Here is a 112,407-nt window from a genome sequence, read left to right as displayed (position 1 = left end):
GCCGTGAGCGGATGGGCCACATCGAGCTGGCCGCCCCGGTCACCCACATCTGGTACTTCAAGGGCGTGCCGTCCCGTCTGGGCTACCTGCTCGACCTGGCGCCGAAGGACCTCGAGAAGGTCATCTACTTCGCCGCCTACATGATCACCTGGGTCGACGACGAGCGCCGCCAGCGCGACCTGCCGTCCCTGGAGGCGCACGTCTCGGTCGAGCGCCAGCAGATCGAGAACCGCCGCGACTCCGACCTCGAGGCCCGTGCCAAGAAGGCCGAGACCGACCTGGCCGAGCTGGAGGCCGAGGGCGCCAAGGCCGACGTGCGCCGCAAGGTGCGCGAAGGCGCCGAGCGCGAGATGAAGCAGCTGCGCGACCGTGCGCAGCGCGAGCTCGACCGCCTCGACGAGGTGTGGGCCCGCTTCAAGAACCTCAAGGTCCAGGACCTCGAGGGCGACGAGCTGCTCTACCGCGAGCTGCGCGACCGCTTCGGCACCTACTTCTCCGGCTCGATGGGCGCGGCGGCCCTCAAGGACCGCCTCGAGACCTTCGACCTGGCGGAGGAGTCCGAGCGCCTGCGCGAGATCATCCGCACCGGCAAGGGCCAGAAGAAGACCCGTGCGCTGAAGCGCCTCAAGGTCGTCTCCGCGTTCCTGCAGACCACCAACAAGCCCAACGGCATGGTGCTGGACTGCGTCCCGGTCATCCCGCCGGACCTGCGTCCGATGGTGCAGCTGGACGGTGGCCGCTTCGCGACCTCCGACCTGAACGACCTGTACCGCCGTGTCATCAACCGCAACAACCGCCTGAAGCGCCTGCTCGACCTCGGTGCCCCCGAGATCATCGTGAACAACGAGAAGCGCATGCTCCAGGAGGCCGTCGACGCCCTGTTCGACAACGGCCGCCGCGGCCGTCCGGTCACCGGCCCGGGCAACCGCCCGCTGAAGTCCCTCAGCGACATGCTGAAGGGCAAGCAGGGTCGTTTCCGTCAGAACCTGCTCGGCAAGCGCGTCGACTACTCGGCCCGTTCGGTCATCGTCGTCGGCCCGCAGCTCAAGCTGCACCAGTGCGGTCTGCCGAAGGCCATGGCGCTGGAGCTCTTCAAGCCGTTCGTGATGAAGCGCCTGGTCGACCTGAACCACGCGCAGAACATCAAGTCGGCCAAGCGCATGGTCGAGCGGGCCCGCCCGGTCGTGTGGGACGTGCTCGAAGAGGTCATCGCCGAGCACCCCGTCCTGCTGAACCGTGCGCCCACCCTGCACCGCCTCGGCATCCAGGCCTTCGAGCCGCAGCTGGTCGAGGGCAAGGCCATCCAGATCCACCCGCTCGTCTGCACCGCGTTCAACGCGGACTTCGACGGTGACCAGATGGCCGTCCACCTGCCGCTCTCCGCGGAGGCGCAGGCCGAGGCCCGCATCCTGATGCTGTCCTCGAACAACATCCTGAAGCCGGCCGACGGTCGCCCCGTCACCATGCCGACCCAGGACATGGTGCTCGGTCTGTTCTTCCTGACCTCGGACCGCGACAACGTGAAGGGCGCCGGCCGCACCTTCTCGTCGACCGCCGAGGCGATCATGGCCTTCGACGCCCGCGACCTGGACGTCCAGGCCCCGATCGAGCTGCGCCTGCCGGCCGGCACCGTCCCGCCGCGCGGCTGGACCCCGCCGGTGGACGAGGACGGTCAGTCGACCTGGTTCGACGGCGAGCCGTTCCGTCTGACCACCACGCTGGGCCGCGCGCTCTTCAACGAGCTGCTGCCCGAGGACTACCCGTTCGTCGACTACGAGGTGGGCAAGAAGCAGCTCTCCGCGATCGTCAACGACCTGGCGGAGCGCTACCCCAAGGTCACCGTCGCGGCGACCCTGGACAACCTGAAGGCGGCCGGTTTCCACTGGTCGACCCGCTCGGGTGTCACCGTCTCGATCTCGGACGTCATCGTCCCGCCGAGCAAGCCCCAGATCCTGGAGGGCTTCGAGGCGAAGGCGGAGAAGGTCCAGAAGCAGTACGAGCGCGGTCTGATCACCAACGACGAGCGCAAGCAGGAGCTCGTCGGCATCTGGACCCAGGCGACCAACGAGGTCGCGGACGCCATGGCCGCGAACTTCCCGAAGACGAACCCCATCTTCATGATGGTCGACTCGGGTGCTCGTGGAAACATGATGCAGATGCGCCAGATCGCCGGTATGCGTGGTCTGGTGTCGAACGCCAAGAACGAGACCATCCCGCGACCCATCAAGGCGTCGTTCCGTGAGGGTCTCACCGTGCTGGAGTACTTCATCTCCACCCACGGTGCCCGTAAGGGTCTGGCCGACACCGCCCTCCGTACCGCCGACTCCGGTTACCTCACCCGTCGTCTGGTCGACGTCTCCCAGGACGTCATCATTCGCGAGGAGGACTGCGGCACCGAGCGCGGCCTGAAGCTGGCGATCGGCTCCGTTGGTGCGGACGGCGTGCTGCGCAAGGCCGACGACGTCGAGACCAGCGTGTACGCCCGCATGCTCGCCGAGGACATCACCGTCGACGGCAAGCTGCTGGCCACCGCCAACACCGACCTCGGTGACGTGCTGATCGACGAGCTGATCCGCCACGGCATCGCCGAGGTCAAGACCCGCTCGATCCTGACCTGTGAGTCGGCCGTCGGCACCTGCGCCATGTGCTACGGGCGCTCGCTGGCCACCGGCAAGCTGGTCGACATCGGTGAGGCGGTCGGCATCATCGCCGCCCAGTCCATCGGTGAGCCCGGTACCCAGCTGACCATGCGTACCTTCCACACCGGTGGTGTGGCCGGTGACGACATCACCCAGGGTCTGCCGCGTGTCGTCGAGCTCTTCGAGGCCCGTACCCCCAAGGGTGTGGCCCCGATCTCGGAGGCCACCGGCCGGGCGCGGATCGAGGACACCGAGAAGACCCGCAAGATCGTCATCACCCCGGACGACGGCAGCGACGAGATCGCCTACCCCGTCTCCAAGCGTGTGAAGCTGCTGGTCGGCGAGGGCGAGGCGGTCGAGGTCGGCCAGAAGCTGACCATGGGTGCCACCAACCCGCACGACGTTCTGCGCATCATGGGCCAGCGGGCCGTCCAGGTCCACCTGGTCGCCGAGGTCCAGAAGGTCTACAACTCGCAGGGTGTGTCGATCCACGACAAGCACATCGAGATCATCATCCGGCAGATGCTCCGCCGCGTGACGATCATCGAGTCGGGCGACGCCGAGCTGCTCCCGGGTGAGCTCGTCGAGCGCGGCCGCTTCGAGACCGAGAACCGTCGTGTGGTCTCCGAGGGCGGTCACCCCGCCTCCGGCCGTCCGCAGCTGATGGGTATCACCAAGGCCTCGCTGGCCACCGAGTCCTGGCTGTCGGCCGCCTCCTTCCAGGAGACGACCCGGGTCCTCACCGACGCGGCGATCCACGCCAAGTCGGACCCGCTGCTGGGCCTCAAGGAGAACGTCATCCTCGGTAAGCTCATCCCGGCCGGTACGGGTCTGCCCCGCTACCGCAACATCCGGGTCGAGCCGACCGAGGAGGCCAAGGCCGCGATGTACTCGGCCGTCGGCTACGACGACTACGACCTGTCGCCCTTCGGCGCCGGCTCCGGCCAGGCGGTCCCGCTGGACGACTACGACTACGGCCCGTACACCGGCTGAGTCCGAGTTCGGCTGTCAGGGCGGTCACCCCTCGCGGGGTGGCCGCCCTGCGGCGTTTCGCGCTGCGGCGTTTCCGCAGGTCACCCGGGTTTGGGAGGCCGGTTAGGTAATCCGGCTGAAGTCGCGTAGAGTCAGGTTTACCGACGCGGGGTGGAGCAGCTCGGTAGCTCGCTGGGCTCATAACCCAGAGGTCGCAGGTTCAAATCCTGTCCCCGCTACAAATCGAAGGGCCCGGAGGCATTCAGCCTCCGGGCCCTTCGGCGTTCCCGGGAACGGCCCTCCCTCGTGCGGGGGAGGGGGCGGAACCGCTCCGGTGGGGGAGGCGGGTGAGGGGGCGGTGGGGGAAGGCTGGTCGGCGGCGAGACGACGAGGCTTTCGAAGGGGGCCGGACATGAAGCGGATGCTGGGCGCGGTGGCGATCACGGGGGCGGTGCTGGTGGGGATGTCGGCCTGCCTGCCCGTCGGGGACGACCAGGAGCACCGGACGGTGGGCTACGGCGTCGCGGAGCCGGTCCGGGAGCTGGTGGTCGACGCGCACACCGGCGGGATCGTGGTGACCGGCGGTGGCGACGCGGTGCACGTGGTCGAGGAGCAGAACTACCGGGGCGACGCGCCGCGGACCACCCACGAGGTGAAGGACGGCGTGCTGCGGCTGACGTACGACTGTCGCGGCTGCGGCGTCGGGTACACCGTGCAGGTGCCGGCCGGGACGAAGGTGCGGGTGACCCAGGAGACCGGCGGGGTGCGGCTGGTCGGGCTGGCCGCCGAGGTGCAGGCCACGGTGGAGACCGGCGGGGTCGAGGCCACCGGGCTGACCTCGAAGGACGTCCGGCTGAGCACCGGGACCGGCGGGGTGCGGGTCGATTTCGCGGCCGCCCCCGAGAAGGTGGAGGCGAAGGCCTCGACCGGCGGGGTGCGGGTGGCGGTGCCGGCCGGGGAGGCGTACGCGGTGGACGCGCACGCCGGGGCCGGCGGGGTGGACGTCAGGATCCCCTCGCAGCCGGGTGCGGCGCGCAGCATCACGGCGCGGACCGAGACCGGCGGCGTGACGGTCAGTGCTCGCTGACCGGGCCGTTCCGGAGGCCCTGCCGGTAGGGCATGATCTTCTCCGCGGGGGCGGCGCCCCCGGCTACGGGGGAGGGGCGACAGTGGTGCGAGCGGCGCGCTGGCGGAGCTGGTCGGCCGGGCTGAGTCCGTACGTGCTGGACTCGCTGCTGGCCGTGGTGTCGGCCGGCATCTCGATCTGGGCGGTCTACAACGACGGCACGGCCTGGCCGTGGTGGGTCTACCTGGTGGCGGTGTCCACCGCGCTGCCGCTGCCCTGGCGGCGCCGGGCGCCGCTGGCCGCGCTGGCGGCGGGCAGCGTGGCCCTCGCCGCGCTGTCCGTGGTGGCTCACTCGGCGAACCCGCAGGTGCCGCTGGCCGGCGTGATCGGCATCTACACGGTCGCGGAACGGTGCTCGGACCGGGCGCGCTGGACGGTGCTGGCGGTGGTGGTGGTCGCCAACGTGATCGGCACCCACTCGCCGAACGGCATGCTGTTCAGCCTGCTCACCTCGGTCGGCTCGTTCGTCTTCGGCTCGCTGGTGCGCGCCCAGCGGCGGCTGGCCCGGGTGGAGGCCGAGCGGGCCCGCGAGGCCGGGGAGCGGGCGGCCAGCGAGGCGGGCCGCGCGGTGGCGGAGGAGCGGGCCCGGATCGCCCGGGAGATGCACGACATCCTGGCGCACGCCGTCTCGTTGATGATCATCCAGGCCGAGGCCGGTCCGCTGGTGGTGCACTCCAACCCGGACCGGGCGGTCCGCGCGTTCGACACCATCGCCGACGCGGGCCGCGACGCGATGGTCCAACTGCGGCGCGTCCTCGGGGTGTTGAAGGAGGAAGGGGCCGGTCCGGTGCTGGCCCCGCAGCCCCGGCTGGCCGAACTCGCCGACGTGGCCGAGCGGGTGCGCCGGGCCGGACTGGCGGTGGAGCTCGAACTGCCCGACGGGCCGGGCACGGTGCCCGCAGACCTGCAGGCCGCCGCGTACCGGATCGTGCAGGAGGCGCTGACCAACACGGTCAAGCACTCCGGCGCCGACCGGGCGGCCGTCCGGGTGCGGCGGGTCGGGGACGCCCTGGAGGTGGTGGTGTCCGACAACGGTCGCGGGCTGCCGGTGACCGCCGCCGGCCCGCCGAACGGCTGGTCCGGTGGTCGCGGGCTGGTCGGCATCCGGGAGCGGGCGGCGGCCTGCGGCGGGCGGGCCGAGGCCGGCCCCGGGCCGGAGGGCAGGGGATTCCTGGTGAGTGCCCGGCTCCCGTTGGGGGCGGCGGGCGTGGTCGAGAAGGTGGGCGAATGAAGCCGATCCGGGTGGTCGTCGCGGACGACCAGGAGCTGGTGCGGGCCGGGTTCGGGATGATCCTGGACGCGCAGCCCGACATCGAGGTGGTGGCCGAGGCCTGCGACGGCGCGGAGGCGATCGAGGCGGTCCGCACCCACGGTCCGGACGTCCTGCTGCTGGACGTCCGGATGCCGGTCATGGACGGGCTGGAGGCGGCCCGCCGGGTCTGCGCCGAGTTCCCGTCCACCAAGGTGATCATGCTGACCACCTTCGACGTGGACGACTACGTCTTCGACGCGCTGTACGCGGGCGCCAGCGGCTTCCTGCTCAAGGACGTCCGGCGGGACGACCTGGCCCACGGGGTGCGGATGGTGGCCTCCGGGGAGGCGCTGCTCGCGCCCTCGGTGACGAAGCGGCTGATCGGTGAGTTCGCCGCCCGCCGCCCGGGCGCGCCCGAGCGGGCGGTGCGGCCGCCGTCCAAGCTGTTGGAGCAACTCACCCTGCGCGAGCGGGAGACGCTGCGGCTGCTGGCGCGCGGGCTGTCCAACGCGGAGATCGCGGCCGAGCTGGTGGTCAGCGAGCACACCGTGAAGACGCACGTCAGCAATGTGCTGAGCAAGCTGGGGCTGCGGGACCGGGTGCACGCGGTGGTGTTCGCGTACGAGGCGGGGGCGGTGGTGGCGGGGGAGGCGTAGGGCCCGGCGGGCGGGGCCGCGGTCGGCCCTCCCCCGTGCGGGGGAGGCGGCGGGTTCGCCGGTGCGGGCGATCCGGGACGAGGGGTGCGGCGGACAGCATCGGTGGCGTCGGAACGGACCACCGCAGGGAGATCGTCGGATGAACGCCACTCGGAACGCCCGGAACACCCGCCTCACCACCTACGCCGTCGTCGGCGCCCCCGTGCTGATGGCCCTGTACGGGGGGATCCGGCTGGTGCCGGGCTCCCGGGAGCCCGGCCTCGGCTGGACGGCCGGCCACACCGCGATGTTCGCCGGGCTGCTGCTGTTCGCCCCGGTCCTGCTCGGCCTGCACGGGCTGCTCGCCCGGCGCGGCACGACGGCCGGGCGGCTGGTGGCCGGGGCCGCGCTGGGGACGGCGTTCGCGGGCCTGGCGGCCTCGCTGGTGCAGATCGGGATTGACCTGTACGTCGGCCTGGCGGCGGCGGACAAGGCCGAGCAGTCGCGGCTGTTCGACCGCGTCCAGGGTGCCCCGGGGGTGCTGCCGGCCGTCTACCAGGTCGGCCCGCTGCTGTTCTACGTCGGCCTGCTGGCGCTGCTGGTCGCCGCCTCGGTCGGCCCGGCCCGGACGCTGCGCTGGTGGAGCCCGGTGCTGATGCTGGTCGGCACCGCCGCCTCGGGGGTCGACCTGGCGCTGATCCCGCTGGCCGCCGCCTGCTACCTGGCGGCGCTGGCCCCGCTGGCCCGGCTCGGCGGTGCGGCCCGTCCGGCGCTGGCCTGACCGGGCGGCGGGGACGGACGGGCGGTGGGTACGGACGGGCGGCCGCTCCCGCAGGGGAGGAGCGGGCACCCGTCCGCCCCGGCGCGTCCGGCGGACCGGCTCGCTGCGCGACGGGAGTTGACGCCGCGCACCCGGATTTTCGGTGGCGGCCCGGTCGGCCCGCCCGTACCGTCCGGGGCATGAACACGAAGCGTCCCCTGATCGCCGTGCTCACCGGCGCGGGCATCTCGACCGACTCCGGCATCCCCGACTACCGCGGCCCGCAGGGACTCTGGCAGCGCGACCCGTCGGCCCAGGAGCTGGTCACCCTCGGCCCGTACCGCGCCGATCCCGAGGTGCGGCGGCGGGCCTGGCTGATGCGGCTGGAGACCGGCGCGCTGGCCGCCGAACCGAACGCCGGACACCGGGCGCTGGTCGACCTGGAGCGCTCCGGGCTGCCGCTGCGGGTGCTCACCCAGAACGTGGACGGGCTGCACCAGCGGGCCGGCCTGCCCGCCCGCAAGGTGCTCGAACTGCACGGCACCGCGCGGGAGGTGCAGTGCCTGCGCTGCCGGGTGACCGGCGACATGGCGGAGGCGTTGGCCCGGGTCGAGGCGGGGGAGCCGGACCCGGCCTGCCGCGCGTGCGGGGGGATCCTGAAGCCGCGCACGGTGATGTTCGGCGAGAACCTGGACCCGGAGGTGCTCGGGCAGGCCGACTCGATCGCCCGCGCCTGCGACCTGTTCATCGCGGTCGGTACCAGCCTGCAGGTGTTCCCGGTGGCGGCGTTGCCGTACAACGCGGTGCAGACCGGGGCGAGGCTGATCATCCTGAACGCCGAGCCGACGCCGTACGACGAGGCCGCCGACGAGGTGATTCGGGAGCCGATCTCCCGGGCCCTGCCGGAGCTGGTGCGGCGGCTGGTCGCCGAGAGGGCTTGAGCGCAGGGCTCCGAGCGGAAGGGTCCTGAAACGAAGGGCCTTAAAGCGGGTAAACCGCATGCGTACGATGATCCTTCTGGCTCCCCCTCACGGCCTGGAGTGATCGACCGATGACGACGACGGCGAAGTTCGACCCCTGGTCGGCGGCGTTCGTGGCCCACCCGTACGACGCGTACGCCGAACTGCGCGAGCACGCGCCGGTGACGTACTTCGAGCCGACCGGGCAGTGGCTCGTCTCGCGCCACGAGGACGTCAGCGCGCTCCTGCGGGACCGGCGGCTCGGCCGTACCTACACCCACCGCTTCAGCCACCAGGAGTTCGGCCGGCCCGAGCCCGATCCGGCGCACGAGCCCTTCCACACCCTCAACGACCACGGGCTGCTCGACCTGGAGGCCCCCGACCACACCCGGATCCGCCGGCTGGTCTCCAAGGCCTTCACCCCGCGCATGGTCGAGGGCCTGCGGCCGACCGTGCAGCGGCTCGCCGGCGAACTCGTCGACGACCTGCTCGCGGCCGGCGGCGGTGACCTGATCGCCACCGTCGCCGAGCCGCTGCCGGTCGCCGTGATCGCCGAGATGCTCGGCGTACCGGAGAGCGACCGCCACCTGCTGCGGCCCTGGTCCGCCGACATCACCGGCATGTTCGAGCTGAATCCGACCGAGGAGGCCGCCCGCCGGGCCGTCACCGCGAGCACCGAGTTCTCCGACTACCTGCGCGCCCTCATCCGCGAGCGCCGCACCGCCCCCGGCGGCGACCTGATCAGCGCGCTGATCCAGGCCCAGGAGGGCTCCGACGCGCTCAGCGAGCAGGAGATGATCTCCACCTGCGTGCTGCTGCTCAACGCCGGCCACGAGGCGACCGTCAACACCACCGGCAACGGCTGGTGGGCGCTGTTCCGCAACCCCGGTGAACTCGCCCGGCTGCGCGGCTCGGTCGACGAGCTGCTGCCCACCGCCGTCGAGGAACTGATGCGCTGGGACACCCCGCTGCAGATGTTCGAGCGGTGGGTCCTGGAGGACATCGAGCTGCGCGGCGTCACCATCCCGCGCGGCTCCGAGATCGCCCTCCTCTTCGGCTCCGCCAACCGCGACCCCGAGCGCTTCACCGACCCCGACCGCCTCGACCTCGCCCGCACCGACAACCCCCACATCACCTTCGGCGCCGGAATCCACTTCTGTCTCGGCGCCCCCCTTGCCAGACTGGAGCTCACCGAGTCCTACGGCACCCTCCTGCGCCGCGCGCCGGAGCTGCGGCTGACCCGCGAACCCGAGTGGAACCCGGGCTACGTGATCCGGGGACTCAAGGAACTGCTGGTCGAGGTCTAGAGCCGAGGTCTGGATTCGCCGGGGCCCACCACGGCGAGTCGGCCTGGCCGTCCGACTGGGTCGGCCGGATCGAGCACCGGGACGAACCGCTCGCCCTCGGCGCGCTCCGGGACTGAACCGGGGCCCGGGGAACCGGGGTGGGGGGTGGCGCGTCGAAGGGCCATGACGAAGCGGAGTGCTGGAGGGCGGCGAGGCCTGCGCCGGGTGGCGGGGGCGGTGCTGGCCGGTGGGGTGCTGGTGGCCGGGTGCGGCAGTACGGCGGCCGACGGGCCCGCGGTGGTGCGGGCCTCGGGGTCGGCGAGTCGGGTGCCGGTGGATCCGGCGCAGGTGGCGGCGGTCTCGGCCGCCACCAACGCCTTCGGGCTGGATCTGCTGCACGCGCTGGCCGCGGCGCCGGACGGGGCGGGGCGCAATGTCGTCCTCTCGCCGTCCGGCCTGGCCACCGTGCTCGCCATGGTGCTGCCCGGGGCCCGCGGAGCCACCGCCGAGGAGCTGTCCAAGGCCCTGCACGCCGACCTCACCCCGCAGCAGTACGCGGCGGCGGTGGGCGCGCTCGACCGTTCGGTCCCGGCCGGCGGCCAGCTCACCCTGCGGCAGACGGACGACCTGTGGACGCAGCAGGGCCTGGCCGTCGCCCCGGAATACCTGGACACGCTCGCCGCCGCCTTCGACACCGGCGTGCACCCCGTCGACTTCGCCAAGGACCCGCAGGGCTCCCGCAAGAGCATCAACGCGGCCGTGGAGAAGGCCACCGAGGGACGGATCAAGGACCTCTTCGGCGAGCGGCAGATCACCGCCGACACCCGGCTGGCGCTCACCGACGCGCTCTACCTGAAGGCGAAGTGGGCCTCCGGGTTCAAGCCGGCGAACACCTCCGACCGGCCGTTCCACCGGCTGGACGGCTCCACCCCGTCCGTCGCCGCGATGAGCCAGACCGGCGCCTTCCGGTACGCCGAGGGCTCCGGCGGCATCGTCGGCGAGCCCTGGCAGGCCGTCGAACTCCCTTACGCGGGAGGAAAGTTGGCGATGGACCTGATCGTCCCCGCGCAGGGCGGGTTCGCCGCCTTCAGCAAGGGCCTGGACCAGGCTCAGCTCGACCGGATCCTCGGCGGGCTCGGCGAGCGGACCGTCGACCTGACCCTCCCGCGCTTCCGCTTCGACACCGCCAACGACCTCGTCCCCGTGCTGCGTTCGCTCGGCGTGAGGGCGGCGTTCGACGGCGCCGACTTCGGAGGGATCACCAAGGAGCCGCTGGCGCTCGGCACGGTGGTGCAGAAGGCCACCGTCGAGGTGGACGAGGACGGTACGGTCGCGGCGGCCGGTAGCGGCGCGGGGCTCGCCGCGGCGGCGGCCCCGGCCGCGCCGGAGTCCGTCCAACTGCACATCGACCGGCCGTTCCTGTTCCTGATCCGGGACACCGACGGCGGACGGCCGCTCTTCCTCGGCCAGGTCACCGACCCGTCGGTCCAAGACCGACCGTCTCAGTAGCTACCAGGCCGGGTAGCGCCCGCCGAGCGCCGGGTGGAGCGGGTCGCGGCTGCCGAACAGCACCAGCAGGTCGTCCGCGACCCGGAGCAGTTCGGCCCTGCCCTCGACCGCTCCGGCCCACTCGGCGGGCAGCGCCGCGGCGCCGTACGCGGCGCCGACCAGGTTGCCGCAGACCGCGCCGGTGGAGTCGCTGTCCCCGGAGTGGTTCACCGACAGCAGCAGCGCGGTGCGGACCGGGTCGGGATCGAGGGTGGCCGCCAGCAGCGAGTACACCGCGATGGCCAGGCACTCCTCGGCGATCCAGCCGAGCCCGACCCGCTCCACGGCCTCCGCCGAGGGCTGCGACTCCTGGGCCACCCGGACTGCCCGGGCCAGCGCCTGCACCGTCTCCTTGGAGGACGGCAGCTCGCGGATCTGCTCCACGGTCTCGCCGACCGCCGCCCACGGCTCGGTCCCGTTCGCGAGCCGCTCGACCAGCGCCGCGAAGGCGCCCGCCGCGAGGTAGCCGGTCGGGTGCCCGTGGGTGAGCTGGGCGCACTGCACGGCCAGCCCGAAGGCCAGCTCGGCACCCAGCCGGGCCAGGCCGAACGGCGCCGAGCGCATCACCGTGCCGCAGCCCTTGGAGTGCGCGTTGATCGGCCCCGGCTGCCCGACCGGGGACGGCGACTCGAACACCGGGTGCTCGGACATCCCGCTCAGGCAGGCGTTGCCCGGCGCCCGCTGCGCGTACAGGAAGGGCTGCTGCAGCAGCCAGCCGTCGTACGGGCGGGGCTGCGGCGCGGTGTCCGGCGAGGGCTGGTACTGGGTCAGCAGCCAGCGGCGGTAGGCGCCGTGGACGGCCTCCGGCACCGAGCCGCCGCCGCCCGTCCAGCCGCGGACGAAGCCGCGGATCAGCCCCTCGGCGGTGAACAGAGTCATCTGGGTGTCGTCGGTGACCTCGGCCGGCCCGGGGCCGACCGGCAGCCCGGCCACGCCGTCCGGCCCGTAGCGCTGCTGGATCTGGTGCAGCTGCTGGAACTCCACCGGCCAGCCCAGCGCGTCGCCGACGGCCCCGCCGAGCAGCGCCCCGCGCACCCGGTCCCGGTATCCCGACTCGACCGCCGACTCCGTCACGTGGTCCCCCTTGGTTCGTGGCGGACTACGTTCTATCAGGTCCGGCTGAAAGCGTGGTGCCACGACGTGTCCGACGGTTCCCGCCGGGCGTGCGGCCCCGTGGGCACGCGCAGGACGTGCCCTAGCTGCGGATCTCCCCGGCGCGTCCGTGCAGGGCGGCGCGGTCGGCGGCGGCCCGGCCGGCCGCCCAGCCCACGCCGTCGCTCACCCGTACGCGCTGCGAGACCAGCTTCGGGAACAGCCGGCCGACCTCCTGGTCCACCGCCTCGGAGCGGGCGGCGAGCGCGGGCAGCAGCCGCCCGTCCGGGACCAGCTGCTCCTCGGTGCCGTCCTCGCGCAGGTGCCGGCCGGCCGCGGCGGCGCTGGTGGCCCGTTCGGTGGCGGCCGTCAGCCGCTCGCGGATCCGCGCCGCGTAGGCGACCAGGAAGGACTGCCGGAACGCCTTGCTGCGCGAATCCCGCCGCGAGCCGACCTTGTTGAGCGCGTGCGTCGCCTGCACCAGCAGCGAGGTGTAGAGCAGCTCGACGCCGTCCAGATCGCCGTCGAAGCCGACGACGGTGCAGAAGCCGAACTCCTTGGCCCACACCACCCGGCACCGGTTGGCCGCCGCGACGGCGTCCAGCAGCATCGTCTTGGGTCCCTCGTACGGGTTGTCCACGCCGATCCGCAGCGCGGCCGGGATGTCGCGGTCGGCGCCGGCGGCGGCCAGCAGCGCCTCGTCGATGCTGTGCTGGGCCATCAGCTGCTGGGCCTTGGCGGTGAGCGCCTCGGCCTCCTCCGGGTACTCGGTGGACTCGGCCTTCGCCAGCAGCGCCCGGATCCGGGACAGCATCCGGGGCTCGCCGGGCACCGGACCGGGCCGGTGCGTCCGCGCCGGGGCCTGGCCCGGGGCGGGGCCGACCGGGGCGATCGGCGGCAGCCGGCCCCAGGTCCGCAGGAGTTCCAGGGCGGTGGTGGCGAGCGCGAAGCGGTCCAGCCGGTGCCGGTCGGCGAAGGCGCCGAGGTACTGCTCGTCGCCGGGCCACCACACCTCGGCCTCCAGCTCGCGCAGCTGCTCCTGCCAGCGCCGGTCGAGGGCGGCCGCGGAGTGCCGGCGGTTCTCGGCCGCGATCAGGTCCGCCGCGAGGGCCAGGTGGACGGGCTTCAGCTCGCGCCGGACCACTCGGGCCAGGTCGGCCGGGCGCCACCCGGCGGACCAGCAGCGGCCGACGGCGGTGTCCGCGTACCCGAGCAGCGCCCGGCTGACCGCGGGCCACTGCCCGGCCGAGGCGGCGAGCAGCGATGCTCCGGTGTCCAGGGCGAGGTCCAGCGCTTCGTCCGAGGCCGTCAGCACCGACCGCACCGCCTGCTCCAGCAGCGGGCCGGCGCCCCCGTCCCCGTCCTGCTGTGCGCGCTTGCCCACGGTGTGTCCCTGCTCTCCTCGACGGTCCGGCCCTTCCGCCCATGATGCCGGAGCGCCCGGCCCCTTCGACGGGACCGGGCGCTCGGGACGGGCCCGGGGGCTCAGCGCTCGACGGCCTTGGCCAGGATCTCCGGGGCGCGCTCCAGCAGCCTCCGGGCCGCGAAGCGGACGCCGAGGGCGGCGATCAGGGCGCCGTAGAGCGGGCCGAGCAGCAGGATCGGCCAGCTCGGGCTGCCGGAGTACAGCGTCCAGCCGAGGTAGCCGCTCACCGGCAGGGAGAGCAACGCCACACCGAGCAGCGAGCCGAACTGGTTGACCAGCAGCAGCCCACCCTGCCCGGGGGCGGCGTTGCGCATCGGGTTGTTGTCGGCCGGCATGGTGTACGGCGCGAGCACGCTGAGCGTCGAGCCGAGGGCGACGCCGCAGCCGAGCAGGGCGAGCGCGAGGCCGAGTGCGGCGGGCAGCTCGGACCAGCCGTCGGTGACGACGGCCAGGACGAACCCGAGCACCACCGTCACCGGGAGGGCGTACGACAGCACCGCGTAGGCCCGGCCGCGCAGTTCGTCCCGGGCGTCGGCCGGGGTGACCAGGGTGGCGGCGACCATCCAGAACGCCGAGCCGTCCATGCCGAACAGGTTGAGCATCTGCAGTCCGAGGAACATCCCGGTCATCGCCAGCAGGTAGACGCTTGACCAGCCCTGGACCACCGACAGCACGCAGATCACCAGCGTCATGCCGATGCTGGTGAACACCGCGGCCTTGGCCCGCGGCTCGCGCCAGGCGTACCGCAGGTGGCGCTGCATCACCGCGCCGGCCCGGCCCTCGGGCAGGAAGCTCCAGCCGCGCGAGCTCTGCACCCCGCGGGCCACCTCCAGGGTGGAGGAGTCGGCGGTGACCATCAGTTCCTGCAGGCTGCCGCGCCACCAGCGCAGCAGCAGCACGAGCAGCGCGCCGGCCGCGGCGAGCTGGAGCAGCGCCAGTCCGTACCGGCCCTCGCCGGCGGTGCGGGCCGCGTCCGCCGCGCTGACCGGCGGGAGCCAGCGCAGCACGGAGGCGATCGGCTTCAGCGGGCTGAGGTCGAGGGTGTCGCCGGGCCGCCCGAAGATGCTCTGCGAACCGATGTTGGCGGCCTGGGCGAGCAGCGCGAACAGCAGGCCGCCGAAGATCGCGAAGTCCTTGCCGCGCCGGCTGGAGAGCATCCGGGCGTTGCCGGCGGCGACCGCCCGGGAGAGCGTGACCAGGCAGAGCACGGCCAGCGGGACGCCGACCAGGGCGGCCGCGGCGGCGGCGCCGCCGTTCGCGCCGGACAGCGCCGCGCCGGTCACCAGCACCAGGCTGACCAGCGGGCCGGGCCCGATCAGCGCGGCCAGCAGCGAGCCGCGCAGCAGCGGGCCGGGCTGCAGCGGGAGCATGGTGAGCCGGGTCGGGTCGGCGCTCTCGTCGCTGGAGAAGAGGAACAGCGGCAGCGCGGCCCAGCCGAGGGTGAGCACGCCGAGCAGCATCACCCCGGCGTCCCCGGAACCGGCGAAGCGCCCGTTCATCATGGCGAGGGCGAAGGCGATGCCGGCCGCGAAGGCCAGGCCGACGACGCCGCCGATGACGTACACGGCGGTCCGGCCGGGGCTGCGGCGCAGGCCGTTGCGCAGCAGCCGCAGCTTGAGCGCCACCAGGGCGCGGACCACCGTCCGCCCGTCCGGCACCGGGGTACGGGCGGCTGCGGCGGCGCCGCTCACTGCCCGCCCCCGAGCTGCCCGCTGCCGAGCTGCCCGCTGGTGGCCTGCCCGCCGCCGAGCCAGCCGAGCGCCTGGCCGTCGTCCTCGCGGACGCCGATCAGGCCGAGGAAGGCCTCGTGCAGGCTGCGCCCGTCGCGCACGGCGTCCAGCGGGCCGTGGGCGATCACCCGGCCGGCGTTGACCACGGCGACCCAGTCGCAGAGCTGCTCGACCAGCTCCATGACGTGGCTGGAGAAGACCACCGTGGATCCGGCCGCCGCGTACCGCTTGAGCACGCCGCGGATGGTCTGCGCCGAGACCGGGTCGACGCCCTCGAAGGGTTCGTCGAGGAACAGCACGTCGGGGTTGTGCAGCAGCGCGGCGGCCAGACCGATCTTCTTGCGCATGCCGGTGGAGTAGTCGGCGACCAGCTTGTCGGCGTCGCGGGCGAGGTCCAGGACGGCCAGCAGCTCCTCGGCGCGCCGGTCCACCTCGGTGCCGGGCAGGCCGCGCAGCCGCCCGTTGTACTGCAGCAGTTCGCGGCCGCTGAGCCGCTCGAACATCCGCAGCCCCTCGGGCAGGATGCCGATCCGGGCCTTGACCGCGACCGGGTCGGCCCAGACGTCGCCGCCGTGGATGAGGACGGTGCCCTGGTCGGGCCGGAGCAGGCCGGTGACCATGGACAGCGTGGTGGTCTTGCCGGCGCCGTTCGGGCCGACCAGGCCGATGAAGGCGCCGGCCGGCAGCTCCAGGCTGAGTCCGGCAACGGCGGGTTGGCCGCCGAAGTGCTTCCACAACCCCTGGATGCTGACGGCGGAGGGGGGAACGGATCCGGATCGGTCGGACGGCGGCGGCGCTGACGCCTGCATGGCGGCCTTCTCTACTCGCTGGCGGGTGGGGTTCCTCAGGACCAGCCTGTCATTGCCCCGACAGGCTGTCGTCCGAGTTGAGGATCCCCTGAGCGAATGGGCCGAACGGGTGAGGCGCGCCGTCAGGGCGGCGTGTTCCGGCGGGTGTCGGGCTGAAATTGGCACCTACTCAGCTGCGCCGTTCGTCCTGCACTATGAGGAACAGCGAGGGGTGCGGGGCCGCGTCGGGTGCCGGGAGGTGGCGGATGGCCGTTCAACCGTGGGGCGCGTCGGGCCCCGGCGACCCGGACCGGCGTCCGGACGGCGGCCGGCCGCCCGCACCCGCCCCGCAGGCCGGGTTCCCCGCCGGGATGCGTGCCGGGCACGCGGACCGGGACCGGACGATCGACGTGCTGAAGGCCGCGTTCGCCGAGGGCCGGCTCTCCACCGAGGAGTACGAGCAGCGCCACGAGGAGGCGGCCGCCGCGCAGACCTACGGCCAGCTGGCCGGCCTGGTGGCCGATCTGCCCGTCGGCCCGATGCCCGCGCCGATGGCCTTCGCCGCCCCGCCCGTTCCGGCGACCTTCCTCCCGCCGCCTCCGTCGCCGGCCCGCTCGGTCAACGTGCTGGCGGTCACCTCGCTGGTGTTCGGCCTGACCGGCTTCTCGCTCCCGGCGGTGGTGGTCGGGCACGTCGCGAAGGCCCAGCCGAGCCGCCGCGACCGGGACGGCGACTGGATGGCCACCCTCGGCCTGGTCTTCGGCTACGTCGGCTGCGCGCTCTGGACGCTCGTGCTCCTGGTCCTGCTCCGCGTACCGGTCTGACCGGGCCGCTTCGCGGGGGCCGGCTCGGGCACCACGGGTGCGGGCCGCCTCCGGTGGCGGCGGGCGACGGCCTGTGGTAGAGCGGGTGAAGGGCGGTCCGACACCGGGTGGTCGCGTCCGGGACACTCCCGGGACATCCGGCCGAAGGTCGCGACCTGCGGCGTTGCATTTGTTTTGACCGAGCCCCATGCGCTAGGTACGCTCTGACCTTGTGCCTGGGGTGTCCCCGGGTCCTTGTGCGTGCATGCACACCGGTCGCCGCGCCGAGCCGGAGCGCCTTCCAGCGCCCCGCGCGTTGAGCGCCGTCGCTGTACATCAGCTCATGGGATTCCGTGTCGGAATACGCCCAACACACCCGACCGCGTGGGTCGACCACGGGGCCGTGTGTGAGGGATCACCGCAGGTTAGTTCCACCAAGCCTTGGCACACAGAAAACGGAGAAACGGTGCCTACGATCCAGCAGCTGGTCCGAAAGGGCCGGCAGGACAAGGTCGAGAAGAACAAGACTCCCGCGCTGAAGGGTTCCCCGCAGCGCCGTGGGGTCTGCACGCGTGTGTACACGACCACCCCGAAGAAGCCGAACTCGGCTCTCCGCAAGGTCGCCCGTGTGCGCCTCACCAGCGGGATCGAGGTCACCGCTTACATCCCGGGCGAGGGCCACAACCTGCAGGAGCACTCCATCGTGCTGGTGCGCGGTGGTCGTGTGAAGGACCTTCCTGGTGTCCGCTACAAGATCATCCGCGGCTCGCTTGACACCCAGGGTGTCAAGAACCGCAAGCAGGCTCGCAGCCGCTACGGCGCCAAGAAGGAGAAGTAAGAATGCCTCGTAAGGGCCCCGCCCCGAAGCGCCCGGTCATCATCGACCCGGTTTACGGCTCCCCGGTCGTCACCCAGCTGGTCAACAAGATCCTGCTGCACGGCAAGCGCTCCACCGCCGAGCGGATCGTCTACGGCGCCCTCGAGGGCGTCCGTGAGAAGACCGGCTCGGACCCGGTCGTCACGCTGAAGCGCGCGCTGGAGAACGTCAAGCCGGCCCTCGAGGTCAAGTCCCGCCGTGTCGGTGGCGCGACCTACCAGGTTCCGGTCGAGGTCCGTCCGGGCCGCGCCAGCACCCTGGCGCTGCGCTGGATGGTCGGTTACTCCCGCGCCCGTCGCGAGAAGACCATGACCGAGCGCCTGATGAACGAGATCCTCGACGCCAGCAACGGCCTGGGCGCTTCCGTGAAGCGTCGCGAGGACACCCACAAGATGGCCGAGTCCAACAAGGCCTTCGCGCACTACCGCTGGTAGTCCGAACCCCGTCACTAGACAGAGAGAGAACGAGCCACCATGGCTGCAACCTCCCTTGACCTCGCCAGGGTCCGCAACATCGGGATCATGGCGCACATCGACGCGGGCAAGACCACCACCACCGAGCGGATCCTGTTCTACACCGGCGTCTCGTACAAGATCGGTGAGGTCCACGATGGCGCTGCCACCATGGACTGGATGGAGCAGGAGCAGGAGCGCGGCATCACGATCACGTCGGCCGCGACGACCTGTCACTGGACGGTCGACGGCGTCGACAACACCATCAACATCATCGACACCCCGGGTCACGTCGACTTCACCGTCGAGGTGGAGCGTTCGCTGCGCGTCCTCGACGGTGCCGTGACGGTGTTCGACGGTGTCGCCGGTGTCGAGCCCCAGTCCGAGACCGTGTGGCGGCAGGCTGACCGCTACGGCGTCCCGCGCATCTGCTTCATCAACAAGCTGGACCGCACGGGCGCGAACTTCTTCTTCTGCGTCAAGACCATCGTGGACCGCCTCGGCGCGACCCCGCTGGTCATGCAGCTCCCGATCGGTGCCGAGGCGGACTTCAAGGGCGTTGTCGACCTTGTCCGCATGAAGGCGCTGGTCTGGTCCGCCGAGGCCGCCAAGGGCGAGATGTACGACGTCGTCGACATCCCGGCCGAGCTGGTGGAGCAGGCGAACGAGTACCGCGAGGCGCTCCTGGACGAGGTGTCGAACGTCAGCGATGACGTGATGATGCTCGCCATGGAGGGCGAAGAGGTCCCCGAGGAGCTGCTGTACGAGGCGATCCGCAAGGGCACCCTGGAGTCGGCCTTCACGCCGATCTTCTGCGGTACCGCGTTCAAGAACAAGGGCGTTCAGCCCCTGCTCGACGCGGTCGTCAAGTACCTGCCGTCGCCGCTGGACATCGAGTCGGTCGAGGGCACCAAGCCCAACGACCCGGAGACCAAGATCTCCCGCAAGGCCTCGGACGACGAGCCGCTCGCCGCGCTGGCGTTCAAGATCATGTCCGACCCGCACCTGGGCAAGCTCACCTTCGTCCGGATCTACTCCGGTCGCCTGGAGTCCGGCACCTCGGTGCTGAACGCCGTGAAGGGCAAGAAGGAGCGCATCGGCAAGATCTACCGCATGCACGCGAACAAGCGTGAGGAGATCGAGTCGGTGGGCGCCGGCGACATCGTCGCCGTCATGGGCCTGAAGCAGACCACCACCGGTGAGACGCTGTCCGACGAGAAGAACCCGGTCATCCTGGAGTCCATGGACTTCCCGGCCCCGGTCATCCGCGTCGCGATCGAGCCCAAGTCCAAGGGTGACCAGGAGAAGCTGGGTGTCGCCATCCAGCGTCTCGCGGAGGAGGACCCCTCCTTCCAGGTCAACACGGACGAGGAGACCGGCCAGACCATCATCGCGGGTATGGGCGAGCTGCACCTCGAGGTGCTGGTCGACCGTATGAAGCGTGAGTTCAAGGTCGAGGCCAACGTCGGCAAGCCGCAGGTCGCGTACCGCGAGACGATCCGTCAGGCCGTCGAGCGCATCGACTACACCCACAAGAAGCAGACCGGTGGTTCCGGTCAGTTCGCCAAGGTGCAGATCGCGATCGAGCCGCTCGAGCAGGCCGAGGGCTACGAGTTCCTCAACCTGGTCACCGGTGGCCGCGTGCCGCGGGAGTACATCCCGTCGGTCGACGCCGGCTGCCAGGAGGCCATGGAGTTCGGCGTGCTCGCCGGCTACCCGCTGCAGGGTGTCCGCGTGAAGCTGCTCGACGGTCAGTCGCACGACGTCGACTCCTCCGAGCTCGCGTTCAAGATCGCCGGTTCGATGGCCTTCAAGGAAGGCGCGAGGAAGGCCAAGCCGGTTCTTCTCGAGCCGATGATGGCCGTCGAGGTCACCACGCCCGAGGACTACATGGGCGACGTGATCGGCGACATCAACTCTCGCCGTGGCCAGATCCGGTCCATGGACGAGCGTCACGGTGCCCGCGTCGTCACGGCGCTGGTGCCGCTCTCCGAGATGTTCGGCTACGTCGGTGATCTGCGCAGCAAGACCTCTGGTCGCGCGAGCTACTCGATGCAGTTCGACTCGTACGCCGAGGTTCCGAAGGCCGTGGCGGAGGAGATCATCGCCAAGGCCAAGGGCGAGTAAGGACCGGCATCAGCCGGCTCCCTACGAGGCCGCAGGACATCCCGACATTCGGGACGATTGCGAACCCTTAGGCTATTAGGAGGCGTCCCGGGAGAATCCGGTCGGGTTCTCCCGGGGGCCTCCGGCCCCCACCCCGCGGGACGGTGCGAGGTGCTTCGGCACCCCGGGCCCAATCCCGATCAAAGACCAACTGACGTCAGCACGGCGTACAGAACTGTCCTCAGGAGGACTGCAGTGGCGAAGGCGAAGTTCGAGCGGACGAAGCCCCACGTCAACATCGGCACCATCGGTCACATTGACCACGGTAAGACGACCCTTACCGCGGCCATCACCAAGGTGCTGCACGACGCGTACCCGGAGATCAACCCCTTCACGCCGTTCGACCAGATCGACAAGGCGCCGGAGGAGCGGCAGCGCGGTATCACCATCTCGATCGCGCACGTCGAGTACCAGACCGAGGCGCGTCACTACGCCCACGTCGACTGCCCGGGTCACGCGGACTACATCAAGAACATGATCACCGGTGCGGCCCAGATGGACGGTGCGATCCTCGTCGTCGCCGCCACCGACGGCCCGATGCCGCAGACCAAGGAGCACGTCCTCCTGGCCCGCCAGGTCGGCGTCCCCTACATCGTCGTCGCCCTGAACAAGGCCGACATGGTGGACGACGAGGAGATCCTGGAGCTCGTCGAGCTCGAGGTCCGCGAGCTCCTCTCGGAGTACGAGTTCCCGGGCGACGACCTGCCGGTCGTCCGCGTCTCCGCGCTGAAGGCGCTGGAGGGCGACAAGGAGTGGGGCGAGAAGCTCCTCGGCCTGATGCACCAGGTCGACGAGGCCATCCCGACCCCGGCCCGCGCCGTGGACCAGCCGTTCCTGATGCCGATCGAGGACGTCTTCACGATCACCGGTCGTGGCACCGTCGTCACCGGTCGTATCGAGCGTGGCATCCTCAAGGTCAACGAGACTGTCGACATCATCGGCATCAAGGAGACCAAGACCACCACCACGGTCACCGGCATCGAGATGTTCCGCAAGCTGCTCGACGAGGGCCAGGCCGGTGAGAACGTCGGTCTGCTGCTCCGTGGCATCAAGCGCGAGGACGTCGAGCGCGGCCAGGTCATCATCAAGCCGGGTTCGGTCACGCCGCACACCGACTTCGAGGCCCAGGCCTACATCCTGTCGAAGGACGAGGGTGGTCGTCACACCCCGTTCTTCAACAACTACCGCCCGCAGTTCTACTTCCGCACCACGGACGTGACCGGCGTCGTGACCCTCCCCGAGGGCACCGAGATGGTCATGCCGGGCGACAACACCGGCATGACGGTCGCGCTGATCCAGCCGATCGCCATGGAGGAGGGCCTGAAGTTCGCCATCCGTGAGGGTGGTCGTACCGTCGGCGCCGGCCAGGTCACCAAGATCATCAAGTAATTGATGCTCTGACACTTGACCTCTGGTCAGGGAGGGCTTGGTGGAGATCCCAGGATCTCCACCAAGCCCTCTGTCTTTGTGCGAAAAAGGATCAACTAGGATCGCGGCATATCGCCGGACTGAATCCGGGCGCAAGGGTGCCCGTGACAGGGGATGGGGTTTCTGGGTCTCGATGGAAAGACTCCGCACCATGGTGGCCGCGCGTACCTCGTCCGGCGAGACCGCGCCGGACGACACCCCCGGGCCCGTACGTTCTTCCGCCGGTAAGCCGGCCCGCAGCCTGCCGGTGCTCGGCGCTGCCGTACTGGCGTCCTGGCTGGTGCCGGCCGCGCTGATCTCGACCGGCCTCGGGATCGTGCTCCTGCCGCTGCTGGTCCTGGCGGTCGGCTCGGTGATCAAGGTCGGCGGTGTGCTGCTGGACCGCCTGGTGGCGGCCGCCCTGATCGTCGCCGGCAGTGTGGTCGTCCTCGGCCTCCTGTTCTCGGTCTGGCCCTGGGGGATCGACCCGATACCCACCTCCGGCGTGCTGTTCTCCGGCGTGGCGCTGATCGGCTGGCTGAGCCGCCGTGCGCCGAGGCTGCCGCTGCGCTTCCGGCCGTCCGACCTGATGGTGCTCGGCACCGGTGCCGTGCTCTGGCACTACCTGCACAAGCCGCTGGTCGGCAAGGGGCCGGGCTGGCGGATGGAGTTCCTGTCCACCGCCGAGGACCGGCTGAACCACTTCTCCTACTTCGTCGGCATCGAGCACGTCGGCGGCTACAACTTCCTGCACCAGGAGGCCGCGAAGGCCTACATGATGGGGCCGTCCGAGGCGGTCTACCCGCAGGGCTCCCACTTCCTGCTCGCCTGGGTGGACTCGCTGGTCCGATCCAGCACGGACCTGGGCACGCCGCTCGACGCGATGAACCGCTACCTGCTCTACATCCTGGCCGCGTACGCGCTGCTGGGCGTGGCGCTGGTCTGGGGCGCCCGCTGGATCGGCGGACCGAGGCTGCGCGGTTGGCGCACCGCCGCGGTCTGCGGGACGGTTGCCGCGCTGGTGCTCGGCAGCAACTACGCCGACCTCGTCCCGCACGGCTTCGACTCGACGATCATCGGCCTGCTGATGGTCGCCCTGCTGAGCGCCTTCCTGATCCGGCCGGCCATGCGGACGCCGGAGTTCATCGTGCTCGCCGCGCTCGGCCTGATCACCGTCACCTACGTCTACAACCTCTTCGGTGCGGTCGCCGGCGTGGCGCTGGTGGCCGCCCTGGCCGTCCACCGCCGCCGGTTCCGGCTCCGCCGCTGGCCGCTCTACGCGTTGATCGCCGTGGTCACCCTCGGCCTGGCCGGGCTGCCCAGCGTGATCTCCGTGCTCTCCCAGCTCGACGTCGCCGGTGCCTCCAACCTGGGCGGCCCGAGCGTCGCGGCGGACCGAACGGTCCTGATCGGAGGCCTGCTGCTGGCCGTCCTCGCCGCCGCCGCGCCGGCCAACCGCCGGACCGGCACCGGCCGGGCGCAGCTCGCCCTGGTGCTCGGCGCCGGGGCGGTGATCTGCGGCTTCGCCGCGTACCAGATGCACAGCATCGGCCACGTCTCGTACTACTTCGAGAAGCTGGCCGGCACCGGGGTGGTGATCGCGCTGATCTCGCTCGGCGCGGTCGGCCCGCTGTTGAAGACCGGCCCGAAGACCACGACCACCGTGCTGCGGCGCCGGGCGGGCGACGCCGTCCTGTCGGTGCTCTCGGTGGCGACCGCGCTCAGCCTGTTCGCCGGCGTCCAGTGGGGCATGGAGTCCTTCAAGTCGGTGCCCTCGGCCTGGCACGACAACCGGCTGATGGCGTGGAGCCGCGGCGAGTCGTGGAGCGACATCGGCCCGCGCAACGGTGAGAGCGTGCTCGGCGACCTCGCCGACGTCTCCGGCCCGGTGATGGTGCTCTACTCCAATGACGACTACAAGAACCTCAAGTCCACCTGGCTCGCATCGCTGCTGCGCAACCGCGGCGGCGACATCCTGCCGTTGTACGAGGCGCACTGGGTGAACATCGGTGCCGCCGAGCGGCCGGAGCCGGAGTACCAGGCGGCCATGGAGCATGTCCGCAAGGGCGCGCGGCAGCTGGGTGAGCCGATGACCGTGGTGGTGGCCGACCCGGCCACCGGCGAACGGATGCGCAAGGACCTCGTCGGCTTCCAGCCGGAGATCACCGTGGTGGTCAGGCCGGGCAGCGCCTGGGGTCACCCCTGGGACCGGAGCTTCCCCGGGACCTGATCCACCGGCCCGGGAGTACCGGGCCGCCGTCCGTACGACGCGGGGCGCCGTCCTACCAAGGCGGCGCCCCGTCGGCGCTCCGGTAGGGGAGTTCTCCGCTCTCATCCAGGGCACAGCGAGTCTCATCAGGGGCTCACCACCGGCTGCTATTGTCGGCGGCAATCCAGCCCCACCAGCGGAAAGCGGGACCAACTCATGTCGACAGCGCCACAGTTGTCGGTGGTCATGCCGATCTACAACGAGCAGGAGGCGCTTCCGCTGACCGTCGAGCGGCTGCGGCCGATCCTCGACGAGCTCGGGATCGACTACGAGGTGGTCGGCGTCGACGACGGGAGTACCGACGCCACCCCGGTCCTGATGCAGAAGATCCGGCAGGACTGGCCCGAGTTCCGGATCATCCGCTTCGCCCGCAACTCCGGCCACCAGGCCGCGCTCAAGGCCGGCCTGGACCGGGCGTTCGGCGACTACGTGGTGAGCATCGACGCGGACCTGCAGGACCCGCCGGAGAAGATCCCGGAGATGCTCTCGCTCGCCCGCGAGCAGAACCTCGACATCGTCTACGGCGTGCGCGGCGACCGCGGTACGGACAGCTTCTTCAAGCGGCGGACGGCCGGCGCCTACTACGGGCTGATGCGCAGGCTGGTCGGCAAGCGGATGCCCAGCCAGGCAGGCGACTACCGCCTGCTCAGCCGCCCCGCGGTGGACGCGCTCAAGGCGCTGCCCGAGCACCAGCCGGTCTACCGGCTGCTGGTGCCGTGGCTGGGCTTCCCCAGCGGCGAGGTGGTCTACGTCCGCGAGGAGCGGGTGGCCGGAGCCACGCACTACCCGCTGGGCAAGATGGTCCGGCTGGCGCTGGACAGCGTCACCAACTTCTCCGCCGCCCCGCTGCGGCTGGCGACCTGGCTCGGGCTGTTCAGTTTCCTGGTCTGCCTCGGCCTCGTGGCCTACACCGCGATCGAACACGTGCTCGGCAACACCGTTCCCGGGTGGTCGTCGTTGTTCATCGGAATGCTGTTCATCGGCGCCGTCCAGCTGATCTGTGTGGGCCTGCTCGGCGAGTACGTCGGCCGGATCTACTCGGCGGTCCAGGCCAGGCCCGCCTACTTCATCGGCTACGACTCGGCCGAGGAACGGGCCAGGACCGGAGCGGAGAAGTTCACCGACTGCGTCCGCTAGCGCGCCGGGGGCGGCCCGGTACTCGCGAGGAGGCACGACGGTGGACGGGTCCGAGACGGCTGATCTGGGCAGCGGCACCGAGGTGTCGGCCGGTGGCGGATCCGATTCCTCGGCGCCGACCCGGGCCGGGCGCCCGGCACTGCGCCTGCTGCCGCCGCTGGTGGCGTGCCTCGCGGTGGTCGCCGTGCTGCTCGTCTCCGACACGCCCCCCGCGGACGTCGCCCGCTACGCGTTCTACGCGCTCTGGGCCGTTCTGCTTCCGGGCACCCTGGTGTTCCGAGCCCTGCGCCGTCACCCGCACACCCTGATCGAGGACCTCGTGCTGGGGGCCGTCACCGGGCTGGTGCTCGAACTCGCCGCGTGGGCCGTGCTCGTCCGGCTCGGTCTGCAGTCGGCCGCCGCGCTCTGGCCGCTCGCCGTGGCCGTTCCGTTCGCCGCGGTGCCCGCGCTGCGCCGGCACTGGCGCCCGCGAGGGTACGTGCGGCTCCCGCTGAGCTGGTCCTGGGCGGTGGCCGGCCTGGTCGTGATGACCGCCGGCTACTACTACGAGGTCTTCCTGGCCCGCTTCCCGATCCTGCCGACGGGGGAGCGGGGACGGATCTACGGTGATCTCCCCTACCTGATCTCGCTCGCAGGGAACGCCAAGCACCAGATGCCGCTGACCTTTCCGCAGGCGGCCGGCGAACCGCTGCACTACCACTGGTTCACCTTCGCGCACATGGCGATGTCGAGCCTGGTCGGCGGCATCGACCTGCCGGTGGTCGCGATGCGTCTGATGGTGCCCGCGCTGAGTGCGCTCACGGCACTGGCCGTCGTGGTGGCCGGGCACCGCCTGACCGGTCGGCTCTGGGCCGGACCCGTCGCGGTCGTCCTGCTCATGGCAGTGGGCGAGTTCACCGCGACGTACCCCAACAACGTGGAGTCCTGGGCCTTCGGCGCCCCGGTCGTGCGGCTGATGTCCTGGGCCAGCCTCTCGCTGACGTACAGCCAGCCGTTGCTGATCGCCCTGGCCGTCGTGGTCGGGGACGTGCTACGCGGCCGCGGCGGAGGGCCCGGCCGGGGCGGGGTGCCGCCGTTCGGGCGTGGCGTCTTCGTCCTGACGGCGCTCTTCGCGCTGGCCTCCAGCGCCGCCAAGGCCAGCTCCCTGCCGGTCACCCTGGGCGGCCTGGCGGCGGCCGGGCCGGCGCTGCTGGTCGCGACCCGGCGGATCCCCTGGCGGGTGGTGGCGCTCGGCGGGATCCTGCTGGGGGCCCAACTGTTCGCCACCGCGCTGGTCTTCGACTTCGCGAGCTACGGGCTGGAGATCGTCCCGTTCGGGAACGTGCGGCAGTACTGGGCCGACCCACAGGGGCTGCGGTCGGCCCCGGTCCAGGCGGTGGCCGTGCTGGCGACCATGGCCGCGTTCCTGCTCAACCACCAGCTGCGGCTGCTCGGCGCGCTGCCGCTGCTCTGGAGCCGGCGGCTGCGGCTCGACGCGGTGCAGTGGTTCCTGCTCGGCGCCGCGCTGGCCGGGCCCGTCGCGTACCTGCTGGTCGCCGGGTTCAACGCGAGCTACTTCACCATCGCGTCGGCCCCGTACGCCGCACTGATCTCCGCCTGGGGCTGGTGCGAACTGGCCGAGCGGGCGTTGCTGCCACGCCGGGCCGGAGCGGCCCTCGCGGTCGGCGTGGTCGCGGTGGCCGCCGCACTCACCTGGCTGACCTACCGGTACGCGGAGCGGTGGGCCGACGCCGCGGTGCGGGCACTGGCCCGGGGTGCGCAGGGCCGCTCGTACGTGCCGTTGGCCGCGCTGCTGGCGGCCGGACTCGTCGTCGCGGTCCTGGCGGTGCTGGGCGCGCTGCTCTGGCGGGGCGCCGGCCGGGCCGTGCCGCCACTGCGCGGCCGGGGCGGGATCGTGCTGGTCACCGGCCTGTTCGCGGTGGCGCTGCCGGGCCTGCCGCTGGACGTCCTGCAGGCCCGGCAGTACACCTGGGACGGCACCTGGGTGCTGTCCGGCCGCCAGGTCGAGGCGGCTCGCTGGATCCGGGCCCACAGCCGCCCCACGGACGTGCTCGCCACCAACAGCCACTGCTGGCAGTACGACGCCCAGGCGGACGCCCGGACCTGCGACAACTACCGCTCGCAGTGGCTCAGCGCGTACTCCGAGCGGTCCGTCCTGGTGGAGGGCTGGGCGTACGCGCCGCGGATGGTCGCCCGGGCCGAGGGCGGGGTGAAGGCCCAGGAACCGTTCTGGGACCAGGACCTGTTCAGGCTCAATGAGGACGCGGTGTACCGTCCTACCGCAGAACTGATCCAGCGGCTGCGGCGTGACCACCGGGTGCGGTTCCTGGTGGTCGACCGGAAGACGGGCGCCGAGTCACCCCGGCTGAGGGAGTTCGCCCAGCCGGTCTTCGACAATGGGCGGGTCGCCGGCTACCGGCTCCCCTGACCGACGAACGGACGGACGGGTACTCCGCGATGCTTTCCACGGACGACAGGAGCGGGCAGCCGCAGGCCGACGGGCAACCGGTGCGCCGCCAGCTGCCCTCCTTCCTGGTGATCGGTGTCCTCAGCACCCTCTTCTACCTGGGACTGTTCGTGGCCGCGCGCCGGTTCACCGACCCACAGGCGGCCAACCTGATCGCGCTGGCGGTCAGCGCGGTGGCCAACACGGCGGCCAACCGCCGATTCACCTTCGGGATCACCGGCTCCGAGGGGGCGGTGCGCCACCAGCTCCAGGGCGCTGTCGCGTTCCTGATCGGCCTGGGACTGAGCGCCGGCGTGCTGGCCCTGCTCGACCTCGCGGTGCCCGACGCCTCGCGGGCGGTCGAGGTGACCGGTCTGGTCGTGGCGAACGGGCTGGCCACCGTCGTCCGCTTCCTGCTGATGAAGGTCTGGGTCTTCCGCGGCCGTTGAGCCGGGTCCGTAGACGCGGGAGCGCCCGCCCGGGACGACCGGGCGGGCGCTCTGCCGTGTGCGGCGAGGCGTCAGGCGGACACCTTGGGCGGTTCCCCGGCCGTCGGCACCGGCTGTGGCGCGGCGAGCGGATCGGCACCGGCCGCGGCCCGGGCGGCGCTGCGCTCCTTGAGCTTGCGCACCGGCCAGGGCGTCCAGTTCTTGGCCTTCATCAGCGGCGACTCCAGCAGGTGCCAGGAGAGCGCGGCCAGCACCACGGTGCCGACCATGGCGAGGGCCAGGTAGACCGGCTTGCCGTGCTTGGCGTAGCCCAGCATGGCCAGCGCCTGCTCGACGGTGAACCCGTAGATGTAGATGCCGTACGAGTAGTCGCGCTTGCGGCCGATCTTCTGGAACGGCCCGGGGAGCCGGATGGCCAGCCAGAGCAGCAGGTAGGCGAAGGCCGGGTAGCCGAAGACGAACAGGCCGCCGGTCCACAGGGTGAGGCCGAACACGACCGCGCAGATCAGCGCCAGGCCGTCGTGGATGACCAGCCGCTCGCGGTAGAGCTGGAAGGTCGCGCCGATCATGAAGACGAAGACCAGGTGGATGATGAAGTGCACCGACATCGCGCCGAGGAACGGCACGTAGACGGCGGAGCCCGTGTCGCCCGGGATGCCGCGCAGGGTGGGCATGTTCACCCAGTCGCGCAGGATGAGGATCCACAGGCCCAGTGCCAGCAGCGGCACGAACTTGCGGGCGCGCTGCAGGACGCCGCCCGCAGCCATCAGGCCGATGATGACGTAACAGAGGATCTCGTACTTCAGCGACCAGAGCGCGCCGTTGACGCCGATGTCGTAGTTGGTACCGCGGTTACGGCCCTCCTCGATCACGCCGGAGATGTCCCAGCCGGTGCTGATCGAGGTGTTCCAGGTGCCCTTGAGGTAGCTCACCGGGCCCTGCGGGTGGTGCCAGTAGCCGCTGAAGGTGCCGTGCTGCCAGTGGTACAGCAGCGGGATGATCACCAGTGCCGAGACCAGCAGGGAGCCCCAGAGCCCGGGCAGGATGCGCAGTGCGCGGTGCCAGGAGTACCGCCCGATCGGGGTCCGGGCGCCACTGGCGCTGATCATGAACCCGGAGAGCACGAAGAACCCGATGACCGCCATCTTGCCGATGTCGGTCTGCTGGCCGCTCTTGATCCACAGCGGGTCGAGGTGCCCCCACGCGATCGGGTACATGTGGGAGAGGACGACCGCCGAGGCGAGCAGCAGCCGCAGTAGGCCGAAGCTGTTGGCCCGGCCCGAGTACAGCTCGGCGAGGGTCCCGCGCCGACCGGGCAGCGCGGACAGCCACCCGCCGGGTCGGTTACCGCGGGACTGGGGCCTGCCCGGCGAGGAGAGCCTGCGAGACATGGAAAAGATCATGCTTTCCTGGAAGGGGTGACCAGGCGGTGGCCCGGCGCACAGGCCCGATCGGGTCCTCGTCGGATCCTATCGATGCTCGACGAGGACCATCACGGGCGATGATCGAATCGTTAGCGTGCGGACTCGGGCCCACCGGCGGAGGCGGCGCTCCACAGCGCGGCGACGGCCGAGCGCAGGCTGCGCTCGGGCCGCCAGTCGAGGGCCTTGCGCGCGGCGGCGATGTCGAGCTGCTGCCACTCGGCCTCCGGGCCGCTGCCGTCCGGCGCCGGGACCTCGGTGATCTCGACCGGGACACCGCTGACCTCGATCAGCAGCTCGACCAGCTCGCGGGCCGAACTGGCCTTGCCGAGGCCGATGTTGAGCACCGCGGGGGAGTCCGGGTTGCTCGGGATCGCGGCGATGATCGCGTCCACGGTGTCCAGCAGGTCGACGAAGTCGCGCTGGGCGGTGAGCGGCTGGAGCGCCAGCTCGGCGGTGGTGCCGGAGGCCCGCGCAGCGGCGAGCTTGGCGGCCATCACCCCGAGCAGGCTGTGCCCGGGCTGGCCGGCGCCGACCACGTTGCCCAGGCGCAGTACCACGGCGTCCAGGCCCTCGGTGCGGACGGCGTCCTCGATCAGCCCGGTCGCCCGCAGCTTGAGCTGCCCGTACACCATGGACGGCTTCGGCTCGGAGTCCTCGGCCAGGCTGACGCCGATCGGACAGAGGCCGTACTCGTGCACGGTGCCGAGGTGGATCAGGCGGGGGGCGGCGGGCATGCTCCGCAGCGCCTCCAGCAGCCGGGTCACCATGCCGACGTTGGCGCCGACCATCTGCTCGTCGGTCAGGCCCCACATGCCGCCGGCCGCGTTGATCACCACGTCGATCCGGTGCTCGGTCAGCAGCGCGGCCAGCTCGGTGGGCGCGTCCTCGGTGAGGTCCAGTCGGGCGAACTCGCCGGGCAGCGGCTCGGCCGGCGCCTTGCGGGCGATGGTGAGCAGGTGGTGGCCCCGCTCGTCCAGGACGCCGAGGATCGTGCGCCCGATGAAGCCGGTGCCGCCGAGGACGGCGATGCGGGGGAGGTCTGAGCTGCTCACGGCCATGGTCTCTGGTTCCGGTTCGGTCGGATCGGTTGTCGGACGGGGAGGAGCTGATCAGTAACGGTCGCTGCCTGCGACGTGCCGCAGCAGGGTCTTGGTGCCGCCGCCGTTGCGGGTCTTGACCGCGCCGGGGACCATGGTCAGCGCGTGGATCCGGGACGACAGGTGCAGCCGGGAGGCCTTGGCGGCCCTCGGCCAGCCGTGCGCATCCAACCGGTCGGCGACGTCGAGGAAGAAACGGTTGGCCTCCTCGAAGCGGACGCCGGTGAAGGCCTGCGCCGAGGAGATGCTCACCGCGTGCCGGCGGTACTGGAAGCAGGTCCGGTCGGTGATCATCATCTGCTCGCCGGCCTGCAGCAGGTCGATGACCAGCGCGAGGTCCTGGGTGACCTCCAGGTTGTCCCGGAAACCGACCTCCTGGACGGCCTCGGTGCGCCAGCAGATGGAGGGGAAGAACAGCCAGTTGCCGCGCAGCAGGCTGATGGCCAGCTCCTCCCCGCCCATCAGCTTTCGGCCGTTGACCTTCGGCGCGTAGATGCGCTTCTTGGCGTGGTCGACCAGGCCCTCGGCGGGCTTGCCGTCGCCGTCGATGACCTGGACGCCCGGCTGGATCATGCCGAGGTCCGGGTTGTCCTTCAGGACCGCCCGGATGGTGGCGACGTAATCCGGCAGCATGATGTCGTCGGTGCCCATCATGACGAAGTTCTCCTCGCGCACCAGGCCGAGGCACTTGCGGTAGTTGCCGGTCACCCCGAGGTTCTGCTCGTTGCGCCGGTAGGAGACCCGGTCGTCCCCGAGCTCGGCGAACCAGCCGGGGACGTCCGGCTCCTTGCCGTCGTCCACCACGGTGAGCCGCCAGTTGGGGTCGCTCTGGGCCAGGATGCTGCGCACGGCGGCCTGCATCAGCGCGACGTTGCCGTAGTAGGGCAGCATGATGTCAAGAGTTGTCATGGGCGGCGCACCAGGTTTTCCGGGTAGGTGGGGACGGCGAGAAGGCTACTGGCCGCTGAGCGACCGACGGAATCGCAGGCACTCCTCGTAGTCCGGCAGCAGACCGGTCTCCAGGGCCTGTGCCAGCGTCGGAGCGGCCGCGTCGCGGGCCGACAGCTGCGGGACCTCGGCCGGCCAGTCGATCGCGAGGTCCGGGTCCAGCGGGTGCACGGCGTGCTCGCCGGTCGGGTTGTACGTCTCCGAGCAGACGTACGACAGCGTGGCGTCGTCGGTCAGCGCGCAGAAGCCGTGACCCAGGCCCTCGGAGATGTAGACCGAGCGGCGGTCCGCCTCGTCGAGCCGGACGAACTCCGAGCGGCCGAAGGTCGGGGAGCCCACCCGGAGGTCGACGATGACGTCGAGCACCGCGCCGCGCACGCAGCTGACGTACTTGGCCTGCCCCGGCGGAACGTCGGCGAAGTGGATGCCGCGCACGACGTCCTTGGCGGACACCGAAAGGTTGCCCTGGGCCATCCGCAGCGGATGGCCGACCACCTCGGAGAGCCGGTCGAAGCGGTACCACTCCATGAACAGGCCGCGCGGGTCGCCGTGCTGCTGGGGGGTGACCTCCCAGGCGCCCTCGATGGACAGCTCGCGGAACTTCATCGGGCCGCCTCCTCGTCGAGCAGGTTCACCAGGTACTGGCCGTAACCGCTCTTCAGCAGCGGCTCGGCGAGCTCGCGGAGCTGCTCGGAATTGAGGAACCCGGCACGCCAGGCGGCCTCCTCGACGCAGCCGATCTTGAAGCCCTGGCGCTCCTCGATGACCCGGACGAACTCCGAGGCCTGCACCATGGAGACGAAGGTCCCGGTGTCCAGCCAGGCCGTGCCGCGGTCCAGCACGGTGACCTGGAGCTCGCCGTTCTTCAGGTACGCCTCGTTGACGGCGGTGATCTCCAGCTCGCCGCGGGCGCTCGGGGTGATGGTGCGGGCGATCTCCACCACGCGGTTGTCGTAGAAGTAGAGGCCCGGCACCGCGTAGCGGGACTTCGGCGTCTGCGGCTTCTCCTCGATGGAGATGACCTGGCCGTCCTCGTCGAACTCGACGACGCCGTACGCCGTCGGGTCGGCCACCGGGTAGGCGAACACCATGCCGCCCTGCGGGTCGGTGCGCTGGGCGAGCCGGGTGCCGAGGCCGCTGCCGTGGAAGATGTTGTCGCCCAGGATCAGCGCGACGGGCTCGTCGCCGATGAAGTCGGCGCCGAGCACGAAGGCCTGGGCGATGCCCTCGGGCCGTTCCTGCACGGCGTACTGCAGGTCGAGGCCGAGCTGTGAACCGTCGCCGAGGAGCCGTTCGAACTGCTCGCGGTCCTGCGGAGTGGTGATGATCAGAATCTCGCGAATCCCCGCCATGATGAGCGTGGAAAGCGGGTAGTAGATCATCGGCTTGTCGAAGACCGGAAGAAGCTGCTTGGAAACGGCCCGGGTCAGGGGCCAGAGGCGGGAGCCGGTGCCGCCCGCAAGAAGAATGCCGCGCATGGCGCACACCTTACGTGGCCCGGGGAACGCGGCGGCAACCAGGCGTTGGGGGTCCGGGCGGTCCGGGGTCCCCGCGGCGATGGCTCCTGCGCGCGCGCACTATACTCAGCCGCACTATGCGCATCCTCGTCACCGGCGGCGCCGGATTCATCGGTTCCCAGTTCGTGCGCGCGCTGCTGTCGGGGGATCCCGCGGCCCGCGTCACCGTTTTCGACAAGCTGACCTACTCGGGCGTGGAGGAGAACCTCGCGCCGGTGGCCGATCACCCCGGCTACACCTTCGTCCGCGGTGACATCTGCGATGTCGACGCCGTCGACCAGGCCATGCCCGGCCACGACGCGGTGGTCCACTTCGCCGCCGAGTCGCACGTCGACCGCTCGATCGCCGGTGCCGGCCCCTTCGTGATGACCAACGTGGTCGGCACCCAGGTACTGCTGGACGCCGCCCGCAAGCACGGCGTCGGCCGCTTCGTCCACGTCTCCACCGACGAGGTCTACGGCTCGATCACCGAGGGCTCCTGGACCGAGGAGTGGCCGCTCGCGCCGAACTCCCCGTACTCCGCCTCCAAGGCCGGCTCGGACCTGCTGGCGCTGGCCTACCACCGCACCCACGGCATGGACGTCGTGGTCACCCGGTGCTCCAACAACTACGGGCCGTACCAGTTCCCCGAGAAGGTCATCCCGCTCTTCACCACCAACCTGATCGACGGCAAGCGCGTCGGCCTGTACGGCGACGGCGGCAACATCCGCGACTGGCTGCACGTCGCGGACCACTGCCGCGGCATCGACCTCGCCCTGCGCAAGGGCCGGGCCGGCCAGGTCTACAACATCGGCGGCGGCGTCGAGCTCACCAACAAGGAGCTCACCGGCCTGCTGCTGGAGGCCACCGGCCAGGGCTGGGACATGGTCGACCGGGTCGAGGACCGCAAGGGCCACGACCTGCGCTACTCGCTGGACATCACCAAGATCCGCGAGGAGCTCGGCTACGAGCCGCAGGTCACCTTCGAGGAGGGCCTCGCCTCGACCATCGCCTGGTACCGCGACAACCGCGCCTGGTGGGAGCCGCTCAAGGTGAGGGCCGCGCAGCAGTCGTGAACCACGAGGGCAGTACGGCGACCGGACGCCGTTCACCGCTGGCCAAGGTGCTCAGCGCGCTCCCCCCGGGCACCCAGCTGGTGATCGGGGGGACGGTGCTGCTCGGGGCGGCCTCCTACGTGCACCTGATGGCCGCGGGCTACAGCCTCAGCAAGCCGGACATGGCGTCGGTCTCGCTGCTCTGGACCATCCTGATGTCGGTCGGCCTGGGCCTGTTCTTCCCGGTCGAGCAGGAGCTCACCCGGATCGTGGCGGCCCGCGTGGTCGGCGGGCAGGGTGTCGCCCCGGTGCTGCGCCGTACCTTGGCGATCACCGTCGCGATGCTCGTGGTGCTGACCGGCGGGATGGCGATCGCCGTCCGTCCGCTGGCGGACACCTTCTTCGACGGTCGGACGGACATGGTCCTGGCGTTGGCCGCGGCCTTCGTCGCCATGGCGGCCGGCAACGTCACCCGCGGCGTGCTGGCCGGCCTCGGCCGGTTCGGCGCGTACGGCACCCAGCTGGCCGTCGACGGTGCGCTGCGGATCGCGATCGCGGTCGGCTGCGCGCTCGGTCACGTCCGCTCGCCGCTGCTCTTCGCCCTGATCCTGACCGCCGCCCCGCTGGTCGCCGTCCTGATCACCCTCCGCCCGCTGCTGTCCGGCGTGCGCAAGGGCCCGCAGGTCGCCTGGTCGGCGCTCACCTCGGGGCTGGCCCCGCTGGTCGCCTCGACGCTGCTCTCCCAGGTCGTGGTCAACGCCGCGGTGGTGAGCACCCAGCTGCTCGCGCCCGACAACGCGGCCCTGGTGGCCGGCCTGCTGAACGCCGTGGTGCTGGCCCGGGTGCCACTGTTCGTCTTCGGCTCGCTGCAGGCCTCGCTGCTGGCCGGTCTGTCGAGCAGCGCCGCGGCCGGCGACCGCTCCGGCTTCTCCAAGCTGCTCGCCAGGACCTGCATGGTGGTGACCGTCCTCGGCCTGGCCGGCGGTATCCCGGCCACGATCCTCGGTCCGTGGCTGATCCAGGTGCTGTTCAAGGCCGACGACGTGCTCGGCTCGCTGGACTTCCTCTGGATGTCCGCAGGCACGATCTGTTACATGCTCGCCATGGTCCTCGGGCAGGCCCTGCTGGTCCTGCACCGGCACCGGCTCCAGCTGCTCGGCTGGGCGTTGGGAACTGTTGCACTGATCGTAACCACCCTGGTACCAGGGCCCATCGCGACCAAGGTCTGCCTCGCGTACACTTTGGGTTCGCTGACTGCCGTCGTATGCATGTTCGCCGCGGTTCGGCTGACCTTCCTGCGCGAGCCTCCGGCCGCCCAGTCCGGTGCCGACCAGTCCACGCGTCCCTCACTCGTGGACACGGTGTGACGATGCCGACGTCCGCGAACACCTCTTCTCCTCGAACCCGAAACTCGCGGCCCACGGCCGCGGCATGGAGTCATGATGTCCGACTATGACGATGTGTGGCTGGTCATCCCGGCCTACAACGAGGGAACCGTCATCGCCGACGTGATCGAGGGCGCCCGCAAGACCTTCCCGAACATCGTGGTGGTCGACGACGGTAGCACCGACAACTCGGTTGAGCACATCATGACAACCGGCGCGCACCTGGTCCAGCACCCGGTCAACCTCGGCCAGGGGGCGGCCCTCCAGACCGGTCTGGCGTACGCGTTGAAGCAGCCGGGCTCGAAGTACTTCGCGACCTTCGACGCCGACGGCCAGCACCAGACGCCCGACGTCGAGAAGATGGTCGCCCTGCTGCGCGCGGACGAGGCCGACGTGGTCCTCGGTTCGCGCTTCATCGAGCAGACCGGCGAAGTGCCGTGGATCAAGCGGGTGGTCCTGCGGACCGCCGCGACGATCAGCCCGACCGCGCGCAAGCTCAACCTCACCGACTCGCACAACGGCCTCCGGGTGATCAACCGCACGGCGGCCTCGAAGCTCCGCATCACCATGAACGGCATGGCGCACGCCTCCGAGATCGTGGCCTTCCTCGCCGCCTCGGACCTGCGGGTCATGGAGGTACCGGTCGACATCCTCTACACCGAGTACTCCCGCTCCAAGGGCCAGTCGCTGATCAATGGTGTCAACATCCTCTTCGACATCTCGCTCCGGGAGCGTGGCCGCAAGTGAAGTACATCTGGATTCAGTTGTTGCTGATGGTCGGCACGGGCGTGCTGGTGCTGGCCTTCGTGCGTCGCTGGGACGCCGCGCACACCCGTGCCTGGAAGCGGATGGCGTTCTTCGCCTTCGTGGTGGCGAACGTCTACGCCGTGCTCCGGCCGCAGGACGTGACGTGGATCGCCAACCAGCTCGGCGTCGGCCGGGGCACGGACCTGGTGCTCTACCTGCTCGTGGTGGCCATGGCCTTCATGACGCTGAACACCTTCATGCGTTTCCGCTCGCTGGAGAAGAAGCTCACCGACCTCGCGCGGTCGGTTGCCGTCAACGACGGCCGGCGGGTGAACACCGACCGCTTCGGTGACGAGCTCGAGGCCGTGCGGGCCGAGGGCGAGAAGGTCTCCCGGAACTAGCGGGTCAGGGCCAGGGGGGCACGACAGGCCCATTGAGCCGATAGCCGTTCGGAGGCACACACTCATGTCAGGACGGGTCGCGAGGCCTCGAATAGCCTTTGCCGTGCCCCGCCGGGCCGGCCTGGTGGGGGCGGAGGTCTCGGCCGGCGTCCTGATCGCCATCGGGTTCACCTGGCTCTGCATGCGGATCGACGTGAACCCGCTGACCCGGGCCGGCCAGGTCAGCGGTCTCGCGGCACTCCAGTTCCGCTTCCTGCTGGTCTTCGTGGGCCTTGCCCTGGTCTGGTGGGGCATCAGCCGCCGGCTCTCCCGCCCGCTCGCGCTGCGGCTGGCCTGCTGCTCGCTGGCGGGGCTGGCGACCGGTCTCTACGCCGGCGGCATCGCGATCGCCCTGCGCGGCACCGTCTGGCCGCTGAACGGCCCGCTCGGCGACTCCGGGCAGCTCCAGCAGTGGGTCGTCGACATCCAGGAGGGACGGTCGATCTCCGGGGTCTACCCGCCACTGTTCCCGCACCTGCTCACCTACTGGACCGAGCTCTTCAACCCGGGCCAGCCGCAGTCGGCGCTCAAGATGTTCGGCCTGGTGCTGATCGCGATGACCGGACCCGCGGCCTACCTGGCCTGGCGACTCGTCCTGCCGCCGCTGTGGTCGCTCGGCATCGGCGTGGTGTCGGTCTTCCCGATCGTCCACGCGGCCAAGCCCTACGTCGACATCGTGCTGATCGTCCTGATCCCGGTGCTCGCCAAGCTGATGTCGACCCTGCTGCGCGCCGGCGAGCTGAGCACCCGCACCACCGTGGTGCTCGGTGTCGCGTACGGCCTCGGGCTGGCGGTGCTCTTCCTCTGGTACTCGGGCTGGTTCGTCTGGTCCGCGCCGGGCGCGCTGGTCGCCTTCGTGCTGATGCTGATCCGGCTCGGCAAGGAAGGCGGTCGAATATCCCTGCGGCGCGGAGCCCTGCTGCTGGCCGTCACCGGCGGGGTCTTCCTGACGCTGACGGGGTCCTACCTCGGCCGCATGCTGGCCCAGTCGGACACCCCCGACGGCTACTTCTACTTCGACACCGACATCGACCCCGCCTACTTCGTGATGTGGCAGGGCGACCAGCCGAACAACCTGGCCAAGATCGCCTGGCCGCTGCCGGGCGAGCTGGGCGGCGTCGGGGTCTTCTCGCTGCTGCTGGTGGCCGGTGTGGCCGTCGCGCTCTGGCTCGGCCCGCGACTGCCGGTCGTCCAGATCGCCGGGCTCTGCATGCTCGGAGCCTTCGGCCTGCGCTACTGGTTCGCCTCGCACATGCAGCGCGACGAGCTGGTCCAGCTGTACCCGCGCACCTCGGCCGAACTCCTCTACTGCGCCATCGTGATGTGCGGCATGGCCGGGTACCTGGTGAGCCAGAAGCTCACCGGTCGGTCGGCGTACGCCATCATCGGCGGGCGCAAGGGCCCCGTGCCGGGGCTGCGCACCAGCGGCGCGGTGCTCTGCGCGCTCGCCTTCTTCTTCTCGATGGCCGGCTCCGCCACCGTCGACCGTTTCATGCCGTTCAACGGCGCCTGGGGGCAGCTGGCCTGGAGCGCCCAGAACACCGTGCAGCCGGACGGCACCTGCCCGCGGTTCGCACTCAGGGAGAACTGCTCGCCGACCAAGGGCTGATCTCTCGCGGGGACCGGCGTTATGCCACAGTGGTCTGGGCCCCGCCCAGCAGCAGCCCGAAGTCCTACGGAAGTGAAGCGACATGACCGATCTGGCAACCGACCGGCTCCGGGGATCGGACGTGCCACCCGACGGGGAGGACCAGGCCCGCCCCGCCGACCCGGGGGCCGGCGACCGCTGGTTCGAGCGGCGCGGGGTGCTCGTGGCGGGGGAGATCCTGGTCAGCGTGGTGGCGGCGCTCGGCTTCACGCTGCTGTGCCGCCACATCAGCGTCAACCCGATGAACCGGATCGGGCAGGTCAGCGGCCTGGCCAAGATCCAGCAGTACGTGGCGATGGTCGGCCTGCCGATCCTGGCCGTCCTGGTCTACACCGCCTACCGGGGCGGGCTGCGCCGGCACGGCATCGTCCAGCGGCTGGTCTGCGCCGCGCTGGCGGGCCTGGCCACCGGCGTGGTGGCCGGCGGCGTGGTGGTCGCGCTGCGCGGCACCCCGTGGCCGCTCGGCGGGCAGGAGGGCGACCCGAGCGTTCTGATCGACATGGCGACGTCGATGATGCACGGCAAGGGCATCTCCGGCGTGTACCCGCCGCTGTTCCCGGCAGCGGTCGCGATCTGGTCCGAGCTGCGTTACGGCGGGGTCGGCGGCGCCGGCTTCGCCCTGCACGACCTGCAGATCATCTGCAGCGCGCTGGTCGGCCCGATGAGCTACCTGGCCTGGCGGCTGATGCTGCGGCCGTTCTGGGCGCTGGCCATCGCGGTGCCGTCCGCGCTGGTCTTCCTGGACCCGATCCGTCCGTACAGCCACGTGACGATGATCGTCCTGCTGCCGCTGCTGGCGGCCTGCCTGCGCGAGCTGCGCCGGGCTGGGGAGCTGTCGACCCGGGCGCTCTGGCTGCGCGCCCTCGGCTTCGGCGCGGCCTTCGGCATCCTCTTCCTCTGGTACTCGGGCTGGTACCTCTGGTCGGCGCCGGGCGTCTTCCTGCTGGCCCTGTTCGTCTTCCCGTGGCGGCGCGGCAAGCAGACCGTCCGCCGCGGGCTGCTGTTCCTGGGCGTCACCGTGGGCACCGCCGGGGTGATAGGCGCGCCGCTGCTGTACCAGATCGTCAAGCTCGGCGCGGACACCCCCGACCGCTACGCCTACATCGTCAACTACGTCGACCCGGCGTACGTGCTCGGCTGGATGTCGGACCGCAACGGCGGGCTGACGTACCACAACTGGCCGCAGTCGGGCGAGCTGGCCGGCCAGACCGGCTTCGCCATCATGCTGGTCGCGGCGGTCGGCATCGGGGTGGGCCTGGGCCTGCGCAGCATGGTGGTCCGGGTGGCGGCGGCGGTGCTGGCCGGGGCCTGGTTGATGCGGTTCTGGTTCGCCTCGCACATGGCGCACGAGCAGATGATCCAGCTGTACCCGCGGACCACCTGGATCATCATGTACTGCCTGCTGATCCTGGCCGTGGTCGGGCTGATGACCGGCCTGGAGCGCGGCGCCGGCTGGCTGGAGCGGCTGCTCCGTTCGAACGGCCGCGCGGCCTCCGCCGGGCCGGTGATCCCGCGCCGGGTCACCAAGCAGCTGGCCGCCGGTCTGATCTGCGCGCTGGCGCTGTTCGCGACGATGGGCGCCTCCTGGTCGGTCGACCGCTACATGCCGCAGGCGGAGTCCACCAACAGCATGGGTCTGGACGCCTGGCGGGCGCACACCATCAAGAAGAAGGACGGCACCTGTCCGAAGTTCTCGCCGGTGGCGAAGTGCGCGGACATCATCACCAAGGACTGGAAGCCGGAGACCGACAAGGGCTTCATCTGGTGCGCCAACGTGAGCACCGAGGACTGGCCGGCGGTCTGCGGCCGGCAGGCCCCCTGGGTGAACGAACAGAAGAAGTAATCCGCACGAGCGACCAGCGGGGCCGGTGAGGGGTACCTCACCGGCCCCGATTGGCATCCGGGCTGCTCCATGTGGCAGTATGTCCAAGTTGCTCGGTTGAGTGCCGATGCTGCGCGCCTCCCGCCGGGAGGACTGGAAGCGAGTCCCATGTACTCGTCGTTCCCGTGATGGCCGTTAAGCGTGAAGTCGACGCCACGGCAGCTGCGGGGCGAAAGTACGGGAATCTTCCGGGAAGCGTGTGCGGGGCCTCGATCCGGCACCCCCCACCCCGAAAGTTCGAAACCGACGAGTTTTTCGCCGGTTTTTTGCAAGCGCGAGTGCGACACGCCCGAGCGCGGGGGTCGGAGGGGAGGTCGTGCAGTGACTAAGACAGAAGGACTACTGAGTAGCCATGGCGGGACAGAAGATCCGCATCCGGCTCAAGGCCTACGACCACGAGGTCATCGACTCCTCGGCGAAGAAGATCGTCGAGACGGTGATCCGTACTGGTGCGCAGGTCGCAGGCCCGGTGCCGCTGCCCACTGAGAAGAACGTGTACTGCGTCATCCGCTCGCCGCACAAGTACAAGGACTCGCGCGAGCACTTCGAGATGCGTACTCACAAGCGTCTGATCGACATCCTCGACCCCACGCCGAAGACGGTTGACTCGCTGATGCGTCTCGACCTGCCGGCGGGCGTCGACATCGAGATCAAGCTCTGAGAGGCGCACCGAAGATGGCTAAGCAGATTAAGGGCATCCTGGGCGAGAAGCTCGGCATGACCCAGGTCTGGGACGAGAACAACCGGGTCGTTCCGGTGACCGTCGTCAAGGCTGGGCCCAATGTCGTGACCCAGGTCCACACCGCCGACAGCCCGGCCGGCTACGACGCCGTCCAGATCGGCTTCGGCGAGATCGACCCCCGCAAGGTGAACAAGCCCCTCGCGGGCCACTTCGCCAAGGCCGGTGTCACCCCGCGCCGCCACCTGGTCGAGCTCCGTACCTCGGACGCGTCCGAGTACACCCTGGGCCAGGAGATCACCGCCGAGCTGTTCGAGGCGGGTGTCAAGGTCGACGTGACCGGCACCTCCAAGGGCAAGGGCTTCGCCGGTGTCATGAAGCGTCACAACTTCAAGGGTCTCGGCGCCGGTCACGGCACCCAGCGCAAGCACCGTTCGCCCGGTTCCATCGGTGGCTGCGCCACCCCGGGCCGTGTGTTCAAGGGCCTGCGCATGGCTGGTCGGATGGGTCACGAGCGTGTGACCACCCAGAACCTGACCGTGCACGCGGTCGACGCGGAGAAGGGTCTGCTGCTCATCAAGGGCGCCGTCCCGGGCCCGAACGGCGGCCTCGTCCTCGTCCGCACCGCGGCGAAGGGGCTGTGAGGAAATGAGCACCATTGACATCCTGTCGCCGGCTGGCGACAAGACCGGCAGCATCGAGCTGCCGGCCGAGATCTTCGACGCGAAGGTCAGCGTTCCGCTGATGCACCAGGTCGTCGTGGCGCAGCTCGCTGCGGCCCGTCAGGGCACCCACAAGACCAAGACTCGTGGCGAGGTCCGCGGCGGCGGCAAGAAGCCGTACCGCCAGAAGGGCACCGGCCGCGCCCGTCAGGGCTCGACCCGTGCGCCGCAGTTCGCCGGCGGTGGCGTCGTGCACGGTCCCGTGCCGCGCGACTACTCGCAGCGGACCCCGAAGAAGATGATCGCCGCCGCCCTGCGCGGTGCGCTCACCGACCGGGCCCGCCACAACCGCATCCACGTCATCACCGACGTGACCGCGACCGAGGCGCCGTCGACCAAGGCCGCCAAGAGCCTGTTCGGCAAGATCACCGAGCGCAAGAACGTCCTCCTGGTCGTCGAGCGCGCGGACGAGCTGGGCCTCAAGTCCGCTCGCAACCTGCCGAACGTGCACATCCTGGACGCCGGTCAGCTGAACACCTACGACGTGCTCGTCTCCGACGATGTGGTCTTCACCCAGGCCGCCTTCGAGCGTTTCGTGGCCGGTCCGGCCGCGTCCGCCAAGGCCGTTGCCGCTGAGGGCGAGCTCGAAGGGAGCGCCGCCTGATGAGCGACGTTACGAGCAAGACGTTCACGGACCCCCGTGACGTCCTGGTGAAGCCGGTCATCTCCGAGAAGAGCTACAGCCTTCTCGACGAGAACAAGTACACGTTCATCGTGTCGCCGGGCGCCAACAAGACCCAGATCAAGCAGGCCGTCGAGGCGGTCTTCTCGGTCAAGGTCGAGGCTGTCAACACGATCAACCGTCAGGGCAAGCGCAAGCGGTCCAAGACGGGCTTTGGCAAGCGCAAGGACACCAAGCGCGCCATCGTGAAGCTGGCCGAGGGCAACCGCATCGACATCTTCGGTGGTCCGGTCTCCTGAACAAGGAGATCGTGATCGTCGATTAGGACGAGGACGAGAGAGCCAAATGGGCATCCGCAAGTACAAGCCGACTACGCCGGGCCGTCGCGGCTCCAGCGTGGCCGACTTCGTAGAAATCACGCGGTCCACGCCGGAGAAGTCGCTGGTTCGCCCCCTGCACAGCAAGGGCGGCCGTAACAACGCCGGTCGTGTCACCGCTCGCCACCAGGGTGGCGGTCACAAGCGCGCCTACCGCGTGATCGACTTCCGTCGTCACGACAAGGACGGCGTGCCGGCCAAGGTCGCGCACATCGAGTACGACCCGAACCGCACCGCGCGCATCGCGCTCCTGCACTACGCGGACGGCGAGAAGCGCTACATCATCGCGCCGCGTGGCATCACGCAGGGTGACCGGATCGAGAACGGCGCTGGCGCCGACATCAAGCCGGGCAACAACCTGCCGCTGCGCAACATCCCGGTCGGTACCACCATCCACGCGGTGGAGCTGCGTCCCGGTGGCGGTGCCAAGCTGGCCCGCTCCGCCGGTTCCGGCATCCAGCTGCTCGCCCGTGAGGGTCGCATGGCGCACCTGCGCATGCCCTCCGGTGAGATCCGCCTGGTGGACGCGCGCTGCCGCGCGACCGTCGGCGAGGTCGGCAACGCCGAGCAGTCGAACATCAACTGGGGCAAGGCCGGCCGTATGCGCTGGAAGGGCGTCCGCCCGACCGTGCGTGGTGTCGCCATGAACCCGATCGACCACCCGCACGGTGGTGGTGAGGGTAAGACCTCCGGTGGTCGCCACCCGGTCTCGCCGTGGGGTAAGCCCGAGGGCCGCACCCGTCGCCCGAACAAGGCGTCGGACAAGCTCATCGTGCGCCGCCGCAAGACCAACAAGAAGCGCTAGGAGCAGGTCAGATGCCGCGCAGTCTTAAGAAGGGCCCCTTCATCGACGGCCACCTCATCAAGAAGGTGGACGTTCAGAACGAGGCGGGTACCCAGAACGTCATCAAGACCTGGTCCCGTCGTTCCGTGATCAGCCCGAGCATGCTCGGTCACACGATCGCGGTGCACGATGGCCGCAAGCACGTCCCGGTGTTCGTCACCGAGTCGATGGTCGGCCACAAGCTGGGCGAGTTCGCTCCGACCCGCACGTTCCGCGGTCACGTCAAGGACGACCGCAAGTCGAAGCGTCGCTAGTCGCCTGAGCTTTAGCGCCAGAACGACTCAATGACTTACTCCATTAAGGGGACAACCATGGAAGCCAGGGCCCAGGCGCGGTACATCCGCGTCACGCCCATGAAGGCCCGCCGCGTGGTGGACCTCATCCGTGGCCTGAACGCCACGGAGGCCCAGGCCGTCCTGCGTTTCGCTCCGCAGGCCGCCACCGTGCCGGTCGGCAAGGTGCTCGACAGCGCCATTGCCAACGCCGCGCACAACTACAACCACTCCAACGTGGACGACCTCTACATCTCTGAGGCGTACGTTGACGAGGGCCCGACCCTGAAGCGGTTCCGTCCGCGTGCTCAGGGCCGTGCCTACCGGATCCGCAAGCGGACCAGCCACATCACCGTGGTCGTCAGCAGCAAGGAAGGGACCCGGTAATGGGCCAGAAGGTTAACCCGCACGGGTTCCGTCTCGGCATCAGCACGGACTTCAAGTCCCGCTGGTACGCCGACAAGCTGTACAAGGACTACGTCAAGGAAGACGTCGCCATTCGTCGCATGATGACGAAGGGCATGGAGCGCGCCGGCATCTCGAAGGTTGAGATCGAGCGCACCCGCGACCGCGTCCGCGTTGACATCCACACCGCTCGCCCCGGCATCGTCATCGGTCGCCGTGGCACCGAGGCCGACCGCATCCGCGGCGACCTCGAGAAGCTGACCGGCAAGCAGGTCCAGCTGAACATCCTCGAGGTCAAGAACCCCGAGCTGGACGCCCAGCTCGTGGCTCAGGGCGTCGCGGAGCAGCTGTCCTCCCGCGTCTCCTTCCGCCGTGCCATGCGCAAGTCGATGCAGGGCACCATGAAGTCCGGCGCCAAGGGCATCAAGGTCCAGTGCTCCGGTCGTCTCGGCGGCGCCGAGATGAGCCGTTCGGAGTTCTACCGCGAGGGCCGTGTGCCGCTGCACACCCTGCGCGCGAACGTCGACTACGGCTTCTTCGAGGCCAAGACCACCTTCGGCCGCATCGGCGTGAAGGTCTGGATCTACAAGGGCGACGTCAAGAACATCGCCGAGGTCCGCGCTGAGAACGCCGCTGCCCGCTCGGGCAACCGCCCGGCCCGTCCCGAGGGTGGTCGCCCCGCCCGCGGTGGCGAGCGTCGCGGTGGCGAGCGCGGTGGCCGTGGTCGTCGTCCCGCCGCCGAGGCCCCCGCGGCCCCGGTGACCGAGGCGCCGGCCGCTGAGAACACTGGAACGGAGGCCTGACCTCATGCTGATCCCTCGTAGGGTCAAGCACCGTAAGCAGCACCACCCCAAGCGGCGTGGCGCTGCCAAGGGTGGCACCGAGCTCGCGTTCGGCGAGTACGGTATCCAGGCCGTGACCCCGGCCTACGTGACGAACCGTCAGATCGAGTCCGCTCGTATCGCGATCACCCGTCACATCCGCCGTGGCGGCAAGGTCTGGATCAACATCTACCCGGACCGTCCGCTGACCAAGAAGCCGGCCGAGACCCGCATGGGTTCCGGTAAGGGTTCGCCGGAGTGGTGGATCGCGAACGTGCACCCGGGTCGGGTCATGTTCGAGCTGTCGTACCCCAACGAGAAGGTGGCTCGTGAGGCGCTGACCCGCGCAGCTCACAAGCTCCCGATGAAGTGCCGGATTGTCCGGCGCGAGGCAGGTGAGAGCTGATGTCGGCCGGCACCAAGGCTGCTGAGCTTCGTGAGCTGGACAACGAGGGTCTCGTTGCCAAGCTCCGTGAGGCCAAGGAGGAGCTGTTCAACCTCCGCTTCCAGGCGGCGACCGGGCAGCTCGACAACCACGGACGGCTCAAGCTCGTCCGTAAGGACATCGCGCGGATCTACACCCTGATGCGCGAGCGCGAGCTGGGCATCGAGACGGTGGAGAACGCCTGATGACTGAGAACACCAACGAGACGCGCGGTTTCCGCAAGACCCGTGAGGGTCTCGTCGTCAGCGACAAGATGGACAAGACCGTCGTCGTCGCCGTCGAGGACCGCGTCAAGCACGCTCTGTACGGCAAGGTCATCCGCCGTACGAACAAGCTGAAGGCGCACGACGAGCAGAACGCGTGCGGCATCGGTGACCGGGTCCTCCTCGCGGAGACCCGCCCGCTGTCCGCGACGAAGCGCTGGCGCGTCGTCGAGATCCTCGAGAAGGCCAAGTAACGAAGCCGATGAGGTACGGCCGTATGTGCACAGGGTCCCCCAGGGGACGCCGGTGTGAGCAGCGGCCGGCCCGTCGACTCTCGTTGACGATCAGGAGAAAGCTGTGATCCAGCAGGAGTCGCGACTGCGTGTCGCCGACAACACTGGTGCCAAGGAAATCCTTTGCATCCGTGTTCTCGGTGGTTCCGGTCGCCGCTACGCCGGTATCGGGGACGTCATCGTCGCGACCGTCAAGGACGCGATCCCCGGTGGTTCGGTGAAGAAGGGTGACGTCGTCAAGTGCGTCGTCGTCCGCACCGTCAAGGAGCGTCGTCGTCCGGATGGCTCGTACATCCGCTTCGACGAGAACGCCGCTGTCGTGCTGAAGAACACCGAGGGTGACCCCCGTGGCACCCGCATCTTCGGCCCGGTCGGCCGCGAGCTGCGCGACAAGAAGTTCATGAAGATCATCTCGCTGGCGCCGGAGGTGCTCTAACCCATGGCGAACAGCATGAAGATCAAGAAGGGTGACCTGGTTCAGGTCATCACCGGCAAGGACAAGGGCAAGCAGGGCAAGGTCATTCAGGCCATGCCGGCTGAGAACAAGGTCCTGGTCGAGGGTGTGAACCGGGTCAAGAAGCACACCAAGCCGGGTCCGGGCACCCAGGGTGGCATCGTCACCGTTGAGGCCCCGGTGCACGTCTCCAACGTCCAGCTGGTCGTGGAGAAGGACGGCAAGAAGGTCGTCACCCGCGTTGGCTACCGCTTCGACGACGAGGGCAACAAGATCCGCGTTGCCAAGCGAACCGGTGAGGACATCTGATGTCTGAGACGACTGTTGAGAAGGTGACCCCCCGTCTCAAGGAGCGTTACAACTCCGAGATCAAGGGTCAGCTGCACGAGCAGTTCTCGTACGAGAACGTCATGCTGATCCCCGGCCTGGTCAAGGTCGTGGTCAACATGGGTGTCGGCGAGGCCGCCCGTGACAGCAAGCTGATCGAGGGCGCGATCCGCGACCTGACCGCGATCACCGGTCAGAAGCCGGCCGTGACCAAGGCCCGTAAGTCCATCGCGCAGTTCAAGCTGCGCGAGGGCCAGCCGATCGGCACCCACGTCACCCTCCGTGGTGACCGCATGTGGGAGTTCCTGGACCGTCTGGTGTCGCTGGCCCTGCCGCGTATCCGTGACTTCCGTGGCCTCTCCCCGAAGCAGTTCGACGGCCGTGGCAACTACACCTTCGGTCTGACCGAGCAGGTTATGTTCCACGAGATCGACCAGGACAAGGTCGACCGTCAGCGCGGTATGGACATCACCGTCGTGACCACCGCTCAGACCGACGACGAGGGCCGGGCGCTCCTGCGCGCTCTGGGCTTCCCGTTCAAGGAGGCGTGAGCCAATGGCGAAGAAGTCCCTCATCGCGAAGTCCGAGCGCAAGCCGAAGTTCGGCGTCCGGGCCTACACCCGGTGCCAGCGCTGCGGCCGTCCGCACTCGGTGTACCGCAAGTTCGGCCTGTGCCGTGTGTGCCTCCGTGAGATGGCGCACCGCGGCGAGCTGCCGGGCGTGACCAAGAGCTCCTGGTAGTCCTCTCCCTGTAGAGGGCCGCTGCTCTAGGCACAGCCAGCGAAGCAGAGGTGCCCGATCCCACATCGGCTCGTTTTGGGCCTCCTTGCGGAATCCCGTAAGGTTGTGGGGTCGGGCCCCCCGCCACGGCTTCCCCATGGATGCCCGTGGTCCTCTTCCGAGAGGGCTCGCACCCAGTCTTACTACGTCGTAGGTCCCCTGCGCTTGTGCCCTTGGCGCACTCGGAAGAGTGCGACAGGGGGACCTGGCGCGGAGAAACCATGGCGAGAGAGGCCTGAGGCCATCATGACCATGACCGACCCCATCGCAGACATGCTCACGCGTCTGCGTAACGCGAACTCGGCGTACCACGACACCGTGGCGATGCCGGCCAGCAAGATCAAGGCGCACGTCGCCCAGATCCTGCAGCAGGAGGGGTACATCTCCTCCTACAAGGTTGAGGAGCCCGTCGAGGGCGAGGTCGGCAAGAAGCTGACCATCGAGCTCAAGTTCGGCCCCAACCGTGAGCGCTCCATCGCCGGCATCAAGCGCATCAGCAAGCCGGGTCTGCGCGTTTACGCAAAGTCCACCAACCTGCCGAAGGTGCTCGGCGGCCTGGGCGTGGCGATCATCTCCACGTCCTCGGGTCTCCTCACCGACAAGCAGGCTGCCAAGAAGGGCGTAGGCGGAGAAGTTCTCGCCTACGTCTGGTAATTCGGGAAACGGAGGTACAGCAATGTCGCGCATTGGACGGCTGCCCATCCCGGTTCCCGCCGGCGTGGACGTCACCATCGATGGCCAGGCGGTCTCGGTGAAGGGCCCGAAGGGCTCGCTCACCCACGTCGTCGCCGCGCCGATCGAGATCGGCAAGGGCGAGGACGGCACTCTGGCCGTCACCCGCCCCAACGACGAGCGTCAGTCGAAGGCCCTGCACGGCCTGACCCGCACGCTGGTGGCGAACATGATCACCGGCGTGACCGCGGGCTACCGCAAGTCGCTGGAGATCAGCGGTGTTGGCTACCGCGTCGCGGCGAAGGGCTCCGACATGGAGTTCTCGCTCGGCTACAGCCACCCGATCCTGGTCCCCGCGCCGGAGGGCATCACCTTCGTCGTCGAGTCGCCCACCAAGTTCCACGTGGACGGCATCGACAAGCAGAAGGTCGGCGAGGTCGCCGCGAAGATCCGCAAGCTGCGCAAGCCCGACCCGTACAAGGCCAAGGGCGTCAAGTACGCGGGCGAGGTCATCCGCCGCAAGGTCGGAAAGAGTGGTAAGTAAGCGATGAGCGTCTCTGTCAAGATCGGCAAGGGCAACGCCTACAAGAGCGCCGCTCGCAAGCGCCGCGCGATCCGCGTTCGCAAGCGCGTCGTCGGCACCGAGGTGCGTCCGCGCCTCGTTGTGACGCGCTCGAACCGTCACATGGTCGCCCAGGTCATCGACGACGCCAAGGGTCACACCCTGGCGTCGGCGTCCACCCTCGACGTGTCCATCAAGGGCGCCGAGGGCGACAAGACCGAGCTGGCCAAGAAGGTCGGGAGCCTGGTCGCCGAGCGCGCCAAGGCCGCCGGCATCGAGGCGGTCGTCTTCGACCGCGCGGGCAACCGGTACGCCGGCCGCATCGCCGCCCTGGCGGACGCGGCCCGTGAGGCCGGGCTCGACTTCTAAGCCGCTCGTCGACTCTGTCGACGGACGTAAACGAGAGAGGTAAATCCAATGGCTGGACCCCAGCGCCGCGGTAGCGGCGCCGGTGGCGGCACCGGTGGCGAGCGGCGCGACCGTAAGCGTGACGACCGGGGCAACGCCCCCGCCGTCGAGAAGACCGCTTACGTCGAGCGCGTCGTCGCGATCAACCGTGTCGCCAAGGTTGTCAAGGGTGGTCGTCGCTTCAGCTTCACCGCGCTGGTCGTGGTGGGCGATGGCGAGGGCACCGTGGGTGTCGGTTACGGGAAGGCGAAGGAGGTTCCGGCCGCCATCGCCAAGGGTGTTGAGGAGGCCAAGAAGAACTTCTTCAAGGTCCCCCGTATCCAGGGCACCATCCCGCACCCGATCCAGGGTGAGAAGGCCGCCGGCGTCGTGCTGCTGAAGCCCGCCGCCCCCGGTACCGGTGTTATCGCCGGTGGTCCGGTGCGCGCCGTCCTGGAGTGCGCCGGCATCCACGACATCCTGTCGAAGTCGCTCGGCTCGGACAACGCGATCAACATCGTGCACGCCACCGTGGCCGCTCTGAAGGGCCTCGTGCGCCCCGAGGAGATCGCCGCCCGCCGTGGCCTGCCGCTGGAGGACGTGGCTCCCGCCGCTCTGCTGCGGGCTCGTGCTGCAGGGGTGAGCGCCTGATGGCTCGCCTGAAGATCACGCAGACCAAGTCGTACATCGGCAGCAAGCAGAACCACCGCGACACCCTGCGTTCGCTTGGTCTCAAGCGCATGCACGACGTGGTGGTCAAGGAGGACCGTCCCGAGATTCGCGGGATGGCCCACACGGTCCGTCACCTGGTGACGGTTGAGGAGGTGGACTGATCATGGGCGACAACCCGATCAAGATCCACAACCTGCGGCCCGCCCCGGGTGCCAAGACCGACAAGATCCGCGTGGGTCGTGGTGAGGGCTCCAAGGGTAAGACCGCCGGTCGTGGTACCAAGGGCACCAAGGCCCGCTACCAGGTTCCGCAGCGCTTCGAGGGTGGCCAGATGCCGCTCCACATGCGCCTGCCGAAGCTGAAGGGCTTCAAGAACCCGTTCAAGATCACGTTCCAGGTCGTCAACCTCGACAAGCTGGCCGAGCTCTACCCGCAGGGTGGAGAGGTCACCGTCGAGGACCTGGTCGCCAAGGGCGCGGTTCGCAAGAACTCCCTCGTCAAGGTGCTCGGCACCGGCGAGATCTCGGTTGCGCTGCAGGTGACGGTCGACGCCGTCTCCGGCTCCGCCGCCGAGAAGATCACCGCCGCCGGCGGTACCGTCACCGAGCTCGTCTGAGCCCGCTGACTTCGGTGCGAGCCCCGCACCTCCTTCGGGAGGTGCGGGGCTCGCGCGTTTTCCGGGCGTCCGGTTGACGGGCGCTCGTTCTTTTGTGTGGCAAAACCGGGCATCCCGTACCCCGTGAGTGGGGGAGGGGCCGTACGCGCTTCTTCCGAGTGGCTGCGCACTGTTAGAGTCCGTGGAGTTCCCTTGTAGGCTGCGCATAGGCTCGCCTGTGCCGTCCGTACGGGAGCCCGTACCGCCAAACTCCCATTCAGGACCGACCCTCCCGCCGACGACGTGCGGGAGGCGCAGGAGGCACCGTGCTCAGTGCGTTCGCGCGGGCGTTCCAGACGCCCGACCTGCGCAAGAAGCTGCTGTTCACGCTGGGCATCATGGTGCTGTTCCGGCTGGGCTCGCACATCCCGATCCCCGGCGTGAGCTTCACGGCCGTGAACGAGTGTGTGAAGGAGACCAAGAACAACGGCCTCTTCGGGCTCGTCAACCTGTTCAGCGGTGGCGCGCTCCTCCAGCTGACGATCTTCGCGCTCGGCATCATGCCGTACATCACCGCGAGCATCATCCTCCAGCTCCTCACGGTCGTGATCCCGCGACTGGAGGCGCTGAAGAAGGAGGGCCAGGCCGGCACAGCGAAGATCACCCAGTACACCCGCTACCTGACCATCGCACTCGCCGTGCTCCAGGGCACCGGCATCGTGGCGACGGCCTCCAGCGGCGCACTGTTCTCGGGCTGCCCCGTGGCCAACCAGATCGTGCCGGACACCGGTGTCTTCCGGATCGCCGTCATGGTGATCACGATGACCGCCGGCACCACGGTGATCATGTGGCTGGGCGAGCTGATCACCGACCGCGGCATCGGCAACGGCATGTCGCTGCTGATCTTCACCTCGATCGCGGCGCAGTTCCCGTCCTCGATGTGGGCGATCAAGGGCTCCGGCAAGATCGGCGGCGGCTGGGTCGAGTTCCTGTCCGTGGTCGCGGTCGGCGTCATCGTCGTGATGCTGGTCATCTTCGTGGAGCAGGCCCAGCGCCGGATCCCGGTCCAGTACGCGAAGCGGATGATCGGCCGGCGGGCGTTCGGCGGAACCTCGACCTACATCCCGCTCAAGGTGAACCAGGCCGGTGTCATCCCGGTCATCTTCGCCTCGTCGCTGCTGTACATCCCGGCCCTGGTGGTCCAGCTGACCAACAGCCAGGCGGGCTGGGCCACGTGGATCCGGACGAACTTCGTCAAGGGTGACCACCCGATCTACATGGCCACCTACTTCCTGCTGATCGTCTTCTTCGCCTTCTTCTACGTCGCCATCTCCTTCAACCCCGAAGAAGTTGCCGACAATATGAAGAAGTATGGTGGCTTCATCCCGGGCATCCGGGCCGGCCGACCGACGGCCGAGTACCTGAACTACGTGCTGACCCGAATCACGTGGCCGGGTTCGCTCTACCTGGGCCTGATCGCGTTGATCCCGATGATCGCCCTGGTCGCCTTCGGACAGCAGACCAACTTCCCGTTCGGCGGCACCAGCGTGCTCATCGTCGTCGGCGTCGGACTCGAAACTGTGAAGCAGATCGAGAGCCAGCTCCAGCAGCGCAATTACGAAGGGTTCCTCCGCTGATGCGTATCGTCCTCGTTGGTCCTCCCGGGGCCGGGAAGGGTACTCAGGCGCACTTGCTCGCCAAGACCCTGTCCATTCCCCACATCTCCACCGGCGACCTGTTCCGCGCCAACATCGGTCAGGGCACCCCGCTGGGGCTCGAGGCCAAGAGCTACATGGACGCGGGCCGCCTGGTGCCGGATGAGGTCACCATCGGGATGGCCAAGGACCGCATGCTCCAGGATGACGCCGCCAACGGCTTCCTGCTCGACGGCTTCCCCCGCAACCTGGGCCAGGCCAAGGCGCTGGACGAGTTCCTCGCCGAGCAGGGCATCAAGCTGGACGGCGTGCTGGACCTGGAGGTCCCCGAGGACGAGGTCGTCCGCCGGATCGCCGGCCGCCGCCTGTGCCGCAACGACGGTGGCCACGTCTTCCACGTGGACTACAACCCGCCGAAGGTCGACGGCGTCTGCGACGAGTGCGGCGGCGAGCTGTACCAGCGCTCGGACGACACCGAGGACAAGGTGCGCACGCGCCTGGAGGTCTACCACACGGAGACCGAGCCGATCATCGACTACTACGCCCAGCAGGGCCTGGTGGCGACGATCTCGGCCCTCGGCAAGGTGGACGAGGTCACCCGGCGCGCGATCGAGGCGCTGAAGCAGGACAACTGAGTTTCCAGGCGACGCCGTACGGCCGCGCTCCCCGATCCCGGGCGGCGCGGCCGTACGGCGTCGTACGGTGGTAGGCAGTGGCAAACAGAACGTGGAAGGCGTGACCAGATGGTGGAGATCAAGACCCCCGAGCAGATCGCGAAGATGCGAGCGGCCGGGCTGGTCGTCGCCGAGGCGCTCAAGGCCTGCCGGGAGGCGGTCGCTCCGGGGGTGACGACCCAGGAGCTCAACGACATCGCGGACAAGGTCATCACCGGCCATGGCGCGACCTCCAACTTCCGCGCCCACCACGGCGGCCTGTGGTTCCCGGGGGTGATCTGCGCCTCGGTGAACAACGAGGTCGTGCACGGCATCCCCGGCGACCGGGTGCTCCAGGAGGGCGACGTCATCTCGATCGACTGCGGCGCCATCCTGGACGGCTGGCACGGCGACTCGGCGATCACCGTGGCGGTCGGCGAGGTCCGCCCCGAGGTCGAGATGCTGAGCCGGGTCACCGAGGGCTCGATGTGGGCCGGCATCGCCCAGATGAAGAAGAACAACCGCCTGGTCGACGTCTCCAAGGCGATCGAGGGCTTCATCCGCCGTCAGCCGCTGCCCCCCAAGGGCAAGTGGGGCATCACCGAGGGCTACGGCGGCCACGGCATCGGCACCGCGATGCACATGGAGCCGCACGTGCTGAACTACGTCGAGCGCGGCCGCGGCAAGGGCCCGAAGCTGATCCCCGGCACCGTGCTGGCGATCGAGCCGATGGTCTCGCTGGGCACCCCGCACACCACCGTGCTGGAGGACGACTGGACGGTCGTCACCGACGACGGCACCTGGGCCTCGCACTGGGAGCACTCGGTGGCCGTCACCGAGGAGGGCCCGCTGGTCCTGACCGCCTTCGACGGCGGCAAGGCGGAGCTCGCGAAGCTGGGCGTCACCGCTGCTCCGGACCCGCTCGGCTAGGGCCTGTCCGGCCGCCGGTGGCCGGCTGAGCGGCCAACTTCCGCCGCTGACAAGGGATCAGAGCCCTGGAGGTTTGGACCTCCAGGGCTTTTGTCCTATTTTTATCGGCTGGCAGTGGCTTCAGCAGCTTCGATCGGCAGGAGAGAGCAGTGCTCAAGGGATTCCGCGACTTCATGATGCGCGGCAACGTGGTCGACATGGCGGTCGGTGTGGTCATCGGCGCCGCGTTCACCGCGGTGGTGACCGGCTTCGTGTCCGCCTTCCTGACTCCGCTGGTCGGTGTGGTGGTCGGCGCGGCCGGTGACTTCAGCTCGTACAAGGCGACGGTCGCCGGGGTGACCTTCCCGTACGGCCAGTTCCTGAACGTGCTGATCGCCTTCGTGATGACCGCGGCGGTGCTCTACTTCTGCGTCGTCCTGCCGATCACCAAGGCGACCGCGCGGTACCTGCCGAAGAAGCCGAAGACCCCCAAGCGGCCCTGCCCCGAGTGCCTGACCGAGATCCCCGAGGCCGCCCGCCGCTGCTCGGCCTGCACCGCCCACGTCGAGCCGCTGGCGGTCACCACCCGGGTGTGACCCGCTCGGGTGTGACGGCGGCCGCGTTCCGGGATCCCGTTTTGGCCCACCGGACGCGCTGGCGTAGGATGGACCGTCGGCTCACTCGTAGCGTGCTTCAGCGCGCCCTCTTCCCCTCGGGGACGGGGTGAACCCAGGTTCGCACGAGCGTTCCGCATACGGTAGCCGGTCCCGGAAGGTGGATCTCGCAGTTCATGGCTAAGAAGCAAGGCGCCATTGAGATCGAGGGCACCGTGATCGAGTCTCTGCCGAACGCGATGTTCAAGGTCGAGCTGCAGAACGGTCACAAGGTCCTCGCGCACATCAGTGGCAAGATGCGCATGCACTACATCCGCATCCTGCCGGACGACCGGGTCGTCGTGGAGCTCAGCCCCTACGACCTCACGCGCGGGCGGATCGTCTACCGCTACAAGTAAGAACGTCAGATCTAGACCCGGAGAACCTGAACATGAAGGTCAAGCCGAGCGTCAAGAAGATCTGCGACAAGTGCAAGGTGATCCGCCGTCACGGCCGGGTCATGGTGATCTGCGACAACCTGCGCCACAAGCAGCGCCAGGGCTGATCTCTCCCCAGCATTTCTCGTAGTACTTCGCGCGACGCGAAAACGTCATAAGCGGGCTACCCGATCCATCCTTGTGAAAGGGCGGACTGCCGCCCCCGGTCAGAGGCCGGGGCTCCCTCACCGTGAGGTGACGGAGTAGGTAGCACGCAAGACCTCTGAAGAAACACAGGAGCCTTGAATGGCACGCCTCGCCGGCGTTGATCTCCCCCGTGAGAAGCGGATCGAGATCGCCCTTACGTACGTGTACGGCATCGGCCGTACCCGCGCCCAGCAGACCCTGGCCGAGACCGGCGTCAACCCGGATGTCCGCGTTCGCGACATCACCGAGGAAGACCTCGTCAAGCTGGGCCAGTACATCGACGCCAACTACACGGTCGAGGGTGACCTCCGCCGTGAGGTGGCCGCCGACATCCGCCGCAAGGTCGAGATCGGCTGCTACGAGGGTCTGCGTCACCGTCGCGGCCTGCCGGTCCGCGGCCAGCGCACCCACACCAACGCGCGTACCCGCAAGGGCCCGCGTCGCGCGATCGCCGGTAAGAAGAAGCCGGGCAAGAAGTAGTCCGTCCCGTAACCGGACATCCCTCCGGCCCGCGGGTCAGCGGACCGACCACCTCAGTAGGAGAACAGACTTATGCCCCCCAAGGGTCGTCAGGCTGCCGGCGCGAAGAAGATCCGCCGCAAGGAAAAGAAGAACGTCGCTCACGGCCACGCGCACATCAAGAGCACGTTCAACAACACCATCGTTTCGATCACCGACCCCTCGGGCAACGTGATCTCCTGGGCCTCCGCCGGCCACGTCGGCTTCAAGGGCTCGCGCAAGTCCACCCCGTTCGCCGCGCAGATGGCCGCCGAGGCCGCTGCCCGTCGCGCGCAGGAGCACGGCATGCGCAAGGTCGACGTCTTCGTGAAGGGTCCGGGCTCGGGCCGCGAGACCGCGATCCGTTCGCTCCAGGCCACCGGCCTGGAGGTCGGCTCGATCCAGGACGTCACCCCCACCCCGCACAACGGCTGCCGTCCGCCGAAGCGCCGCCGCGTCTGACGCAGCGCCTTCGGGCTCGCGGGTAACGCTTTAAACCTCGTACGGGGTCCCGTTTTTCGCGGGACCCCGTACGCTTGGTCCTGTCGGCATCAAATAGTGGGTGCCGAAGACAACTGGAGGAACACCCCTCATGCTTATCGCTCAGCGCCCCTCGCTGACCGAAGAGGTCGTCGACGAGTTCCGCTCGCGGTTCGTGATCGAGCCGCTGGAGCCGGGCTTCGGCTACACCCTCGGCAACTCCCTGCGCCGCACGCTCCTGTCGTCGATCCCGGGTGCCGCTGTCACCAGCATCCGCATCGACGGCGTCCTGCACGAGTTCACCACCGTGCCGGGCGTCAAGGAGGACGTGACCGACCTCATCCTCAACATCAAGCAGCTGGTCGTCTCCTCGGAGCACGACGAGCCGGTCGTGATGTACCTGCGCAAGCAGGGCCCGGGTGTCGTCACCGCCGCCGACATCGCCCCGCCGGCGGGTGTCGAGGTGCACAACCCGGAGCTGGTCCTCGCCACGCTGAACGGCAAGGGCAAGCTGGAGATGGAGCTGACCGTCGAGCGCGGTCGCGGCTACGTCTCCGCCGTCCAGAACAAGGCCTCCGGCCAGGAGATCGGCCGCATCCCGGTCGACTCGATCTACAGCCCGGTGCTGAAGGTCACCTACAAGGTCGAGGCCACCCGTGTCGAGCAGCGGACCGACTTCGACAAGCTGATCGTCGACGTCGAGACCAAGCCCGCCATGCGTCCGCGCGACGCCATGGCCTCGGCCGGCAAGACCCTGGTGGAGCTGTTCGGCCTCGCCCGCGAGCTGAACATCGACGCCGAGGGCATCGACATGGGCCCGTCCCCGACGGACGCCGCCCTGGCCGCCGACCTGGCGCTGCCGATCGAGGAGCTGGAGCTCACCGTCCGCTCCTACAACTGCCTCAAGCGCGAGGGCATCCACACCGTGGGTGAGCTCGTCGCCCGCTCCGAGGCCGACCTGCTCGACATCCGCAACTTTGGTGCGAAGTCGATCGACGAGGTCAAGGCGAAGCTGGCCGGCATGGGCCTGGCCCTCAAGGACAGCCCGCCCGGGTTCGACCCGACCGCGGCCGCCGACGCCTTCGGCGCCGACGACCTGGACGACGCGGGTTACGCGGAGACCGAGCAGTACTGAGAGACTTGACCGCGGAGGCGGTTCTCCGGAACCGCCTCCGTCGTCGTGAAAGTCGTGCGGGCACCGTGCTCGTACGCCCGCTGCGGTACCTGGTACGGCCGCAGTAGGAGATTCAAGGAGTCATTCCATGCCGCGTCCCACCAAGGGTGCCCGCCTCGGCGGCGGCCCGCACCACGAGCCGCTGCTGCTCGCCGGTCTGTGCCGGGAGCTCTTCCAGTACGGCCGCATCACCACGACCGAGGCCAAGGCCCGTCGGATGCGCCCGCTGGCGGAGAAGCTGATCACCAAGGCGAAGAAGGGCGACATCCACAACCGTCGCCTGGTGCGCAAGACCATCACCGACATCTCGGTGCTGCACACCCTCTTCACCGAGATCGCGCCGCGCTACGAGAACCGCCCGGGTGGTTACACCCGTATCACCAAGATCGGTCCCCGTCGTGGCGACAACGCCCCGATGGCCGTGATCGAGCTGGTCGAGGCGCTGACCGTCGCGCAGACCGCGGTCGGCGAGGCCGAGGCCGCCACCAAGCGTGCCGTCAAGGAGGCCGACGAGGCCGCCGCCGTCGAGACCAAGGCCGACGAGGCCGAGGCCGCCGAGCAGGCCTGACACCTCCAGGTGTGTTGCGGGCCCGCTTCCCCAGCGATGGGGGAGCGGGCCCGTTCCCTTGTGCCGGGACCGATCGCGGGAGAAGAGAAGCAGTGGTCAACGATTGCGCCGAGCAGCCGCCGGTGAAGGACGGCCCGGCCGACGGGTACGTCCGGGTCCGGCTCGATCTCGCCTACCAGGGCGCCGAGTTCTCCGGCTGGGCCCGCCAGCGCGGCGGCCGCCGGACGGTCCAGGAGGAGATCGAGACCGCGCTGCAGATCGTCACCCGCAGCCCGGAGCTCTTCCCGCTGACCGTGGCCGGCCGCACCGACGCCGGGGTGCACGCCCGCGGCCAGGTCGCGCACGTCGACCTGCCGGTCGACCTGTGGGAGGCGCACCGCGAGAAGCTGCTGCGCCGGCTGGCAGGCCGGCTGTCCGGGGACGTCCGGATCTACCGGGTCGGCGAGGCCCCGGCCGGGTTCGACGCCCGCTTCTCGGCGATCTGGCGCCGGTACGCCTACCGGGTCGCCGACCACCCCGGCGGGGTCGACCCGCTGCTGCGCGGGCACGTGCTGTGGCACGACCGCCCGCTGGACGTCGACCGGATGAACGCGGCCGCCGAACTGCTGCTCGGCGAGCACGACTTCGCCGCGTACTGCAAGAAGCGCGAGGGCGCGACCACCATCCGCACCCTGCTGGAGCTGCACTGGGACCGTGTCCCGGTGGACTCCTACGCCGCCCAGGAGGGCACGCTCGCGGTCGCCACCGTCCGCGCCGACGCGTTCTGCCACAACATGGTCCGGGCGCTGGTCGGCGCGATGCTGCTGGTCGGGGACGGGCACCGGCCGGTGGAGTTCCCGGGCGAGGTGCTGGCCGGCGGGGTCCGCAACTCGGCCGTCAACGTGATCCGGCCGTACGGGCTCACCCTTGAGGAGGTCGGCTACCCGCCGGACGACCAGCTCGCCGAGCGGAACCGGCAGGCCAGGCGGATGCGCACCTTGCCCGGTCAGCCGCCCGTCGCGTAATCCGTTTTGGCCGGGCGCGCCGGCTTGGGACAATCGTCCGCATGGGACACGTCGAGATTTCGCACCTGGAGTACTACCTGCCGGACGGGCGGGTGCTGTTCGACGACGCGTCCTTCCGGGTCGGTGAGGGCGCGGCGGTCGCCCTGGTCGGCGCCAACGGGGCCGGCAAGACCACCCTGCTGCGGATGATCGCGGGGGACATCCAGCCGCACGGCGGCACGGTGACGATCAGCGGCGGGCTCGGCGTGATGCGCCAGTTCGTCGGCACCACCGGCCGCGAGGACCAGCAGGCCACCCCGGGCGCACTGCCGCCGGACGCCTCGGTCCGCGACCTGCTGGTGTCCGTCGCCCCCGAGCGGATCGCCGTCGCGGCCCGCGCGGTGGACGCCGCCGAGCTGGCGATGATCGCCCAGGACGACGAGAAGACCCAGATGACCTACGCCCAGTCGCTCTCCGACTGGGCCGACGTCGGCGGCTACGACTACGAGACCGACTGGGACGTCTGCACCATGGCGGCCCTCGGGGTGCCCTTCGACAAGGCCCAGTGGCGTGGCCTGAACACCCTCTCGGGCGGCGAGCAGAAGCGACTGGTGCTGGAGGCGCTGCTGCGCGGCCCCGAGGAGGTGCTGCTGCTCGACGAGCCCGACAACTACCTGGACGTCCCCGGCAAGCGCTGGCTGGAGGAGGCCGTCAAGGCCACCTCGAAGACCGTCCTGTTCATCTCGCACGACCGCGAACTGCTCTCCCGCACCGCCGACAAGATCATCAGCGTCGAGACCGGCGCGGCCGGCAGCAGCGTCTGGGTGCACGGCGGCGGCTTCGACACCTTCCACGAGGCCCGCAAGGCCCGTTTCGAGCGCTTCGAGGAGCTGCGCCGCCGCTGGGACGAGGAGCGCGCCAAGCTCAAGAGGCTGGTCGTCAACCTGCGCCAGGCCGCGTCCGTCAGCCACGAGATGGCCTCCCGCTACGCCGCCGCCCAGACCCGGCTGAAGAAGTTCGAGGATGCCGGCCCGCCGGAGGCGCCGCCGCGCGAGCAGAGCATCTCCATGCGGCTCAAGGGCGGGCGGACGGGCGTCCGCGCCGTCACCGTGGAGGGGCTGGAGCTCACCGGCCTGATGAAGCCCTTCGACCTGGAGGTGTTCTACGGCGAGCGGGTCGGCGTGCTCGGCTCCAACGGCTCCGGCAAGTCGCACTTCCTGCGGCTGCTGGCCGGTGACGAGAGCGTCGCGCACACCGGCAGCTGGAAGCTCGGCGCCCGCGTCGTCCCCGGCCACTTCCGGCAGACCCACGCCCATCCGGAGCTGTTCGGCCGGACGGTGCGCTCGATCATCGAGGAGGAGCACGCGCTCAGCCGCGGCGCCGCGATGAGCGCGCTGCGCCGCTACGAGCTGGACCGGCAGGAGGAGCAGAAGTTCGAGTCGCTGTCCGGCGGGCAGCAGGCCCGGCTGATGATCCTCAAGCTCGAACTCACCGGTGTGACGGCCCTGTTGCTGGACGAGCCGACCGACAACCTGGACCTGGAGAGCGCCGAGGCGCTGCAGGCCGGGCTGGAGGCCTTCGACGGCACCGTGCTGTGCGTCACCCACGACCGCTGGTTCGCCAAGACCTTCGACCGCTACCTGGTGTTCGGCGCGGACGGCCGGGTCTACGAATCGCCCGAGCCGGTCTGGGACGTGAGCCGGGTGGAGCGCGAACGCTGAGGGGTCGGCGGGGGCCTTCGGGTGGCCTTCGCCGTCCGATTTTTGACCGCTTCCCGCCCGCCCGGTAACCTGGACGCTTGATGTGCGTATTGGCTCGCTCTATCTCACGTGAGAGGTCGGTACGCCGGAGACATCAGGTCGACGACCAGCGGTCCCCCTTGAATTGCGTCCAAGGTTGGCCAGGCTGCTCTTCCGTCCGGGTGCTCCTGTCAGGACTCACTCACTGAAAAGCGAAGGCTACGACCGTGCGTACGTACAGCCCCAAGCCCGGCGACGTCCAGCGTCAGTGGCACGTCATCGACGCGACCGACGTCGTGCTCGGCCGCCTGGCTTCCCAGGCCGCCAACCTCCTCCGGGGCAAGCACAAGGCGATCTACGCGCCGCACGTTGACACTGGTGACTTCGTCATCATCATCAACGCCGACAAGGTGCACCTGTCCGGTAACAAGAAGACCCAGAAGCTGGCCTACCGCCACTCGGGCTTCCCGGGCGGTCTGCGGTCGGTGCGCTACGACGACCTGCTGGCGAACAACCCGGAGAAGGCCGTCGAGAAGGCCATCAAGGGCATGATCCCCAAGAACAGCCTGGGCCGTCAGATGCTCTCGAAGCTGAAGGTCTACTCGGGCGACCAGCACCCGCACGCTGCCCAGCAGCCGGTGCCGTTCGAGATCACCCAGGTCGCGCAGTAATTCGGCCACCAAGCCCCCCAACACTGAAAAGAGCTGAGGAACATCGTGGCCGAGACCACTGAAACCCTTGAGGTCGACTTCGACGAGGCCGCCGAGGCCGTCGAGGGCGAGTACACCTCCGAGGAGAGCTACACCTCCGAGTCGCTGGCCGGCCGCTTCGGCGAGGCCGTCCCCGGCGCCGGCCTGGGTCGTCGCAAGGAGGCGATCGCCCGCGTGCGCATCGTCCCCGGCACCGGCCAGTGGAAGATCAACGGTCGCACCCTGGAGAACTACTTCCCCAACAAGGTGCACCAGCAGACCGTGAACGAGCCCTTCAAGCTCCTGGAGCTTGACGGCCGTTACGACGTCGTCGCCCGCATCACCGGTGGCGGCGTCTCCGGTCAGGCCTACGCGCTGCGCCTCGGTGTGGCCCGTGCCCTGAACGAGGCCGACGTGGACAACAACCGCGCCGCCCTCAAGAAGGCCGGCTTCCTGATGCGTGACGCGCGTGCCGTCGAGCGCAAGAAGGCCGGTCTCAAGAAGGCCCGCAAGGCGCCGCAGTACAGCAAGCGCTAATCGCGTCCCTGGGGGTGCGGCCCGCCCTGGCGGCGCACCCCCTGGTTGCGCGGACTGTCGCCCCGGAGTACCACGTGTACTCCGGGGCGACGTGTTACCCGGCTATCGTGCGGCGGCCGGGGACCATCGGTTGGGTTGCGAGCAGTGGTGATGGAGGACGGGACAGTGGGACGACTCTTCGGTACGGACGGCGTGCGCGGGGTGGCCAACGAGGGCCTGACGGCCGAGCTCGCGCTCGGACTGTCGGTCGCGGCGGCCCATGTGCTCGGAGAGGCCGGCGCCTTCGACGGCCACCGGCCGGTCGCGGTGGTCGGCCGGGACCCGCGCGCCTCGGGCGAGTTCCTGGAGGCCGCCGTCATCGCCGGTCTGGCGAGCGCCGGCGTCGACGTGCTCCGGGTCGGCGTGCTGCCCACCCCGGCCGTGGCGTACCTCACCGGCGCGCTCGGCGCCGACTTCGGCGTGATGCTGTCCGCCAGCCACAACGCGATGCCGGACAACGGCATCAAGTTCCTCGCCCGCGGCGGCCACAAGCTGGACGACCGGATCGAGGACGCGATCGAGGCCCACTACGGCACCCACACGCTCGGCGGCGAGGACTGGAACCGCCCGACCGGCGCGGCCGTCGGCCGGGTGCGCGAGTACACCGAGGGCTTCGACAAGTACGTCGCCCACCTGATCGGCGTCCTGCCCAACCGCCTCGACGGCATCAAGGTGGTCATCGACGGCGCCCACGGCGCGGCCGCCTACGTCGCGCCCGAGGCCTTCGCCCGGGCCGGCGCCGAGGTCGTCCACACCCTGGGGGCGGAGCCCACCGGCCTCAACATCAACGACGGCGTCGGCTCCACCCACCTGGACCGGCTGCGGGCCGCCATGCTGGAGCACCGCGCCGACCTCGGCATCGCCCTGGACGGCGACGCCGACCGCTGCCTGGCCGCCGACGCGGACGGCAACGAGGTGGACGGCGACCAGATCATCGCGATCCTGGCCGTCGCCATGAAGGAGGCCGGCACGCTGCGCCGCAACACCGCGGTGGCCACCGTGATGTCCAACCTCGGCTTCAAGCTGGCCATGCAGCGCGAGGGCGTCGAGCTGGTGGAGACCGCCGTCGGCGACCGCTACGTGCTGGAGGCGATGAAGGAGCACGGCTTCGCGCTGGGTGGTGAGCAGTCCGGCCACGTCATCCTGCTCGACCACGCCACCACCGGCGACGGCACCCTGACCGGCCTGATGCTGGGCGCCCGGCTGGCCGCCACCAAGCAGCCGCTGGCCGACCTGGCCACCGTGATGACCCGCCTGCCGCAGCAGCTGATCAACGTCAAGGGCGTCGACAAGAGCCGGGTGAACACCAGCGCCGAGCTGGCCGCCGCGGTCGCCGAGGCCGAGGCCGAACTGGGCTCCACCGGCCGGGTGCTGCTGCGCTCCTCCGGTACCGAGCCGCTGGTCCGGGTCATGGTCGAGGCCGCCGACCCGGTGCAGGCCGAGGCCGTCGCGCAGCGGCTGGCCGAGGCCGTGCGGACGTACCTGGGCTAAGACCGCGCCCGGGCCGAACCCCGGACACGACGAAAGGGCCCCCGACGGGGGCCCTTTCGTCGTGTCCGGGGTGTCGTCGTGTCAGAGCTTGCGCAGCAGGGCCCGGCGGACCTTGTGGTCCGCCCCCTTCTGCAGGATCAGGGTGGCCCGGCCGCGGGTCGGCAGCACGTTCTCCAGCAGGTTCGGCTTGTTGATGGTGCGCCAGACCTGGCGGCCGTACTCCATCGCCTCCTCCTCCGGCACCTCGGTGAAGCGGCGGAAGTAGGAGTTCGGGTCCTGGAAGGCGGTCTGCCGGAGCTTGCGGAAGCGGTCCAGGTACCAGTGCTCGATGTCGTCGGTACGGGCGTCGACGTAGATCGAGAAGTCGAAGTAGTCGGCCACCGCCAGGCGGGTGCGCCCGTCGGTGCCGGGCAGGGCCGGCTGGAGCACGTTCAGGCCCTCGACGATCAGGATGTCCGGACGCTCCACGGTGAGCCGCTCGCCCTGCACGATGTCGTACACCAGGTGCGAGTACACCGGCGCGGTGACCCGCTCCTTGCCCGCCTTCACGTCCGCGACGAAGCGCATCAGCGCCCGGCGGTCGTACGACTCCGGGAAGCCCTTGCGGGCCATCAGGCCGCGGCGGCGCAGCTCGGCGTTGGGCAGCAGGAAGCCGTCCGTGGTCACCAGCTCGACCCGCGGGTGCTCGGGCCAGCGGGCGAGCAGGGCCTGGAGCAGCCGGGCGGTGGTCGACTTGCCGACCGCCACCGAGCCGGCCACGCCGATGATGAACGGGGTGCGGGTGCGTTCGGTGTCCGGCGTGTCCAGGAACGTGCCCAGCGTGCCGCGCAGCTCGTGCGTGGCGTGGATGTACAGGTTCAGCAGCCGGGAGAGCGGCAGGTAGACGTCGCGCACCTCGTCCAGGTCGAGGGCGGTACCGAGGCCGCGGAGCCGTTCCACCTCCTCGGCGGTCAGCGGCAGCGGCGTACGCTCGCGCAGTGCGCTCCACTCGGCCCGACTGAGGTCGACGTAGGGGGACGGCGACGGGCCGGGCGTGGCGGCGCCCCGCGTACAGAGTTCGGTCAGCACATGCTCCATTGTGAGCCGTGGCGGCGTTCACGGTGGTTGTGGTGTCGGTCACGCACTGTTCGCAGGAAGCGGGAAAAGGGTCCCAGAACCGCCCTTATGCTGGCACGCATGTGCGGAATTGTTGGATACGTGGGCGCGCAGTCCGCCCTCGACGTAGTAATCGCAGGCCTGCAGCGACTGGAGTACCGGGGCTACGACTCGGCCGGTGTCGCGGTGCAGGCGCAGGACTCCGACGGGCAGTGGAGTCTGGTCACCGACAAGCGGGCCGGCAAGCTCGCCAACCTGGAGAAGTCGCTCGCCGAGACCCCTCTGCCCGGCGGCACCACCGGCATCGGCCACACCCGCTGGGCCACCCACGGCGGCCCGACGGACGCCAACGCCCACCCCCATCTGGACGACCACCTCCGGGTGGCCGTGGTGCACAACGGCATCATCGAGAACTTCGCCCAGCTGCGCGCCGAGATCGCCGAGCGCGGCCACACCCTCCGTTCCGAGACCGACACCGAGGTCGTCGCGCACCTGCTCGGCGAGGTCTACGAGGGTGACCTCGCCGAGGCCATGCGGGTGGTCTGCCGCCGCCTCGACGGCGCCTTCACCCTCGTCGCCGTGCACGCCGACGCGCCGGACGTGGTCGTCGGGGCCCGCCGCAACTCGCCGCTGGTGGTCGGGCGCGGCGAGGGCGAGAACTTCCTCGCCTCCGACGTCTCCGCGTTCATCGCGCACACCCGCGAGGCCGTCGAGCTGGGCCAGGACCAGGTCGTCGAGCTGCGCCGGGAGTCCGTCACGGTGACCAACTTCGACGGCACCCCGGCCGAGGTGCGCGAGTACCACGTGGACTGGGACGCCTCGGCCGCCGAGAAGGGCGGCTACGACTACTTCATGCTCAAGGAGATCGCCGAGCAGCCGAAGGCCGTCGCCGACACCCTGCTCGGCCGGATCGGCACGGACGGCCGGCTCACCCTCGACGAGCTGCGCATCTCCGACGCCGACCTGCGCTCGGTCGACAAGGTCGTCATCGTCGCGTGCGGCACGGCCTTCCACGCCGGCATGATCGCCAAGTACGCGATCGAGCACTGGACCCGCATCCCCTGCGAGGTCGAGGTCGCCTCCGAGTTCCGCTACCGCGACCCGATCATGGGCCCGGGCACGCTGGTCATCGCCATCTCGCAGTCCGGCGAGACCATGGACACCCTGATGGCCCTGCGGCACGCCCGCGAGCAGGGCGCCAAGGTGCTGGCGATCTGCAACACCAACGGCTCCACGATCCCGCGCGAGTCGGACGCGGTGCTGTACACCCACGCCGGCCCCGAGGTCGCCGTCGCCTCCACCAAGGCGTTCCTGACCCAGCTGGTCGCCTGCTACCTGGTCGCCCTCTACCTGGGCCAGGTGCGCGGCACCAAGTGGGGCGACGAGATCTTCGCCGTCATCAAGGAGCTGGGCGACGCTCCCAAGCAGGTCGAGCAGGTGCTGCAGACCATGGAGCCGGTGCGCGAGCTGGCCCGCTCCCTGGCCGACGCCCGCTCGGTGCTGTTCCTCGGCCGTCACGTCGGCTTCCCGGTGGCCCTGGAGGGCGCGCTCAAGCTCAAGGAGCTGGCGTACATGCACGCCGAGGGCTTCGCGGCGGGCGAGCTCAAGCACGGCCCGATCGCGCTGATCGAGGAGGGTCTGCCGGTCGTCGTGGTCGTGCCCTCGCCGCGCGGGCGGTCGATCCTGCACGACAAGATCGTCTCCAACATCCAGGAGATCCGGGCCCGCGGTGCCCGCACGATCGTGATCGCCGAGGAGGGCGACGAGGCGGTCGTCCCGTACGCGGACCACCTGATCCGCATCCCGGCCACCCCGACCCTGCTCCAGCCGCTGGTCTCCACCGTGCCGCTGCAGGTCTTCGCCTGCGAGCTGGCGACGGCCAAGGGCCACGAGGTCGACCAGCCGCGCAACCTGGCGAAGTCGGTCACCGTCGAGTAAGACCGACCGGCGCCCACGGCGCCCCTGCGGTGGCTGCGTCCTACCGCCGGGGCGCCGTGTCGTGTCCGCGGCTGTCGTCGGGGCGTGGCGCGGGCCCGGGGCACGCCCTAACGTCGGCGATAGCCGACTGCTGAAGGAGCCTCCGCATGCGCCACGCCCATCGTGTCGAACAGGTCCGGGCCGCCGAGGCCGAGCTGATGGCGCGGCTGCCGGAGGGGACGCTGATGCAGCGGGCGGCCGCCGGGCTGGCGGTGACCTGTGCCCGGCTGCTGACCCGCCGTCGGGGGCGGGTGTACGGCAGCCGGGTGGTGGTGCTGGCGGGCAGCGGGGACAACGGGGGTGACGCCCTGTACGCCGGGGCGGCGCTGGCCCGGCGCGGGGCGCGGGTGGCGGCGGTGCTGCTGGCGCCGGAGCGGGTGCACACGGGTGGGCTGGCCGCGCTGCGGGCGGCGGGTGGCCGGGTGGTGCTGGATCAGGAAGTCGGCCTGGCCGACTTCTCGCGTGCGGACCTGGTGCTGGACGGCATCGTCGGCATCGGCGGCCGGGGCGGGCTGCGCTCCGGGGCCCGGCCGTACGCGCAGGCCCCGCGGCGCGGCGTCGTGGTGGCCGTGGACCTGCCCAGCGGGGTGGACGCCGACACCGGCGAGGTGCCGGGCGAGGCGCTGCGCGCGGACGTCACGGTCTGCTTCGGCACGTACAAGCCCGGCCTGCTGGTCGACCCGGGCGCCTCGTACACGGGGGCCGTCCAGCTGGTCGGGATCGGGCTGGAGCCGCCCGCGCCGGAGGTGACGGCCCTGCAGCACGCGGACGTGGCGGCGCTGCTGCCGCTGCCGGCCGTCGAGAGCGACAAGTACCGGCGGGGCGTGGTCGGGGTGGCGGCCGGTTCGGCGACGTACCCGGGCGCGGCGCTGCTGGCGGTCGCCGGGGCGCTGCGGGGCGGCGCGGGCGCCGTCCGGTACGTCGGCACGGCGGCCGAGGAGGTGGTGCGGCGCTTCCCGGAGGCGCTGGTCACGGAGGGTGGCCCGGCCGGGGCCGGGCGGGTGCAGGCCTGGGTGGTCGGGCCGGGCGGCGGCGAGGGGGCGCGGCAGGCGCTGGCCGAGGCGCTGGCGAGCGACGTCCCGGTGCTGGTGGACGCGGACGGGCTGACCGAACTGGCCCGGCTCGGCCCGGGCGCGCTGGCCGGCCGGACGGCGCCCACCCTGCTCACCCCGCACACCGGCGAGGCCGCCCGGCTGCTCGCGGGCGCCGCCGGCAGCGCGCCGCCGGCCGCCGAGGAGCTGGCCGCGACCCGGCTGGCCACCGCCCGCCGGCTGGCCGCCGACTACCGGGCGACGGTCCTGCTCAAGGGCTCCACCACGGTGATCGCCGACCCGGGTGGCGCCGTCCGGGTCAACCCGACCGGCACGTCCTGGCTGGCCACCGCCGGCAGCGGCGACGTCCTGGCCGGCCTGGCGGGCTCCTTGCTGGCCGCCGGACTGTCGCCGCTGGACGCCGCGTCCGTGGGCGCCTACCTGCACGGGCTGGCGGGCCGTCACGCGGCGGGCGACCCGGGCGCGCCGGTGACGGCGCTGGGGGTGGCGCAGGCGCTGACCGCGGCGTGGCGGGCGGTGCGGGAGCCGTAGCCGGGGCGGGACGGGTGGCCGGGGCGGAACCGATCGGCCGTCCGGGGACGTCCGGAACAGGGTGACGAGCGGTGCGCCGCAGGTCGGCGCGGTGCCCGGCGACCCGGGCGTCGGCCGCCCCCGCCGACGGCCCGTTCGGCGAGGACTCCGGGATGTCTGGGAGACTGACCCTGATGACAACTGCGAACACGACCGGCACGGCCACCCTGACCGACGGCGCACGGGCCGAGGCGACGATCGATCTGGCCGCCCTGCGCGGCAACCTCGCCGCACTGCGCGAGCGCGTCGGCAGCTCGGCGGTGATGCTCGCGGTCAAGGCGGACGCCTATGGCCACGGCGCGGTCGAGTGCGCCCGGGAGGCGGTCGCGAACGGGGTCGGCTGGCTCGGCTGCGCCACGCCCGAGGAGGCGCTGGCGCTGCGGGCCGCGGGCATCCGCCCGGAGCAGGCCCGCATCCTGTGCTGGCTGTGGACGCCGGGCGGGCCGTGGCGGGAGGCGCTGCGCGCGGACCTCGACATCTCGGTCAGCGGCCAGTGGGCGCTGGACGAGCTGCTGGCGGCCGTCCGGGAGACCGGGATCGCGGCCCGGGTCCACCTGAAGGCGGACACCGGTCTCGGCCGCAACGGCTGCCAGCCGCACGACTGGCCGCACCTGGTGGCCGCCGCCCGCCGCGCCGAGGCGGAGGGGCTGCTGACCGTGGTCGGCGTCTGGTCGCACTTCGCCGCCGCCGACGAGCCGGGCCACCCGTCGATCCAGGCCCAGCTGGACTCCTTCCGCGCCGCGCTGGTCCAGGCCGAGGCCGCCGGGCTGCGCCCGCAGGTGCGGCACCTGGCGAACTCGCCGGCCACCCTGCTGCTCCCGCAGTCGCACTTCGACCTGGTCCGCACCGGCCTGGCCGCGTACGGGCTGTCGCCGGTGCCGGAGGTCGGGTCGCCGGCCGACTTCGGGCTGCGCCCGGTGATGGCGCTGACCGCGCGGCTGGCGCTGGTCAAGCACGTCCCGGGCGGGCACGGGGTCAGCTACGGCCACCACTACGTGACGCCGGGCCCGACCACGTTGGGCCTGGTCCCGGTCGGCTACGGCGACGGCGTCCCGCGGCACGCCAGCGGCACCGGGCCGGTGCAGATCGGCGGCAAGTGGCGCACGGTCGCCGGCCGGGTGGCGATGGACCAGTTCGTCGTGGACCTGGGCGGCGACACCCCCGGGATCGGCGAGGAGGTGCTGCTGTTCGGCAACGGCGAGCACGGCGAGCCGACCGCCGAGGACTGGGGCCGGGCCTGCGGCACCATCTCGTACGAGATCGTGACCCGGATCGGCGCCCGGGTCCCGCGCCGCTACCTGGGCGGCAGCCAGATCGAGGGCCTGACCGCATGACGGCCGGAGCGGCCGAGGACGGCCCGGTCTCGGCGGTGGCCAAGGCGGCCGGCGCGGCCTCCGGGGTGAGCCGGGCGGGCGTGATCGGGATCTCGGTCGGCGTGCTGGCGGCCGGGGCGGCCGCCGGGGTGGCGATCGAGCGGCTGACCGTCGGCCGGGCGACCCGCCGCCGGGCCCGGGCCGAGCTGGACGCCGAGGCCCCGTACGGCTCGCTGCGCGGGCGCCCGCGCACGGTGGCCGCGCCGGACGGCACCGAGCTGTACGTCGAACTGGACGGCACCGGCTGGTCCGAGCCGGACGGCGGCACCCCCGGCGCCGAGCCGCTGACCGTGGTGTTCTGCCACGGCTACTGCCTCAGCCAGGACAGCTGGCACTTCCAGCGGGCCGCGCTGCGCGAGGGCCTGCGGCTGGTCTTCTGGGACCAGCGCAGCCACGGCCGCTCCGAGCGCTCCCGCTCCTACCTGGCCGGCGAGCCGGCCAGCATCGACCAGCTGGGCGGGGACCTCAAGGCGGTGATCGACGCCGTCGCGCCGACCGGGCCGCTGGTGCTGGTGGGCCACTCGATGGGCGGCATGACGGTGATGGCGCTGGCCGACCAGCACCCGGAGCTGTTCCGCGAGCGGGTGGCCGGCGTCGCGCTGATCGGCACGCTGGCGGGGGACTGGAACGAGGTCAGCCTCGGCCTGCCGTCGGCCGGCGCGAAGCTGTTCAAGAAGGTCGCGCCCGGGATGATGCGGCTGCTGGGCCGCCAGGTCGAGCTGGTGGAGGCGACCAGGCGGCTGGGTTCGGACGTCACCTCCGTCTTCTACCGGAAGTTCTCCTTCGGCGGGAGGGACGTCGACCCGGGCGTGGTGCGGTTCGCCGAGCAGCTGCTGGACGCCACCCCGATCGACGTGGTCGCCGAGTTCTACCCGGTGTTCGGCGCCCACGAGAAGTACGCGGCGCTCGCCGCCCTGCACGGACTGCCGACGCTGGTGCTGGCCGGTACGAAGGACCTGCTGACGCCGTCGGCGCACAGCGAGGCGATGGCCGAGCGGCTGCCCGGCGCGGAACTGGTCCTGGTGGAGGGCGCCGGGCACCTGGTGATGCTGGAGCGCCCGGAACTGGTCGACGACGAGCTGGCGGCGTTGCTGCGCCGGGCCGCCGAACTCGCCGGCGTCGCGCCGCCGCCCCCGGCGGTCCTGGACCAGGCCTGAGACCCGCCCCGAGGCCGCCCGGCACACGCCGGGTCGGCGATGTGGCACGGTAGCGGGGGCGGCCGGTGGTCGGCACGCCGGTACGGACCGAAGGGCACGACACGCGCATGGGCTCGCACGCCACTCTCACCGTCCCCACCCCGGAGCGGATGGGCCGGCTCGGCCGGGAGCTGGCCGCGCTGCTGCGGCCGGGGGACCTGGTACTGCTCTCCGGCGAGCTGGGGGCCGGGAAGACCACGCTGACCCGGGGCCTGGGGGAGGGACTGCAGGTCCGCGGGGCGGTGACCTCGCCGACCTTCGTGATCGCCCGGGTGCACCCGTCGCTGGTCGGCGGCCCGGCGCTGGTGCACGTGGACGCGTACCGGCTCGGCGGGGACCTGGACGAGATGGAGGACCTCGACCTGGACGTGTCGCTGCCGGAGTCGGTGGTCGTGGTCGAGTGGGGCGAGGGCAAGGTCGAGCGGCTGTCCGAGGACCGGCTGGAGGTGCGGATCGAGCGCGCTCTCGGCGACACCGCCGACGAGGACGACCTGGACCCGCGCCGGGTGGTGCTGACCGGCGTCGGCCCGCGCTGGACGGGCGTCGCGCTGGAGGCGCTCGCCTGAGCCGGTGCGCCCTTTTGCCGACGGGCTGTCGGTAAGTGTTGCGGGCGGGGTGCCGGGCGTGGTGGGATGGGTGCTGCGGTTAGGTCTGCCTAACTAGGGAGGCGCCATGTCGAGCACCACCCCCGCCCCGGAGCGCGCCGTGCACGGCGCCGGGGCCGGAGAGTCCGCCCGCCGCGCGCAGGGGGAGCCGATGCGGGCGCTGCTGGCCGCCTGCGCGGCCGCCGAGGCGGTGTCCACCCCGCCCGGGCCGGAGCCCCGGGAAGTCGAGGAACCGGAGACCGGAACGCCCCGCGCGGCCTAGGGCCCGCCCCGGGGCCCGTCCGGCGGGCCGGGGCGTCAGGCGATCACGACCACCTTGGTGTCCTTCGGCGCGAAGTCCCAGAGCAGCTGGCCCTCCGGGCGACCGCTGCGGATGCCGCCGGTCTTCGCCTTCGGGTCGACGGTCGGCGTGGCGCCGTCCACGGTCGCGCTGAAGCCGAACACCACGCCGTTCTGCTGCGCGAAGCGCACCACGTGCTCGATCTGCCGGCCGTCCGTCCCGGTGGTGCCGGCGGTGCGGCTGTAGACCGCGTAGCTGCCCGGGGCCGGTTCGACCGAGCCCGGGGTGACCGGGAAGGCGGCCGTGACCTGCGGGGTCTTCTTCGGGTCGACCAGCCAGACGTAGTGGCTGCCGATCGAGTAGACCACCCGCGTGCCGGTGCCCGAGGTGGTCGGCAGCGCCGGGACCGTCGGGGTGGCCGAGGCGCTCGGCGTCGCGGAGGCGGCCGGCCCGCTGGACGTCGTGGTGCTGGCGACCGGCTTGGCGCCGCCGGCCCGGTCCTGAGCGCCGTTGGCCTGGAAGGCCAGCAGGCTCACCACCGCCAGGGCCCCCAGGGTCAGCCCCGTGACCACCACACCAGGACCCATCTTCGCCACGTGCTGCTCCCGCCGCCGTCCCTTTACGTACCGCCCCATCGTGCCAGGTTCGCCCGGCGGGGGAGCGGCGCCCCGGATGTGTGTTCCGGGTCAGCACGCCCGAGCGATCAGCCGGTCGGCTCAACGTCGGTCTAACCTTGACCCCGTGCTGCTGCTCGCGTTCGACACCGCTACCCCCGCCGTCACCGCCGCCGTCCACGACGGCACGGCCGTCCTCGCCGAGACCCACCAGGTCGACGCCCGGCGCCACGGCGAACTGCTCCTGCCCGCGATCGACCGGGTCCTGCGGGCGGCCGGTGTGGACAAGCACCGGCTCACCGGCATCGCGGTGGGCGTCGGCCCCGGCCCGTACACCGGCCTGCGGGTCGGTCTGGTGACCGCCGCCGCGCTCGGCCACGCGCTCGGGCTGCCGGTGCACGGCGTCTGCACCCTGGACGCGATCGCCCACCAGGCCCGCGCCGAGGGTCTGGCCGGGCAGCCGTTCACGGTGGCCACCGACGCGCGCCGCAAGGAGGTCTACTGGGCCTCCTACGACGCCGACGGCCGGCGCACCGAGGGCCCCGGCGTGGACCGCCCGGCCGAGCTGCCCCCGCAGCCACGCTCGGTCGGCGCCGGCGCGCTGCTCTACCCCGAGGCCTTCCCCGGCGCGCACGGCCCCGAGCACGTGTCGGCCGGCGCCCTGGCGGCCTTCGCCGCCGCCGAGCTGGCCGCCGGGCGCGAGCTGCTGCCGAACGTCCCGCTGTACCTGCGCCGCCCGGACGCCCAGGTCCCGGCGGGCTACAAGGCGGTGCTCCCGGCGTGAACCACGGCACCACCCTGCGCCCGATGCGCTGGTGGGACATCGCGCCGGTGCTGGAGCTGGAGCTGGAGCTCTTCCCCGAGGACGCCTGGTCCACCGGGATGTACTGGTCCGAGCTGGCCGAGACCCACTCCGGCGGCACCCGCCACTACACCGTCGCCACCACCCCGGACGGTGCCATCGTCGGCTACGCCGGACTGATGGTGATCGCCGGTGAGGGCGACGTCCAGACCATCGCCGTCGACCAGCGCCACCAGGGCGCCGGCCTCGGCGCGGCGCTGCTCACCGACCTGATCCGGGAGGCCGCCCGGCGCGGCTGCGCCGAACTGCTGCTGGAGGTGCGGGTGGACAACCCGCGCGCCCAGCGGCTGTACGAGCGCTACGGCTTCCAGCCGGTGGGCATCCGGCGCGGCTACTACCAGCCCGCCAACGTCGACGCGCTGGTGATGCGCCTCGACCACCCGAGCACTGACCCGAAGGACCTTAAGGACACCCGCCATGGCTGACGAACCGCTCGTCCTCGGCATCGAGACCTCCTGCGACGAGACCGGCGTCGGCATCGTGCGCGGCACCACGCTGCTGGCCGACGCGGTCGCCTCCAGCGTCAACGACCACGCCCGCTTCGGCGGCGTCGTCCCGGAGATCGCCAGTCGCGCGCACCTGGAGGCGATGGTCCCGACCATCCAGCGCGCCCTGGACACCGCCGGCGTCAAGGCCGCCGACCTGGACGGCATCGCCGTCACCGCCGGCCCCGGCCTGGCCGGCGCGCTGCTGGTCGGCGTCAGTGCCGCCAAGGCGTACGCCTGGGCGCTGGACAAGCCGCTGTACGGGGTCAACCACCTCGCCTCGCACATCTGCGTCGACCAGCTGGAGCACGGCCGGCTGCCCTCGCCGACGATGGCGCTGCTGGTCTCCGGCGGGCACTCCTCGCTGCTGCTCAGCGAGGACATCACCAGCGACGTCCGCCCGCTCGGCGCGACCATCGACGACGCGGCCGGCGAGGCCTTCGACAAGGTCGCCCGGGTGCTCGGCCTGGGCTTCCCCGGTGGCCCCGTGGTCGACCGCACCGCCCGCGAGGGCGACCGCAAGGCGATCGCCTTCCCGCGCGGCCTGAGCGGCCGGAACGACCCGGCGTACGACTTCTCCTTCTCCGGCCTGAAGACCGCCGTCGCCCGCTGGGTGGAGGCCAAGCGCCGGGCCGGCGAGGAGGTGCCGATCGCCGACGTGGCGGCGTCCTTCCAGGAGGCCGTCACCGACGTGCTCACCCGCAAGGCCGTCAAGGCGTGCAAGGACAACGGCGTCGACCACCTGATGATCGGCGGCGGGGTGGCCGCCAACTCGCGGCTGCGCGAGATGGCCCAGCAGCGCTGCGACCGGGCCGGCATCCGGCTGCGGGTGCCCCGGCCGGGCCTGTGCACCGACAACGGCGCGATGGTGGCCGCACTGGGCTCCGAGATGGTGTGGCGTAATCGCACGCCGTCCGCGTTCGACCTGTCCGCCGACTCCTCGCTGCCGGTGACCGAGGTGCACGTGCCCCACACGGACTTCCACGGCCAGGCCTACGAGGCCCTCACCGGCGGCACCGCGTGACCGTCGCCGCGATGTGGGAGGCCCGCGCCGCCGCCGGGCGCGGGCCCGAACTCACCGCCTGGGTGCGGGAGTCGGCGCTGCCCGCAGTGCGCGGCTCGGCCGGGCTGGAACGCGCCGAGCTGTTCGGTGCGCCCGGCGAGAGGGTGTTGCTGATCACCTGGTGGAGCGGCGAGCCGGTGCCGGTCGCCGACCCGCCGGCCGAGCTGCTCGGCCGCCCGGTGCACCGCTGGTCCTTCACCAGCGAGCACGTCGAATAGACCCTGGACGGGAACCGCCGCCGTGGCCGCTACCGTGCATAGCTGAGAAGAAGCTGGACGGGAACCGGGAGCGCGGTGCGGTGAACAGGGACGGTCGGAGCAGGACCAGGACGTACGCGGTGGGGGCGCTGGCCCTGCTGGCCCTGGCCACCGGATGCGGCGACAACGGCGGCGGCGCCGCGGCCCCGGCGGGCGGGGGCACCTCGGCGGCCGCACCCCGGCCCACCGGCGCCGCCGCGCCGACCAGCGCGGCCGGCACCCCCGCCCCGACCGCCCCGGCCCCGGCCGGCGCGGACGCGGCGGCCTGGGCGAAGTGGAACCTCAAGCCGCTGGCGCCGGCCCCCGCGCCGCCCACCGACAAGCCCATCAAGCTCGAACGGACCGGCACCGTGCCGGTGTTCAGCGAGGTGAAGACGACCGACAAGGTCGTCTTCATCACCATCGACGACGGCGCCGAGAAGGACCCGAAGTTCGTCGAGATGCTGACCGAGCTCAAGGTGCCGATCTCGATGTTCCTGACCCGGGACATCGTCAAGAACGACTACGGCTACTTCAAGCCGCTCCAGGCGCTCGGCAACCACATCCAGAACCACACCGTGGACCACCCGGTGATGAGCAAGATCCCGGCGGAGAAGCAGAAGTCCGAGATCTGCGACGCGCAGTCCGCGCTCACCCAGCAGTACGGCACCGCCCCGCTGCTGTTCCGCCCGCCGTTCGGGGACGGCGCCAACACCCCGACGCTGAACAACTCGGTGCAGCAGTGCGGTCCGCGCGCGATCGTGCTCTGGCGCGAGTCGATGCAGATCCACGACATGCAGTACCAGGCGGCGGACAAGAAGCTGAAGTCCGGGGACATCATCCTGGCGCACTTCCGCGGCCCGAAGGAGCTCAAGGGCGCCACGATGACCCAGATGTTCGGCGACCTGCTGGCCCGGATCCAGGAGCAGGGCTTCTCGGTGGCCCGGCTGGAGGACTACATCCAGGCGCCCGCCTCGTAGCCCTCCCGGCCCGTAGGGCCGTCAGACCGGCTGCCCCAGCATCATCAGGGGCCCGTGGTCGGTGCGGCTGAGGATCACCGTGACGGAGTTCGGCCCGGAGGGCTTGAGCTGGCGGCGCAGCTCCTCCGGGGTGATCGCCATCCCGCGCTTCTTGATCACCACCGTGCCGACCCCGCGCTCGCGCAGCAGCGCCTTCAGCCGCTTGATGTGGAACGGCAGCACGTCGGTGAGCTCGAAGGCGTGCGCGTACGGGGTGGCGACCAGCTCGTCCGAGGTCAGGTAGGCGATCTTCGGGTCGATCAGCCGGCCGCCCACCTGCTCGGCCACCTCGGCCACCAGGTGGGCCCGGATCACCGCGCCGTCCGGCTCGTACAGGTAGCGTCCGACCGGGCCGGCCGGCGGGTCGGGCAGGTCGCCGCCGGTGAGGCTGGCGGCCTGCGGCAGCAGGGTGGCGCGGTGCGGGCGGGCGGCCTCGGTGCCGAACCAGAGCACCGCCTCCTTGACGTCCCCGTGGTCGGAGACCCACTCCGCCTCGGCGTCCGCCGGGACGGCCTCGTGCGGGATGCCCGGCGCCACCTTCAGCGCGCCGATCGGGGTCCGGCGGCCGGCCTCGATCGCCCAGGAGAGCGGCGGGGCGTACGCCTCCGGGTCGAACACCCGGCCGCGCGAGGTCCGCCGGGCGGGGTCGGTGAACACCGCGTCGTAGCCGGTGACGTCCACCTCGGCGACGTCCGCGCAGCGCACCCGGACCAGGTCGGCCAGGCCCAGGGCGGCCGCGTTGGCGGCGGTGGCCGCGCAGGCCGCCGGGTCCCGGTCGACGGCCAGCACCTCGATCCCGGCCCGGGCCAGCGCCAGCACGTCCCCGCCGATGCCGCAGCACAGGTCGGCCAGCCGCCGGACGCCCAGCTCGGCGAACCGCCGCGCCCGCCACTCGGCCACGCTGCGCCGGGTGGACTGCTCGACGCCGTTGGGCGTGAAGTACATCAGGTCGGCGTCCGCCCCGAACTTCGCCCGGGCCCGCTGCCGCAGCCGGGCCTGCCCGAACGCCGCCGACACCAGCTCGGCCGGGTGCTCCCGCCGCAGCCGGGTGGCCAGTGCCAGCTCCTCCTCGGGCGTGAACTCGCGCAGCTCGGCGAGCAGGGCCTGGCCCTCGGGGGTCAGCAGCGGCTGGAGGTTCTCGGTGTCCACGGGGCCATTCTGACCGGTCAGCGGCGGTGGGCCGTGGACGTCCCGGCGGGCGGGCCGACCGTACACGCGTACGGCCAGCCGTCCGTGGCGTGGGTTCTCGGGCGCGCCGTTGGCACTCTGGTTGACTGAGTGCTAACACCGGCCTATGGTCGTCCTTGGCACTCCCCAGTGGGGGAGTGCTAACGCGAAGACGCGTGCCTGACCCCCGCGACGGCAGGCTCGCAGATTCGCTCCTACCCGTTAGAAACCCCGTAATCTCCGAAGGGGAGCTCGGACGTGACCACCAGCAGCAAGGTTGCCATCAAGCCGCTTGAGGACCGCATCGTGGTCCAGCCGCTCGACGCCGAGACCACCACGGCCTCCGGCCTGGTTATCCCGGACACCGCCAAGGAGAAGCCCCAGGAGGGCGTCGTCCTGGCTGTCGGCCCGGGCCGCTTCGAGGATGGCCAGCGTCTGCCGCTCGACGTCGCCGTCGGTGACATCGTCCTGTACTCGAAGTACGGCGGCACCGAGGTGAAGTACCAGGGCGAGGAGTACCTCGTCCTCTCGGCCCGCGACGTTCTCGCGATCATCGAGAAGTAAGTCGTTCCGACCCGCCCCGGATCCGTGTCCCAAGTGACAGGGGCCCGGGGCGTGGTTGTTGGTTCACGTAGTTCGGCGGCCGGTGGGCCGGTCGTAGCCCCGAGGGAATAGGGAACATGGCGAAGATCCTGCAGTTCGACGAGGACGCCCGCCGCTCGCTGGAGCGCGGTGTCAACAAGCTGGCCGACACCGTCAAGGTGACCATCGGCCCCAAGGGCCGCAACGTCGTCATCGACAAGAAGTTCGGCGCCCCGACCATCACCAACGACGGTGTCACCATCGCCCGTGAGGTCGAGCTGGACGACCCGTACGAGAACCTTGGCGCGCAGCTCGTCAAGGAGGTCGCCACCAAGACCAACGACGTCGCGGGTGACGGCACCACCACCGCCACCGTGCTGGCCCAGGCCCTGGTCAACGAGGGTCTGCGCAACGTCGCCGCCGGCGCCGGCCCGGCCGCTCTGAAGAAGGGCATCGACAAGGCCGTCGCCGCCGTCTCCGAGCACCTGCTGTCCATCGCCCGCGAGATCGAGGGCAAGGACGACGTCGCCGCCGTCGCGTCCCTCTCCGCGCAGGACACCCAGGTCGGCGAGCTGATCGCCGAGGCGATCGACAAGGTCGGCAAGGACGGTGTCATCACCGTCGAGGAGTCGAACACCTTCGGCGTGGAGCTGGACTTCACCGAGGGCATGCAGTTCGACAAGGGCTACCTGTCGCCGTACTTCGTCACCGACGCGGAGCGGCAGGAGGCGGTCCTGGAGGACCCGTACATCCTGATCAACCAGGGCAAGATCTCCTCCATCCAGGAGCTGCTGCCGCTGCTGGAGAAGATCCTGCAGGGCGGTGCCTCCAAGCCGCTGCTGATCATCGCCGAGGACGTCGACGGCGAGGCGCTGTCCACCCTCGTGGTGAACAAGATCCGCGGCACCTTCAACGCGGTCGCCGTCAAGGCCCCGGGCTTCGGCGACCGCCGCAAGGCGATCCTCGGCGACCTGGCCACCCTGACCGGCGGCACGGTCATCTCCGAGGAGGTCGGCCTCAAGCTCGACCAGGTCGGCCTGGACGTGCTGGGCACCGCCCGCCGCGTGACCATCACCAAGGACGAGACGACCGTCGTCGACGGTGCCGGTGACACCGAGGCCGTGGCCGGCCGCGTCGCCCAGATCAAGGGCGAGATCGCCGCCACCGACTCCGACTGGGACCGCGAGAAGCTGCAGGAGCGCCTGGCCAAGCTGGCCGGCGGCGTCTGCGTCATCAAGGTCGGCGCCGCCACCGAGGTGGAGCTGAAGGAGCGCAAGCACCGCCTGGAGGACGCCATCTCGGCGACCCGTGCCGCGGTCGAGGAGGGCATCGTCGCCGGTGGTGGCGCCTCCCTGGTGCACGCCGCCAAGGTGCTGGACAACGGCCTGGGCCTGTCGGGCGACGAGGCGACCGGTGTCGCGGTGGTCCGCAAGGCGCTGCACGAGCCGCTGCGCTGGATCGCCCAGAACGCCGGCCTGGAGGGCTACGTCATCACCTCCAAGGTTTCCGAGCTGGAGGCCGGCCAGGGCTACAACGCCGCCACCGGCGAGTACGGCGACCTGGTGAAGGCCGGCGTCATCGACCCGGTCAAGGTCACCCGTTCCGCCCTGGAGAACGCGGCCTCGATCGCCTCCCTGCTGCTCACCACCGAGACCCTCGTGGTGGAGAAGAAGGAGGAGGAGGCCGACAACGGTCACGGCCACTCCCACGGTCACGGCCACTCGCACTGACGCCTGACGGTGACCGGAGGCCCGGTCCGCGCCCCTCGGGGTGTGGCCGGGCCTCCGGCGTGCCAGGCGTTTAACCCTTCAACTATCAGTAGAATTTTGCCATTCGCAAAGATTGCCTTATAACTGAGGCATGATCGAGGCCCGCCACCTGCGCGTTCTGCGTGCCGTCGCCCGCACCGGCTCCTTCTCCGCCGCCGCTCGCGAGTTGGGCTGTACGCAGCCCGCCATCAGTCAGCAGATGAAGGCCCTGGAGAAGTCGGTGGACACCCCGTTGGTGGTCCGATCCGGCCGGGGCATGCAGCTCAGTGAGGCGGGGCGGGTCCTGCTCAAGCATGCCACCGGGATCCTGGCCGGGCTCTCCGCCGCCGAGGAGGAGATCGCCGCGATCGCCGGGCTGCGGGCCGGACGGGTGCGACTGGTCTCCTTCCCGACCGCGAGCTCCACCCTGGTGCCGCCCGCGGTCGCCCGCCTGCGGGACAGCCATCCGGGGGTGTGCGTGTCGCTGGTCGAGGCGGAGCCGCCGGAGTCGCTGGCGATGCTGCGCGGCGGCGAGTGCGAGATCGCGCTGGCCTTCCGCTACCCGCAGTCCGACGGTGCCGCCGCGCTGCCGGCGCCCGCGCACGGGACGCCGCGCGAGGCCCGGGCCGAGGCCAACCTGGAGGCGCAGCAGCTGAGCGCCGGCTCCGACTGGTCCGATCTGGTGGTCACCCCGCTGCTGGACGACCCGCTGGTGGGCCTGCTGCCCGCCACGCACCGGCTGGCGGGGCGCGGCAGGCCGGTGGAGCTGGCGGAGCTGGCGGGGGAGCAGTGGATCGCGGGCTGCCCGCAGTGCCGGGGGCACCTGGTGGAGCTGTGCGCGGCGGCGGGTTTTGAGCCCCGGATCGACTTCGCGACCGACGACTACCCGGCGGTGGTCGGCCTGGTGGCGGCCGGGCTGGGGGTGGCGGTGCTGCCCCGGCTGGCGCTGGAGTCGGTGCGCCCCGACGGGGTGTCGACGGTGCCGGTGCGGACCGCCTCGGGGGCGCCGGCGGTGCGGCAGGTGGTCGCGCTGACCCTGCCGGATCTGGCCGAGGTGCCGGCCGTGGCGCTGATGCTGGAGCGGCTGGCGGGGGCGGCCGGACGCTGACGTCCGGCGGTCGGGCGGGCCCGGAGGCCGGGCGGGCTCCGGAGGTCGGGAGGGGCCTTCGGGTGGCCCTGGGTCCCGAACCGGGCTGGACAGCCTGAGGCGCCGCGAAGAAACGTTTCTTCACGGCGCGCCACGGAGGCGGAGCTAGTGCTGCGCGACCGCCGGCGGGGTCAGCGGGACCTCCACCAGCCGGTGCCGCGAGCGCCCCAGCATCTCCTCGCGCTCGTCCTCGGTCATCCCACCCCAGACGCCGTACGGCTCGCGGACCGCCAGCGCGTGCGCCGCGCACTCGGTGATCACCGGACAGCGCATGCAGACCTCCTTGGCGCTGGCCTCACGCGAACTGCGCGCGGCCCCCCGCTCGCCTTCGGGGTGGAAGAAGAGCGAGCTGTCCACGCCACGGCAGGCTGCGGAGAGCTGCCAGTCCCAGAGGTCCGCGTTGGGGCCGGGGAGGCGGGAGAAATCTGCCATGGCTCATTCCCTTCAGAGGCTCGTCGGCCGTGGGCCGGCGCTCAGCGGGCTGGTGCTGGGCGGCGCGGCGGGGCGTCGATGCACTGGTGTGGACACCTGGAAATATGACTTACGGCAACTCCATGGACAAGTCACCCACAGAGTGGCACAACAGTCAATGACCATACGAAAGCTATAAAAACGGGCAAAGTGGGCAAGGAGTTCGCCGGGTGCGGGCGTGGCAATCGGGTGGCCGGGGGGCGCACGACACTCCGTACCGGTGTGCGGGTCGTACGCCGACCGCGCGCGAGCTGGGCAAAAGTGCGGCGTGTGCACCGCGATGCGGCTGATCGGTAACGGGTCGGCCACGTACAGTGGTGGAGATGGCCCTGAAGGCCGTAACTCATTCGAGTGACGGTCGTTGGAAGTGTGGAGGCGGTTAGCGGGCGCCGGACGTCGGGAACGATCGCGGGGAAGTTGAGGCGATCAGCACGGAGTCTGTCGCCGATCGGCCGTGTCGGAGAGGTTCGTACCAGCCAGGAGGCTCAACGTGACGCGGATCAGCTGCGGAGGACGACGGTCATGACTTCCGTTCTCGTTTGCGACGATTCCCCGCTCGCCCGCGAGGCGCTTCGCCGCGCGGTCGCGACCGTACCCGGTGTGGACCGGGTCACCACCGCGACGAACGGGGAGGAGGTCCTCCGCCGCTGGGTGGCCGACCGCTCCGATCTCGTTCTGATGGACGTCCGCATGCCCGGCCTCGGCGGGGTCGAGACGGTCCGGCGGCTGCTGTCCGCCGATCCGGGCGCGCGGATCATCATGCTCACCGTCGCCGAGGACCTCGACGGGGTCGCGCTCGCGGTGGCCGCGGGCGCCCGCGGGTACCTGCACAAGGACGCCTCGCGCGCCGAGCTGCGGGCCACCGTCACCCAGGCCCTCGCCGACCCGACCTGGCGGCTCGCCCCGCGCCGCCTGCGCAGCCCCGACATGGGCGCGGCGCCCACGTTGACGGCGCGTGAGATCCAGGTGCTGGAGGGCATGAGCCACGGGCGCAGCAACGCCGAGATCGGCCGCGAGCTGTTCCTGTCCGAGGACACCGTCAAGACCCACGCCCGACGGCTGTTCAAGAAGCTCGGGGCCTCCGACCGCGCCCACGCGGTGGCGCTGGGTTTCCGCTGGGGCCTGGTCCGCTGACCGCCGGTGGTGCCGCCGACTGCGGCGCACCGCCGGCGGTTCCCGGGACGGACGCCGTACGGGCGTGTGACGTTACGGCCCCGAGGTTGCACCATGGAGGAGTGGAGCACCTCGGGGACCAGCGGACAGGCACTGCGGCGAACCACACGGTCGCAGGACACTCGGCGGACGGCGCGACAGGCAGGACCACCGACGGCGGCGGGGCGGGAGGCGGCACGGTGCAGGAGGGGCCGGTGGTGCGCGGCGGCACGCCGTACAGTGCCGCACCGCATAACGTTCCGGTGCACAACTCCGGACGCGGTGCCGCGTTTTCCCGCTCGACCAGGCACCATGGACCGATGCGTGACGACGTCGCCGGTGCGGACGGCCAGGCGGACCCGGTGGAGGCCGAGCCCTCCGGCCCCGGTGGCGATCCGTCGTACGCCGACCCCGGTGGCCCCGGCGCGGAGTCCGGCCCCGGTCGCCCGCCGGTGCTCGGCGTCGGCGGCTCGCCGCTGGTGGGCGAGCTGGTCGCGGCCGCCGTCCGCGGGGAGGGCCCGGCCATCGACGCCCTGCTCGCCTACGTCCACCCGCTGGCGCTGCGCTACTGCCGCGGCCGGCTGGTCCGGCTGCCCGGCGGCGCCCGGCACCACGTGGACGACGTCGCGCAGGAGGTCTGCGTCGCGGTGCTGTGCGCGTTGCCCCGGTACAAGGACCAGGGGCGGCCGTTCGAGGCCTTCGTCTACGGCATCGCCGCGCACAAGATCGCCGATCTGCAGCGGGCCGCGATGCGCGGGCCCGGTTCGACGGTCGTCCCGCAGGACGACCTGCCGGAGGTGCCGGACGAGGCGCTCGGCCCGGAGGAGCAGGCGCTGCTGAGCAGCGACGCGGCCTGGGCCAAGGAACTGCTCTCCAACCTGCCGGCCCGTCAGCGCGAGCTGGTGCTGTTGCGGGTCGCCGCCGGGCTCTCGGCGGAGGAGACCGGTGAGGTGCTGGGGATGTCGCCGGGCGCCGTCCGGGTGGCGCAGCACCGGGCGCTCAGCCGGCTGCGGGCGCTCGCCGAGGAGTCCTCCTGAAGCCCTGACCGGCCGGAATGAGCCACGGGTGACCGGTGTTGTCAAGGGCACACGAGGACACATTCGCGGTGCCAGTACGATGGGGTATCGGCGCCTGGGCGGGTTGCCAAAGTTTCGCGGGTGCGCGTGGGGTTCCCTTGGAGGTTCCTCCAAAACCATCCGGCTTCGGCGGTCTGCGCGAGTGAGCGATTTACGCGCCCCCACCCTCAGGGCGTGAGCGGATTAGGCCGGCCACGGAAGGTACCCCCAAATGTCTTACAACGCCGCAGGCGTACCCGAGAAGTTCGCGATGCTCGGGCTCACGTTCGATGACGTCCTGCTGCTGCCCGGGGCCTCCGCGGTGCTGCCGAACCAGGTCGACACCTCCTCGCGGGTCTCCCGGAACGTGCGCGTCAACATCCCGCTGCTCTCCGCGGCGATGGACAAGGTCACCGAGGCGCGGATGGCGATCTCGATGGCCCGCCAGGGCGGCGTGGGCGTGCTGCACCGCAACCTGTCGGTCGAGGACCAGGCCAACCAGGTCGACCTGGTGAAGCGCTCCGAGTCCGGCATGGTCACCGACCCGATCACGGTCGGCCCGGACACCACGCTGGCCGAGGCCGACGCGCTGTGCGCCAAGTTCCGCATCTCCGGAGTGCCGATCGCCGACGAGGCCGGCAAGCTGCTCGGCATCGTCACCAACCGCGACATGGCCTTCGAGTCGGACCGCAGCCGCCAGGTCCGCGAGATCATGACCCCGATGCCGCTGATCACCGGCAAGGTCGGCATCTCCGGCGAGGACGCGATGGCGCTGCTGCGCCGCCACAAGATCGAGAAGCTCCCGCTGGTCGACGACGAGGGCCGGATCAAGGGCCTGATCACCGTCAAGGACTTCGTCAAGGCCGAGCAGTACCCGAACGCCGCCAAGGACGCCGAGGGCCGGCTGCTGGTCGGCGCCGCCGTCGGCGCCAGCGCCGAGGCGTTCGACCGGGCCCAGGCCCTGGTCGAGGCCGGCGCGGACTTCCTGGTGGTGGACACCTCGCACGGCCACAGCCACAACGCGCTGGCCTGGATCGAGAAGATCAAGTCGGCCGTCGGGATCGACGTGGTCGGCGGCAACGTGGCCACCCGGGACGGCGCCCAGGCGCTGATCGACGCCGGCGTGGACGGCGTCAAGGTCGGTGTCGGCCCCGGCTCCATCTGCACCACCCGCGTGGTCGCCGGCATCGGCGTCCCGCAGATCACCGCCATCTACGAGGCCGCCCAGGCCTGCCAGGCGGCCGGCGTGCCGGTCATCGGCGACGGCGGCCTGCAGTACTCCGGCGACATCGGCAAGGCGCTGGCCGCCGGCGCCGACACCGTGATGCTGGGCTCGCTGCTGGCCGGCTGCGAGGAGTCCCCGGGCGAGCTGATGTTCATCAACGGCAAGCAGTTCAAGTCCTACCGCGGCATGGGCTCGCTGGGCGCCATGCAGTCCCGCGGCCAGGGCCGCTCGTACTCCAAGGACCGCTACTTCCAGGCCGAGGTGGCCTCGGACGACAAGCTCGTCCCCGAGGGCATCGAGGGCCAGGTGCCCTACCGCGGCCCGCTGTCGGCCGTGCTGCACCAGCTGGTCGGCGGCCTGCGCCAGACCATGGGCTACGTCGGCGCCGCCACCATCGCCGAGATGGAGAGCAAGGGCCGCTTCGTCCGGATCACCTCGGCGGGCCTCAAGGAGAGCCACCCGCACGACATCCAGATGACCGTCGAGGCGCCGAACTACTCCAACCGCTGAGTCGTCCGAACCACCGAGGGGCCCGTCGCCGCACTCGTGGCGACGGGCCCCTCCGGTGCGTCCGGGGGCGGGGGTGCCGGAGGCGCCTGGGCAGGACGCCCCGGAGGCGAGCGCGCGAGTTCCAGGGTGCGGGATACTGGGGGCGGCCGGGGTGACCCGGCGGGCATGAGCAACAAACCAGAAGGGCTCGAAGTGACTGAGATCGAGATCGGGCGAGGCAAGCGCGGCCGACGGGCGTACTCCTTCGACGACATCGCCGTCGTCCCCAGCCGCCGTACCCGGGACCCGAAGGAGGTCTCGATCGCCTGGCAGATCGACGCCTACCGCTTCGAGCTGCCGTTCCTGGCCGCCCCGATGGACAGCGTGGTCTCGCCGCAGCAGGCCATCGCCATCGGCCGCCTCGGCGGCCTCGGTGTGCTGAACCTGGAAGGCCTCTGGACCCGCTACGAGGACCCGCAGCCGCTGCTCGACGAGATCGCCACGATCACCGACGAGGCCGCCGCGACCCGCCGCCTGCAGGAGATCTACGCCGCGCCGATCCGCGCCGAGCTGATCAAGCAGCGGATCCAGGAGGTCCGCGACTCCGGCGTGGTCACCGCCGCCGCGCTCTCGCCGCAGCGCACCGCCGAGTTCTCCAAGGCCGTCGTGGACGCCGGCGTCGACGTCTTCGTCATCCGCGGCACCACCGTCTCGGCCGAGCACGTCTCCAGCGCCGCCGAGCCGCTCAACCTCAAGCAGTTCATCTACGAGCTGGACGTCCCGGTGATCGTCGGCGGCTGCGCCACCTACACCGCCGCCCTGCACCTGATGCGCACCGGCGCGGCCGGCGTGCTGGTCGGCTTCGGCGGCGGCGCCGCCCACACCACCCGCGGCGTCCTCGGCATCCAGGTGCCGATGGCCACCGCCGTCGCCGACGTGGCCGCCGCCCGCCGCGACTACATGGACGAGTCCGGCGGCCGCTACGTGCACGTGATCGCGGACGGCGGCGTCGGCTACAGCGGCGACATCCCGAAGGCCGTCGCCTGCGGCGCCGACGCGGTGATGATCGGTGCCGCGCTCGCCCGGGCCACCGACGCGCCCGGCAAGGGCTTCCACTGGGGCATGGAGGCCGTCCACGAGGAGCTGCCGCGCGGCAAGCGGGTGGACCTCGGCACGGTCGGCACCACCGAGGAGATCCTGACCGGTCCGTCGCACACCCCCGACGGCACCATGAACCTGTTCGGTGCGCTGCGCCGCGCGATGGCCACCACCGGCTACACCGAGCTCAAGGAGTTCCAGCGGGTCGAGGTGACCGTCAACCCGGCGCTCAACCACCGCTGAGGCACGCGTGGCGAAGGCCCCCGCCGGTTCGTCGGCGGGGGCCTTCGGGCTGTCCGGGGGTCAGCCGCGGTTGGCGGTGCGGCGGGTGAGGAGGAACCCGCCGACCAGGGCGATGCCGTAGAAGGCGAGGTCGAGCGCGCGCAGCTCGGCGCGCCAGTGCGCCAGGGCGTCGTGCGGCAGTCCGCGCGGGCCCGGGCCGGCCGCGTGCACCCGGCGGACCTGGCCGGTCAGCTGGCCCAGCAGCAGCGCGCCGGCCGCGAGCACCGCGCCGAGCAGCGGCAGCACCCGGCTGCGGCCGCCGAGGCGGCCGAGCGGTAGGGCGACCAGGGCGGCGAGGGCGATGGCCAGCCAGCCGAGGCTGTCCGCGGCTCGGGCCGGTGCGCAGCCGTACGCCAGACCGCCGAGCAGCATGGCGAGGACGGCGAGGGCGACCGCCAGGGCGGTGCGGCGGCGCGGGCCCCTCCGGGGGGAGGCGGCGGCCGGGACGTATCCGGCCACCGGGACACCGGGCATACCGGGCGCGACGTAGCCCTCGGGGATGTCCGGGGCGGGTGCGACCGAGTAGTGCTGGGCGGTGCGCGGCCGGCCCGACTGGCCGTCAGGGCCCGGTGCGGGCGCGGTCATGGGCATCGGATCCCCCCGGAAAGACGATGAGCTGCCGAACGGTAGCAGCGCCCCGGCCGGATCTTGGCGAGTTTTCGATCACAGATCGGGCACGGAGCGCCGAGTCGGATCCGGTATGTCCCGGCTTGCGTTCCGGGGGGCGGGTGGTCGCGGCCCCCGGGGACAGGGGATGATGGAGGCTTGGGCGTTCGGGCCTGAGGCCGGGCCGACACGCCGTCACCACGACTGCCGGCAGCACATGGGGGAACGTTCCGAATGACCCAGGCGCAGGGTTCCACCGGCCGCCTCCTGGCCGGCCGCTACCGGCTGAACGCGGTGCTCGGACGCGGCGGTATGGGCACCGTCTGGCGCGCCGAGGACGAGATGCTGGGCCGGACCGTCGCGGTCAAGGAACTGCGGATGAACGCCAGCGTCGAGGAGGAGGAGAAGCACCGGCTGATCGTCCGGACGCTGCGCGAGGCCAAGGCCACCGCCCGGATCCGGCACAGTTCGGCGGTCACCGTCTTCGACGTGGTCGAGGAGGACGACCGGCCGTGGATCGTCATGGAGCTGGTCGAGTCCCGCTCGCTGGCCGACGTCATCCGCGAGGACGGACCGCTCGCCCCCGCCCGGGCCGCTGAGATCGCGCTCGACGTGCTCGGTGTGCTGAGCGCCGCGCACGCGCTGGGCATCCTGCACCGGGACGTCAAGCCGTCCAACGTGCTGATCGGCGAGGACGGCCGGGTGGTGCTCACCGACTTCGGCATCGCCAGCGTGGAGGGCGACGCCTCGGTCACCTCCACCGGCATGCTGGTCGGCGCGCCCTCGTACATATCCCCGGAGCGGGCCCGCGGGCAGAAGCCCGGACCGCCGGCCGACCTGTGGTCGCTGGGCGGCACGCTGTACGCGATGGTCGAGGGCCGGCCGCCGTACGACCGGGGCTCGGCGCTGGCCACCCTGACCGCGGTGATGACCGAGGACCTGACCGCCCCCGTGAACGCCGGGGCCCTGCAGCCGGTGATCGAGGGGCTGCTGGCCAAGGACCCGGGCGAGCGGCTGGACGCCTCGCAGACCCGGTCGATGCTGAAGCGGATCGTCGCGGAGGCCACCGCGAAGGCCGAGTCGACCACCGAGCACGCGGTGCCGATCGAGCAGCCGGCAGCCGCGGAGCCGGAGGAGGTCCCGGCCCCGGCCGAGGCCGAGGAGGGCCGCAAGCGGTCCATCGGCGGGCTGCTGGGGACGGTCCGGGTGGGCAGCCGGGTCAAGGCCGAGGAGTCGGCCGCCGCGGTGGAGCCCGGCGCGGAGCCGGCGTCCGAGGCCGCTTCGGCGCCGGCGCCGGCGTCGGCGCCGGATTCGGCTTCGACCCCGGCTCCGGCGACCGAGCCGATCCGGCCGGTGACCAGCGAGTGGACGCTGGGCGCCACCCAGGCGGCCGGTGCCGACCCGCGCAACGGCCGGCGGCGGCTGGCCGTGGTCACCGTGGTGCTGGTCCTGCTGCTGATCGCCGGCGTGGTCGCGGTGGTCCAGGCCGTCGGCAGCGGGGACGGCGGGTCGGCGAACGGCGCGGGTGCCACCGCGCCGGTGACGGCCGGCAGCGAGACCGGGCCGAGCGGGACCCCGGCGGCGACCGGGACGGCGGCGGTGCCCGGGCCGGCCGCCGACCCGCCCGGCACCGAGGCGCCCGACACCGCCGCGGCCACCACACCGCCCGCCGCTCCGCCGCCCGCCCCCGCTCCCGTGCAGACCCCGACCCCCACCCCGACTCCGCCGGGGGCCGCCGTTCCGGCCGGTTACCACGAGTACAAGGACCCGAGCGGCTTCTCGGTCGTCCTGCCCGACTGGCTGCAGCCGTCCGGGTCGGAGAGCACCCGCCGCCTCTTCAAGGGCAACGGCAGCACCCTGACCATCGAGTGGACCACCAGCCCCGGCCCCAGTGCCCTCGCCGACTGGCAGGACTCCGAGCCGGGCCTGCGATCGAAGGTCACCAACTACCAGCGGGTCAACCTGGCGGCGCTCACCTACCGGCAGTGGACCAACGCGGCGGACTGGGAGTGGACCAGTGGCACGCCGCGCACGCACTCGCTCAACCGGGGCTTCGTCACCGGGAGCCCGGCCAAGTACGGCTACGCGATCTACTGGATCACCCCGGACGCGGACTGGGGCTCCCCGGCCAACTCCCAGGCCCGGGACGCGGCCTTCGCCAGCTTCCAGCCCGCGCCGTAGGACGCGGCACCAGGGGCTATCGGGCCCCGGCGCCGGACCGGCCCTAGCCGATCAGACGGGCCTTGGCCCGGGTGAACTCCTCGTCGGTGAGTGCGCCGGAGGCGTGCAGGGCGGCCAACCGCTCCAGCTGGCCGAGGAGTTGATCGCCGGCGCTCAGCTCGGCGGGGGCGGCGTCGGTCGGCGTCGGCTTGGTCGGCGGGGCGGTGCGGGCGCGCCCGGCGGCCGCCCGGAGCTGCTCGGCGAAGACGTCGGCCTTGGCCACGTCCTCGAACCGGTGCGAGCCGGTCAGCGCGACGACCGTGAGGACGTCGCCGTTGAGCTTGGTCCTGGTCACGGTCGCGTCCGTGATCGCCGTAAGCGGAACCGGGACTGGCGGTTTACCGTCCTTGAGGAAGAGCAGTCGGTGGGTGGTGAGGACGAGCACCCCCTTGCGGAAGTGGTCGGGATGGCGCCCGGCGGTGGAGACGACCGGGTTCTCGCCGTCGATGACGGCGGCCTCGACCGTGCGTACGGCCTCGGCCCGGGTGGCTTGGTTGTTGTTGCCCGCCACCTTGAACGCGGTGTCGATCAGATCGGTCCAGTCCATGGGATCGAGCGTAAAGGAGCCGCTCAGTAGGCTGCTCGGTGAGCGAGAGGAACTGGCATGCGAGGCGGCACGGGTCAGTTGCTGGCGGGGCGGTACCGGCTGACGGACCGTCCCGAACCGCTGCGCGCCCTGGCGGTGGACGACCGGACCGGGGAGTCCGTGCTGCTGCGCGCCCTTGAGCTGCCCCCACTGCTGACCGGTGGTCAGGACCCGGACGGTGAGGTGTCCGCGCAGGCCGACCGGCTGGTCCGCCGGGTGGCGGCGGTCGGCTCGGCCGCGCCGACCAGGCACCCCCGGCTGCTGCGCGGGGTCGGTGCCTTCGTCGAGGGCGAGCTGCTGTGGACGGTGGAGGAGCGGCCGGGCGCCATGACGCTGGCCGATCTCGTGGCCGCCGGTCCGGTGCCGCCCTACCGGGCCGCCGAGCTGGCGGCGGACCTGGCCGGCGCGCTGCGGGCGCTGCACGAGGACGGGCTCGTGCACGGGAACCTGACCGCAGAGTCGGTGCTGGTCTGCGAGGACGGCGCGGCGATGCTCGGCGGGCTGCTGGCGGGGGTGGCGCAGGAGGCGCTGGCCGAGGACCTCGGCGGGCCGGGCGGGCGCCGCCGGTACGACGTGCGGGCCACCCTGGTCGGACCGGTGGCGGAGCGCTGGCCGCTGGACGGCGGCCCGGCGGGCGACTGCTGGGCGCTCGGGGTGCTGGTGCAGCGGCTGGTCACCGGCCGCTCGCCGTTTCCGGACGGCGGCGTCCCGGAGCTGGTGACGGCGGTCCGGGACGGCCGGCGGGAGCCCTCGGCGGTCTGCGGGCCGCTGGCGCCGCTGGTCGAGCGGCTGCTGCAGCCCGACCCCTCGCGGCGCCCGACCGCGGAGCAGGTCCGCCGGGAGCTGTCGGCGCTGCTCGCGGGCGCGCCGGAGCCGGTCGACGAGGAGTGGGCGGCGCGGGCGCTGGTGCCGCGGCCGGACGGCCCGCTGGTGCCGCGCCGACGCGGGCGGGGCGATCGTGGTGGGCGGGGTGGGCAGGGCAAGCGGGGCGGGCGGGGCGGCGGGCAGGTGGAGGCCGCCGCGGGGGACGGGACCGGGCGGCCGGCCGAGGCGCGGCCGCCGCGGATACCCCCGGCGCTGCTGGGCCCGCTGTTGGTGGGGGGCGTGTTCGTGCTGCTGGTGCTGGGGATAACCGCGGTGGTGCTGTTCGCAGGCTGACGGCCCGGCTCCGTCCCGGTACGGCGGTCCGGCGGGTGGGCGTGATTACCGGGGTCGGCAAGGTGCGCCTAATGTGTGCGTGGGACTTGTTCGAACAGTGGTCTGCACCAGGCCCCTCCGTCGCGGTGACGGCAGGCGGATGTGAGGGGGAGCGGTCGCCGATGGGCGTGCAGGACCGGCCGGAGACGGCCGAGGCGGAGCGGCTGCTGGCCGGGCGGTACGAGTTGGGCGACCGGCTCGGCCGGGGCGGCATGGGGACGGTCTGGCGGGCCTGGGACCGGATGCTCGACCGCGAGGTCGCGGTCAAGGAGCTGACCGTCAACCACCTGCCCGAGGACGAGCTGCAGATCCTGCATGCCCGGATGAAGCGGGAGGCCAGTGCGGCCGCCCGGATCAAGCACCCCGGCGTGATCACGGTGCACGACGTGTTGGAGCAGGACGGCCGGCCGTGGATCGTGATGGAGCTGGTGGACGGCCGCTCGCTCGCCGACGTGATCAGCCAGGACGGCACCCTGCAGCCGCGCGCCGTCGCCGAGGTCGGCAGCCAGGTACTCGCCGCGCTGCACCGCGGCCACCAGCTCGGCGTCCTGCACCGGGACGTGAAGCCGGCCAACGTGCTGCTGGAGCGCGGCACCGGGCGGGTGGTGCTGCTGGACTTCGGCATCGCGACGTACGAGGGCTCGGCCGAGCTGACCCGCCCGGGCGACCTGGTCGGTTCGCCGGACTACCTGGCGCCGGAGCTCGCCCAGGGCGAGCGGCCCGGGCCGGCCTCGGACCTGTGGGGCCTCGGGGCGACGCTGTACGCCGCGGTGGAGGGCCAGTCGCCGTTCCGCCGGACCTCGCCGATCAGCACACTGGCCGCGGTGGTGGGCGAGCCGCTGCCGGAGCCGCGTCGGGCCGGGCCGCTGGGGCCGGTGCTGGCCGCGCTGATGGCCAAGGACCCGGCCGAGCGGCCGACCGCGGACGAGGCCGCCCGGATGCTGGCCGAGGTGCAGGTCGGGCACACGATCAGCCTGAAGTCGGTCGCGCCGGTGCGGATGCCCACCCAGTCGGTGCCGGTGGTGGACCGCAGCGAGCACCCGGTGGCGGAGGAGGACCGCGAGGAGGACGCGGCGGATACGGCGCAGGAGGGGGCCGAGGAACCGGCCGAGTCGCGCGCCGAGGCCGTCGTGGACACCGCCGGGGGCGTGGCGGCCTCGGCACCGGCGCTCGCCGCCGTGACCGCGCCGGTGGCGCACCCCATTGCGCCTGCGCGCGGACCGGCCAAGCGCCGCAACACCCTGAAGATCGTCGCGATCGCGCTGGCCGTCGGCCTGCTGGCGGCCGGAGCCACGTTCTTCGTCACCCGGCACGGCGGCGGCCGCTCGGCCGACGACCCCGCCCCGAGCTCCCCGGTCACCCCGGCCGCCTCGGCCACCTCGGACCCGAGCGGTGGTCCCAGCCAGGAGCCGGCCGCGCCCCCCGGCTACCACTGGGTGGACGACCCTGCCGGCTTCCGCTTCCCGCTGCCCTCGGGCACCCCGGCCTGGCAGCGCAGTGCCGCGTCCGACAACCAGATCTTCTACAGCCCCGACGGCAAGGTGCACTACCTTCAGTTCGCCGTCACCGTCGGCCAGTCGGTCAAGCCGCTGGAGCACATGCGGCAGATGGAGACCTCCGTCTCCAAGTCGCTGAAGGAGTACAAGCAGCACAGGCTGACCAGCGTCGCGGTGAACGGCCACGAGGCGGCCGTCTGGGAGTTCAGCTACGCCGCGCAGGGAGGTGGCCGCCGCCGGGCGATCGAGGCCGAGTTCATCGACGACGACGGCACCAGCTACGCGATCTACTCGTCCAGCCCGGAGAAGGGCAACGAGTGGAACGAGGCCGAACAGCGCTTCAACGCGGTGCTCCACTACTTCACGCCGACCCGCTGAGCCGTCGCGCCCACCCGCCGGCCGGTGGGCGCCCGCTTTCGCCCGACTGCGGCAGATTCTTGTTACCGACGGGTACCGGACCGGCCGCCGAGCGCCTAGGCTGCGCCGTATGTCGGACCTCACAGACGCAGTGGCCACCGAACACCCCGCGACCGGGAACCCGCCCGCCCCCGGCGGCGGCCGGACCGTCGCGGCGGCCGTCCCGCCGTCCCTGGTCACCCGGCTGGCCGCCGGCGTCACCGCCACCGGCGAGCCCAGCCTGGTGGAGACCGTCGCCCCGCTGACCGGTGAGCGGCTGGCGAGCCTGCCGCAGTCCACCCCGGCCGACGTCGAGGTCGCCTTCGAGCTGGCCCGCCGCGCCCAGGCGGCCTGGGCCGCGCTGCCGGTGCGCCGCCGCGCGGCCGTCCTGCTGCGCTTCCACGACCTGCTGCTCCGGCGGCAGGACGAGGTGCTGGACCTCATCCAGGCCGAGACCGGCAAGGCCCGGCTGCACGCCTTCGAGGAGGTGCTGGCCGTCGCGATGGCCGCCCGGCACTACGGACGGGCCGCGCACGGATACCTCAGGGACAAGCGGCACGGCGGGGCGCTGCCGGTGCTCACCCACGCGATCGAGGCCCGCCGCCCCAAGGGCGTGGTCGGCCACATCTCGCCCTGGAACTACCCGCTGGAGCTGTCCATCGGCGACGCCCTGCCCGCCTTCGTGGCCGGCAACGCCGTGGTCAACAAGCCGGACACGCAGACCGCGCTGACCGCGCTGTGGGCCCGCGAGCTGCTGGTCGAGGCCGGGCTGCCGGCCGACCTGTGGCAGGTCGTGATCGGCGACGGCCCGGTGATCGGCCCCGCCGTGGTGGAGCACGCCGACTACGTCTCGTTCACCGGTTCCACCCGCACCGGCCGCGAGGTCGCCCAGCGCGCCGCCGCCCGACTGGTCGGCGCCTCGCTCGAACTCGGCGGCAAGAACGCCATGCTGGTGCTCTCCGACGCCGACCTCGACCGGGCCGCCGCGGGCGCCGTCCGGGCCTGCTTCTCCTCCGCCGGGCAGCTGTGCATCTCGATCGAGCGGCTGCTGGTGCACCGCTCGGTGGCCGACGACTTCCTGGAGCGCTTCGCCGCCCGCACCCGGGCGCTGCGCCTGGGCGGCGGCCTCGCCTACGGCGCCGACATGGGCTCGCTGGTCTCGGTGCGCCAGCTGGAGACCACCACCCGGCACGTGGAGGAGGCGGTCAAGACGGGCGCCACCGTGCTGGCCGGCGGCCGGGCCAGGCCCGACCTCGGCCCGTACTTCTTCGAGCCGACCATCCTCGACGGGGTGACCCCGGACATGGCGGTCTGCGGCGAGGAGACCTTCGGCCCGGTCGTCTCCGTCTACCGCTTCGACACCGAGGACGAGGCGGTGGCCGCCGCCAACTCCACGCCGTACGGCCTGAACTCCAGTGTCTGGACCAGGAACCTGCGGCGCGGGCGGGCGGTCGCGGCCCGGCTGCGCACCGGCACGGTCAACGTCAACGAGGCCTACGCGGCCGCGTACGGCTCGGTCGGCTCGCCGATGGGCGGCATGGGCGACTCCGGGCTCGGCCGCCGCCACGGCGCCGAGGGCATCCTGCGCTTCACCGAGGCGCAGACCATCGCGACCCAGCGGCTGATGCCGATCGCGCCCTCGTTCGGCCTGGACGACCGGCAGTTCGCCGCGGTGATGACCGGCGGGCTGCGGGCGTTGAAGGCGCTGCGGTTCAAGTAGCCGTCCCGGTGGAGGAGTACGACCCGGGGTGCGGCCGGTCGGCCCACCCCGGGGGTTCGATCCTGGGGTCAGGCCCGGGAGGAGGGGACGACTCGCCTCTCCCGTAGTCAGGTTCGCGTCTCGAAGGAGCAGTGGCAGATGGTGGAGTCCGGCGGTGCGGCGGAGTTCGACTACGACGTGGTCGTGGTCGGCTCCGGCTTCGGTGGTTCGGTCGCCGCGCTGCGGCTGACCGAGAAGGGCTACCGGGTCGCCGTCCTGGAGGCCGGGCGGCGCTTCGACCGGGACGAACTGCCCAGGAACTCCTGGGACCTGTCGAACTACCTGTGGGCGCCGAAGCTCGGGCTGTACGGGATCCAGCGGATCCACCTGCTGGCCAACGTGCTGATCCTGGCCGGTGCCGGGGTCGGCGGCGGCTCGCTGAACTACGCCAACACCCTGTACGTGCCGCCGAAGGCCTTCTTCGAGGACCGCCAGTGGCGCCACATCACCGATTGGCAGGAGGAGCTGGCGCCGTTCTACGACCAGGCGCAGCGGATGCTCGGGGTCCGGCTCAACCCGACCGTCACCCCCTCGGACGTGCACCTCAAGGCGGCCGCCGAGCAGCTGGGCGTCGGCGACACCTTCCACATGGCACCGGTCGGGGTCTTCTTCGGGGACGGCCAGGACGCCGGTGGCAAGGCCAAGGCGGCGCCCGGGGACGAGGTCGCCGACCCGTACTTCGGCGGCGCCGGGCCGGCCCGCAAGGCCTGCGTGGAGTGCGGCGAGTGCATGACCGGCTGCCGGCACGGGGCCAAGAACATGCTCACCGAGAACTACCTGTACCTGGCCGAACGGGGCGGCGCCGAGATCCACCCGCTCACCACGGTGGCCCGGATCCGCGAGTGCGGCGGGGCCGACGGGAGCCGCGGCTACGCGGTGGACGTGCGCCGCACCGACGCCCGCTCCCGGACCGACCGGGTGAAGGCGGGCGCGCGGACCATCACCGCCGCCCGGGTGGTGGTCGCGGCCGGCACCTACGGCACCCAGTCGCTGCTGCACCGGATGCGCGAGGCGGGGCACCTGCCCGGGATCTCCGCCCGGCTCGGCGAGCTGACCCGGACCAACTCCGAGGCGCTGGTGGGCGCGCAGACCACCGACCGGCGCTACGGCTCCCGGGCGGACTTCACCAAGGGGGTGGCGATCACCTCCTCGATCCACCCGGACGCCAACACCCACATCGAGCCGGTCCGCTACGGCAAGGGCTCCAACGCGATGGGCGCGCTGTCGATCGCCCAGGTCAAGGGCGGCGGACGGGCCCCGCGCTGGTTGCGCTACCTGGGCGACTCGGTGCGCCACCCGGTGACCTTCGCCCGCTCGATGAACCAGCACCGCTGGTCCGAGAAGACGATCATCGGCCTGGTGATGCAGTCGCTGGACAACTCGATCACCGTCTCGCTGAAGAAGGGCCCGCTCGGCAGGAGCCGGCTCACCTCCGCCCAGGGCCACGGCGCCCCCAACCCGACCTGGATCCCGGCCGCCGAGCAGGGCGCCCAGGCGCTGGCCGAGCAGATCAACGGCTTCGCGGGCAGCACCGTCGGCGAGATCTTCGACATCCCGATGACCGCCCACTTCCTCGGCGGCTGCCCGATCGGCGACGCCCCCGAGACCGGCGTGGTCGACCCGTACCACCGGCTGTACGGGCACCCGGGGATCAGCGTGGTCGACGGCGCGGCCGTCTCCGCGAACCTCGGGGTGAACCCCTCGCTGACCATCACCGCGCAGGCCGAGCGCGCCATGTCGATGTGGCCCAACAAGGGCGAGGCGGACGACCGTCCGGCCCAGGGCGAGGCCTACCGGCGGGTCGCCCCGGTGGCGCCCGCCCGGCCGGCCGTCCCGCAGGGCGCGTTCGGTGCGCTCCGGCTGCCGCTGCTGCCCGTCCCGGAGGTCCCGAAGAAGCGCGGCTGAGCGGGCCGCGGCGGGCCAACCCGCCCGGCCCGGTTCCCGGTTGACATTCGTTCGGATCCGATGGGATAAACGGGCTTTCTGGGGGGACCAGGAACTCGTCGAGCGGGGGGAAACCGGTCCATGGCCATCTGCGCGTCGTGCGGTGCGGCATCGGTGGAAGGGGCGCCCGCCTGCGCCTCGTGCGGACGGCCGTCGGCGCCGCCCCCGCCGACGGCCGCCATGCCGGTCGTACCGCCCGCTGCACCCCCTGCTGCACCGCCCCCGCCGGCGTACGGCCCGCAGGCCGGCTACGGCCCGCCGCCACCCCCGCCGCCCGGCTACGGCCCGACGCCGCCCGGCCCCGGCTACCCGCCGTCCGCCGGCCCGCCCGCGCTGGGCAGCTGGGGCGCCGGACGGCCGTACGACCCGCAGGCCGGCCGGTCGACCGCGCTGAGCCGGCTGGTCGGTGCGGACTGGCGCCCGGCGCTCCTGACCGCCGTCGCGCCGACCGCGGTGCTGCTCCTGACCGCGCTGATCGTGGCGATCCCGAGCGACTACCAGTTCTCCTACCTGTTCCGGGCACCCGAGTTCGGCGAGCGTTTCGGCGCCGCCCTGTCGTTGGCGCTGAACGCGCTCGGCGCGCCGTTCAAGCTGGGGTACACCACCCCGCTGAAGCGCGGCGACGCGGAGGGCTCGGACCTGCTGCTCCGGATGGTGCCGCTGACGGTCACCGTGCTGTGGATGCTGGCGCTCTGGCTCGGCGTACGGGCGGGGGCCGGCCGCCGCCGGGCCGCCGGTCTCCAGCTGAGCCGCGGCCAGGCCGCGGGTGAGGCGCTGCGCACCGCGGTGGTCCTGGCGGCGGTGACCGCGCTGCTCGGACTGGTCGGCGGGACGACCTGGCAGCCGCAGGCCGCCGGCGGGCGCTACTCCGGCCTCGTCGGCCGCGCCCTCGGGGTGACGTACACCGTGGACTCCGGCTGGCTGGAGGCGACCGGCTGGACCGCCCTGCTCGCCGCGCTGACGGCCTTCGCCGTCTACGGCACCGACGCGCTGCGCTGGGCCGCCTGGCGCAGCCGGGCGGTGCGCGGCTGGGCGGTGGCCGCGCTCACGGCCGGCCAGGCGCTGGCGCTGTCGCTGGGCCTGGCCTCGGTGACGAGCTTCGTGCTGGTCGCCGCCAACAGTGACAAGGGCTGGCAGACCGCGATCTCGCTGGCCTTCCTGCCGAACCTCGGCCTGGGCCTGCTCGGCCTGGGCTCGGGCGCGACCCTGCGCGGGTTCAGCGGGACGTCCGGCGCGGCGTCCGCGATCGACGGCGACTGGCGGGGTGGCCCCGACCGCATGGAGTTCTCCTTCTTCGACCTGCACGACCAGAGCGCCGACTGGCGCTGGACCGGCCTGCTGGCAGTCGCCGCGGCCGGCGTCCTCGGCTGGTCGGCGTACCGGCGGCGGCTGGACGCGGCCGACCGGCTCCGGCTGGCGGCCGTCCACGCCGTGGTGCTCACCGCTCTGATGGCGGCGGGCGGCGCGCTGATGACCATCTCGACGTCCTCCGCGAACCCGGGGTGGGGCACCGCCTACCACCAGCTGGGCGTGTCCCGGGAGACCTCGATCGGTCTGGTGTTCGTCAGCGTGCTGGTGGCCAACCTGGTCTGGGCGGCGATCGGCGCGCTGGTGGTGCCGGCGGTGCTGGCGGCCGTCGGCGGCCGGGGTGCGGCGGCTCCCCAGGGGGCCCACGGCCCGGCCCCGTACGGCGACGCCCCGTACGGCGCGGTGCCGCCGCAGCCGGGCACGCCGTACCAGGCCGCCCCGGGGCCGCAGCCGTACGCGTCCGGGGCGGGGGTGAGCGACGTGGTCGGCTCGCACGACGCCCCGCCGGCGCCCTCGCCGGGCGCGGGGGCTCCGGCCGGGGAACCGGTCGATCCGAGCGTCTGGCGCAAGCAGCCCTGAGCGCGGCGGCCCTGCGCGCGGCAGCCCTGCGCGCGGTGGCCCTGAGCGCGCGACGGCCCGGACCGGGTGAGCCCGGACAGGGCAAAGGGCCCCGCGGGGGAACGGGGCCCTTTGTCGCTCAGCACGCGGCGTCAGGGCTGCGCCGGTGCTGGGGTGACGGCGCCGGGGGAGGAGCGCCGTCGGGTCGGTCGGCTTCGGGGTCGCGCCCGCGCGGCCCGGCGTGGGTGGCCGGTGGCGCGGGGCGCGCACGCTCGCGGTGCGGCGGGTCGGCGCGCAGGTCTGCGCCGGGCCTTCGCTCACGGAGCGTGAGGTCACGTACGGCGTCGCCACACAAGGCGGCGGCATCGGTCGGGGTCTCCGCAGTGAGCCTGTCGGCCGCCGGGAGAACCGCTTCCACGCAGCATCGTGCTGGACGAAGGGCTTGCTCTGCAACCGATTCGGCACAGTTCGGCGCAGTCCATTTGGTGCGGGTACCGACCCGAGGACGCCGTTCGGGCACGGGTGCACGCCCTGTTCAGGCCCGGCGGGCGGTTGTGGGCAGGCGCCGACACACGGCGTCGATGATCACGGTGTGTAGTGGTGCGAGTGGCTGCGGCGCACGGGGACGCGCGTAGCGGCGCGGGACGGGACGGGGTGTGCGCCCGGGGCGTGCCCGGCTCGCGGCGGAGGTGCGACGGTCGGCCCCGGGCGTCCCCGGCGCCGACCGTCCCACCTCTCGGTCCAGTCGCGGCCGGGGTCGCTGTCCCCTGCTGGCCGGCCGCGGCACCCGCGCACGGTCCCACGGCGCCGCGCTCCCGGCGGGCCGGGGCGGTGGCGCCACATGCGCCGGTGGACTGGGATGAAGCTCCACGCGTGGTCCTGCAGTCCGTACGGCGGCGCCCTTGGCCGGGGCGAAGGCGGCGCGCCTGGCGGGCGCGGCGCGGTCGTACGGTCGTCAGAAGCAACGAAAGACGGCCCCGCGCGGTCACGGTCGTTTGGACGGGCAGACGAGTGAAACCGGACAGCCCGGTAGAATCGGTGTCCAGACACCCCCACCCGTCGCCGCCGCGGCCCCCGCCGGGGAAGCGGTTCGGTGTGACACCTCTCGTACCGCTGCCGGAAGGCCGTCTGTGTCCTCTGCAATTCCCGTCCAGTCCGCGCCGGACAACGACACCGTCCTGGTGGTCGACTTCGGTGCCCAGTACGCCCAGCTCATCGCCCGTCGGGTGCGTGAGGCGCGGGTCTACAGCGAGATCGTGCCGAGCAGCATGCCGGTCGCCGAGATGCTCGCCAAGAACCCCAAGGCGATCATCCTCTCCGGCGGCCCGTCGTCGGTCTACGAAGAGGGCGCGCCGCAGCTCGACCGCGCGATCTTCGAGGCCGGGGTCCCGGTCTTCGGCATGTGCTACGGCTTCCAGCTGATGGCGAAGACCCTCGGCGGCACCGTCGACAACACCGGCTCCCGCGAGTACGGTCGCACCCCGCTGACCGTCAGCCGCCCCGGCTCCACCCTGTTCGAGGGCGTCCCGGCGCAGCACTCGGTGTGGATGTCGCACGGCGACGCCTGCTCCGCCGCCCCGGAGGGCTTCACCGTCACCGCCTCCACCGACGTGGTGCCGGTCGCGGCCTTCGAGAACGACGAGGCGCGCCTCTACGGCGTCCAGTACCACCCCGAGGTGCTGCACTCCGACCACGGTCAGCAGATCCTGGAGCACTTCCTCTACCGCGGCGCCGGCATCGCCCCGACCTGGACCACCGGCAGCGTGGTCGAGGAGCAGGTCGCGCTGATCCGTGCCCAGGTCGGCACCAAGCGCGCGATCTGCGGCCTCTCCGGCGGCGTGGACTCCGCGGTCGCGGCCGCCCTGGTCAACAAGGCCATCGGCGAGCAGCTGACCTGCGTGTACGTCGACCACGGTCTGATGCGCAAGGGCGAGACCGAGCAGGTCGAGAAGGACTTCGTGGCGGCCACCGGCGTGCAGCTGAAGGTGGTCGACGCCGCGGAGCGCTTCCTGAACGCGCTGAAGGGGGTCACCGACCCCGAGGAGAAGCGCAAGATCATCGGCCGGGAGTTCATCCGGGTCTTCGAGCAGGCCCAGGCCGAGATCATCGCCGAGGCCGGCGAGCACGGCGAGTCGGTCGACTTCCTGGTCCAGGGCACCCTGTACCCGGACGTGGTGGAGTCCGGCGGCGGCACCGGCACCGCCAACATCAAGTCCCACCACAACGTCGGCGGCCTGCCCGAGGACCTGCAGTTCCAGCTGGTCGAGCCGCTGCGCAAGCTGTTCAAGGACGAGGTCCGGATGGTCGGCCAGGAGCTGGGCCTGCCGGAGGAGATCGTCCAGCGCCAGCCGTTCCCGGGCCCGGGCCTGGGCATCCGGATCGTCGGCGAGGTCACCCAGGAGCGGCTGGACCTGCTCCGCGACGCCGACGCGATCGTCCGCGAGGAGCTGACCGCGGCCGGCCTGGACCGCGAGATCTGGCAGTGCCCGGTCGTGCTGCTCGCCGACGTGCGCAGCGTGGGCGTGCAGGGCGACGGCCGCACCTACGGTCACCCGATCGTGCTGCGCCCGGTCTCGTCCGAGGACGCCATGACCGCCGACTGGTCGCGCCTGCCGTACGACGTGCTGGCCCGGATCTCCACCCGGATCACCAACGAGGTCCGCGACGTGAACCGCGTCGTCGTCGACGTCACCAGCAAGCCGCCGGGCACCATCGAGTGGGAGTGAGCACTCCCGCCGGCCGGTAGGGCCGTCCGACGGATCCGTCGGACAGTCGCCGAGCCGGTGCCGAGCGGCCGCGCCGTCGTTCCCGTACACAGGGGAACGGCGGCGCGGCCGTTCTCGGTGCGGCGGCCGCCGCCGACCGGGTGGGACCTCCCACCGAAAGCGATCGGGAGCGGGCAGAATGCGGACCGGACCTGTCAGGAGTGGCGGGCCGTGAGGGAAGGTGTGAGCGATGTCGGAGGTCAGCAACTCCGCGGCGGTCGACGGGGGAGCGGTCGGTCTGGCCGACCGGGTGGCGCAGTGGAGGGCGTTCGCGTCCAGGTACCCGCTGCTGCCGCTGCGGCTCTTCCTCGGCGTCACCTTCGTGTACGCGGCCCTCGACAAGCTGTCCGACGCGCACTACCTGGCCGGGGCGGGCGACCCGGCGTCGTTCGTCTCGCAGACCCAGGCGGCCAGGGCCGGCAGCCCGATCTCCTTCCTGCTCGGCGCCGCCCTGGACGCGCCCACCCTGTTCGCGCTCGCCATCGCCTTCGGTGAGCTGGCGGTCGGCCTCGGCACCCTGCTCGGCCTCTGGGGCCGGGTCGCGGCGCTCGGCGGCGTGATGATCAGCCTCAGCCTCTGGCTGACCGTCAGCTGGAGCATCTCGCCGTACTACCTCGGCAACGACCTCGCCTACCTGCTGGCCTGGACGCCGCTGCTGCTGGCCGGCACGCCGTACCTGTCGGTGGACGGCTACCTCGCCCGGCGGGCCGGCCGGGACCGCGAGCGCGGGCTGGCCGAGGAGCACGTCAAGCGCCGGTCGCTGGTGGACGGCGGGATCGCCGCCGTCGCGATCGGCGGCGCCGGGCTGCTCACCGGCTCGCTCACCCGGACCTTCGGCCGGGACAAGGCGGACCCGTCCACGCAGGCCTCGTCCACGCAGGCCTCGTCCAAGCAGGCCTCGTCCAAGCAGGAACCGGCGAAGCAGGAACCGCCCAAGCAGTCCGCGGCCCCCGCCAACACCGGCCAGGCGCCCGCCGGGTCGGGCCCCTCGGTGCCGGCCGCGAGCGTGCCGGTCGGCGGCTCGGCCCAGGTCAAGGACCCGGCCACCGGGGACGCGGTCTACATCGTGCAGCCCACGGCGGGCCAGTACTGCGGCCTGTCCTCGGTGTGCACCCACTCCGGCTGCGCCGTCGACGCCCCGAAGAACGGCCAGCTGTACTGCCCCTGCCACGGCTCCCGGTTCGACGCCGCCACCGGCGCGGTGGTCACCGGGCCGGCGGTCAAGCCGCTGCCGAAGTACACCGTCACCAAGGACGGGGACAAGCTGAACCTCGGGCCGCTGCAGCGCTGAGCGCGGGGGCCGGTCCTTGAAGGCCGGCCCTGAACGGCCGGTCCCGGGCGGTCAGGGCTCGCGGTCGGTGCGGCCGCGCCGGGTGACCGCCGCGACCGCGCCGGCCAGGCCGCCGAGGCCGAGCACGATGAAGGTGACCGGGATGACGATCCGGCCGTTCACCGTCTGGTCGTCGAGCGCCGCGACCAGGTAGACCACGGCGATCGTGGTGAACAGTCCGCCCGCGATCAGCGAGAACAGGTCGAGCGGGTGCTTCCTCACTGTTGGACCACCTTGATGTTGCCGATCCCGACCGAGAGTTCGAGGTCGAGCGTGCCCTTGGACGAGCGACCGCTGCCGGGTTGCAGCAGGTAGGTGTGGCGGCCGGTGCCGTCGTTGCGGTCATCGGGGATCGAGACGTCGCCGAGGCCCATCCTGGTCACCAGGTTCACCGTCGCGTCCGGCGGCAGGAGGACGGTCAGCTCGCCGGCACCGAGTTCGACCTTGCTGGTGAGGGTGGCCCCGGCCGGGTCGAGCCCGGTCAGGTCCAGCCGGATCTGGCCGGCGCCGAGGGAGTACTTGGGCTGCAGGTCGGCCGTCGCGACGACGGTGAAGTCGCGCTGGCCGACGGCGTTCTGCATGGAGTCCGTCGAGCGGCCGACGAAGACCAGCGCCAGGGTGAGCAGCAGGCCCGTCATCGCGAGCTTGCGGGCCCGGCCGAACTTCGCGCCGAGCAGCAGCGTCAGACCGATCACCAGCAGCGCGGTGGCCAGCACGGTCGCACTCAGCACGGTGACGTCGGTGTGGCCGGCGGAGGCGGACCAGACCGCGGCACCCGCGCCGATCGCCAGCAGCAGGCCGAAGAAGCCGAGCGCGGACCGCTCCCGCGGGTGCCGGACGGCGGTGGGCCGCGGCCTGCGGGGCGGGCCGTCCTTGCGCAGCGGGTCGCCCGCGGGCAGGTCGGCGCGCTGCCACCAGGGCTGGGCCGGGCCACCCGCCGGGGGCACCGGGGTGCCGAACGGCGGGGTGGTGGTGGCGCCGTAGGGGTTGCGCTCGGGGTGGCGCGGGTCCCACAGGTAGCCGGTCGGGCCGGGGGCGGGGGAGTCGGCGGGCGCCGTTCCGGCGGCGCGCTCCGCGGCGTGCCGGGCGCGGGCGGCGTCGTCCTCCTCCGGCCAGGGCCACGGGTGCGGGCCGGCCGGGTCCGCGTCGGGGTAGTGGCGGTCGTACGGGCCGCCGCGGCGGCGTCCGCGCAGCCGGCCTCGGCGGCGCTCCGGGTCGTAGCGCACCGCCAGGAAGACCAGGCCCGCGAGCAGCAGCAGCGGGAACAGCTGGTCGTCCTGGCCCATCGAGGAGAAGAACACCCCGGTGCCGATCACCGTCAGCAGCACCGCGCCGACCGACTGGCCGTCGACCCGGCCGGTGAGCACCCGCTGGAGTTCGGTGCGCCCGTGCCGGCTGCCGCCCTTGCCGTCCGGCACCGACTCGGTGGGGACGATCAGCCAGGCCAGGCCGTACAGGAACAGCCCGAGGCCGCCGGAGAGGCAGAGCACCACGGTGACCACTCGGAAGACCACCGGGTCGATGTCCAGGTGTCGCCCGAGGCCGCCGCAGACGCCGGCCACCACGCGGTGGTGCTCGGTCCTGGTCAGCGGGGGGCGGTCCGGTTCCGGCGGGGCGGCGGGCCCGGCCTCCTGGATGCGGTGGTCCTCGGTCATGGCCACCATCCTCCCGGCTGACCCGGCCCGGCCCAACCGGTGCGAGCCCTGTCTGGACCCTGACTTGTCCCTGAGAACTGCCTCAGGGCCGGTCTTCGAACTCCCGCCTGCGCGCCGACGCCGGGGCACGCACCTCGCCGCGTTGTCGTCGGTCGCCGATGGCCCCCAGCCTTCGGCCGGGAGGTGCCCCCACCGCATCTACTCCCTCCTCCGCCTTGCGATGCACGCACCCCGACGCCGCCACGCCCGCCCTCCGGGCGGACGACGGGGGTTCGAAGACGGGCCCTAGGGACACACCCTGATGCGCCCGCGCACACGAGCGTGGAACCATCGGTGGCGTGGCAGCACCCGGTACCGACCCCCGCCCCCTGGCCCCCGACGCCGCGTCGTCGGCCGGCGCCGACCCGACCGCGCCCGACGGCGGGCGGCCGCCGTACCGCCGGCTCTACCGCAGCCCGCAGGGGCGGATGCTCGGCGGGGTCGCGCACGGTCTCGCGGTGCACCTCGGGCTGCCGGTGCGGTGGGTCCGGCTCGCGTTCGTGCTGCTCTTCTTCGCGCAGGGGATCGGGACCCTGCTGTACGCGGCGTTCTGGTTCGTGGTGCCGATCGGCATCGGCGAACCCGCGCAGCGCGGCGGCACCCACTGGATGTACGTCAACGGCGCCTTCGTCCCGGCCGGGGCGGGGCAGCAGCCGGGCGGGGAGCTGAGCAAGGGCCGCGGCGGCTGGCTCGGCCGGCTGCGCGAACTGCTCCAGCACGCGCTCCAGGGCGAGCCGGTCGCCGCGGCCCCCGCGGAGGGGGAGGGCGCCGCGCCCGCCGGCAAGACCGGCCAGGGCGGCCTCGGCCAGCTCGCCGCCCTGGTGATGACCGTGATCGGCCTGATCGCCCTGCTCAACGCGCTCGGCCTGCAGACCGCCAAGCCGTACACCTGGCCGCTGCTGGCGATCGGGGTGGGTGTCGCGCTGGTCTGGCGGCAGGCCGACGACTCGCGCTGGCAGCGCTGGTTCGGCCTGGAGGAGGGCGACAAGCGGCGCGGCGCCTACACCCGGGTCGGCGCCGGCGTGCTGCTCGTGGTGGCCGGCACCATCGCCTTCCTCGCCATGCAGGGCAGCGGTTCGACGCTCGGCTCGGTGGTCGAGGCCTCGCTCGCCGTGCTCGCCGGCGTCCTGGTGCTGCTCGGCCCGTACGGGCTGCGCCTGTGGCAGGACCTCGGCGCCGAGCGTACCGCCCGCATCCGCGCCCAGGAGCGCGCCGAGATCGCCGCGCACGTCCACGACTCGGTGCTGCACACGCTGACCCTGATCCAGCGCCGGGCCGAGGACCCCAAGGAGGTGCTGAGGCTGGCCCGCGCCCAGGAGCGCGAGCTGCGGCTGTGGCTGTACCGCCCGGAGGCCGCCGCCGAGGCCGCGCCCGACACCATGGCGGAGAGCCTGCGCGCCGTCGTCGCCGAGGTCGAGGACCGGCACGGCGTCCCGGTCGAGGTCGTGATCGTCGGCGACTGCCCGATGGACGAGCGGATCGCGGCACAGATGCAGGCCGCGAGGGAGGCGACCGTCAACGCGGCCAAGTACGGTGGCGGGGGACCGGTCCAGGTCTACGCCGAGGTGGAGGGGAGGACGGTGTCGGTGTTCGTCCGCGATCACGGCCCCGGCTTCGACCCCGACACGGTGCCCGAGGACCGGATGGGCGTACGGGAGTCGATCATCGGCCGCATGAAGCGCAACGGCGGCACCGCACGGGTGCGGCCCGCGCCGGACGGCGGGACCGAGGTCGAGCTGGAGATGGAGAGAACGAATGACTGAGGCAGCGCCGACCGGGGGCCCGGCGGCCGAGGACTCCGGGCGCACCGCGCGGGTCGTCCTGGTGGACGACCACCGGATGTTCCGCACGGGGGTGCGGGCCGAGATCGGCCGCACCGAGACGACCGGCATCGACGTGGTCGGCGAGGCCGACGACGTCGAGTCGGCGGTCCGGGTGGTCGCCGAGACCCGGCCGGACGTGGTGCTGCTCGACGTCCACCTGCCCGGCGGCGGCGGTGTCGAGGTGCTGCGCCGCTCGGCCGGGCTGATGGGCGAGCAGGGCGGGGTCAAGTTCCTGGCCCTGTCGGTGTCGGACGCCGCCGAGGACGTCATCGGCGTCATCCGCGGCGGCGCGCGCGGCTACGTCACCAAGACCATCACCGGTACCGACCTGGTCAACGCGATCTTCCGGATCGCCGACGGCGACGCGGTGTTCTCGCCCCGGCTGGCCGGCTTCGTCCTGGACGCCTTCGCCGCCACCGACACCCCGCCGGTCGACGAGGACCTGGACCGCCTCACCCAGCGCGAGCGCGAGGTGCTCCGCCTGATCGCGCGCGGCTACGCGTACAAGGAGATCGCCAAGCAGCTCTTCATCTCGGTGAAGACGGTCGAGAGCCACGTCTCCGCCGTCCTGCGCAAGCTCCAGCTGAGCAACCGGCACGAACTGACCCGCTGGGCCACCGCCCGCCGGCTGGTCTGAGCCACGCCGGGAGCCGTGCTCCGAGCTGTGCCCGAGTGGTGACCCGAGCCCGTTCGGCCCGAATTTCCCGGGCCGGGCGGGCTTGTCGGTGGGTGGCCATAGACTCGGAGTGCCATGAGTAGCCTCTTTGACGACCTCCCGCTCCCCGGTTTCGAGGCACCCGCCGCCGGGTCGAAGCAGCCCGCCGCCCCCCTCGACGAGGAGCCCCCGCCGTACGAGGACGACGCCCCGTACGAGGCCTACGAGGAGGCCATCCCGGAGGGGCTGTTCCAGACCGACCACGCCGCCGAGACCGCGCGCGACGCCTGGTACCGCAACGGCGCCGCCCGGCCGGTGGTGGACCCGGCGCAGCTGCTGGAGGGCATGAACGACCCGCAGCGCGATGCGGTGCTGCACGCGGGCTCGCCGCTGCTCATCGTGGCGGGCGCCGGCTCCGGCAAGACCCGGGTGCTGACCCACCGGATCGCCCACCTGCTCGGCGCCCGCGGCGTGCAGCCGGGCGAGATCCTGGCGATCACCTTCACCAACAAGGCCGCCGGCGAGATGCGCGAGCGCGTCGAGGCGCTGGTCGGCCCGCGGGCCCGGGCGATGTGGGTGTCCACCTTCCACAGCGCGTGCGTGCGGATCCTGCGCCGCGAGTCCAAGCTGCTGGGCTTCACGTCCAGTTTCTCGATCTACGACTCGGCCGACTCGCAGCGGCTGATGTCGCTGGTCTGCCGTGACCTCGACCTGGACCCGAAGCAGTTCCCGCCGAAGTCCTTCACGGCGAAGATCAGCAACCTGAAGAACGAGCTGATCGACGAGGAGACCTTCGCCGACCAGGCCGCCAACCCGATGGAGAAGAAGCTCGCCGAGGCGTACAAGCTGTACCAGCGGCGGCTGCGCGAGGCCAACGCGCTGGACTTCGACGACATCATCATGACGACGGTGAACCTGCTCCAGGCCTTCCCCGACGTCGCGGAGCACTACCGGCGCCGGTTCCGGCACATCCTGGTCGACGAGTACCAGGACACCAACCACGCCCAGTACATGCTCGTCCGCGAGCTGAGCGGGGGATCCGTCGCGGCCGCGCCGAAGCGCACGGTGGACGGGGAGTTCGTGAACCCGGCGGCCGGGCGGCTGGCCGAGGTGCCGCCGGCCGAGCTGTGCGTCGTCGGTGACGCGGACCAGTCGATCTACGCCTTCCGCGGCGCGACGATCCGCAACATCCTCCAGTTCGAGGAGGACTACCCGAACGCGACCACGATCCTGCTGGAGCAGAACTACCGCTCCACGCAGACCATCCTGAGCGCCGCCAACGCCGTCATCGAGCGCAACGCCAACCGGCGCGAGAAGAAGCTCTGGACGGCCGGCGAGCACGGCGAGCGGGTCGTCGGCTACGTCGCGGACGACGAGCACGGCGAGGCCCAGTTCATCGCCGACGAGATCGACCGGCTCACCGACGCGGGCGACGCCAAGCCCGGCGACGTCGCGATCTTCTACCGGACCAACGCCCAGTCCCGCGTGTTCGAGGAGGTGTTCATCCGGGTCGGCCTGCCGTACAAGGTGGTCGGCGGGGTGCGCTTCTACGAGCGCAAGGAGGTCCGGGACGTCCTGGCGTACCTGCGGGTGCTCTCCAACCCGGAGGACACCGTGCCGCTGCGCCGGATCCTCAACGTGCCCAAGCGCGGCATCGGCGAGCGGGCCGAGGCGATGGTCGACGCGCTGGCCGCGCGGGAGCGGATCTCCTTCGCCCAGGCGCTGGTGCGGGTCGACGAGGCGTACGGGATGGCCGCGCGCTCGGCCAACGCGGTGAAGAAGTTCAACACCCTGATGGCCGGGCTGCGGCAGGTCGTCGAGTCGGGCGCGGGCCCGGCCGCGGTGCTGGAGGCCGTCCTGGAGGAGACCGGCTACCTGGCCGAACTCCAGGCCTCCACCGACCCGCAGGACGAGACCCGGGTGGAGAACCTGCAGGAGCTGGCCTCCGTCGCCCTCGAGTACGAGCAGGACCCGGGCGAGCGGCCCGACGCCGGTGAGGACGGCGCCCCGCCGGTCGGCTCGCTCGCCGACTTCCTGGAGCGGGTCGCGCTGGTCGCCGACTCCGACCAGATCCCGGACGAGGACGAGGAGGGCCAGGGCGTCATCACGATGATGACCCTGCACACCGCCAAGGGCCTGGAGTTCCCGGTGGTCTTCCTGACCGGCATGGAGGACGGGATCTTCCCGCACATGCGGGCGCTCAACCAGGTCAAGGAGCTGGAGGAGGAGCGGCGGCTCGCCTACGTGGGGCTCACCCGGGCGCGGGAGCGGCTCTACCTGACCCGCTCGGTGCTGCGCAGCGCCTGGGGGCAGCCCGCGTACAACCCGGCCTCGCGGTTCCTGGAGGAGATCCCGGAGAACCTGGTGGAGTGGAAGCGGACGGGGGCGGCGCAGGCGCCGGCCGCGCGCGGCTTCTCCTCGGGTTCGTCCTGGGGCAAGTCCTCGTCGGGGGGCGGCGGTTCGCGCTCCTCGTCGGCTTCCTCGGCCTCCTCGAAGCCCAAGGCGGGCTGGGGGCAGTCGGCGCGGCGCGGCGGCCAGGTCGTGGAGCGGGACGTCGTCTCGCTGGCGGTCGGGGACCGGGTCACCCACGACACCTTCGGGCTGGGCACGGTGGTGGGCGTCACCGGCGTCGGCGACCGGGCGCAGGCCACGGTCGACTTCGGTTCGGAGGGCCGCAAGCAACTGCTGCTGCGCTACGCGCCGGTGGAGAAGCTCTGACGGGGAGGGTTCCTAGCGCGGGTCGAGCCCGTTCGAGAGGAACCACGGCAGCGGGTCGACCGGCCCGCTGCCGGCCGGGCGGATCTCGAAGTGCAGGTGCGGGCCGGTGCTGTTGCCGCTGCTGCCGACGAAGGCGATGACGTCGCCCTGCTTCACCGGCCCCTTGCGGACCTTGTACGCCCTCAGGTGGCAGTACCAGGCCTCGGTGCCGTCGGACATCTTCAGTATCGACATGTAGCCGTACGACGGGTTCCACAGGGTGCGGATCGTGCCGTCGGTGACGGCCATGACCTGGGAGCCGCCGTCCACCGGGAAGTCGATGCCGGTGTGGCGGTTGGCCCAGTGGGTGCCGGCCTCGCCGAACAGTTCGCCGAGGCCGTGCTGGGCGACCGGCATGACCACCTTGGGCTTGGCGGGCTCGGCGGTCGGCTGTGCGGTCGGGTCGTCGGTGGGCTGGGCGCCGGCCAGCGGCTGGCGGGCGTCGCCGCGGGAGGCCTGGGTCGGGCCGCCGGCCGCAACCGCCTGCTGCGCGGCCGCCTTGGCGGCCTCGGCGCCGCCGTCGGCCGGGTTGTCCGGGGCCTCGACCGCCGTGTGCGGCGCGGTCCGGCCGGCCGCCTGGACGCGCTGATCGGTCTCGCCCTGCACGGTGACGGCTGCCGCGGCGGCGACCCCGAGGGCGGCCACCGACGGCAGCGCGACTCGCAGCAAGGCCGTCCGGGTGGCCGCCTTGGCGGCGCCGCGGCGCTCGGCGCGGGACTGCTCGCGGGCGGCGAGGCGCAGCTCCGCACGGGTCGGGCGGGCGGCTGCGTCGGGAGCCATCGGGGGCTGCCTCCTCGGTGGGCCTCAGGGCGCGTCGTCGGGCAGGGGGACCGGCAGGGGAAAGCGACGGGGAAAGCGGGGGAAACCAGCCGAGACTGTAGCCGCAAGGCCGATGCCCCGGAAAAACCTCCGATTGTCAAGAGGTCGGCCGGGGGTCTGTGCGGAGGGTGGGCGGACGGGTATACCCACTGGCAGCAAGGCCGGTGGCTGTGACTTTGCCCTCCTCTTGGGAGGTGGCACGGCCAACCGGGCCGGGTGGCGCTAACCTCCCCTCAGGTTGGTTATTGACCGTTAACCGCGCCCGTGGCCCGCAGGGTCCGGTCGGATGGTGGACGACGAGGTCCAGCAGGAGGCAGTGATGAGTGTGTCGGGACCGATCCGTGTGGTGGTCGCCAAGCCGGGGCTCGACGGTCACGACCGGGGCGCCAAGGTCATCGCGCGTGCCCTGCGCGACGCCGGTATGGAGGTCATCTACACCGGGCTGCACCAGACGCCCGAGCAGGTCGTCGACACCGCGATCCAGGAGGACGCGGACGGCATCGGCCTGTCGATCCTCTCCGGCGCCCACATGACGCTGTGCGCGCGGGTGTTGGAGCTGCTGAAGGAGCGCGACGCGGCGGACATCAAGGTCTTCTGCGGCGGGATCATCCCGGACGAGGACATCGCCGAGCTGAAGGCGATGGGCGTCGCGGACATCTTCACCCCGGGCACGCCGACCCGGGAGGTCGTCGCCTGGGTCGAGGCCAACCTGCGGGCGGCCGGCTGAGGTTGACGGTACGGGCGGGCCGGTCCTCGGGGACCGGCCCGCTTCGTCGTTCCGGGGACCGGCCCGCCCCTTCGGGGACCGTCCCGTCGCTTCGCGGGTGCCGGTCGTCAGGCGTCGAGTTCGGCCAGCATCGCGGCCCGGAAGCGCAGCGTTCCGGCCAGCCGGGCGAAGGTCTCCGACCATGCGGAGTCCGGGGCGGCCTCGGCGGCCAGCTCCTCCACGGCGGCCGCGGTCTCCGGGGCGAGCGCGCGCTCCGTCATCCCGAGCACCCCGCTGTGGCTCCACGGGTACGCGCCGGAGCCGGCGGCGCGGGCCAGGGCCGTCACCACGGCGGTGGACAGCGGCGGCGTCCACGGCGTGCCGCAGGCGCCGAGCAGTTGGAAGGCCTCGCCGAGGCCGTGCACCTCGATGAACGCGGCCGTCCAGGTGGCCCGTTCGCCGGGCGGGAGGACGGCCAGCAGCTTGGCGGGGGCGCCGGTGACGCGGGGAGCGCGGGCCCGTCCGGCGCCGCGGGCGGGTGGTGTGGGCGCCGGGCCGAGCAGGGCCCGGGCCCAGTCGGCGTCGTGCTGGCGGACGGCGGCGCGCGCCCAGGCCTCCCGCAGGTCGTCGGCCCAGCTGCTGCTGGTCTCGTCGATGCTGTCGCCGACCCGCAGGGCGAGCAGGTGCTCCGGGGTCAGCCCGGTGCTCTCCGGCCAGAGCCGCAGCGGCGCGGCGGCGACCACCTCGCCGAACCACCAGGCCCGTTCGCCGCGTCCGGTGGGGGACTTGGGCGGTATGCCGTCGCGCTGCATGGCCGCGTCGCACTCGGCGGGCGGGGTGACCAGCAGGTGCGTCCCGGCGTCGGAGAGACGGACGGCGGCGCTCGCCCGCTCGGCCATCCGCCGGGCGAGGGCCGAGCCGGGCAGGGTGGACAGCAGCTCGGCGGCGGTGGCGCGGACGTTCTTGCTGCGGTCGCCGAGGGCGGCCTCCAGGAACGGCTCGTCGGCGGGGGAGAGGCCGTCCTGCAGGGCGTCCAGGAAGAGCAGGCGGTCCTCGGCCCGCTCGGTGGACCAGGTGCCGCTCAGCAGTTCCAGGCCGGCGGCCGGATCGTGGCGGCGCAGCAGGGTGAGGTGGGTGACCCGCTCGGCGAACAGGCCCTCGTGCCACAGGTGGTGGTCGACGGGCTGCCCGGGCCGCTCGGCCGGGTCGGGGGCGGCGGTGCGCAGCACGAACCGCCAGTCGGGGTTCTGCTCGGCCAGCCAGCGGCCCGGCGGGCCGGCCAGTGCGACGGCGTCGGAGCGCAGCTCGTTGCGGGCGCGGGCGGCGTCGAGCAGGCCGGGTATCAGCGCGCCGGGCGGGCGCAGGCCCCGGGCGCGGGCGGTGGCGAGCCACTGCGGGAGCAGTTCGGCGAGGTTGGCCAGGGTGGCGCCGCCGCTGCCGGTCCGGCCGGCCAGCAGGACGGCGAGGCGGCGGGCGGCCGCCGCGGGCAGCTCCGGGCGGGGGTCCTCGGGCGCGGGCGGGCCGGGCGGTCCGGCGGCGGGCACGGGCAGGGCGCCGGCCCGGCGGCGGACGGTCGCGAGGGCGGCCAGCTCCAGCAGGGCGGTGGCCGGATCGGCCGGGTCGACGGTGTCGGCGAGGGGGAGGGCGGTGACCGGGAGCGGGCGGCGGTCGGTGCCGAGCAGGGCGGTGGTGTGCAGGGTCTCCCACGGGTCCTGGGTGATCGTCATTCTCTGGGCTCCTGAGGTGCGTTGGACCGGTCGGTCTTAGGGCTTGTCTGACAATTCCCGCCGCGCGCGTCGACGCGAATTGTCAGACAAGCC

The 112,407-nt window shown here is 71.7% G+C and carries 108 protein-coding genes and 1 tRNA gene (1 of these 109 running past the window's edge); 90 read left to right on the top strand and 19 right to left on the bottom strand.

Translation table 11 applies throughout. The annotated features are described in order from the left end of the window. The 9 genes from ACIO5E_RS26225 to ACIO5E_RS26185 all read left to right on the top strand — a co-directional run. A protein-coding gene (locus tag ACIO5E_RS26225; protein WP_400672125.1) for a DNA-directed RNA polymerase subunit beta' crosses the window boundary here: on the top strand, positions 1-3,632 show its 3' portion. Its footprint begins 262 nt before the window's first position; the window shows 3,632 of its 3,894 coding nt (coding positions 263-3,894); the start codon falls outside the window, past its left edge; its stop codon occupies positions 3,630-3,632. Between the two features lie 144 nt (positions 3,633-3,776). Then, positions 3,777-3,850: transfer RNA gene (locus ACIO5E_RS26220), tRNA-Met, on the top strand. A gap of 173 nt (positions 3,851-4,023) precedes the next feature. Then, positions 4,024-4,698, top strand: coding sequence for a DUF4097 family beta strand repeat-containing protein (locus ACIO5E_RS26215; RefSeq protein ID WP_400672123.1), 675 nt, complete (start codon positions 4,024-4,026; stop codon positions 4,696-4,698). An 82-nt stretch (positions 4,699-4,780) separates the two neighbouring features. Next, positions 4,781-5,968: a sensor histidine kinase gene (locus tag ACIO5E_RS26210; RefSeq protein WP_400672121.1), complete on the top strand. Its 1,188-nt coding sequence runs from the start codon at positions 4,781-4,783 to the stop codon at positions 5,966-5,968. Further along, the gene (locus tag ACIO5E_RS26205; RefSeq protein WP_400672119.1) at positions 5,965-6,645 is read left to right on the top strand and encodes a response regulator; all 681 of its coding nucleotides are present in this window, start codon (positions 5,965-5,967) and stop codon (positions 6,643-6,645) included. The genes ACIO5E_RS26210 and ACIO5E_RS26205 overlap by 4 nt, the downstream gene beginning before the upstream one ends. Positions 6,646-6,784: 139 nt before the next feature. Further along, positions 6,785-7,405: a hypothetical protein gene (locus tag ACIO5E_RS26200; RefSeq protein WP_400672117.1), complete on the top strand. Its 621-nt coding sequence runs from the start codon at positions 6,785-6,787 to the stop codon at positions 7,403-7,405. A gap of 179 nt (positions 7,406-7,584) precedes the next feature. Beyond that, entirely contained in the window at positions 7,585-8,325 is a 741-nt protein-coding gene (locus tag ACIO5E_RS26195; RefSeq protein ID WP_400672115.1) for an SIR2 family NAD-dependent protein deacylase, read from the top strand. A 110-nt stretch (positions 8,326-8,435) separates the two neighbouring features. Further along, complete coding sequence (locus tag ACIO5E_RS26190; RefSeq protein WP_400672114.1) at positions 8,436-9,650, top strand: cytochrome P450; 1,215 nt, start codon at positions 8,436-8,438, stop codon at positions 9,648-9,650. A gap of 162 nt (positions 9,651-9,812) precedes the next feature. After that, positions 9,813-11,138, top strand: a complete 1,326-nt coding sequence (locus ACIO5E_RS26185) for a serpin family protein (protein WP_400672112.1) — start codon at positions 9,813-9,815, stop codon at positions 11,136-11,138. Here ACIO5E_RS26185 and ACIO5E_RS26180 read toward each other — a convergent pair whose 3' ends face one another. From ACIO5E_RS26180 to ACIO5E_RS26165, 4 genes are all read right to left on the bottom strand, one after another. Next, positions 11,139-12,251, bottom strand: a complete 1,113-nt coding sequence (locus ACIO5E_RS26180) for an ADP-ribosylglycohydrolase family protein (protein WP_400672109.1) — start codon at positions 12,249-12,251, stop codon at positions 11,139-11,141. It lies immediately after the preceding gene. A gap of 121 nt (positions 12,252-12,372) precedes the next feature. Then, complete coding sequence (locus tag ACIO5E_RS26175; protein WP_400672107.1) at positions 12,373-13,653, bottom strand: DUF2786 domain-containing protein; 1,281 nt, start codon at positions 13,651-13,653, stop codon at positions 12,373-12,375. Positions 13,654-13,754: 101 nt separating this feature from the next. Beyond that, complete coding sequence (locus tag ACIO5E_RS26170) at positions 13,755-15,386, bottom strand: transporter (RefSeq protein WP_400672105.1); 1,632 nt, start codon at positions 15,384-15,386, stop codon at positions 13,755-13,757. After that, a complete protein-coding gene (locus ACIO5E_RS26165) occupies positions 15,383-16,234 on the bottom strand; it encodes an ABC transporter ATP-binding protein (protein ID WP_400672102.1) in 852 nt (283 codons plus the stop codon). The genes ACIO5E_RS26170 and ACIO5E_RS26165 overlap by 4 nt, the downstream gene beginning before the upstream one ends. A gap of 245 nt (positions 16,235-16,479) precedes the next feature. Between ACIO5E_RS26165 and ACIO5E_RS26160 the strand changes: the two genes are divergently transcribed. The 9 genes from ACIO5E_RS26160 (at position 16,480) to ACIO5E_RS26120 (ending at position 28,219) form a co-directional block, all read left to right on the top strand. Further along, positions 16,480-17,037 carry a DUF1707 and DUF4190 domain-containing protein gene (locus ACIO5E_RS26160; protein ID WP_400672100.1) on the top strand — a complete coding sequence of 186 codons (558 nt, stop codon included), beginning with the start codon at positions 16,480-16,482 and terminating at the stop codon, positions 17,035-17,037. A 445-nt stretch (positions 17,038-17,482) separates the two neighbouring features. Then, positions 17,483-17,854 (top strand): 30S ribosomal protein S12, encoded by a 372-nt coding sequence (rpsL, locus tag ACIO5E_RS26155; RefSeq protein WP_014144289.1) that lies wholly within the window; start codon positions 17,483-17,485, stop codon positions 17,852-17,854. A gap of 2 nt (positions 17,855-17,856) precedes the next feature. After that, complete coding sequence (gene rpsG, locus ACIO5E_RS26150) at positions 17,857-18,327, top strand: 30S ribosomal protein S7 (RefSeq protein ID WP_030055803.1); 471 nt, start codon at positions 17,857-17,859, stop codon at positions 18,325-18,327. A gap of 39 nt (positions 18,328-18,366) precedes the next feature. After that, positions 18,367-20,472 (top strand): elongation factor G, encoded by a 2,106-nt coding sequence (gene fusA, locus ACIO5E_RS26145; RefSeq protein ID WP_280675179.1) that lies wholly within the window; start codon positions 18,367-18,369, stop codon positions 20,470-20,472. A gap of 234 nt (positions 20,473-20,706) precedes the next feature. Further along, entirely contained in the window at positions 20,707-21,900 is a 1,194-nt protein-coding gene (gene tuf / locus ACIO5E_RS26140; protein ID WP_400672098.1) for an elongation factor Tu, read from the top strand. A gap of 190 nt (positions 21,901-22,090) precedes the next feature. Then, positions 22,091-24,148, top strand: coding sequence for a hypothetical protein (locus tag ACIO5E_RS26135; RefSeq protein ID WP_400672096.1), 2,058 nt, complete (start codon positions 22,091-22,093; stop codon positions 24,146-24,148). Between the two features lie 195 nt (positions 24,149-24,343). After that, positions 24,344-25,324 (top strand): glycosyltransferase family 2 protein, encoded by a 981-nt coding sequence (locus tag ACIO5E_RS26130; RefSeq protein WP_400672094.1) that lies wholly within the window; start codon positions 24,344-24,346, stop codon positions 25,322-25,324. A gap of 40 nt (positions 25,325-25,364) precedes the next feature. Continuing rightward, positions 25,365-27,752 carry a hypothetical protein gene (locus tag ACIO5E_RS26125; protein ID WP_400672091.1) on the top strand — a complete coding sequence of 796 codons (2,388 nt, stop codon included), beginning with the start codon at positions 25,365-25,367 and terminating at the stop codon, positions 27,750-27,752. Positions 27,753-27,781: 29 nt separating this feature from the next. Beyond that, the gene (locus ACIO5E_RS26120) at positions 27,782-28,219 is read left to right on the top strand and encodes a GtrA family protein (protein WP_400672089.1); all 438 of its coding nucleotides are present in this window, start codon (positions 27,782-27,784) and stop codon (positions 28,217-28,219) included. Between the two features lie 71 nt (positions 28,220-28,290). Here ACIO5E_RS26120 and ACIO5E_RS26115 read toward each other — a convergent pair whose 3' ends face one another. The 5 genes from ACIO5E_RS26115 to rfbA form a co-directional block, all read right to left on the bottom strand. After that, the gene (locus ACIO5E_RS26115) at positions 28,291-29,610 is read right to left on the bottom strand and encodes an acyltransferase family protein (protein ID WP_400672086.1); all 1,320 of its coding nucleotides are present in this window, start codon (positions 29,608-29,610) and stop codon (positions 28,291-28,293) included. A gap of 122 nt (positions 29,611-29,732) precedes the next feature. Then, the gene (locus ACIO5E_RS26110; RefSeq protein WP_400672083.1) at positions 29,733-30,695 is read right to left on the bottom strand and encodes an NAD-dependent epimerase/dehydratase family protein; all 963 of its coding nucleotides are present in this window, start codon (positions 30,693-30,695) and stop codon (positions 29,733-29,735) included. A gap of 57 nt (positions 30,696-30,752) precedes the next feature. Continuing rightward, positions 30,753-31,649, bottom strand: a complete 897-nt coding sequence (locus tag ACIO5E_RS26105) for a glycosyltransferase family 2 protein (protein ID WP_400672081.1) — start codon at positions 31,647-31,649, stop codon at positions 30,753-30,755. Positions 31,650-31,694: 45 nt separating this feature from the next. Continuing rightward, positions 31,695-32,294, bottom strand: a complete 600-nt coding sequence (locus tag ACIO5E_RS26100) for a dTDP-4-dehydrorhamnose 3,5-epimerase family protein (protein WP_400672079.1) — start codon at positions 32,292-32,294, stop codon at positions 31,695-31,697. Beyond that, on the bottom strand, positions 32,291-33,166 hold the full coding sequence (rfbA, locus tag ACIO5E_RS26095; protein ID WP_400672076.1) for a glucose-1-phosphate thymidylyltransferase RfbA: 876 nt from the start codon (positions 33,164-33,166) through the stop codon (positions 32,291-32,293). The genes ACIO5E_RS26100 and rfbA overlap by 4 nt, the downstream gene beginning before the upstream one ends. A gap of 116 nt (positions 33,167-33,282) precedes the next feature. Between rfbA and rfbB the strand changes: the two genes are divergently transcribed. The 42 genes from rfbB (at position 33,283) to glmM (ending at position 63,125) form a co-directional block, all read left to right on the top strand. Further along, on the top strand, positions 33,283-34,260 hold the full coding sequence (rfbB, locus tag ACIO5E_RS26090; RefSeq protein ID WP_400672074.1) for a dTDP-glucose 4,6-dehydratase: 978 nt from the start codon (positions 33,283-33,285) through the stop codon (positions 34,258-34,260). Then, positions 34,257-35,606 carry a lipopolysaccharide biosynthesis protein gene (locus ACIO5E_RS26085; protein WP_400672072.1) on the top strand — a complete coding sequence of 450 codons (1,350 nt, stop codon included), beginning with the start codon at positions 34,257-34,259 and terminating at the stop codon, positions 35,604-35,606. The genes rfbB and ACIO5E_RS26085 overlap by 4 nt, the downstream gene beginning before the upstream one ends. Before the next feature lie 75 nt (positions 35,607-35,681). Next, positions 35,682-36,371, top strand: coding sequence for a glycosyltransferase family 2 protein (locus ACIO5E_RS26080; protein ID WP_400672071.1), 690 nt, complete (start codon positions 35,682-35,684; stop codon positions 36,369-36,371). Continuing rightward, positions 36,368-36,772, top strand: a complete 405-nt coding sequence (locus ACIO5E_RS26075; protein WP_400672068.1) for a DUF2304 domain-containing protein — start codon at positions 36,368-36,370, stop codon at positions 36,770-36,772. The genes ACIO5E_RS26080 and ACIO5E_RS26075 overlap by 4 nt, the downstream gene beginning before the upstream one ends. Before the next feature lie 103 nt (positions 36,773-36,875). Beyond that, the gene (locus ACIO5E_RS26070; protein ID WP_400672065.1) at positions 36,876-38,420 is read left to right on the top strand and encodes a hypothetical protein; all 1,545 of its coding nucleotides are present in this window, start codon (positions 36,876-36,878) and stop codon (positions 38,418-38,420) included. Positions 38,421-38,502: 82 nt separating this feature from the next. Next, complete coding sequence (locus ACIO5E_RS26065) at positions 38,503-40,302, top strand: hypothetical protein (protein ID WP_400672063.1); 1,800 nt, start codon at positions 38,503-38,505, stop codon at positions 40,300-40,302. A 391-nt stretch (positions 40,303-40,693) separates the two neighbouring features. Next, a complete protein-coding gene (gene rpsJ, locus ACIO5E_RS26060; protein WP_012785157.1) occupies positions 40,694-41,002 on the top strand; it encodes a 30S ribosomal protein S10 in 309 nt (102 codons plus the stop codon). Between the two features lie 14 nt (positions 41,003-41,016). Next, the gene (gene rplC / locus ACIO5E_RS26055) at positions 41,017-41,664 is read left to right on the top strand and encodes a 50S ribosomal protein L3 (RefSeq protein WP_031063055.1); all 648 of its coding nucleotides are present in this window, start codon (positions 41,017-41,019) and stop codon (positions 41,662-41,664) included. Between the two features lie 4 nt (positions 41,665-41,668). Continuing rightward, positions 41,669-42,346: a 50S ribosomal protein L4 gene (gene rplD / locus ACIO5E_RS26050; protein WP_400672061.1), complete on the top strand. Its 678-nt coding sequence runs from the start codon at positions 41,669-41,671 to the stop codon at positions 42,344-42,346. Beyond that, the gene (gene rplW / locus ACIO5E_RS26045; RefSeq protein WP_400672059.1) at positions 42,346-42,663 is read left to right on the top strand and encodes a 50S ribosomal protein L23; all 318 of its coding nucleotides are present in this window, start codon (positions 42,346-42,348) and stop codon (positions 42,661-42,663) included. Before rplD ends, rplW begins: the two co-directional genes overlap by 1 nt. 46 nt (positions 42,664-42,709) lie before the next feature. Next, on the top strand, positions 42,710-43,546 hold the full coding sequence (gene rplB, locus ACIO5E_RS26040) for a 50S ribosomal protein L2 (RefSeq protein WP_360419391.1): 837 nt from the start codon (positions 42,710-42,712) through the stop codon (positions 43,544-43,546). Between the two features lie 11 nt (positions 43,547-43,557). After that, entirely contained in the window at positions 43,558-43,839 is a 282-nt protein-coding gene (rpsS, locus tag ACIO5E_RS26035; protein ID WP_030232469.1) for a 30S ribosomal protein S19, read from the top strand. Positions 43,840-43,896: 57 nt separating this feature from the next. Beyond that, positions 43,897-44,244: a 50S ribosomal protein L22 gene (rplV, locus tag ACIO5E_RS26030; protein WP_030232471.1), complete on the top strand. Its 348-nt coding sequence runs from the start codon at positions 43,897-43,899 to the stop codon at positions 44,242-44,244. Beyond that, on the top strand, positions 44,244-45,065 hold the full coding sequence (gene rpsC, locus ACIO5E_RS26025; RefSeq protein ID WP_209414069.1) for a 30S ribosomal protein S3: 822 nt from the start codon (positions 44,244-44,246) through the stop codon (positions 45,063-45,065). Before rplV ends, rpsC begins: the two co-directional genes overlap by 1 nt. A 4-nt stretch (positions 45,066-45,069) precedes the next feature. Then, positions 45,070-45,489 carry a 50S ribosomal protein L16 gene (rplP, locus tag ACIO5E_RS26020; protein WP_033824227.1) on the top strand — a complete coding sequence of 140 codons (420 nt, stop codon included), beginning with the start codon at positions 45,070-45,072 and terminating at the stop codon, positions 45,487-45,489. Continuing rightward, positions 45,489-45,713 (top strand): 50S ribosomal protein L29, encoded by a 225-nt coding sequence (gene rpmC, locus ACIO5E_RS26015; RefSeq protein ID WP_030055825.1) that lies wholly within the window; start codon positions 45,489-45,491, stop codon positions 45,711-45,713. Before rplP ends, rpmC begins: the two co-directional genes overlap by 1 nt. After that, positions 45,713-45,985 carry a 30S ribosomal protein S17 gene (rpsQ, locus tag ACIO5E_RS26010; protein WP_110670527.1) on the top strand — a complete coding sequence of 91 codons (273 nt, stop codon included), beginning with the start codon at positions 45,713-45,715 and terminating at the stop codon, positions 45,983-45,985. Before rpmC ends, rpsQ begins: the two co-directional genes overlap by 1 nt. A 103-nt stretch (positions 45,986-46,088) precedes the next feature. Further along, positions 46,089-46,460, top strand: coding sequence for a 50S ribosomal protein L14 (gene rplN, locus ACIO5E_RS26005; RefSeq protein ID WP_030232481.1), 372 nt, complete (start codon positions 46,089-46,091; stop codon positions 46,458-46,460). Positions 46,461-46,475: 15 nt separating this feature from the next. Further along, positions 46,476-46,787: a 50S ribosomal protein L24 gene (gene rplX, locus ACIO5E_RS26000; protein ID WP_030232484.1), complete on the top strand. Its 312-nt coding sequence runs from the start codon at positions 46,476-46,478 to the stop codon at positions 46,785-46,787. Then, on the top strand, positions 46,787-47,356 hold the full coding sequence (rplE, locus tag ACIO5E_RS25995) for a 50S ribosomal protein L5 (RefSeq protein ID WP_196949335.1): 570 nt from the start codon (positions 46,787-46,789) through the stop codon (positions 47,354-47,356). Before rplX ends, rplE begins: the two co-directional genes overlap by 1 nt. A 4-nt stretch (positions 47,357-47,360) precedes the next feature. Continuing rightward, entirely contained in the window at positions 47,361-47,546 is a 186-nt protein-coding gene (locus ACIO5E_RS25990; RefSeq protein WP_030055830.1) for a type Z 30S ribosomal protein S14, read from the top strand. Between the two features lie 285 nt (positions 47,547-47,831). Beyond that, the gene (rpsH, locus tag ACIO5E_RS25985) at positions 47,832-48,239 is read left to right on the top strand and encodes a 30S ribosomal protein S8 (RefSeq protein WP_030232489.1); all 408 of its coding nucleotides are present in this window, start codon (positions 47,832-47,834) and stop codon (positions 48,237-48,239) included. Positions 48,240-48,261: 22 nt separating this feature from the next. Beyond that, positions 48,262-48,801 carry a 50S ribosomal protein L6 gene (rplF, locus tag ACIO5E_RS25980; protein WP_400672049.1) on the top strand — a complete coding sequence of 180 codons (540 nt, stop codon included), beginning with the start codon at positions 48,262-48,264 and terminating at the stop codon, positions 48,799-48,801. Positions 48,802-48,804: 3 nt separating this feature from the next. Continuing rightward, entirely contained in the window at positions 48,805-49,188 is a 384-nt protein-coding gene (rplR, locus tag ACIO5E_RS25975; protein ID WP_030232494.1) for a 50S ribosomal protein L18, read from the top strand. A gap of 48 nt (positions 49,189-49,236) precedes the next feature. Further along, positions 49,237-49,857 (top strand): 30S ribosomal protein S5, encoded by a 621-nt coding sequence (gene rpsE, locus ACIO5E_RS25970; protein WP_350573992.1) that lies wholly within the window; start codon positions 49,237-49,239, stop codon positions 49,855-49,857. Beyond that, entirely contained in the window at positions 49,857-50,039 is a 183-nt protein-coding gene (rpmD, locus tag ACIO5E_RS25965) for a 50S ribosomal protein L30 (protein WP_030055835.1), read from the top strand. Before rpsE ends, rpmD begins: the two co-directional genes overlap by 1 nt. 2 nt (positions 50,040-50,041) lie before the next feature. Further along, positions 50,042-50,494: a 50S ribosomal protein L15 gene (rplO, locus tag ACIO5E_RS25960; protein WP_255752515.1), complete on the top strand. Its 453-nt coding sequence runs from the start codon at positions 50,042-50,044 to the stop codon at positions 50,492-50,494. 305 nt (positions 50,495-50,799) lie between these two features. Continuing rightward, positions 50,800-52,110: a preprotein translocase subunit SecY gene (secY, locus tag ACIO5E_RS25955; protein WP_400672043.1), complete on the top strand. Its 1,311-nt coding sequence runs from the start codon at positions 50,800-50,802 to the stop codon at positions 52,108-52,110. Beyond that, positions 52,110-52,763, top strand: coding sequence for an adenylate kinase (locus tag ACIO5E_RS25950; RefSeq protein ID WP_280675121.1), 654 nt, complete (start codon positions 52,110-52,112; stop codon positions 52,761-52,763). The genes secY and ACIO5E_RS25950 overlap by 1 nt, the downstream gene beginning before the upstream one ends. Positions 52,764-52,871: 108 nt before the next feature. Further along, positions 52,872-53,711, top strand: a complete 840-nt coding sequence (gene map / locus ACIO5E_RS25945) for a type I methionyl aminopeptidase (protein WP_280675119.1) — start codon at positions 52,872-52,874, stop codon at positions 53,709-53,711. 149 nt (positions 53,712-53,860) lie between these two features. Beyond that, the gene (mscL, locus tag ACIO5E_RS25940) at positions 53,861-54,286 is read left to right on the top strand and encodes a large conductance mechanosensitive channel protein MscL (protein WP_280675117.1); all 426 of its coding nucleotides are present in this window, start codon (positions 53,861-53,863) and stop codon (positions 54,284-54,286) included. Between the two features lie 194 nt (positions 54,287-54,480). Further along, entirely contained in the window at positions 54,481-54,702 is a 222-nt protein-coding gene (gene infA / locus ACIO5E_RS25935; RefSeq protein ID WP_003956442.1) for a translation initiation factor IF-1, read from the top strand. Between the two features lie 32 nt (positions 54,703-54,734). Continuing rightward, the gene (rpmJ, locus tag ACIO5E_RS25930; protein WP_003956441.1) at positions 54,735-54,848 is read left to right on the top strand and encodes a 50S ribosomal protein L36; all 114 of its coding nucleotides are present in this window, start codon (positions 54,735-54,737) and stop codon (positions 54,846-54,848) included. Between the two features lie 178 nt (positions 54,849-55,026). Further along, positions 55,027-55,407, top strand: a complete 381-nt coding sequence (rpsM, locus tag ACIO5E_RS25925) for a 30S ribosomal protein S13 (protein ID WP_148644398.1) — start codon at positions 55,027-55,029, stop codon at positions 55,405-55,407. 72 nt (positions 55,408-55,479) lie between these two features. Beyond that, complete coding sequence (gene rpsK, locus ACIO5E_RS25920; RefSeq protein ID WP_014136257.1) at positions 55,480-55,887, top strand: 30S ribosomal protein S11; 408 nt, start codon at positions 55,480-55,482, stop codon at positions 55,885-55,887. A gap of 130 nt (positions 55,888-56,017) precedes the next feature. Beyond that, positions 56,018-57,040, top strand: coding sequence for a DNA-directed RNA polymerase subunit alpha (locus tag ACIO5E_RS25915; protein WP_030055844.1), 1,023 nt, complete (start codon positions 56,018-56,020; stop codon positions 57,038-57,040). A 127-nt stretch (positions 57,041-57,167) separates the two neighbouring features. After that, on the top strand, positions 57,168-57,647 hold the full coding sequence (gene rplQ, locus ACIO5E_RS25910) for a 50S ribosomal protein L17 (RefSeq protein ID WP_359897505.1): 480 nt from the start codon (positions 57,168-57,170) through the stop codon (positions 57,645-57,647). 92 nt (positions 57,648-57,739) lie between these two features. Beyond that, positions 57,740-58,651, top strand: a complete 912-nt coding sequence (truA, locus tag ACIO5E_RS25905; protein ID WP_400672029.1) for a tRNA pseudouridine(38-40) synthase TruA — start codon at positions 57,740-57,742, stop codon at positions 58,649-58,651. 41 nt (positions 58,652-58,692) lie between these two features. Further along, on the top strand, positions 58,693-60,351 hold the full coding sequence (locus ACIO5E_RS25900) for an ABC-F family ATP-binding cassette domain-containing protein (protein WP_400672027.1): 1,659 nt from the start codon (positions 58,693-58,695) through the stop codon (positions 60,349-60,351). 245 nt (positions 60,352-60,596) lie between these two features. Further along, positions 60,597-61,040, top strand: coding sequence for a 50S ribosomal protein L13 (gene rplM, locus ACIO5E_RS25895; protein WP_030055846.1), 444 nt, complete (start codon positions 60,597-60,599; stop codon positions 61,038-61,040). Positions 61,041-61,085: 45 nt separating this feature from the next. Further along, positions 61,086-61,595 (top strand): 30S ribosomal protein S9, encoded by a 510-nt coding sequence (rpsI, locus tag ACIO5E_RS25890; RefSeq protein WP_280675102.1) that lies wholly within the window; start codon positions 61,086-61,088, stop codon positions 61,593-61,595. A gap of 165 nt (positions 61,596-61,760) precedes the next feature. After that, the gene (gene glmM / locus ACIO5E_RS25885; RefSeq protein WP_400672023.1) at positions 61,761-63,125 is read left to right on the top strand and encodes a phosphoglucosamine mutase; all 1,365 of its coding nucleotides are present in this window, start codon (positions 61,761-61,763) and stop codon (positions 63,123-63,125) included. Between the two features lie 81 nt (positions 63,126-63,206). Here glmM and coaA read toward each other — a convergent pair whose 3' ends face one another. Then, entirely contained in the window at positions 63,207-64,202 is a 996-nt protein-coding gene (gene coaA / locus ACIO5E_RS25880; protein WP_280675098.1) for a type I pantothenate kinase, read from the bottom strand. 99 nt (positions 64,203-64,301) lie between these two features. On the opposite strand from coaA, the gene glmS reads away from it, so the two are divergent. The 6 genes from glmS (at position 64,302) to ACIO5E_RS25850 (ending at position 71,255) form a co-directional block, all read left to right on the top strand. Beyond that, entirely contained in the window at positions 64,302-66,158 is a 1,857-nt protein-coding gene (glmS, locus tag ACIO5E_RS25875) for a glutamine--fructose-6-phosphate transaminase (isomerizing) (protein WP_400672019.1), read from the top strand. A gap of 146 nt (positions 66,159-66,304) precedes the next feature. Continuing rightward, positions 66,305-67,780 (top strand): NAD(P)H-hydrate dehydratase, encoded by a 1,476-nt coding sequence (locus tag ACIO5E_RS25870; RefSeq protein WP_400672016.1) that lies wholly within the window; start codon positions 66,305-66,307, stop codon positions 67,778-67,780. 173 nt (positions 67,781-67,953) lie between these two features. Further along, positions 67,954-69,153: an alanine racemase gene (gene alr, locus ACIO5E_RS25865; RefSeq protein WP_400672013.1), complete on the top strand. Its 1,200-nt coding sequence runs from the start codon at positions 67,954-67,956 to the stop codon at positions 69,151-69,153. Beyond that, entirely contained in the window at positions 69,150-70,349 is a 1,200-nt protein-coding gene (locus ACIO5E_RS25860) for an alpha/beta fold hydrolase (RefSeq protein WP_400672010.1), read from the top strand. Before alr ends, ACIO5E_RS25860 begins: the two co-directional genes overlap by 4 nt. A gap of 107 nt (positions 70,350-70,456) precedes the next feature. Beyond that, a complete protein-coding gene (gene tsaE / locus ACIO5E_RS25855; RefSeq protein WP_280675087.1) occupies positions 70,457-70,954 on the top strand; it encodes a tRNA (adenosine(37)-N6)-threonylcarbamoyltransferase complex ATPase subunit type 1 TsaE in 498 nt (165 codons plus the stop codon). A gap of 106 nt (positions 70,955-71,060) precedes the next feature. Continuing rightward, positions 71,061-71,255, top strand: coding sequence for a hypothetical protein (locus tag ACIO5E_RS25850; RefSeq protein ID WP_400672006.1), 195 nt, complete (start codon positions 71,061-71,063; stop codon positions 71,253-71,255). A gap of 35 nt (positions 71,256-71,290) precedes the next feature. Here ACIO5E_RS25850 and ACIO5E_RS25845 read toward each other — a convergent pair whose 3' ends face one another. Further along, entirely contained in the window at positions 71,291-71,860 is a 570-nt protein-coding gene (locus ACIO5E_RS25845) for a hypothetical protein (protein ID WP_400672327.1), read from the bottom strand. Positions 71,861-72,014: 154 nt separating this feature from the next. Between ACIO5E_RS25845 and tsaB the strand changes: the two genes are divergently transcribed. From tsaB to ACIO5E_RS25820, 5 genes are all read left to right on the top strand, one after another. After that, positions 72,015-72,671, top strand: a complete 657-nt coding sequence (tsaB, locus tag ACIO5E_RS25840; protein ID WP_400672003.1) for a tRNA (adenosine(37)-N6)-threonylcarbamoyltransferase complex dimerization subunit type 1 TsaB — start codon at positions 72,015-72,017, stop codon at positions 72,669-72,671. Between the two features lie 23 nt (positions 72,672-72,694). After that, positions 72,695-73,174 (top strand): ribosomal protein S18-alanine N-acetyltransferase, encoded by a 480-nt coding sequence (gene rimI, locus ACIO5E_RS25835; protein ID WP_400672324.1) that lies wholly within the window; start codon positions 72,695-72,697, stop codon positions 73,172-73,174. After that, positions 73,167-74,258: a tRNA (adenosine(37)-N6)-threonylcarbamoyltransferase complex transferase subunit TsaD gene (gene tsaD / locus ACIO5E_RS25830; protein ID WP_400672001.1), complete on the top strand. Its 1,092-nt coding sequence runs from the start codon at positions 73,167-73,169 to the stop codon at positions 74,256-74,258. Before rimI ends, tsaD begins: the two co-directional genes overlap by 8 nt. Continuing rightward, complete coding sequence (locus ACIO5E_RS25825; RefSeq protein ID WP_280675080.1) at positions 74,255-74,515, top strand: hypothetical protein; 261 nt, start codon at positions 74,255-74,257, stop codon at positions 74,513-74,515. The genes tsaD and ACIO5E_RS25825 overlap by 4 nt, the downstream gene beginning before the upstream one ends. A gap of 80 nt (positions 74,516-74,595) precedes the next feature. Continuing rightward, the gene (locus ACIO5E_RS25820) at positions 74,596-75,513 is read left to right on the top strand and encodes a polysaccharide deacetylase family protein (protein ID WP_400671998.1); all 918 of its coding nucleotides are present in this window, start codon (positions 74,596-74,598) and stop codon (positions 75,511-75,513) included. 21 nt (positions 75,514-75,534) lie between these two features. Here ACIO5E_RS25820 and ACIO5E_RS25815 read toward each other — a convergent pair whose 3' ends face one another. Then, on the bottom strand, positions 75,535-76,722 hold the full coding sequence (locus ACIO5E_RS25815) for an SAM-dependent methyltransferase (protein ID WP_400672322.1): 1,188 nt from the start codon (positions 76,720-76,722) through the stop codon (positions 75,535-75,537). A gap of 255 nt (positions 76,723-76,977) precedes the next feature. Between ACIO5E_RS25815 and groES the strand changes: the two genes are divergently transcribed. The 3 genes from groES (at position 76,978) to ACIO5E_RS25800 (ending at position 80,157) form a co-directional block, all read left to right on the top strand. Next, a complete protein-coding gene (gene groES, locus ACIO5E_RS25810; RefSeq protein ID WP_014136232.1) occupies positions 76,978-77,283 on the top strand; it encodes a co-chaperone GroES in 306 nt (101 codons plus the stop codon). Between the two features lie 116 nt (positions 77,284-77,399). Then, positions 77,400-79,031, top strand: coding sequence for a chaperonin GroEL (gene groL, locus ACIO5E_RS25805; RefSeq protein WP_400671995.1), 1,632 nt, complete (start codon positions 77,400-77,402; stop codon positions 79,029-79,031). Between the two features lie 130 nt (positions 79,032-79,161). Next, entirely contained in the window at positions 79,162-80,157 is a 996-nt protein-coding gene (locus ACIO5E_RS25800) for a LysR family transcriptional regulator (RefSeq protein ID WP_400671993.1), read from the top strand. A gap of 144 nt (positions 80,158-80,301) precedes the next feature. On the opposite strand, the gene ACIO5E_RS25795 is transcribed toward ACIO5E_RS25800, so the two are convergent. Next, the gene (locus ACIO5E_RS25795; RefSeq protein ID WP_280675071.1) at positions 80,302-80,628 is read right to left on the bottom strand and encodes a WhiB family transcriptional regulator; all 327 of its coding nucleotides are present in this window, start codon (positions 80,626-80,628) and stop codon (positions 80,302-80,304) included. 561 nt (positions 80,629-81,189) lie between these two features. Between ACIO5E_RS25795 and ACIO5E_RS25790 the strand changes: the two genes are divergently transcribed. The 4 genes from ACIO5E_RS25790 (at position 81,190) to ACIO5E_RS25775 (ending at position 85,929) form a co-directional block, all read left to right on the top strand. After that, positions 81,190-81,801, top strand: a complete 612-nt coding sequence (locus ACIO5E_RS25790) for a response regulator transcription factor (RefSeq protein ID WP_014136228.1) — start codon at positions 81,190-81,192, stop codon at positions 81,799-81,801. 338 nt (positions 81,802-82,139) lie between these two features. Beyond that, positions 82,140-82,856, top strand: a complete 717-nt coding sequence (locus ACIO5E_RS25785) for a sigma-70 family RNA polymerase sigma factor (RefSeq protein WP_400671991.1) — start codon at positions 82,140-82,142, stop codon at positions 82,854-82,856. Positions 82,857-83,106: 250 nt separating this feature from the next. Then, positions 83,107-84,609, top strand: a complete 1,503-nt coding sequence (guaB, locus tag ACIO5E_RS25780; RefSeq protein ID WP_280675067.1) for an IMP dehydrogenase — start codon at positions 83,107-83,109, stop codon at positions 84,607-84,609. Between the two features lie 192 nt (positions 84,610-84,801). Continuing rightward, entirely contained in the window at positions 84,802-85,929 is a 1,128-nt protein-coding gene (locus tag ACIO5E_RS25775) for a GuaB3 family IMP dehydrogenase-related protein (protein ID WP_280675065.1), read from the top strand. A gap of 60 nt (positions 85,930-85,989) precedes the next feature. On the opposite strand, the gene ACIO5E_RS25770 is transcribed toward ACIO5E_RS25775, so the two are convergent. After that, a complete protein-coding gene (locus tag ACIO5E_RS25770; protein ID WP_400671987.1) occupies positions 85,990-86,553 on the bottom strand; it encodes a hypothetical protein in 564 nt (187 codons plus the stop codon). A gap of 255 nt (positions 86,554-86,808) precedes the next feature. On the opposite strand from ACIO5E_RS25770, the gene ACIO5E_RS25765 reads away from it, so the two are divergent. Then, the gene (locus ACIO5E_RS25765; protein WP_400671984.1) at positions 86,809-88,755 is read left to right on the top strand and encodes a serine/threonine-protein kinase; all 1,947 of its coding nucleotides are present in this window, start codon (positions 86,809-86,811) and stop codon (positions 88,753-88,755) included. Positions 88,756-88,798: 43 nt separating this feature from the next. On the opposite strand, the gene ACIO5E_RS25760 is transcribed toward ACIO5E_RS25765, so the two are convergent. Further along, on the bottom strand, positions 88,799-89,341 hold the full coding sequence (locus ACIO5E_RS25760) for an SHOCT domain-containing protein (RefSeq protein ID WP_400671981.1): 543 nt from the start codon (positions 89,339-89,341) through the stop codon (positions 88,799-88,801). A gap of 57 nt (positions 89,342-89,398) precedes the next feature. Between ACIO5E_RS25760 and ACIO5E_RS25755 the strand changes: the two genes are divergently transcribed. The 7 genes from ACIO5E_RS25755 (at position 89,399) to ACIO5E_RS25725 (ending at position 102,094) form a co-directional block, all read left to right on the top strand. Further along, the gene (locus ACIO5E_RS25755) at positions 89,399-90,538 is read left to right on the top strand and encodes a protein kinase (RefSeq protein WP_400671978.1); all 1,140 of its coding nucleotides are present in this window, start codon (positions 89,399-89,401) and stop codon (positions 90,536-90,538) included. A gap of 161 nt (positions 90,539-90,699) precedes the next feature. After that, on the top strand, positions 90,700-92,451 hold the full coding sequence (locus ACIO5E_RS25750) for a serine/threonine-protein kinase (RefSeq protein WP_400671977.1): 1,752 nt from the start codon (positions 90,700-90,702) through the stop codon (positions 92,449-92,451). 109 nt (positions 92,452-92,560) lie between these two features. Then, positions 92,561-94,189 (top strand): succinic semialdehyde dehydrogenase, encoded by a 1,629-nt coding sequence (locus ACIO5E_RS25745; RefSeq protein ID WP_400671975.1) that lies wholly within the window; start codon positions 92,561-92,563, stop codon positions 94,187-94,189. Positions 94,190-94,327: 138 nt separating this feature from the next. Next, entirely contained in the window at positions 94,328-96,133 is a 1,806-nt protein-coding gene (locus tag ACIO5E_RS25740; RefSeq protein WP_400671973.1) for a GMC oxidoreductase, read from the top strand. A 219-nt stretch (positions 96,134-96,352) separates the two neighbouring features. Continuing rightward, positions 96,353-98,059 carry a hypothetical protein gene (locus ACIO5E_RS25735; RefSeq protein ID WP_400671971.1) on the top strand — a complete coding sequence of 569 codons (1,707 nt, stop codon included), beginning with the start codon at positions 96,353-96,355 and terminating at the stop codon, positions 98,057-98,059. Between the two features lie 1,109 nt (positions 98,060-99,168). Further along, a complete protein-coding gene (gene guaA, locus ACIO5E_RS25730) occupies positions 99,169-100,764 on the top strand; it encodes a glutamine-hydrolyzing GMP synthase (RefSeq protein WP_400671969.1) in 1,596 nt (531 codons plus the stop codon). Between the two features lie 229 nt (positions 100,765-100,993). After that, complete coding sequence (locus ACIO5E_RS25725; protein WP_400671967.1) at positions 100,994-102,094, top strand: Rieske 2Fe-2S domain-containing protein; 1,101 nt, start codon at positions 100,994-100,996, stop codon at positions 102,092-102,094. 51 nt (positions 102,095-102,145) lie between these two features. On the opposite strand, the gene ACIO5E_RS25720 is transcribed toward ACIO5E_RS25725, so the two are convergent. Both ACIO5E_RS25720 and ACIO5E_RS25715 read right to left on the bottom strand, forming a co-directional pair. Then, positions 102,146-102,355 carry a hypothetical protein gene (locus tag ACIO5E_RS25720; protein WP_400671964.1) on the bottom strand — a complete coding sequence of 70 codons (210 nt, stop codon included), beginning with the start codon at positions 102,353-102,355 and terminating at the stop codon, positions 102,146-102,148. Then, positions 102,352-103,788, bottom strand: a complete 1,437-nt coding sequence (locus ACIO5E_RS25715; protein ID WP_400671962.1) for a PspC domain-containing protein — start codon at positions 103,786-103,788, stop codon at positions 102,352-102,354. The genes ACIO5E_RS25720 and ACIO5E_RS25715 overlap by 4 nt, the downstream gene beginning before the upstream one ends. Before the next feature lie 338 nt (positions 103,789-104,126). Here ACIO5E_RS25715 and ACIO5E_RS25710 point away from each other — a divergent pair, with 338 nt between their 5' ends. The 3 genes from ACIO5E_RS25710 to pcrA all read left to right on the top strand — a co-directional run bounded on the left by ACIO5E_RS25710 (position 104,127) and on the right by pcrA (position 109,023). Continuing rightward, positions 104,127-105,590 carry a PspC domain-containing protein gene (locus tag ACIO5E_RS25710; protein WP_400671960.1) on the top strand — a complete coding sequence of 488 codons (1,464 nt, stop codon included), beginning with the start codon at positions 104,127-104,129 and terminating at the stop codon, positions 105,588-105,590. Then, the gene (locus ACIO5E_RS25705; protein ID WP_400671958.1) at positions 105,583-106,287 is read left to right on the top strand and encodes a LuxR C-terminal-related transcriptional regulator; all 705 of its coding nucleotides are present in this window, start codon (positions 105,583-105,585) and stop codon (positions 106,285-106,287) included. The genes ACIO5E_RS25710 and ACIO5E_RS25705 overlap by 8 nt, the downstream gene beginning before the upstream one ends. A 114-nt stretch (positions 106,288-106,401) precedes the next feature. Beyond that, positions 106,402-109,023 (top strand): DNA helicase PcrA, encoded by a 2,622-nt coding sequence (pcrA, locus tag ACIO5E_RS25700; RefSeq protein WP_400671956.1) that lies wholly within the window; start codon positions 106,402-106,404, stop codon positions 109,021-109,023. A gap of 12 nt (positions 109,024-109,035) precedes the next feature. Here pcrA and ACIO5E_RS25695 read toward each other — a convergent pair whose 3' ends face one another. Then, positions 109,036-109,842, bottom strand: coding sequence for a M23 family metallopeptidase (locus ACIO5E_RS25695; protein WP_400671953.1), 807 nt, complete (start codon positions 109,840-109,842; stop codon positions 109,036-109,038). Positions 109,843-110,200: 358 nt separating this feature from the next. Here ACIO5E_RS25695 and ACIO5E_RS25690 point away from each other — a divergent pair, with 358 nt between their 5' ends. Then, positions 110,201-110,608 carry a cobalamin B12-binding domain-containing protein gene (locus tag ACIO5E_RS25690; RefSeq protein ID WP_280675033.1) on the top strand — a complete coding sequence of 136 codons (408 nt, stop codon included), beginning with the start codon at positions 110,201-110,203 and terminating at the stop codon, positions 110,606-110,608. A gap of 107 nt (positions 110,609-110,715) precedes the next feature. Here ACIO5E_RS25690 and ACIO5E_RS25685 read toward each other — a convergent pair whose 3' ends face one another. Beyond that, positions 110,716-112,314: a DUF5691 domain-containing protein gene (locus ACIO5E_RS25685; RefSeq protein WP_400671949.1), complete on the bottom strand. Its 1,599-nt coding sequence runs from the start codon at positions 112,312-112,314 to the stop codon at positions 110,716-110,718. Positions 112,315-112,407: the final 93 nt, after the last annotated feature.

The sequence above is a fragment of the Kitasatospora sp. NPDC087314 genome (assembly GCF_044744365.1).
GTDB lineage: Bacteria > Actinomycetota > Actinomycetes > Streptomycetales > Streptomycetaceae > Kitasatospora.
Note: the sequence above shows the minus strand (reverse complement) of the source record. Positions and strands in the feature narration are given on the sequence as shown.

Coding starts and splice junctions, on each gene's coding strand:
- ACIO5E_RS26215 (WP_400672123.1), top strand. CDS start 4,024: ATGAAGCGGATGCTGGGCGCGGTGGCGATCACGGGGGCGGTGCTGGTG.
- ACIO5E_RS26205 (WP_400672119.1), top strand. CDS start 5,965: ATGAAGCCGATCCGGGTGGTCGTCGCGGACGACCAGGAGCTGGTGCGG.
- ACIO5E_RS26200 (WP_400672117.1), top strand. CDS start 6,785: ATGAACGCCACTCGGAACGCCCGGAACACCCGCCTCACCACCTACGCC.
- ACIO5E_RS26195 (WP_400672115.1), top strand. CDS start 7,585: ATGAACACGAAGCGTCCCCTGATCGCCGTGCTCACCGGCGCGGGCATC.
- ACIO5E_RS26190 (WP_400672114.1), top strand. CDS start 8,436: ATGACGACGACGGCGAAGTTCGACCCCTGGTCGGCGGCGTTCGTGGCC.
- ACIO5E_RS26185 (WP_400672112.1), top strand. CDS start 9,813: ATGACGAAGCGGAGTGCTGGAGGGCGGCGAGGCCTGCGCCGGGTGGCG.
- ACIO5E_RS26165 (WP_400672102.1), bottom strand. CDS start 16,234: ATGCAGGCGTCAGCGCCGCCGCCGTCCGACCGATCCGGATCCGTTCCC.
- ACIO5E_RS26160 (WP_400672100.1), top strand. CDS start 16,480: ATGGCCGTTCAACCGTGGGGCGCGTCGGGCCCCGGCGACCCGGACCGG.
- rpsG (WP_030055803.1), top strand. CDS start 17,857: ATGCCTCGTAAGGGCCCCGCCCCGAAGCGCCCGGTCATCATCGACCCG.
- fusA (WP_280675179.1), top strand. CDS start 18,367: ATGGCTGCAACCTCCCTTGACCTCGCCAGGGTCCGCAACATCGGGATC.
- ACIO5E_RS26135 (WP_400672096.1), top strand. CDS start 22,091: ATGGTGGCCGCGCGTACCTCGTCCGGCGAGACCGCGCCGGACGACACC.
- ACIO5E_RS26130 (WP_400672094.1), top strand. CDS start 24,344: ATGTCGACAGCGCCACAGTTGTCGGTGGTCATGCCGATCTACAACGAG.
- ACIO5E_RS26120 (WP_400672089.1), top strand. CDS start 27,782: ATGCTTTCCACGGACGACAGGAGCGGGCAGCCGCAGGCCGACGGGCAA.
- ACIO5E_RS26115 (WP_400672086.1), bottom strand. CDS start 29,610: ATGTCTCGCAGGCTCTCCTCGCCGGGCAGGCCCCAGTCCCGCGGTAAC.
- ACIO5E_RS26105 (WP_400672081.1), bottom strand. CDS start 31,649: ATGACAACTCTTGACATCATGCTGCCCTACTACGGCAACGTCGCGCTG.
- ACIO5E_RS26100 (WP_400672079.1), bottom strand. CDS start 32,294: ATGAAGTTCCGCGAGCTGTCCATCGAGGGCGCCTGGGAGGTCACCCCC.
- rfbA (WP_400672076.1), bottom strand. CDS start 33,166: ATGCGCGGCATTCTTCTTGCGGGCGGCACCGGCTCCCGCCTCTGGCCC.
- rfbB (WP_400672074.1), top strand. CDS start 33,283: ATGCGCATCCTCGTCACCGGCGGCGCCGGATTCATCGGTTCCCAGTTC.
- ACIO5E_RS26080 (WP_400672071.1), top strand. CDS start 35,682: ATGTCCGACTATGACGATGTGTGGCTGGTCATCCCGGCCTACAACGAG.
- ACIO5E_RS26065 (WP_400672063.1), top strand. CDS start 38,503: ATGACCGATCTGGCAACCGACCGGCTCCGGGGATCGGACGTGCCACCC.
- rpsJ (WP_012785157.1), top strand. CDS start 40,694: ATGGCGGGACAGAAGATCCGCATCCGGCTCAAGGCCTACGACCACGAG.
- rplC (WP_031063055.1), top strand. CDS start 41,017: ATGGCTAAGCAGATTAAGGGCATCCTGGGCGAGAAGCTCGGCATGACC.
- rplD (WP_400672061.1), top strand. CDS start 41,669: ATGAGCACCATTGACATCCTGTCGCCGGCTGGCGACAAGACCGGCAGC.
- rplW (WP_400672059.1), top strand. CDS start 42,346: ATGAGCGACGTTACGAGCAAGACGTTCACGGACCCCCGTGACGTCCTG.
- rplB (WP_360419391.1), top strand. CDS start 42,710: ATGGGCATCCGCAAGTACAAGCCGACTACGCCGGGCCGTCGCGGCTCC.
- rpsS (WP_030232469.1), top strand. CDS start 43,558: ATGCCGCGCAGTCTTAAGAAGGGCCCCTTCATCGACGGCCACCTCATC.
- rplV (WP_030232471.1), top strand. CDS start 43,897: ATGGAAGCCAGGGCCCAGGCGCGGTACATCCGCGTCACGCCCATGAAG.
- rpsC (WP_209414069.1), top strand. CDS start 44,244: ATGGGCCAGAAGGTTAACCCGCACGGGTTCCGTCTCGGCATCAGCACG.
- rplP (WP_033824227.1), top strand. CDS start 45,070: ATGCTGATCCCTCGTAGGGTCAAGCACCGTAAGCAGCACCACCCCAAG.
- rpmC (WP_030055825.1), top strand. CDS start 45,489: ATGTCGGCCGGCACCAAGGCTGCTGAGCTTCGTGAGCTGGACAACGAG.
- rpsQ (WP_110670527.1), top strand. CDS start 45,713: ATGACTGAGAACACCAACGAGACGCGCGGTTTCCGCAAGACCCGTGAG.
- rplX (WP_030232484.1), top strand. CDS start 46,476: ATGAAGATCAAGAAGGGTGACCTGGTTCAGGTCATCACCGGCAAGGAC.
- rplE (WP_196949335.1), top strand. CDS start 46,787: ATGTCTGAGACGACTGTTGAGAAGGTGACCCCCCGTCTCAAGGAGCGT.
- ACIO5E_RS25990 (WP_030055830.1), top strand. CDS start 47,361: ATGGCGAAGAAGTCCCTCATCGCGAAGTCCGAGCGCAAGCCGAAGTTC.
- rpsH (WP_030232489.1), top strand. CDS start 47,832: ATGACCATGACCGACCCCATCGCAGACATGCTCACGCGTCTGCGTAAC.
- rplF (WP_400672049.1), top strand. CDS start 48,262: ATGTCGCGCATTGGACGGCTGCCCATCCCGGTTCCCGCCGGCGTGGAC.
- rplR (WP_030232494.1), top strand. CDS start 48,805: ATGAGCGTCTCTGTCAAGATCGGCAAGGGCAACGCCTACAAGAGCGCC.
- rpsE (WP_350573992.1), top strand. CDS start 49,237: ATGGCTGGACCCCAGCGCCGCGGTAGCGGCGCCGGTGGCGGCACCGGT.
- rpmD (WP_030055835.1), top strand. CDS start 49,857: ATGGCTCGCCTGAAGATCACGCAGACCAAGTCGTACATCGGCAGCAAG.
- rplO (WP_255752515.1), top strand. CDS start 50,042: ATGGGCGACAACCCGATCAAGATCCACAACCTGCGGCCCGCCCCGGGT.
- ACIO5E_RS25950 (WP_280675121.1), top strand. CDS start 52,110: ATGCGTATCGTCCTCGTTGGTCCTCCCGGGGCCGGGAAGGGTACTCAG.
- map (WP_280675119.1), top strand. CDS start 52,872: ATGGTGGAGATCAAGACCCCCGAGCAGATCGCGAAGATGCGAGCGGCC.
- infA (WP_003956442.1), top strand. CDS start 54,481: ATGGCTAAGAAGCAAGGCGCCATTGAGATCGAGGGCACCGTGATCGAG.
- rpmJ (WP_003956441.1), top strand. CDS start 54,735: ATGAAGGTCAAGCCGAGCGTCAAGAAGATCTGCGACAAGTGCAAGGTG.
- rpsM (WP_148644398.1), top strand. CDS start 55,027: ATGGCACGCCTCGCCGGCGTTGATCTCCCCCGTGAGAAGCGGATCGAG.
- rpsK (WP_014136257.1), top strand. CDS start 55,480: ATGCCCCCCAAGGGTCGTCAGGCTGCCGGCGCGAAGAAGATCCGCCGC.
- ACIO5E_RS25915 (WP_030055844.1), top strand. CDS start 56,018: ATGCTTATCGCTCAGCGCCCCTCGCTGACCGAAGAGGTCGTCGACGAG.
- rplQ (WP_359897505.1), top strand. CDS start 57,168: ATGCCGCGTCCCACCAAGGGTGCCCGCCTCGGCGGCGGCCCGCACCAC.
- ACIO5E_RS25900 (WP_400672027.1), top strand. CDS start 58,693: ATGGGACACGTCGAGATTTCGCACCTGGAGTACTACCTGCCGGACGGG.
- coaA (WP_280675098.1), bottom strand. CDS start 64,202: ATGGAGCATGTGCTGACCGAACTCTGTACGCGGGGCGCCGCCACGCCC.
- glmS (WP_400672019.1), top strand. CDS start 64,302: ATGTGCGGAATTGTTGGATACGTGGGCGCGCAGTCCGCCCTCGACGTA.
- ACIO5E_RS25870 (WP_400672016.1), top strand. CDS start 66,305: ATGCGCCACGCCCATCGTGTCGAACAGGTCCGGGCCGCCGAGGCCGAG.
- alr (WP_400672013.1), top strand. CDS start 67,954: ATGACAACTGCGAACACGACCGGCACGGCCACCCTGACCGACGGCGCA.
- ACIO5E_RS25860 (WP_400672010.1), top strand. CDS start 69,150: ATGACGGCCGGAGCGGCCGAGGACGGCCCGGTCTCGGCGGTGGCCAAG.
- tsaE (WP_280675087.1), top strand. CDS start 70,457: ATGGGCTCGCACGCCACTCTCACCGTCCCCACCCCGGAGCGGATGGGC.
- ACIO5E_RS25850 (WP_400672006.1), top strand. CDS start 71,061: ATGTCGAGCACCACCCCCGCCCCGGAGCGCGCCGTGCACGGCGCCGGG.
- ACIO5E_RS25845 (WP_400672327.1), bottom strand. CDS start 71,860: ATGGGTCCTGGTGTGGTGGTCACGGGGCTGACCCTGGGGGCCCTGGCG.
- rimI (WP_400672324.1), top strand. CDS start 72,695: ATGCGCTGGTGGGACATCGCGCCGGTGCTGGAGCTGGAGCTGGAGCTC.
- tsaD (WP_400672001.1), top strand. CDS start 73,167: ATGGCTGACGAACCGCTCGTCCTCGGCATCGAGACCTCCTGCGACGAG.
- groL (WP_400671995.1), top strand. CDS start 77,400: ATGGCGAAGATCCTGCAGTTCGACGAGGACGCCCGCCGCTCGCTGGAG.
- ACIO5E_RS25800 (WP_400671993.1), top strand. CDS start 79,162: ATGATCGAGGCCCGCCACCTGCGCGTTCTGCGTGCCGTCGCCCGCACC.
- ACIO5E_RS25795 (WP_280675071.1), bottom strand. CDS start 80,628: ATGGCAGATTTCTCCCGCCTCCCCGGCCCCAACGCGGACCTCTGGGAC.
- ACIO5E_RS25790 (WP_014136228.1), top strand. CDS start 81,190: ATGACTTCCGTTCTCGTTTGCGACGATTCCCCGCTCGCCCGCGAGGCG.
- ACIO5E_RS25785 (WP_400671991.1), top strand. CDS start 82,140: ATGCGTGACGACGTCGCCGGTGCGGACGGCCAGGCGGACCCGGTGGAG.
- guaB (WP_280675067.1), top strand. CDS start 83,107: ATGTCTTACAACGCCGCAGGCGTACCCGAGAAGTTCGCGATGCTCGGG.
- ACIO5E_RS25770 (WP_400671987.1), bottom strand. CDS start 86,553: ATGACCGCGCCCGCACCGGGCCCTGACGGCCAGTCGGGCCGGCCGCGC.
- ACIO5E_RS25765 (WP_400671984.1), top strand. CDS start 86,809: ATGACCCAGGCGCAGGGTTCCACCGGCCGCCTCCTGGCCGGCCGCTAC.
- ACIO5E_RS25760 (WP_400671981.1), bottom strand. CDS start 89,341: ATGGACTGGACCGATCTGATCGACACCGCGTTCAAGGTGGCGGGCAAC.
- ACIO5E_RS25755 (WP_400671978.1), top strand. CDS start 89,399: ATGCGAGGCGGCACGGGTCAGTTGCTGGCGGGGCGGTACCGGCTGACG.
- ACIO5E_RS25750 (WP_400671977.1), top strand. CDS start 90,700: ATGGGCGTGCAGGACCGGCCGGAGACGGCCGAGGCGGAGCGGCTGCTG.
- ACIO5E_RS25745 (WP_400671975.1), top strand. CDS start 92,561: ATGTCGGACCTCACAGACGCAGTGGCCACCGAACACCCCGCGACCGGG.
- ACIO5E_RS25740 (WP_400671973.1), top strand. CDS start 94,328: ATGGTGGAGTCCGGCGGTGCGGCGGAGTTCGACTACGACGTGGTCGTG.
- ACIO5E_RS25735 (WP_400671971.1), top strand. CDS start 96,353: ATGCCGGTCGTACCGCCCGCTGCACCCCCTGCTGCACCGCCCCCGCCG.
- ACIO5E_RS25725 (WP_400671967.1), top strand. CDS start 100,994: ATGTCGGAGGTCAGCAACTCCGCGGCGGTCGACGGGGGAGCGGTCGGT.
- ACIO5E_RS25715 (WP_400671962.1), bottom strand. CDS start 103,788: ATGACCGAGGACCACCGCATCCAGGAGGCCGGGCCCGCCGCCCCGCCG.
- ACIO5E_RS25705 (WP_400671958.1), top strand. CDS start 105,583: ATGACTGAGGCAGCGCCGACCGGGGGCCCGGCGGCCGAGGACTCCGGG.
- pcrA (WP_400671956.1), top strand. CDS start 106,402: ATGAGTAGCCTCTTTGACGACCTCCCGCTCCCCGGTTTCGAGGCACCC.
- ACIO5E_RS25695 (WP_400671953.1), bottom strand. CDS start 109,842: ATGGCTCCCGACGCAGCCGCCCGCCCGACCCGTGCGGAGCTGCGCCTC.
- ACIO5E_RS25690 (WP_280675033.1), top strand. CDS start 110,201: ATGAGTGTGTCGGGACCGATCCGTGTGGTGGTCGCCAAGCCGGGGCTC.
- ACIO5E_RS25685 (WP_400671949.1), bottom strand. CDS start 112,314: ATGACGATCACCCAGGACCCGTGGGAGACCCTGCACACCACCGCCCTG.